The sequence below is a fragment of the Chryseobacterium sp. PvR013 genome (assembly GCF_017833095.1).
Lineage (GTDB): Bacteria > Bacteroidota > Bacteroidia > Flavobacteriales > Weeksellaceae > Chryseobacterium > Chryseobacterium culicis_A.
Genome location: NZ_JAFIBT010000001.1, coordinates 3,222,741 through 3,338,083, shown reverse-complemented (window position 1 = coordinate 3,338,083; position 115,343 = coordinate 3,222,741). Strand labels below are relative to the sequence as shown.

Sequence of the window (115,343 nt, the reverse complement as noted above, 5' to 3'; positions counted from 1 at the left end):
AGTTAATAATAATTTAACCTTACAGTCAAAAGACTTAAGCATTAAGTCTGCTGAAGCATTAAGGGCAACTGCGAAAGAGCTTCCTAAATTAAGCTTTGAAGCTCAGCTGGGACAATACAACAGTCCAAAGTTTGACCAGTCGTTTGCGATTTCACAGAGCATTCCTTTTCCTACCCTTTTTAAAGCAAGAAAAGATGTAATTACTGAGAATATTAAAAGCAAGCAGATTGATAAAGAAATCACAGCGAATGAACTGATAAAACAGGTTCGTACCTATTATTATCAGATTGAATATCTTCAGTATAATAAAGCCCAGCTGACCAGTCTGGATAAATATTATGAGGAATTCATCAGAATTGCAACCGTAAGATTCAAGGCGGGTGATATCAAAAAGATTGAAATCAGTACAGCGGAAACTCAGAAAGGAGAAATTGATCTGCTGCTCAGACAAAATGAAGTCTTTCTGAATAATGCCTATAAGAATTTAAAGACTTTGATGAACACATCAGAAGATCTTGAAGTTCCGTTTAATAAAGATTATGTTCCTCTAAAAGCAGAAAATGTACTAGACAGTGCCGTGGTGGCCAACAATCCGTCTGTAAGAGCTTTTTACCAGGAAATGGAAATTGCTGAGAAAAATAAGAAAGTAGAAAAATCTCTTGGACTGCCAGATTTCAGCTTAGGATATACCAATCAATCTTTGATAGGCCTTCATACCATCAACGGACAGGAAAATTTTTATAACTCGGGAAAACGTTTTCAGTCGGCAACCGTAGGAGTAGCAATTCCTTTGACCTTTGGAGCAACGAAAGCAAGAATTCAGGCATTGGAATATGACAGACAGGTTGCGGAAACCAATGTCAAAATGCAGAAGAAACAACTTGCTGCTCAATTAGAAAACGCTTTTAGTCAGTACCAGCAGGATATTCAGCAGTATGATTATTATACAAGCCAGGCACTGCCCAATGCAGAGAAAATTGTAAAGGCTGCTCAATTAGGATATAAAACGGGGGAAATTTCTTATGTAGAATATCTTTTTGCCCTGCAAACGGCTACCAATATTCAGTTAAAATATCTGGAATCTATCCAGCAGGTGAATCAATCTGTTGTAATCATCAATTCAATCATTAATAAATAATATGAAAGCGCTGTTATCAAAATTTTCTGCCAGACCCATGAAAATGATGGCATACGGCATCAGACAAAATACATTTTTACTTATGAAACTCAAATATAATATCATTCCTTTTATCCTGATTTCACTATTGCTAATAAGTTGTGGAAAAAAAGAAGCTGCAGAAGAAAAAGCTCCTGAAAAAACAGAACAGAAAGAGGCGGCACATGAAGAAGCTCCACAAACGATAGCTTCACTCACGGAAGATCAGATGAAGTCTGTGGGAGTAGCTTTGGGAGCTGTAGAAATGAAAGAGCTTACGTCCACCATTAAAGCAAATGGATTGCTGAGTGTTCCCAACAGTAATAAAGCAACCATCACTTCCCTGTACGGAGGGATCATCAAAACCATCAATATTCAGGTAGGAAGTATTGTAAAAAAAGGACAGGTGATTGCTACCATTGCCAATCCGGAATACATTCAGCTTCAGGAAGATTATCTGACAACCAACAGCAGGATAACGTATGCCGAACAGGAATACAGAAGACAACGAGAACTTTTTGATAATGATGCCGGAGCCAAGAAAAACCTTCAAAGTGCTGATGCTGAACTGAAAACATTAAGAACAAAAAGAGCTTCCCTGTTAAAACAGCTACAGATGATGGGAATAAGCCCGGGGAAAGTAAATAATGGAAATATGCGATCAGGTTTGGTTATCACAGCACCTATCAATGGTACGATCAGCAGTATCACAGCACAGATTGGAAGTTATGTAGATATTTCTTCTCCGGTTGCAACCGTAATTGATAACGGTTCCATTCATCTCGATCTTCAGGTGTTTGAAAAAGATCTTCCCAAAATGAGAGTTGGGCAAATTGTTCATTTTAAACTGACCAATAATCCGGAAACAGAATATGATGCCAGAATTTACAGCATAGGATCTTCTTTTGAAAATGAAAGCAAAACCATCTCTATGCATTGCGAAGTAATCGGAAATAAATCCGGTCTGATTGATGGAATGAATATCACCGGAATTGTAAGCCTCGATAAAAGTACAACCCCTGCAGTTCCTACCGAAGCCATCGTAGAAGCAGATGGTAAATACTTTGTATTTGTTCAGACTGATAAAAAAGTAGAGGAAGAACATGATGAAAAAGGAAAACCTCATCCGAAAACTTTAAACTTTGAAAAAATAGAAGTGGTAAAAGGAACTTCTGATATGGGATATACGGCGATAACTGCGGTAGGAAATATTCCGGACAATGCAAAAATAGTAGTGAAAGGAGCATTTTTCGTGAATGCGAAACTTGTGAATTCCGGGGAACACGAGCATTAATGAAAGTAGCTGGAGCCAGTAAAATGTCGATTATTATCCTTAAATTAGAGCTGTTTACGGAATTTTTTATTGAATAAAAGCGGCAGGAAAGAGGTAAAGATTATCTACCCTAATTTTAATAAATAACCCGATTATGTTATTAAACAAAAAAATATCAGTCTGGTATTTCATCCGTGAAATAAAAAGCCAAATTCTGTTTATCGGAATATTCGCTGTAGCCATCGGTCTTTTGGATATGTTGCCATGGTTTCGTAAAATTTCACTGCCGTTGAATATTCCGGCATTGCTGGGAACGGCAGTGTCTTTACTGCTGGCTTTCCGTACTTCCCAGTCCTACGAAAGATGGTGGGAAGCCAGAACCGTTTGGGGAGCTATTGTGAATGATTCCCGGACTTTTGTAAGGTTAATCATTCAGTTTATGCCGGCGGGAGAAGATAAAACAGTAAAAGATTTTGCCGAAAGACAAATCATCTGGACTTACGCGCTGGGAGAAGCCCTCAGAAAATTGCCATTCTCTGAAAGAGTTCAGCAATATCTCGATCAGCATAAGATAAAAGCGGTGAATATTCCCAATGCTATTCTGGATGAACACTCCAGACAGCTGAAAGAAATTGCCGCTTCCAAAGGGCTGACCGATTTTCAACAGATGCAGCTGAATGATATCATTACAAGACTTTGCGACAGTATGGGAAAATGTGAGAGGTTGAAGAATACGGTTTTTCCACGTTCTTATAGTGTTTTAGTCCATATTTTGATTTATGTTTTTGCAGCGATACTTCCGTTTGGACTTGATGATTCACAGCTGGCAGTTGAAATTGCGATTACTTTCCTGGTTCCGGTAACATTCATTGCGATTGAAAAAACATCAATCATTATGCAGGATCCCTTTGAAAATAGCCCTGTAGATACGCCAATGACTTCTCTGGCACAAACCATAGAGATTAATATCAGACAAATGATTGGTGAGCAGAATGTTCCACCCAAAAAAGAAAATACATCTTATTATGAAATGTAATTAAACCATACACAATATGGAAAACACACCAACACAAACCGTTTCTGCAGGAAGCAGACATAAAAAGAACCTCCTTATCGTACTCTGCCTTAGCGGAACCTATCTCATTGCTGAGGTGATAGGAGGAATTGTTACCAACAGTCTTGCGTTACTGGCAGATGCAGCTCATATGCTGACAGATGTGGTAGGATTGTTGCTGGCATTTATAGCCATCAAAATAGGAGAAAGAAAAGCAGATCCTTCCCGAACTTACGGATATTATCGTACCGAAATACTCGCAGCTGTTATCAATGCGGTTGTTTTACTGGGAATTTCGATCTATGTTTTGTTTGAAGCTTACAAGCGGTTTCAAAATCCGCCGGAAGTACAAAGTAAATCAATGCTGATTGTAGCAGGGATCGGATTGATCGTTAATATTGTCGGAATGATGATTCTGAGAAAAGACTCGGAAGGCAGCTTAAATATGAAAGGCGCTTATTTTGAAGTCCTTTCAGATATGCTTACTTCAGTAGGAGTGATGATTGCAGGAGTAATTATGCTGACAACAGGCTGGTATTATGCCGATCCCCTGATCTCAGCCGCAATTGGATTGCTGATCTTCCCAAGAACATGGAGGCTGTTGAAAGAAGCCATTAATGTGTTGCTTGAAGGAACTCCTAAAGATGTGGATATTCATGAACTTCGTAAATCTCTGGAACAAACTCCGGGAGTGAAAAATATTCATGATCTGCACGTATGGTCATTAACATCAAGCGTAAATGCAATGAGTGCCCATGTGGTAAAAGAAGCGGCATATGCTCAGAATCAATTATTAAAAACATTGACAGACACTACTGTTAATAATTTTAAAATCAGTCATACCACTTTTCAGATAGAAGAGGAAGGCTATGAAGAAAATGAAGTACATCTGTAAAACTTTAAAAGCGTACAATGAAAAAAGATATAGAAGACAAACTCATTGATAAAAATACCAAACCCACAAGCATGAGGATTTTGGTCTATGATTTTTTAAGCTCTCAGGAAGCTGCTTTATCCCTTTCTGAAATAGAAAATCATTTTGAAAATGCTGACAGAATCACCATCTACAGAACACTGAAAACCTTTGAAGAAAAAGGAATTGTTCACAGCATTCAGGAAAATACCACCACAAAATACAAGTTATGTGAAGACGATTGTGATGAAAAAACACATAAAGACTGGCATCTCCATTTTTATTGTAAAATCTGCAAGCAGACAACCTGTAAAGAAGATATTTCCTTCCCTGAAAACATACAGACCAACTTCAGGATTGATGAAATAAGATTGTTTGCCAAAGGAATCTGCGAAAATTGTCTCGAAAGTTTGCAATAGCATTGCATCAGTCTCACCTTTAAATTTGTATAAAAATATTCAGTTATGGAAAAATGCTGTAGTACAACCCCGGAAAAACCAGATACAAAAGGACACAAACATAATCATGCAGAAGGAGACGGCCATGACCACGACGGCCGTGATCATTCTCACGACTCCGGAGATCAGACAGTCTTTCAGATGTTTCTTCCGGCCATTATATCCTTTGTTATTTTATTATTGGGAATTGCCTTTGATAACTATATAAAACCTGCATGGTTTGCAGGCTGGGTGCGCCTGGTATGGTTTCTGGCAGCTTATATTCCTGTAGGATTTCCGGTATTGAAAGATGCTTATAAAAGTATTATCAAGGGAGATGTGTTTTCAGAGTTCTTTTTGATGAGTATTGCAACGATTGGTGCTTTTGCCATCGGAGAATATCCTGAAGGCGTAGCGGTGATGCTGTTCTACGCAGTAGGAGAGGTATTCCAGTCTATGGCAGTTACCAGAGCCAAAGGAAATATAAAAGCCTTATTGGATCAGCGTCCTGATGAGGTCACCATTATAGAAAATAATCAGCCCAAAACGATAAAAGCAAAAGAAGCCAAAATCAGTGATGTTATCCAGCTGAAACCCGGTGAAAAACTGGCTCTCGATGGAGAACTGCTTTCTGATTCAGCTTCATTCAATACAGCAGCTTTAACCGGTGAAAGTAAACCCGATACCAAAAATAAAGGTGAAGCGGTTCTTGCAGGGATGATCAATATGAACAGTATTGCCTTAGTAAAAGTAAATACAGCCTATGAAGACAGTAAACTGAGTAAAATTCTTGAACTGGTTCAGAATGCAACAGCTCAAAAAGCCCCTACAGAACTATTCATCAGAAAATTTGCTAAAGTATATACACCTATCGTTGTATTTCTTGCTATTGGAATCTGCTTGCTGCCTTATTTCTTTGTTAGTGATTATCAGTTCAGAGACTGGTTATACAGAGCATTGATATTCCTTGTGATTTCTTGCCCTTGTGCATTGGTGATTTCTATTCCGCTAGGGTATTTCGGAGGAATTGGTGCTGCAAGCCGAAACGGAATTTTATTCAAAGGAAGTAACTTCCTGGACAGTATTGCAGAAATTCAGAATGTAGTGATGGATAAAACCGGAACGATGACAGAAGGCGTATTCAAAGTTCAGGAAGTAAGTATGGCTTCTGAATTTAATAAAGAGGAAATCCTTCAGATGGTGAATGTTCTTGAGAGCAAAAGTACCCATCCCGTGGCAACAGCTATTCACAATTATGTAGGAGATATCAACCACAATATTCCATTAGAAAATGTAGAAGAAATTGCAGGACACGGACTCAAAGCAACGATTAACGGAAAAGAACTTCTGGTAGGGAACTTTAAGCTGATGGATAAATTTAATATCAATTATGATCTTAACCATGCCAATATTGTGTACACGGTCATCGCAGTGGCTTATGATAAAATGTTTGCAGGATATATCACCATTGCAGACAGCATAAAAGAAGATGCCAAAGAAACAGTAGGTAATCTGCATAAAATGAATGTAAAAGCTACAATGCTGAGCGGTGATAAAAGTACCGTTGTGAAATATGTAGCAGATCAGTTGGGCATAGACAATGCATTCGGAGACCTTTTGCCCGAAGATAAAGTCAATAAGGTTAAAGAAATTAAAGCCAGAAAACAAACCGTAGCTTTCGTAGGAGACGGAGTGAATGATGCCCCTGTTGTTGCTTTAAGTGATGTGGGAATTGCAATGGGAGGATTAGGAAGTGATGCCACCATTGAAACGGCAGATGTAGTCATTCAGGATGACAAACCAAGCAAAATCCCAATGGCAATCAATATCGGAAAACAAACGAAAAAAATCGTTTGGCAGAATATAATTCTTGCTTTTGCCGTAAAAGCAGTGGTTTTAATTCTGGGTGCCGGTGGACTGGCTACTATGTGGGAAGCTGTTTTCGCCGATGTAGGAGTTGCCTTGCTGGCTATTTTAAATGCGGTAAGAATTCAAAGAATGAAATTTTAAAAAGCAAATAATAAACACAACTCAATTATATTCAATAAAAGCTCTGCTGATTTTCAGTAGAGCTTTTGTTTTAAATTACCCATCATATCAGTCATTCTATTGAAATCCATATTATACTATTGAAACTCTTACGGAGTGACAAAGGGACTGTCTCTACTTTCCGTGTAAACAAGGACAGATAATTAGACAATTACAATAATTATGAAAATAATACACACAGCTTGTCATTCCGTAGGAATCTCTACAAAGATAAATCAAACGAGTATTGCAATTTTATCGGAGATAAAATCCTTGCGCCTTAAAAAAATAGTAAACATTAAAAAACTTGCGTCTTTGCGTTTCCAACATTACACCATACCAAAACATAATTCAAAAAAGGTAATAGATTTTTTATTGGATAAACACAAAGGCGCAAAGAAGATAAAAATTGTGTTGTTTTTAAGGACGCAAGAAAATCAAAGATTTTAAGCAAGTTTACTTCTTGATTGAAAATCTTATTCAAAAACATTAAGTATTCGGAAACATTTTTAGCACCTTTTGATTCCCAACAAAACATAAAAAAGCTCTGCCAAAAACATCAGCAAAGCTTTTATCAACAAGATTAAATTGTATATAAAGAACTAAATTTTTATTTAGGTCTAAAGTCTTACTCAAAGTTCGGGATAAAATTATACAGGTGACAGGCACAGTTTTATAATTTTTGTGGGTAACAGTAAACAACCATCAATGACATTCATCATAAATTATACATAAAACAGTTTTGAAGTAGTATATTTGTGACAGAGAAAAAATCGTTGAGGTTATTTATTTCCATATTCGTCATTTTTACCATTGCATTACGTCCCGTTTTGCCATTGGTAAACTATGCGGTGAACTATGATTATATTGTGAAAAACCTTTGTGAGAACAGAAATGTACCACAATCAACATGTAAGGGAAAATGCTATGTAGAAAAAGAACTGGCAAAAACAGAAAAACAGTCCAATAGCTCTCAAACCATAAAGATTGCAGGATTAGATGCCTTTATCTCTCATGATATCCTTTCCTTCTCTTCACTACTCAACCCGGAATTGATTACTGAGATTCCTGATTCAAGTTACTTTAATTCTCATTCTTCAGAATATTTTTCCAGGATTTTCCATCCTCCATTAGCTTAATTATATTTTAAACTATATTTTTAGTTTATGAATTGGAGGTGCTGAAACTTTCAATTAAAAGTCATTACTACACTTTGCATCATTAAATTTGGGGTTTAATTTCCCACAATTTATAACGCTGTGCTTTGTGTTCTAAGTTAATTTATCATTATTAATTTCAATTTAACATTAAAATGAAATCTCCTCTTATTTTGACGGCAATGCTGTCAATATCATTATTGTCGTGTGCCAAGGAAACGCCTCAGGTAAAGCATGCAAGCCACATGGATTCTTCCGGAAAGAAAATAGAAAATGTACAGGTCGTAAATGAAGAAGACCCGATTTGCCACATGAAAACGGCCGGATCTCTGAAAGATACAGCGGTATATAAAAATAAAACGTACGGTTTTTGTAGTGTTTACTGCAAAGATGAATTCAAAAAAAGCCCTGAGAAATATGCCCAAAAATAACAAGACCAATAATAAAAGTAAAGTGATCATACCCATTGTGGTTTTTGCATTGCTTTTCCTGGGAATCGGTGTCGGAATGGGGTATTTTAAAAAAAGCCTTTATACCGTAATGAAAGTTCCGGATTTTGAACTGACAGATCAGAACAGTAAAAAAATCACCAATAAAGATATGTTGGGAAAGGTCTATCTCGTAGAATTTTTCTTCAGTAAATGTCCTACAATATGTCCGGTGATGAATACCAATATGAAGGCTATTCAGAATCAGATCGATGATCCGAATTTTGGTATTATCTCCATAAGCATTGATCCGGAAAATGATACTCCATCTGCACTGAAAGAACATGCCCAAAGAATAGGAGCCAAGTCTCCAAACTGGCATTTCCTGACCGGAGACCGTACCTATATTGGTGATCTCGCGGATAAATTTAATATCTATGTGGGGGACAAAGAAGATGAAGGAGAAAGCCTGAACCACAGCGGAATGATCGCCCTGGTAGATCAGGATGGAAATATCAGATGCAGATACAATAAAGAAAATATGCCTATTCTGTATTATTCAGGATTGAATTATGAAGATCCGGAAGGTAAAACACCTATGCTGACCGGAAAATACCATCCGGACAGAGAAATTCTGATTGAGGATATTAAGAAATTATTGAAATAGAGGGAGATGGGAGCACGAAGCTGGAAGCTGGAAGTTCTTCCAGACGATAAAACTGTAGCGGTTTTTAGATCGCTATAGAAATCAATAGAAGTTGAAGAAGTTATGTTATGACATTCATTACTTCCAGCCTCCATCTCCCATCTTCCAGCTTAGCAAAAAACATTGTTCAACCATAAACAAAAACATTATGAAGATTTTGAAAATAGCTGCTGTAACTGCAGTTTTCGCGGCCCAGTTTACACTGGCTCAGTTTAAGCAGACTCCTTTACCATACGCTTATAATGCTTTGGAAGGGAATATTGATGCCCAAACGATGGAAATTCATTATTCAAAACATGCGGCAGCGTATGTCGCTAATCTGAATAAAGCAATTACAGGAACTCCACAGGAAAAAGAAACGTTGTTTCAGATTCTTTCCAATGTTTCAAAACTGCCCGCTGCAGTAAGAAATAATGCAGGAGGACATTACAACCACGAACTGTTCTGGACGGTTCTTACTCCTCAGAAGAATACACAGCCTTCTGCAAAATTGGTAAAAGCCATCACTGAAACTTTTGGAAGTATGGATGCTTTTAAAGAAAAAATGGCTAAAGCAGGAGCAGACCGTTTTGGATCAGGATGGGCATGGCTTTCCGTAGATAAAAATGGAAAATTGTTCGTTTCTTCAACCCCTAACCAGGACAATCCTTTGATGGATGTGGTGGAAGAGAAGGGAACTCCTATCTTCGGAATTGATGTCTGGGAACATGCGTACTATTTGAAATATCAGAATAAAAGAGCAGACTATCTTACCGCGATCTGGAACGTTACCAACTGGAAAGAAATCAGCAGAAGATATGATGAAGCTTTAAGCAAGAAATAATCTGATGAAATTATTTTACAGCATACTTTTTACTTTTTACATGGTGCTAAGACCTTTAGTGCCTGTGATAGAGTATGCTGTAAATTATGATTATATCGTTAAAGTTCTCTGTATTAATAAATCCAGGCCAGAGGTTCACTGTAACGGAAAATGTTACCTGAGTAAAGAATTGGCTAAAACCAATGATTCAGAATCTTCACCTTTTCAGAAACTCAAAAGCTCAGGACAGAAAATCCTTGATACCTATATCCTGCCTGAAACCGCAGAGATCATTACTACTGAAAAACAACCGTTTTTCAATTTCAACTTCACTTATGAAACAGCCTATTCTTTTCTGTTTCTTACCCATATTTTCAAACCACCGGTTTTTTAAGTTAAACGATCACTATTCAACCACAAAAGTCACAAAAGCATAGATAAATAGAAATGCTTAGGTGTTCTTATTGTGCATAAAAATTACCACTTGATATACCTTAAGTGTAAGAGCTTTGGTGCCTTTTGTGGTAAAAAAAAGAATGTCTTCACATTCAAGATTGTATTCAACTTAAAAAAATCAACAATGAAAATTTATAAATTTTTATCACTATTCTTTATTGCCTTTACTTTATTCTCTTTTGTAGCCTGCGAAAACAACAGGGATGATGAAAATCCACAGGATACTACGCCCGGAAAACTTCAGATTAAATTTGAAAACGGATTTAATAATGTAGGTGATATTGTCCTGAATCAAACGGTTCAGACTTCTTCTAATGGACAGAAACATAATTTTTCTGCTTTAAAATATGTAATCAGTAACATTTCCCTGATAGACGAGAACGGGAATGAATTTAAATACAATGAAAACAACCCTGATAAAGGTGCTTTCATCGTAGATCAGGCTGATGCGGTAGCCGGAATTATATACCTCAACCTGGAGGATATTCCGAAAAATAATTATAAAAAAATAAAGTTCGGATTAGGAATCAGCCAGAAAGCTTACTTATTGGGACAGGACGGTCAAGCTGAATTCTGGACAAAAGCCAAGCAGAAAGGGATGTCATGGTCATGGGCAGCCGGATATGTTTTTGTAAAACTGGAAGGAAAGTATGGAGCAGATTCTCCATCAAAGGAATTCATGAATCATACAGGGAATATGGGAAATACTACAGAAAATAATACCCCTGATCTTTATCGTGAAATTACGTTGAATCTTCCAACAACAGCCAGAGTAACAGGACAAATTCGCCCTTCTGTTCATATTCTGGCAGATCTGAATCAGTTTTTGAGTGGAGATAAAGCGCTTACCCTTACCGCAACTAATGATATGCTGATGGGTTCAAATCAACATCTGGTAGACGTTACCAATAACCTTACAAAAATGTTTAAAGTAGATCACGTTCATAATGATTAATTTTTTTGTAAAAACAATACTGGTTCTGGGTGTATTTCTGCTGAGTTGTATTTCCTGTTCAGATGAGGTGATACAGCCGCTGGAAAAAGATGAAGCATATAATCTGCAGTTTCCTTCTTATTTCCCTGAAATGACTTTTGATAAATCAACGAATCCGGTGACAAAAAACGGTGTAGAATTGGGAAGAAAATTATTCTACGAAGGAAAGCTTTCCCGGAATAATACCATTTCATGCGGTTTCTGCCATATTCAGGAAAACGCTTTTACCCATCATGGGCATACTGTAAGCCATGGGGTAGATGACAGAATTGGAATCCGAAATGCTCCACCCATTCAGAATATGGCTTTTTTGAAAAGATATATGTGGGACGGTGTCATTCATAATCTTAATGAACAGCCCATCAGCCCTATTACAGACATCAATGAAATGGACAGTTCTATACCGGAAGCTATTTCAAAAATAAAAGATGACCAGAAGTATAAAAAACTTTTCAGGGAAGCTTATGGAGATGAAACGATTACAGGAGAAAGAATTCTAAAAGCGCTGTCACAGTTTATGGCTTCACTGATTTCTGCAGATTCAAAATATGACAGATTCAGACAAGGAAAAGAGCAGCTAACTTCAGCAGAATCTCAGGGAATGGCTTTGTTCGGTCAGAAATGTGCCTCTTGTCATAGTGGAGAATTATTTACCGATGAAAGTTTCCGCAATACAGGAATGTATTATAACACCGAGTTCAAAGATGCAGGGCGCTACAGAGTTACTCTTAATCAGGTAGACTGGATGAAATTCCGTGTTCCGAGTCTGAGAAATGTAGAATATACAGCACCTTATATGCATGACGGAAGATTTTACACCTTAGAGGCGGTACTTAATTTCTATTCTGATCAGGTAGAAGATAATCCCAATCTGGATTCGCAGCTGAAACAGAATGGGCATATAGGTATTGCTATGAACAGTCAGGAAAAACAGTCGATCATTGCATTCCTGAAAACATTATCAGATAAAAGTTTTATATCCAATCCAAAATTTGCAGAATAATTTATAGAAAACATGAAGAAGATTATAGTAATAATAAGTTTAATCCTGTTTGGGCAATATCAGGCAAAAACCATCAGAGATAGCGCATATATAGCTCCGGACAGCTTTAGCAGATTTGATTTTGATGATGATTGTGATGCCTGTGGCTGTGCTGCAGGAAACGGTTCTTCCGGCTTTGAGTCTTTATTGAATCCACAGTTTATCGGAATCAAATACTTTGCCCAGCATTACAAAGCAAAAGAAAACCTATTTGTGAAAGATCTTACACAGGATCAGTATTTCAATACCTTACAGCTTTGGGGAAAGATTCCTTTAACTAAAAAACTGAGTGTATATGCAAGTCTGCCATTCCATTTCCATGAAAAGAAAACCCAACAGGGAGATATCAAAATCAATGGAATCGGGGATCTTAACCTGATGGGAATTTATCAGCTGATGAGTTCTAAAGATAATTTTCACCACTTAAGCGGAGGGTTGGGTGTGAAAATCCCTTTGGGGAAATTCGATGAGAAAGGAGCTTCCGGCGTTAATCCGAGTTTTCAGCTGGGAACAGGAAGCTGGGATTATCAGGCCGCTTTGAATTATAAGTTTCAGAAAAATAAAGTGGCTGTGTTGGTGAATACAGATTATACCATCAAAACGGAGAATAAGAAAAATTACCGATTTGGAAACCAATGGAACTATGCAGCGACGGGATTTTATCAGGTTGCAGGAAATGAAAAATCCATTTTTTCAGTGAAAACCGGAGTTCAGGGAGAAGTGTATGCCCAGAACAAACAGTTTGATGAAGCGCTGCCCAATACTGCCGGAAGCGCTTTGTATGGAAAGTTAGGATTTGAAGCCTCCTATAAAAGGCTGAGTTTGGGAAGTGAACTCATGCTTCCTATGTATACCCATCTGGCAGGAGGTGATATCGAAGCAAAATCAAGATTCAGTATTTTCCTGAATATTGGGATTTAAATAAAAACCCTTTTGAAAATCATGTTAAAGCTCCTTCGGGAGCTTTAATTGTTTATGAATCATTATTTTAATTGGGGGTTAGGAATAATTTTTTATCTTTGCCGGAATTTGGTGAGCCCTAAAAAGCTCTTAAAAGGGAATCCGGTGAAAATCCGGAACAGACCCGCTGCTGTAAGCTCCGCACCAAGGTTTTTGAAGAATATATCCACTGTTTTTTAATGGGAAGGATTTCAAAAATGGAGTAAGTCAGAAGACCTGCCAGAAAATAATCGTTTGACGCTTTCGTGGAATAAAGCTTAGGACATCAATGATTCTGTGCAGTGACAGCTGTGCTTTGTCGTTGCTTTCTTATATCCATTAGCGTCTTCATTATCCTAAATGAGCTAATGGCGGCAAAACAAACTACTTCTGCAATTCATAAAGCTGTTTTCACAATACTGGTGATCACATCTCAACTTTTATATTCTCAAAAAAAGAAAAATGACACTCTGAAGGAGGAATCCATCAAGGCGATTAGTCTTTATAAAAAGAATTTTAAAGAAATTATTCCGGCACAAACCCTGCAAGGTGAGCAGCTGGAAAGACTGAACAGCCATTCAGTTGCAGATGCTTTGCGGTATTTTTCCGGAGTTCAGATCAAAGATTATGGAGGGTTAGGGGGTTTGAAAACCATTAATATCCGCAGTATGGGAAGCCAGCATGTAGGTGTTTTCTATGATGGAATTCAATTGGGAAATGCTCAAAACGGGCTGGTAGATCTCGGGAGATATTCATTAGATGATCTGGAAGAAATATCATTGTATAACGGGCAGAAAAGTGAAATTTTCCAACCTGCAAAAGACTTTGGCTCTTCGGGATCGATCTATCTGCAGCCCAAAACACCTGTATTTAAAGGAACAAGAAAAACCAATCTCGTAATAAGAGCAAAAAGTGCGTCCATTGATCTTTTCAATCCATCATTCCGTTTGGAACAAAAAATATCAGACAGAGTTTCTGCCAGTTTCAGTGGAGAATTCATGCAGAGTGACGGGATTTACAGATTTCGGTATGCCAAGAAATATCCCGATGGCCAGCAGGCTTATGATACCATCGCAAAGAGACAGGATTCAGATATCAGGGCAAAACGTTTTGAAACGTCTATCAATGGCACTTTAAATAACGGAAGCTGGAATATCCGTGGCTACGGTTATATTTCAAACCGTGGGATGCCGGCACCTATCGTTAACGGCCGTTTTGGTGGAAGAGGAGCGAGACTTTCTGACGAAAATTATTTTGTACAGGCCAATCTGAGAAAAAAACTGTTCCCAAAATTTGAAACACAGCTGAAAGCAAAATTCGCCTACGATTATACTCATTTTATGGATACGGTTCGTTCGCAGTCTATTATTCATACCGATAATACCTATATCCAAAGAGAGCTCTATCTTTCCTCATCCAATATCTATTCTATCACACCCAATTGGGATGTGAGTCTGAGCGGAGATTTTCAATATAATAATCTTGATGCTAATCTTGATAACTTTTCTTATCCTACACGGTATACCACATTGGTGGCATTGGCAACAACCTATCAGTGGAACAGGTTCAAAATTCTGGGAAGCCTTTTAGGAACTTTTACGTTTGAAGAAGTAAGAAAAAACAAAAGACCCGGAGACAGCAGAGAATGGACACCAGCCGTATTTATGAGTTATCAGCCTGAGATCATTCCTGAGCTTACACTTAGAGCTTTCTATAAACGAATTTTCCGACTTCCCACTTTCAATGATTTATATTATACCAATATCGGAAATACCTATCTGAAACCGGAATTTACCAATCAGTATGACGTAGGATTTACTTATCAGAAGAATTATACCAACCATTTCTTTAAAAGCTTTTATGCTAAAGTAGATGGTTACTACAACAAAGTACAGGATAAAATTGTAGCAGCCCCTAACGGAAGTATGTTCCGCTGGCTGATGATGAATCTTGGAATGGTTGAAATCATTGGAGCGGATGTGAATATTCAGACTGAAATGCAATTAGGAAAGGTAAAGCTAAGGCCATTGCTCTCTTACACGTATCAAAGCGCAAGAGATATAAGTGATCAGGAAGACACCTTTTATCGTAATCAGATTCCTTATACCCCATGGCATAGCGGATCATTCAGTTTGATGGCAGATTATAAAGACTGGAGTTTCAATTACAGTGCGATGTATGTAGGAGAAAGATATGATGTGAATCAGGACAATATTCAATACAATTATGTACAGCCCTGGTACACTCACGATTTGTCTGTTCAGAAAAAATTCAATTGGGCGAATCACCAATTTAAAGTGAGCCTTGAAATGAATAATATTTTCAATCAATACTATGATGTTGTCATCAATTATCCGATGCCTGGAAGAAATTTTAAACTTATTCTAAACTTCACTTTATGAGAAAACTAAACTTTTATTTTTTATTTCTGGTATTAGCTTTTCTTACTTCATGCCGTACAGATGATATTATTGTCCGTCAGGAAGTGGTAGAAGGACTTCCTTCAGAAAATACAGCAATAAAAGGTTTTTATATGCTGAATGAAGGGAATATGGGAAGCAATAAATGTACGCTGGATTTTTTTGATTACACCAAAGGAACCTATTACCGGAATATCTATGCTGAAATCAATCCGAATGTGGTAAAAGAGCTTGGAGATGTAGGAAATGATATCAAAGTTTATGGAAGCAAACTCTATATCGTTGTCAATGTTTCAAACAAGATTGAAGTGCTGGATGCCAAAACCGCTAAACGCATTACTTCTATTCCCTTACAAAACTGTAGATATTTAACCTTCAAAGGAGGGAAAGCTTATGCCAGTAGTTATGCAGGTCCTGTAGCCATTAATCCCAAAGCACCAAAAGGAAAAGTAGTGGAGATTGATACCACTTCTCTTTCTATTCAACGTGAGGTGGTGGTGGGATATCAGCCGGAAGAAATGGAAATTGTAGGCAATAAGTTATTTGTTGCCAATTCCGGAGGATACAAAGCTCCCGATTATGACAATACGGTTTCTGTAATTGACCTGAGCACTTTTACTGAAATCCAAAAACTAAATGTTGCCATCAATCTTCACCACATTAAAAAGGACAATTATGGAGATCTGTATGTAAGCTCAAGAGGAGATTATTATAACGTTCCTTCAAGCCTTTATTTAATTGATGCAGCCACAGGAGCTGTTAAAAAAGATTTCCATCTCTCAGTCAGTGAAATGACAATCGTTAATGATAAACTCTATTTCTACGGAAATGAATTCAACTACAATACCCACAGCTATAAAAAAACATTTGGAATCATTGATGTGAAAACAGAAGAGATTATTGCCAACAAAATTTTTGACAAAGAATACGAAACTGCCATTAAAACACCTTACGGCATAGCAGTAAACCCCATCACAGAAGATATCTACATCACAGATGCCCGAAATTATGTATCCATGGGATTTGTGTATTGCTTTGATAAAAACGGACACTTTAAGTGGAAAACGGAGGGAGGAAATATTCCTGCCCACTTTGCTTTTTTATACAAATAATCAAACTTTAAAAAATGAACAGAAATACCTTTACCTATTTAAAAATCGGATTTTTATCAGTTTTCCTCGTAGGAGTGATAGCCTGCAAACATGATGATGAAGATGAATTTACATTTAACGGTCTTGATGATTCCTATTCCATTGAGCGTTTTAAAGTTTTGAGTATTCCTACCCATGCATCAGGATCGGTTACATGGAGCATTAATGATTCTATCATTTCTCAAAATTCAGAACTTGAATTTATCAGTCCGGACGCAGATGCGTATCCTCTGACTTTGAAGATCAACAATAAAGGGAAGGAGCAGATTTATCATTCTAAAATAATCGTTACCAAAGAAAAAACACCTTATAGTAAATATATTTCCAAAGTATTAGAATTCCGTCCTGCTGTAGGACAGTTCATGAATGAAATTCCGGAATATATACCTGGAAATACTGCTGCGAATATGCTTCAGAAAGCAAATGAATCATTGGTAGGAGGGAATTCTACGATGATCAGCCTCGGAGGATATGGCGGTTATGTCGTTTTCGGTTTTGATCATACAATTCCCAATCTGAATGGAAGAGATTTTAAAGTGCTTGGAAATGCATTCTTTGGAAATGATGCTAATGATCAGCGTTCAGGATCTTGTGAACCAGGAATTATTATGGTGGCCTACGACAAAAATAAAAATGGGAAACCCGATAATGATGAGTGGTACGAAATTGCAGGCAGCGAATATTTCAAAAATACAACCGTAAAAGATTATAGCATAACGTACCATAAGCCTAATGAAAATAAAGTTCCTGTACCCGGGACCGAATTCTGGCTGACTGATGTAGAATATATCAAGTGGAATGATAATCTGGGGAATCAGGGATTTAAAACAAAAAATACGTTTCATGCACAAAGCTATTATCCTTTATGGTTTACAGATCCTTCTTACAGTTTTTCGGGAACCAGACTGGCAAATAACTTCTTCGATCAGAGCGGTGACGGATCCTATTGGGTAGGAAAATCATATGAATTCGGATATGCGGATAATGCTCCGAATACGGATGATGCCTCCAATATTGATATTTCCTGGGCGGTAGACAGAAGTGGAAAATATGTGAAACTTCCGGGAGTCGATTTTATGAAAATATACACAGGAGTTAATCAGGAAGCTGGCTGGCTGGGAGAAGTTTCTACAGAAGTGGCGGGAGCTTACGATTTACACTTCAAATAATAAGTCAATAATACAATCTATTTAAATTAATAAAAAATGAAAAAGTTTTATCTTTTTATGATGCTTTTTCTGTTTGCATGCTTATCAAATGCACAGATAAAAGTTCAGGGTGTACCCAGAAATGATATTTCAGGGATCAGTAAGCTTAATACCACTACAATCAGTTTTTCTGATATTCAGTATTGGGTAGGATCAGGTACCAACCAGGCTGCTTTTGTAGTACAGTGGAACGATGGCAAAAACCCTGATGCAATGGTTTGGGGATTCAAATGGAACGGAAATGCTACAGGTGAAGATATGCTGAAAGCTATTGCTAAAGCAGACCACAGATTATATACACTGCTTTATCAGGGAACGCAGTTTGGATCCGCTGTTGGAGGAATAGGATTTGACCTGAATGGGCAGAATACCAATGCACTGATCAAAAGCGGAAATGCCACTTATCCACTATATCCGGTAAATGGCTTTGTGAATACTACAGCTTATGATTTTGACAGCTATACGATTGTAGATGCTGCTAATGATCACTGGCAGTCAGGCTGGACCGTGAACGGATACTGGGCATATTGGGTAAAGAACCCTGCGGATGCCGATTTTGGATATTCTAGTGTGGGAGCTTCTTCACGTGTTTTGGAAAACGGTTCATGGGATGTTTGGAATTTTAATGTAGGATTTAATGAAACTCCTATTTCTTCTACCATCACTCCGGTTTCTCCTTATGTGGCTTCCAATAACTTTACCAATGGATATTTCATGGTGAACGAAGAATGGTTTGGCCATACCAATGGTTCCGTAAACTTCATTGACAATAACGGGCAGATCAACTATCGTGTATACAGCAATGCAAATAATAATCAGGCTTTCGGTGCCACTACACAATACGGAACAATCTATGGTGATAAATTCTATTTCGTGTCAAAACAAGCTGCTGATGGAGGAGATACTCAATATACACCTGGAGGAAGATTGGTTGTAGCCAATGCACAGACCATGCAGAAAATTGCCGGATTCAACAATATCGGAGGTGGTGATGGTAGATCATTTGTGGGAGTAAACGAACATAAAGGATATATCGGTACTTCTACAGGAATTGTTACTTTCAATATTGATAATTTACAGGTTGGTTCTTTAATTACCGGAACGGGTGGAACGGGACAGATCGGAAATATGATCCGTACTTCACAATATGTATTTGCGGTGAAACAAGGAGTAGGGATTTTAGTCATAAATCCTAATACAGATACCGTAGTAAGTACTATTGCCGGAGGTTTCTACTCAGTTGCTCAGGCTAAAGACGGAAGTATATGGGGAATTCAGGATCAGAAGCTGATCAGCATCAATCCTACTACTTTTGCAACACAGGTTTACAATATCCCAACAACAAAATATATCGGTGACTGGGGAGCATGGAATGCAGGTAAATTTTCAGCAAGTAACAAAGAAAATGCTTTATACTGGATCAATTCAATCAGCAGCTGGAGTTCAGGAACACAGATTGTAAGATTCGATGTTACTACAAAAACATTTAACGAAAATTTTGCTGCAATCCCAGGGCAGACAGGGCAATTTAAGCAAATTCCTTACGGTGCGGCGCTTCGTATAAATCCTGTTACCGGAGAACTGGTTCTGAATACAACGGAAAGCGGATATGGAGCTCATTATCAGAAAAACTGGATTCATACCTATGATATGACCGGAGCTCTTATCAATACAAAAACACTGAACGATTATTATTGGTTCCCTGCATTGACAGTATTTACCAACAATTCCGTTCCTGTTGTAAGCAACGTTTTACCTTCACAGATTACAGCTGGGAATACCACAACCGTTGATCTGAAATCAATAGTTTCTGATGCAGATAACATGGCGGTATCTGTGGTAAAAACTATAAAATCAAACAGTAATCCTACGGTCGTTTCTGCTGCTATTAACAATAGTGATGAATTGGTTCTGACGCCGCTTGTTTCGGGGACATCTGATATTGTGATCAGCTTTAACTCAAATGGTAAGCTGGTAGAAAAGACAATTACGGTAAACAGTATCACATCAACTTTAGCTACAGCTGAGGTGAAAAAACTGGAATTCAGTATTTATCCGAATCCTGTAACTGATATTCTTATGATTAAAACTCAGGAGAAAATTCAGAATGTTTCTATGTATGATGCTTCAGGCAGAGTAGTGAATGCACCACTGAATAACGGACAGATCAATGTAAGCTCACTTCCAAAAGGTATTTATATTTTGAAAGCTGTGACAGATAAAGCTGTATATCAGCAAAAAGTAATCAAAAACTAATAGTATTTTAGTTCGTAATCTTGTTAATAAAACCCCTGATCAGTTTTGATCAGGGGTTTTTATTTATCATTCACCATCATTATGAACCGGATATGATTCTAGATTGAATATAAAAAACCCGGCAAGCTTTTCAAGCTTGCCGGGTTCGATTTGTTGTGTATTTTTTTATTTAACGATCACTTTTCTAGAATATGTTTTTCCCTCTTTAGTGGTAATATTCATGATGTATACTCCTTGTGGCTGTTTTGTTTCAAATGTATTTGAGGTCAGCTTAGAACGGAATACTTCTTTTCCTGATGTATTCGTTAGAGTAACCTCTGAACCTTCAGCAGAAACATTTTTGTCAAGAGTGAATTGCCCGTTCTGGCTGTGAGCCATGAAATTGATGAATGGATCTTTGTACTGATAAGCATAGTATACTCTAAGCTCACCGCCAATATTCAATAACCCTGAATTCACATTGATTTTGATACGGTCAAAAGGAATGTTCATGTTAAGTTCAATTTCAGCTTTGCTCGGATCTCCGGCTCCCAGGTTGATCAGAGTATTGGTAAGACTTTGGTAGTCGTTGTTGGAAACATCTCCGTTAAATGTTTCAATAGTTACACCTCCCAATACCTGAGCAGATAATGGAGTTCCATTGGAACCAATTCCAACCACAAGCTTATTGGTGTTGTTCGCAATATTGGTCGTTGGGAAGATCAATGTCTGTTCCGTTCTTGCCAAAAGACCTACTGAAACCTGAATGGTGGAGTAATCACTTTCGTTACTTCCTAAAGCATTTTCAGGATTCAATACACCACAGCCTAAGCATACTCCAAGTACCTGATTGGTCTGGCTGCTTGCATAGGTTTTTACAATCTGTGCAAAAGACGTTGTGCTTGTTAAAAATAGGAATGACACCAAAACTGCAGCTTTCATCGTGCGTTGGCTAAGTAATAAATAAGTTTTCATATGTTGGAAAATTTTGGGTTTTAGCTTTTTGTAAATTTATAAATAAAATGATTATGTTGCTTATTTTATTTCATATTTCTGTGATTTGTTAATGATTTGTTGATATTTATGGTTGTGAATTTGTTTTTATTTAATGATTGATGTTTTTGTATTTCTCTGAAAATGAAGACAAAAAATACGACAGACCTAAAAAGGCTGCCGTATTTATTTTATCGCTTATTGAATTATTTGATTAAAATTTTTCTGGAGTATGTTTTCCCTTCTTTGGTTTTTACATTCATGATATAAATACCTTCTGATTGTCTGGATTCAAAAGTATTTGATTTCAATGTAGAACGGAACACTTCTTTTCCTGATGTATTATATAGTGTAACCTCTGAGCCTTCCAAAGCTACGTTTCCTCCAAGAGTTACCTGTCCGTTTAAGCTGTGGGCCAAAATGTTTGCCAATGGATCCTGATAAGCATAATAAATTCTGAATCCGCCGCCAAGACTTAGTACTCCTCCTGTTAAGCCTATTCTTATGCCGTCATAAGGTTTTGTTGGTTTGAATTCTACGGTACCTCTGTTCGGCGTGGCTCCCAGTTTAAGAAGGCTGACATCAATGGTTCTGCGGTCGTCATTAGAGGTTCCTCCGTTCATTGTTTCAAGAGTTACTCCGCTTAATAGTTGCACAGATAAAGGAATATTGTCTGTACCGATTCCTACAACCAGTCTTGTGTCTGATCTTAGGTCAGGGAAAATCAGTGTCTGCTGAATTCCTCCCAATAGAGCTGTTCCCAATACCATTGTTGAATAATCATCTTCGTCATATCCTACAGCATTAAGTGGATTGTCTATACGACATCCCAGGCAGGCTACTCCGAATACACCCGAGCTTTGCGCATGGGCGTAAATTCTGTTTTGTGCAAAAGACATTGTGCTGGCTGAAAATAGAAATAAAGCCATCAGACCGGCTTTGAGAGAGAATGGATTCCCCGAAAGTAAATTGAATTTCATGTTATATATTTTAAAATGAATAGTTTTATTCAAATTTAAGGATTAGTGGAATAATGAGAAAGCAATATTTCCATTATTGGTGATATTTTTAATGAAATTTAATATGACTGTAGAGTAGAGTATAAACAGTTTAGTAAATGGGGAGCGCTATTCAGGAAAAAGATTGTTTTATCCGGTAGTAATCCGTATAATCAATTGGTGAGAATGCTTAAAACGTTGGTGTTTTTGGAAAGGAAGTGCCAGAATGCATATGCAGAAACGAAAAAAGGACTTTCTAAAAAGTCCTTTTGTAGCCCGTAGGGGAATCGAACCCCTCTTACCAGAATGAAAATCTGAGGTCCTAACCGATAGACGAACGGGCCCTCTATCTTCCATTACCGAAGTAATGTGCTAGTTTTTGTTTTTATAAGTATCAACTCTTATTGTAGCCCGTAGGGGAATCGAACCCCTCTTACCAGAATGAAAATCTGAGGTCCTAACCGATAGACGAACGGGCCGGTTAGATGTATTTTGTTATAGCTTTTCTACTGTGATCTTTATAAAACCACCGTTATTACAGTGGTTTTATAAGATGTAAGTAGCCCGTAGGGGAATCGAACCCCTCTTACCAGAATGAAAATCTGAGGTCCTAACCGATAGACGAACGGGCCAGCTATATTATTACGCTAATTTATTAACGTGCTTTGTTAATTTGCTTTTCAAGTTAGCTGCTTTGTTCTTGTGGATAATATTTTTCTTAGCTAATTTATCCAATAAAGCGATAACTTTTGGCAATTGTTCTGTAGCAGCAGCTTTGTTCTCTTCATTTCTTAAAGCTTTTAAAGCTGTTCTAGCAGTCTTGTGGTAATATCTGTTACGAAGTCTTCTAGTTTCGTTTTGTCTGATTCTTTTTAGTGCTGATTTATGATTTGCCATATCGTTTAAATGTGAGTGCAAAACTATAAACTTTTTTTTAAACTACCAAATTTATTTTCAAAAATTTTAATTTTCTTCTGAGAGGTACTTTCTAAGTTTATTTATTGCTTGTTCTATTTTTAAATTTTCTTGTTCTTTTTCTAATTTTTTGATCGTATTTCCTAGCATGATCAGTGCATTATTCCATTCTCCAGTGGTGTTGGTGAAAGTAAGTTCGTCAATTGTTACTTCAAAAGCAACCCTTTCTCCAGTCCTGTAAAGTCTGAAACTGATTTTATCATCTCTGCCTGTAATCCCGCCTTCATTGATTTGTAAATCATAACTTTTTGGGTTAGAGTGGATTTTCTTAAAAAGCAATTTAGCTTCTTGTATTTTTAAATCCGGCATGATATAAAATTTGATAGCCTGTAGAAAACTACAAACAATGATTTATCAATAATATTTTTCATCAGTGTGACCATATTTGGGTGACCAACTATGGCTAAAATTTTTGCAAATATAATGCTTTTGTAACATATAACATAGGCAGAATGCTTTTTTCAAATAAAAGTAAACTCCTTTTTAATATAATGACAGTAATTATCAGAGTGTCAGTATGCTAAAAATTCCTGTCCTTTTCATTAATAATATAATGACAAAATTTGAAAGGCACTCCAAGCTGTTAAAATTTAAAAAATAAGAACAGAAGAGCCCATAAAAAAACCTTTAACTGATCAGCTAAAGGTTTATAAGTTGTAGCCTATAGGGGAATCGAACCCCTGTTGCAAGAATGAAAATCTTGAGTCCTGACCACTAGACGAATAGGCCAAATTTTGAGGTTGCAAAAGTAATCATTAACTTTTTAACTTCAAAATTATTTTTTTAAATTATTTGTAGACTTTCTGTATCACAGTATTTTTGACACCTTTAGCTTCAAGTTCTTTTTGAAGTTTTACAGCATCTTCTAAGGTGTATACTTTTCCATACGTGTAATAAAATATACCACTGTCCTTATTTCGCTCCACATCTTTTAAATTCTGAAGGATATAAGAATTACCATTCAGCTTATCACCGGAATATACTTCTATTGTATAATATCCCATGCTGATTCTCTGGTTAGGCATAAATCCTACTGCAAAAGCATTTCTGAAGCCTGCATCCTTGGCCGTTTTAAGATTGATGTCTTTCACAGAAGCCAAATTGGTTACAGCGTAGTAGTACTTATATTGTCCGTTTTCCTTAAGGGTAAGAATATAGTTCAGTCCTTTCAGTGCAGGATCATTTTCATTGTATTTAGTAGGTGAACTCATTAAGAGAATTCTGAAATCATTTTTCAAAGGAACTTCTGCCGGCTTTTCAGGTTCAGGTTTTCTGACAGCAATAGAACCTCCGGATTTTCTGTCAATAGCTTTTTTATAATCAATAATAGCATTGTAGATACTTTCCGCAATTTCACTCTGTCCTTTGTCTGAAGCAATGTAGTGGCTTTCCTCAGGATGATTGATGAACCCTGTTTCTATCAGTACAGAAGGCATGGCGTTCATACGAAGAACGTGAAGGTTCTTCTGGAATACACCTCTTGAAGATCTTTTATCTTTATTCACAAAGTTATCTTCTACCAATCCTCCCAAAAGAAGACTTGATTCCAAATATTTACTTTGTTGAAGCTTCAAGGCAATTAATGATTCTGGTGAATCCGGATTATACGATCCGAATGTCTGCTTATCTTTTTCATCCAGAAAGATCACATCATTTTCTCTTTTAGCAACCTCCAGGTTTTCATTATTCTGGTTAGGTCCCTGTACATATGTTTCAGTACCATATGCTGTAGGTCTTTGAGAAGAATTACAGTGAATAGATACAAAAAGATCTGCCTTGCTCCTGTTGGCCAGATTGGTTCTGTCCGACAGAGAAGGATATTCGTCAATTTTTCGGGTATATATTACTTTGAAGTCTCTGTTTTTCTCCAACATTGCCCCTACTTTTAACGTAATGGCAAGTGTAATGTCTTTTTCTGCGACTCTTCCAATGTCAGAATAAGTCCTGTTGGCTCCATGATCACTTCCTCCGTGACCCGCATCCAGAACGATAGTAAACTTCTTTTGGGAGAAAATAAAGTTGCTGGTAAGGATAAGGAGAAATGATAAAATTATTTTAAAATTTTGTTTGTACATCTTACAGTTATAAAAATTATATTAATTTTGAGCCTTAATTATATAGTATAAAATTGGCCAAAACCGTCTTCAAAAATATATTACAAATTTTAATTATCCTAATTTTTAACAATTTTTTAGCACAGAAAACTCCTGAAAAATTGCCTAAAAATGCGGTTAATGATACTATTTCCAAAAAGGATACCATAGTTGTAAAAAAAGAATCTTTAAATGATGTTCTTCGTACCAAAGCGGATGATCAGAGAAGAGATGTCCCGAAAAAAATGACATTCCTGAATAAAAATGCTCAGGTAAAATATCAGGATATGCAGATTGATGCAGACTACATCTCTATTGATGATAATAAAAGTCTGATCTATGCCAGAGGAAAACAGGACTCTTTAGGGAAGATTATTGAACCTGTAATTACCACTCAGGCAGGAAAAAAATATGAAACCAACGAATTCAGTTATAATACAAAAACGAAACAGGCCATTGCTTTCAATGCAAGAACAGAAGAAAGTGAAGGGGTAATTATAGCTCAGAAAACAAAAAAATATAATGATTCCGTATTCGCGATGAGAAAAGCGGATTATACAACGGATGATTATTTCATTAAGAAAAAAGATACGGCAGCGGATTATTTTATGAGAGCTTATAATATTAAGCTGATTAAAACCAAGAATAAATCCCAGATCGTTACAGGTCCTATTCAAATGTTTATTGAGCAGGTTCCTACACCGCTTTATCTTCCTTTTGCCATTTTGCCGTTCTCGGATAAAAGAGCAGCGGGTATCCTGATCCCAAGTTTCGGGGAAAGGGAAGATGTAGGTTTCTTCCTGAATGGAATAGGATATTACCAACCCATTGGAGAACACTTCGATCTTAAAGTTTTAGCTGATATCTATACAAAAGGAAGCTGGAATTTACGTCCTCAGATGAACTATCAGAAGAAATACCGTTACTCCGGAAACTTTACGGCAGACATCGGTACCATGGTAAGAGGAATTAAAGGACTGGATGATTATACCAAAAACAGTACATACAGAATAAACTGGACGCATTCTCAGGATTCTAAAGCTAATCCTTTCCTTACATTCAGTGCTTCAGTAGATATTGTAAGTACCAAGTTTTATAACAATCCGCTTAATAACAACTACATTTTCAACCAGAATGTATTGAATACCCAGCAGAACTCTACGGTAACCCTTACCAAGAGATTCCTGAAACTTCCGATGACGATTACAGGAACTGCTTCTTATTCTCAAAACTTTGCAACGGGATTGGCAGACCTTCGTCTTCCGCAAATGAACGTAGCCATCAACCAGTTTTATCTGTTTAAATCAAGAACAGGAATCAGACAGGGACTTCTTGAAAATATTACAGTAAATACCGGATTCAACCTTACCAATTTCGTAAACACTCAGGAAAATGAGCTGTTTAAAAAAGAAATGTGGGATAAGATGCAGACAGGGCTTAAAAATAACATCGCTTTAGCAACCAATACAACATTGGCGAAATATTTCACTTTCAGTTTAAGTGCGAATATTGATAACGCTTTGACTACAAAAACGCTGAACAGATATTATGATCCCGTAAAAAATGTAACCGTTGACGAGATCAATAAAAACTTTACAGGATATTCTACCTTCTCTACTTCTGCCAGTCTTCAGACAACGCTTTTCGGAATGCTGAAATTCAAAAAAGGATCTACAGTGGAAGCGGTGAGACATATGATGACTCCAAGTGTGAGCTTTACTTATTCACCGGACTTTTCAAGTCCTAACTTCGGATATTACAAGAATTATTACAATGCCAACGGAGCACTGACCCCTTATTCTATTTTTGAAAAAGGGATCATCTCAAGTCCGTCAAGTGGTATGCAGGGAGCTTTAGGTTTCAATATCGGTAACAATATTGAGATGAAAGTAAAGTCTAAGAGTGATTCTACAGGAGTGAAAAAAGTCAAAATTTTTGAATCTTTAAACTTTGCAGGAAGCTACAACTTTGCCGCTAAAGATCATCCGTGGTCCGTATTTTCAATCAATGGACAGTCTTCTTTTTTCAACAATAAACTTACGGTAAATACCAGTCTGGCACTGGAACCTTATAAAATTGACTTCTCATCAGGACAGGATACAGGAATAAGAACAGAACAGTTCGGGCATTTCAGTGTACAGGGATTCAACGTTCAGTTGTCTTATCCTTTAAGCAGCGAAATTTTTGGAGAGAAGAAAGATTATGCTAAAAAGTATTCGTCCAAAGGAGAAGTCAGAAATGAAAATTATTATTTTGATGATGATCATTATGCTCACTTTGATCAGGCATGGACTTTGAATATTAGTGCCAATTATGCCTACTCAAAAGGATTAAGCAGGTTTGGTAATAAAATTGCATCTTTAGGTTTGGATGGTAGTATTAAACTTACCCCTTACTGGAATATCAACGGAAGTACGCATTATGATATGGTGACTAAAGAATTGGCGTATACAAGAATTGGTTTTTCAAGAGATCAGCGAAGTTTTACCATCAATTTCAACTGGGTTCCTTTCGGGCAGTATAAAGTATATGACTTCTTTATCGGGATCAAAGCCAATATCTTAAGTGATGCATTGAAGTACAAAGACAGAAGCTTTACCCAGCCTAATGCACCTTTCTAATATCAGATTGGCATTTGAGAATATAAATTTTATATTTGCAAGCAAAATAAATTCTAATGAAGTCACTGCTAACGAGATTTTCTTTTTAATGAATACTGTAGATGTGACTGCCTATAACTTTAGAAAAAATAATATCCACATATGAAACAAATAATCAACACAGTTAATGCACCTGCAGCTATCGGACCTTATTCACAAGCTAATATGGCAAATGGAGTTTTATATATCTCCGGACAGATTCCTGTAGATCCTGCAACTGGTAAATTGGTAGAAGGAATTGAAAAGGAAACGCACCAGGTAATGAAAAACCTTGAAGCGATCCTTACTGAAGCAGGTATGACTTTTAAAAATGTTGTAAAAGCTACCATCTTCCTTAAGAGTATGGATGATTTTGCTGTAATGAATGATATCTATGCTTCTTACTTAGATTCAGAAAGCTACCCGGCCCGTGAAACCGTACAGGTTTCTTGCCTGCCTAAAAATGTGGATATCGAAATTTCTATGATTGCACATCAGGATTAATGAATTTTATAAGAAATACAATTGCGGTTCTGGTAGGTCTTGGTATTGCCGGACTTATTATTACTCTTGGTATAAGGGTGTTTCCGCAATGGGTAACTTTTGAGGCTTTTGCTCCGTTTGAGCACTGGCAAAGGTTTCTTTTCAGCATGAAAGATGACAAGGCATTTTTCGGCTTCCTGTTGTTTATTTCCGGTCTGGGAACTACAATTGGAGGAGTCGCAACAGCTATTATTGTAAAATATGCTAAAGTAGCCTATGCTATTCTGATCGGATTCATTATGCTCTTTATCGCAATGCTGGATGTTATTATTTTTCCTTATCATCCCACATTTTATAAGATCTCTATTTTCCTTACATTTTTTCCGTTTTCCTGGATTGGAGGTAAGATTGTAGAAGTGATTTATGAGCGGAACAGGAAGAAAATAATTTCTGAAAAAATGAATAAGCCTAAATAAAATATAAAAAAACGCTGCAGATTTCTGCAGCGTTTTTTTGTTGATATGAAAACCAATTTGTTTTCTGATTAAGGCATTTTAAATCCTTTCGTATAAATTCTTCCGTAGTCATCCACAAATTTTACCTGTACATTCCCCTGATATTTCTCCAGAGTCTTTTCTACATCTTTTTGTGAATTTACTGGTTTGCCATTTACTTCAATGATGATGTAGTTGTCAACGATCCCGATTTTAGCCATTTCGCTGCCTTCAGATACATTTTTCGCTACAACACCACTGTTCAGTCCATATTCTGTTTTGAAACGCTCTGTAAGAGGATCAAATTCAGCTCCGATTTTTTCAGTCACACTTAGGTCGGCTTTCGTTCTGGTAGAAGTTCCTCCTTTCTGGTCTCTAAGTGTTACAGAAGTAGTTCCTTCTTTACCATTTCTTACATAAGTCACCTGTACTTTATCTCCAGGACGCTTGCTTCCGATGGACATTGAAAGATCAGCAAAATCTGTGATGTCGTAGTTGTCTACTTTGGTGATTATATCTCCTTTTTTCAATCCTGCATCTTCAGCACCACTGTTTTCACCAAATCCTGTAATATAGATTCCTGAACCTACTTTTAGAGTTGTTTTAAACTGTTTGTTGTATGAAGTTACCAATTGATCATTTGAAAGATCTAAAGACTGAACTCCAAGGAATCCTCTCTGTACAATTCCGAATTTCTTGATATCCTCAACAATTTTTCTTGCCAGATTGGCAGGAACAGCAAATCCGTATCCCTGGTAATATCCTGTAGTAGACTGAATCGCTGAGTTGATCCCGATAAGTTCCCCATTCGTATTCACCAAAGCTCCTCCTGAGTTACCCGGATTAATGGCTGCATCGGTTTGAATGAAACTTTCAATAGGATTCGTTGCTTTTCCCTGGCTTCCCAGAATTCCGATACCTCTTCCTTTAGCAGAAACAATACCAGCGGTTACGGTAGAATTTAATCCCAATGGATTTCCTACTGCCAGTACCCATTGTCCTACATCAATATTGTCTGAGTTTGCAAAATTTAAATAAGGAAGACCTTTTTCTTCAATCTTTAATAAAGAGATATCCGTATTAGGGTCTGTTCCCACCAATGTTGCAATATATGATTTCTTGTTGCTCAACACTACTTCCAGCTTATTAGCACCTGCTACAACGTGGTTATTGGAAATGATATAACCGTCTGGAGAGATAATTACACCGGAACCCATTCCTGATGGCATATTTTCAGGAGCCTGCTGTTGCTTCTGTCTTTGCTGGCCTCTTCCTCCGAAAGGATCTCCAAAGAAAAAGTCGAACAAGTCCTGTTCTGAAGCCCTGCTTGCTGTTCTGCTTTGGTAATTCTTAATGGTAACTACAGCGGGAACGGTTGTTTTCGCTGCTTTTACAAAATCATCACCTACAGCTCCTGTATTCATTCCTGCGAATGAAGTATTAGGTGCAGCGGTTGTAAAATAAGATTGATCTCCATTATTGGAGTTGTGTCCGAAATAATGTAAACCTCCAACGGTAGTAGCTCCGGAAATGACTCCAACTACTGCAAATGGTAATAGTTTTTTTAAAGTACTCTTCATTGTATATCTTTCTTGTTTATTAATTAATTTCTTTTTTATGTTTTTGAGTAAACAAATTTAATGTTAAATAAGTAAGCAATTAGTATGCTATGTTTCAATTTTAACTAAAATTTAACGGCTATTATATCAATTTGTGTCTTATGTCATAATTGTTAATGCCAGAGTTAACAAAACTTAAAAAAAAATTAAAGAAAATATGACAGAATGTTGGTTAAAATATGCTGGATTTTTTACTCTTTTATTACGCATTGTTTACTTCTGATCACGGATTGTTCACAACTCGTGATTTCTGTCATCAATATACTTAATTCTAAAATTCTTATCTTTGCAAAAATTTTATTCTCACTTAAAACGTTTATAGCATGCAACTGTATAACACCTTAAGCGCAGAAGAAAGAGCTCAACTTATTGATGAAGCCGGTAAAGACCGTCTTACTTTGTCTTTCTATGCGTATGCCAAAATCGAAGACCCCAAAAAATTTCGCGACGAATTATTTATAGCCTGGAATGCCCTTGACGCCCTTGGCCGTATTTATGTTGCAACAGAAGGAATCAATGCTCAGATGAGTGTTCCTGCAGACCAGTTTGAGGCTTTTCGAGATACGCTGGAAGTGTATGACTTCATGAAAGGAATCCGTTTGAACGTAGCGGTAGACCAGGACAATTACTCTTTTTTAAAATTAACCATAAAAGTCAGAAACAAAATTGTTGCTGACGGTTTGAATGACGAGACTTTTGATGTTACCAACAAAGGAATTCACTTAAAAGCTCAGGAATTCAACAATCTCCTTGAAGATCCAAATACTATCGTAGTAGACTTCAGAAATCACTACGAAAGTGAAGTAGGACATTTTGAAGGAGCTATTACTCCGGATGTGGAAAACTTCAGAGAAAGTTTACCAATTATTAATGAGCAGTTACAGGATTTTAAAGAAGATAAAAACCTGTTGATGTACTGTACCGGAGGAATCCGTTGTGAAAAAGCCAGTGCTTACTTCAAACATCAAGGGTTTAAAAATGTTTATCAATTAGAAGGCGGAATTATTGAATATACCCGCCAGATCAAAGAAGAAGGAATAGAAAGTAAGTTTATCGGTAAAAACTTTGTATTTGACCACCGTTTGGGAGAAAGGATTACTGATGATATCATTGCCCAGTGTCACCAGTGTGGAAAACCTTGTGATAATCATACCAACTGTGCGAATGATGCTTGCCATCTATTGTTTATCCAGTGTGATGACTGTAAAGCAGCCATGGAAAACTGCTGTTCTACAGAATGTCTGGATACGGTACATTTACCTTGGGACGAGCAGCTAAAATTAAGAAAAGGACTGCAGGTTGGGAATAAAGTATTCAGAAAAGGAAAATCTGATGCCTTGAAATTCAAAAATTCAGGGGATTTAACTGATAAACCTTTAGCGAAAGCTGAAACAAAAAATATCCGTCAAAAGATTGCTGTTAAAAAAGAATTGATCGGGAAGGCTGAACACTACTTCTCAAAATCAAAAATTGCACAGTTCTTAATTGAACATAAAGACTTGTCAGTTGGAGATAAAGTATTAATTTCCGGTCCTACAACTGGTGAGCAGGAAGTTACTATTACTGAAATCTATGCGAACGGAGGTCCTTGTGAAACAGCAAAAATTGGAGATCAGATTACCTTCGAGCTTCCATTTAGAGTTCGTTTATCTGATAAACTGTACAGAATTGTGCAAAATGCATAATCCGGAATAAGCGATAAAGCTGCAAAAGCTTGTCAGGTACAAATTATTTCAGTTCAAATAACTTAATAATTATGCTAAAAGCTGAGCTTAGAAAAAAATACACTCAAAAAAGAAAAGCCTTGTCTCCTGATGAGGCTTTCTTGTTATCAGAGAATATTTTCGAAAATTTCATTCATTATTTCAATCCAAAAGAATCGGAAAAAGTACATGTTTTTGTCCCAATTCCGGTAAGAAAGGAAATTGATACCCAAATCTTCATACACTATTTTCTGGCTCATAATATCCGTGTTTATGTGCCTAAAATTGTAGGTGATCAACTTATTAATATAGAAGTTTTTGAAGAAACAGTCTTTGAGACCAATAATTGGGGGATTTCTGAGCCTGTTTCCAATGAAGATTCCGGTGAGAATGCATTTGATTATGTGATTACGCCTTTGTTGTATTGTGACAAAAAAGGAAATAGGGTAGGATATGGCAAAGGGTTTTATGATGGATTGTTTCAAAATGTGTCCGCTGAGACCAAAAAAATCGGAGTCAATTATTTTGACCCCGATGAATATGTGGATGATGTCTGGGAAAATGATATTCCCCTGGACTATTTGGTTACTCCTACTAAAGTACTGTCATTCTTAAGCGGTTTGGAATAAAAATCTAAAAAGTAAAACTTAAATTCTTTTTTAAGCTTGGACGTTGAAAGCAGGATGTATTGTGCGTTCTTTTCAAAGCTTCCCAAAGACTTGTTTTTATTGTCAAAGTACTCCACATTGAACTTGGCGTAGTCTAAGGTGTCCTTTTTATAGAATTCTTTATACACATTCAGGTTGCTGACCTTTGCTGATTTTGCTTTCAGGCTGTCCAGTTCCTTCAATAATCTTTTAAAAGTCAGAGAATCCGGTTTATGGAAATAACTTTCCATCTGTGAGTAAATAACCGTATCTATTTCTGTATTTCTGTTTCCGCTAAGGTATAGGGTAGACAGATCCAGGAGTTCCTGAACTTTTTGTTTAGTAATGGAATTGATTGCCTGCATGCTGTCCATTTGTACTGCAGGATAGCTTTTTTCATTGTTGCTGTTTCGTAGTTTATCGAGGTCGCTTACCTCTGAGGTTTTATTATTACAGGCAATAAATAATGTCAGAAGCACGGTGAAAATTAAAAAATTACTTATTCTTTTCATCTGTGGTAGCAATTTTAAATTTGATGGATACAATCTTACCTTTGTTATCCTTTTTCATTTCTATTACATTCAGGTTTTTCAGAGAAGTGGTAGGGGTGGTTACCAATGTGATATATTTCTGCTTATTCAGGCTTTCTATACCATACGTATCATTGTCATAAACCTGGTAGATTACAGCATTATTACTGATCAGGTTTTCCAGCTGATTTCTTTTCTGCTTAATAAGAGCAACCTGTTCATCAGGATTTCCTCCTTTAATGTCTTTTATAGAGAAATAATAAACGGCCATCTTATAATCATCCGGTTTTAGCTCGATTTTTTCTTCTTCCGGAGCATTTTCAAGATTTCGATTTACCTCCAGAGGCTCGTAGAAAGGAGCGCTGATTCGCATTTTTAGATTTTTATCCTTCGTAGAATAATAAAAACACTCGCCCGGCTTTATTTTATACATCAACGGAGACTCATTTTCTTTCACCACCATTATTTCCAATGTATTGATAACGGAAACTCCTCTGTCTTTATCAATGAAACAATATTTGTAAGTTTTTGAAAAAAGTACATCCTTAAATCCTAAAAGACCGGTAATGGTAATCAAAACGGAAGTAACAAGTGCCCAGGCATTCTTTTTGAAGAAATTTTTCTTAAGCGGAACCGATGAAATTTCAATTTCATTAGTTGTTGTGTTGTTTTTTGTAACGTTTTGATTATCAGTATTTGATTTTTGTAAATCAGTGTTTTGTGGGGTGTTTATTTCGGGTTTTTTAGGCTGAATTTCTGTTTTTGGAAGTTCAGGTGCCGAAGAAACTGTTTTTTCTAGTTCATTGATTTCTTCTTCCTCCAGATTTTCATTTTCCAGTAATAATTCACCGGCAAAAAGATGTTGTTTTTTGAATTCATACCACGAGTCATAACCTGTATAAATACTCAATAAATTGAGCATATCTATTCTTGGCAATTTAGTAACAGGTGAAGTTTTAAAATAGGTGTAAAATGACTTTTCACTGATGTTACCTTTTGCTTTTTTCCGCAGGTCTTCCTGGAAATATATAATATCTATACCCTTCCACTTGGAGATATCATCCTGTGAAGGGGTATATTCTTTTAAGTATTGACCCTGAACTTCCTTTTTTAGCTGTTCAAAGTGTAATAGATCTAAATCTGTCAATTTTTCAAAAAGTAATTAAATTGTTGATTATCAGCTATGTTTTTTTGTAAAACTATTTTACAAAGGTATTACAATTATTTTTCATAGACAAATTTTCTAACTGCTCTACCTTTGTCTTGTTCAAATAACAGAACAGAAGAAAATTTTATAAAACAATATTAACAAAATTAAATTTAATTTATTATGAAAAAGTCATTATTCGTAGCTGCTATCGCTGCAATCTCTCTAGTTGCTTGTAAAAAAACTGAAGCTACTGCTACTGAAGGTACAACTGATTCTGCTGCTGCTACTGTAGCTGATTCTGCTGCTGTAGTTTCTGATTCAGCTGCTAAAGTTGTTGATTCTGCTGCAACTACTGCTGTAGAAGCTACTAAAGATGCTGCTGCTGCTACTACTGCTGCTGGTGCTGAAGTTGCTAAAGATGCTGCTAAAGGAGCTGCTGACGCTGCTAAAGGTGCTGCTGATGCTGCTAAAGGAGCTGCTGATGCTGCTAAAGATGCTGCTAAGAAATAATTCTAGCATACGCTTAACAATAAAAGAACCGTTTCACCCAGTGAAACGGTTTTTTTGTGCTTAGTCATTGCGAGCCAAAGGCGAAGCAATCTTATATTATTAGAAGGATAAACTATTGTCTATCCTTTTTTCTGTCTTAAAGATTCATAGCAGGTAATCGCTACTGCATTGCTCAGGTTAAGAGAATCAATACTTCCGGCCATAGGAATCAGCGTGTTTTTTCCCTTTCCGATCCAGAAATCGCTCAATCCCGAATGTTCTGTACCGAATAATACCGCCGAACGTTGTCTGAAATCTCTTTTATAAAGGTCTTCAGCACTTTCATCCATGAGCGTAGTGTAGATATTGAAACTATTCTTTTGCAGGAATTCCAATGTTTCTTCATTTTCAGCCTGATATACTTCCATTCCAAAAAGACATCCTACACTGGATCTGATTACATTAGGGTTGTAGAAATCGGTTTTCCCATCAGCAACAATCAATGCATCTACTCCAAATGCTTCACAGCTTCTTAAAATAGCACCAAGATTTCCTGGTTTTTCCACTCCTTCCACAATAATTACTGTAGAATTTTCTTTAGGAACAAATGAAGAAAGTGGCGTTTCTTTGGCGTGGTAGATCCCGATAATCCCTTCAGAACTTCCTCTGTACGCTATTTTTTCATATACTTTTTCACTTACATAATGAATTTTTCCACCGGGAAGGGTTCCTTTAAAAATATTTTCACAGATAAAGAACTCCATCGGTTCAAAATCATACTGCATGGCTCTTTCATTTTCCTGTTGGCCTTCTACTACAAAAACTTTTGATTTTTTACGAAATCTGTTGTCAGTAAGGAGCTTAGTGACATTTTTTATTTTATCGTTTTGAAAACTTTCTATCAACATTCCGCAAAATTATGCAAAATTTATGATTGAACTTCCCTGGTTTTCATAAAAAGGCTTTTCCATTTAACTTCAAATGAAATTTATTTTTCTTTTTACACAAAACTTAAATCTGAACTTTCTGTGGTAAGCGACTTCTTTATGAGGATTAGCTGTCTGACGGTTCAATAAGATTACTATTATCGATAAGACTTTGAGGCAGTTCTTTTTTGTTTTTAATTCCTAATGACTTCAGCTTTTGAGTTTGGGTAATGAGATTGTCATTTCCGGTGTGAAGTTGTTTGTAGGCATCATTATATACATTCTTTGCCTGATCCAGATTTCGCCCTACTTTTTCCAGGTTTTCCACAAAACCTACAAATTTGTCATACAGTCTTGCTCCGCGATCAGCAATTTCTATAGAATTTCTATTCTGATATTCACGTTTCCAAAGATCAGCGATCAGTTTAAGAGAAGTGATCAGATTGCTTGGATTAAGCAGAAGTATTCTTTTTTCATAAGCATAGTTCCATAGATTATGATCAGCCTGCATGGCTGCAATATAGGCTGGTTCACTAGGAATAAACATCATGACGAAATCCATAGACTTGTCGTAGTCGTCATAAGCTTTTTGACTTAGCTGTGAAATGTGTTTTTTGATAGATCCAAGATGCTGGCTCAGCTTTATGGCATACACGTCCGGATCGGTTTCGTCTACCAAATCTGTAAAGGCAGTCAGGGATACTTTGGAATCAATGATGACATTTCTTTCATCCGGATATTTTATCACTGCATCGGGGCGCATTTTTTTTCCGGAGAATTCGGAGAATAAAGCGTTATTGTCTTCATCGCGTAATTCATGTTCCAGAAAATATTCTCTTCCTTTTACCAGCCCGGATTTTTCAAGAATGCTTTCAAGGATCATCTCACCCCAGTTTCCCTGAGTTTTGCTTTCTCCTTTCAGAGCGCGGGTAAGTTTTTTGGCATCATCAGAAATCTGTTGGTTCAGTTCTGCCAGTTCCTTCACTTTTTCAGCGAGGGAGAATCGTTCTTTATTTTCCTTTTCGTAGGCCTCGTTGACTTTATTTTTTAAATCAGCAATTTTCTCCTGAAAAGGCTCCAGAATGTTTTTTAAATTATTCTGATTTAAAGTGGTGAATTTCTCTGTTTTTTCTTCTAAAATTTTGTTCGCAAGGTTTTCAAACTGAAGTTTTGATTCTTCCTGGATCTTGATAATTTCTTCTTTCTGAGTGTCAAGAGATTTTTGGAGAACTTCATTTTTTGCTGAAAGTTCGGAGTTTTTTGCAAAAATAGACTGCTTTTCAAGAATATGGGTTTCTATCTGCGAAGCTTGTCTTTGATTGGTTTGTTTTAATTCCTGAAACTGAGTGCTTAAAGAAGCATATTCGGCAGAAATTTTAGAAAATTCATTTTTCAAATCATCCAAATGGTCCTGCTGTAGGATATTGGCTTCCTTCTCTTTATTGATATTTTGATTAAGTTCCTGAATCTTAAGATTGGAATTTTCAAGATCAGACTGGTTTTTAATAGATAAGGTATTCAGCTCGTCATAAGAACTCCTTGAAACCATTGATGATTTCAGTGCAAAATATAATATAACAGCGCCCAGTACACCACCGGCAACCAACCCAATAATTAAATATATCATCTCCATCTTCCAAAATTATGAAAAAAGGCTGGAAGCTGCATGGACAATAATAGGTGTTTGTTCTACTATTTTAAAAGATGGATGAAATGCCTGAGACTATTTGATAAAGCTTCATTACTTCTCTCTTCCAGCCTCCGGCTTCCTTTCTTAATTAGAATACCTATATTTATAGGAAATTTCAGAGACTTATGAATATTTTGTTGGTAGAAGATGATCAAAGAATCAGCAATTTCCTGATAAAAGGCCTTTCCGAGGCTGGATATAATACGACGCTTGCAGATTCCGGGGAAAAGGCTCGTGAACTTCTTCATACCTATGATTTCGATATTATTTTAATGGATATCATGCTTCCCGGACTGGATGGGATGCAGCTTACCCAGATTATCAGATTTAAAGGAAATTATACTCCGATTTTAGTTTTAAGTGCATTGAACAGTCCGGATGACAAGATCAAAATGCTGGATATGGGTGCGGATGATTATTTATCTAAACCTTTCCATTTTGAAGAACTGATTTCAAGGATTAAAGCTTTAACAAGACGCAATAAACTGAGCTATCAGAAAGAAGACCAGTATCTGTCATGTGGAAATATCACCATTGATACAGACCTTCATAAGGTTACCCAGAATGATAAGGAAATTGAGTTTTCTCCTACAGAATACAAGCTTTTCACTTTCCTTATGGAGAATAAAAATAAAGTGCTGAGCAGAACCCAGATCTTACATAAAGTGTGGGGAATTGATTTTGATAATACAACGAATGTAGTAGACGTTTATATTTCCTACGTGCGTAATAAGATTGACGAAACAGAACAGAAAATAATCCATACGGTGAAAGGAACCGGCTATTTGATTAAAGACTGAAAATGACTCTCAGAAACAGGTTTACCCTTATTTCAAGCCTTTCGTTCGGCATTGTTTCTATCATCACATCTGCGGTGATATTCTTTGCTTATTATGACAGTACCAAGATTTTTTATTTTGAAAAGCTTAGAAATACGGCTCTTATTTCTGCTATTTATTACCTTGAAAAAGATGAGCTTCCAAAAGACCGTCATGCTCAGATCAAAAAAGAATATAATCACCTGATTCAGAATAACAGGGTAGCGGTTTACAATCAGCATAACGAAGTTACCTTTGGACATAATGTGAATGATAAAAATATAAAGCTTTCTCATCTGCAGGCTGTCCGAAATAATAAAGGAATTCAGTTTATGTCTGATAATCAATTCTACTATGGAATTTTTTATCCGGATAATCAAGGTGATTTCGTGGTTTTTGTAAAATCATCAAACGATTCTTTTCAATCACAGATATTGAGGCTTGCCATTATTATGCTTTCTGTACTGGTAGTGGGTTTGCTGGCAATTTACTTTCTGAGCAGGTATCTTTCTAAGGTGGTTTATAAACCTATTTCCAATGTTGTAGAACGTATTAATAAAGTGGATTACAATAATATTTCTACGGCAATTACTTCTACCAATACCAATGATGAAATTGAAGATCTTATAAAATCTTACAATAAACTGTTGGGAAGGATTTCTGAAAATGTTCTCTTACAGCAGAATTTTATTAATTATGTTTCTCATGAGTTTAAAACTCCGCTGGCAGCAATTTCCGGAAACCTGGAAGTCTTTGCCCAAAAGGATAGAACTCCGGAAGAATATAGAGAAGTGGCAAAAGAATCATTAGATCATGTTTATGAGATTGAAAATATTTTAAACAATCTTCTGCTGATGTCCGGAATGTCTAAACTGGAATCTTCTCATAAACTGATGAGAGTGGATGAGCTGATCTGGAAAATCTATGAGAAATTAGAACCGAAAGCAAAAGAAAACAATTCATCCATTAAAATACAGCTTCAGGTAACAAAACCTGCTTTGTTGGAATTTCCGGGAAATGAAACTCTGCTATATTTGGCATTATATAATATTGTTGAAAATGCGATCAAGTATTCTTATGATAAACCTGTAGTGATTGTATTATCAGAGAAAAACAGCCAGTTGTATATTGAAGTAAGAGATGAAGGAAGGGGAATTCCAGCGGATGATCTTATGAAAATAGCTGAGACTTTTTACAGGGGAAAAAATGTAGACACAGTGAAAGGCAGTGGAATTGGTTTATCCCTTTCTAAAAGTATTTTTGATCATCATCATATTGCAATGAAAATTGATTCCGTTGTAAATGTTGGGACCAGTGTTCTTCTTGAATTTCCAGCTCATTCTTGATTTTTTCTCCCACAGATTTTCCAGATCTCGCAAATTGATAATTTTAGATTCATTTTAAATCTTAAAAATCTGTGTCATCCGTGAAATCTGTGAGAGATTTGAATATTCAATAGGAGCGGTTTTTAACCCACTTACAAAATGCATTCAAAATCCTTCGGCTTCAGCCAAAACATATTAATTCAACACACTTCCCAGGAATAAAAAAAGTTCTAATCAAACTCTAATGTTGAACTAACCGAATTCTAATTTTCTTTACAATTCCCTCTAATATTAGACAAATAGCTTTGTAGTCATAAATAAAAGACCCTTGAAGAAGCTATTTTTTACCCTATTTTATATTCATTGTTTCAGTTTCTTTTCAGCGCAGATTTCAGATACTATGAAAATCAGCAGAAAGGAGGCTGAAACTATTTTTCTGGCTAAAAACCTCGACCTCATTGCACAGAAGCTTGAAATTTCCCAAGCTGAAGCAAGAGCGGTTCAGGCTAAATACTGGCCTAATCCTACATTGAGCATCAGTGAAGTAAACCTATGGAGAACGTATGATATTGAAGAGCAGCCGGCGCTGATCGGAAATTGGGGAAAGAATACCCAAATCTCTGCAGAGATAGAGCAGGTGATTCAGACAGCAGGTAAAAGACGAAAAAATATCGAGCTGCAGAAAATAGAAGTGGAAGGCGAGAAGTACGAATTGCAGGAAGTTTTACGTGAGCTTAAAAAAACACTTAGAAATACCATTACCGAAATTCTTTACAATCAGGAACAGCAGAAAATTTATCAGGGACAGATTGCTTCCATTGAGAAACTAACAAAATCCTATAACAATCAACTGAATTTGGGCAACATCAGTAAAGCTGAATATGTCCGCCTAAAAGCACAGGAAATTGAATTTAAAAAGAAACTGATTTCATTAAAACAGGAAATCGAGGATCAGCAGGTAGAGCTTAAAGCTTTATTGATGCTGCCTTCCCAGTCTTATCTGGTTATATCGGATTCATTTGTGATGCCCGAAAAACAACTTTCCGAATTAGAGGTTGCCCAATGGATGGAAAAAGCAAAAGAAAACCGTCCTGATATCATGATTTCAAGGAATAAAGAAAAGCATGCGGCTAAAAATCTGGAGATTCAAAATGCTATGAAAACTCCCGATGTCGCCGTTTCTATTGGCTATGACCGCGGAGGAAATATCATGAAAGATTTTATAGGATTAGGTGTCTCTATGGATCTTCCCATTTTCGACCGCAATAAAGGAAATATTCAGGAAGCGAGGCTTGAAATTGAGAAAAGTAAACTTGAGACCCGTAAAAACATGCTGAAGTCTGAGAATGAAATTGTCTCTGTTTTCAGAAACTATATCCGTACCCAACAGGTTTCAGAAGAAATTGATGAAAATTATGAATCTACACTTGATGGCTTGCTGGTAAGTCATGAGAAAAATTTCAGACTAAGAAATATCAGCATGCTGGAATACATGGATTTTCTGGATACCTACATCGGAAATAAAATGATCATTCTGGATACTAAAAAAGAACTTAATCAATACTACGAAAACCTGCAGTATGTTGTAGGACAAGATTTATAAGATATGAACAAAAATATTACCCAATACATTGCTGCAGCTTATCTGTCTGCTCTCATGATCTTTACAGGCTGCGCCGGAAAAGAAGAAAATAAAGAAGCCGATAAAGCTTACTGCATCAGCAAAGAACTTAAAAAAGATATTAAGCTGGTTAAAGCAGAAATGCTTCCCATAGAAGAAAGTATCACCCTTACCGGAGAGGTGGAAAGTAATTCAGATAAAACGGTTCCTTTTGTAAGTCTTGTGGACGGAGTGGTGATTGATACCTATTTCTCTCTTGGCGATTATGTGAAAAAGGGACAAACCCTGGCAAGTGTAAAAAGTACGGCTGTGAATGAAATGCAGGATGATACCCAAACTTTACAGGCACAGTTGGCAGTAGCCAAAAGAAAGCTGTCTTCTGTAGAAGCCATGTATAAAGATGATATTGCTTCACAGAAAGATTTACAGGAAGCCCGTTCGGAAGTTGCCATTTTGCAATCTAATATTTCCAAAACACAGAAAAATATGCAGCTGTATTCAGCAGGAGGAAATACCATTCAGATAAAAGCTCCGGCAGACGGATATGTTATTTCAAAGAATATTGCTAAAGGAATGCCTGTTACTGCTGGTGGAGATCAGCTGTTTACGATTTCCAATCTGGATAAAGTCTGGGTCATGGCTAATGTATACGCAACCAATATGAGACATGTTTATGTAGATCAGCCCGTAGTGGTAAAAACACTGGCCTATCCGGATGACAGCTTTTCAGGAAAGATCAATAATATTTCCCAGGTTTTCAACGAAAATGAAAGGGTTCTCAAAGCCAAGATCATTATGGATAATAATGGAATGAAGCTAAGACCCGGAATGTCTGCAGATGTTGTATTACCCGTTAACTCACAAAACAAAAGTGCATTGGCTATTCCTGCAAAAGCTTTGATTTTTGATAACAACCAAAGTTATGTAGTGGTTTACAAAAAGGACTGTGAACTGGAAATAAGACCTGTGACGGAAATAGCTTCCAACAGTCAGTATATTTATGTAGAAGGAAATTTGAAACCGGGTGAAAATGTGATTGCTTCCAACGGATTGCTGATTTATGAAAACCTGAAAAACCAATTAAATAACTCCACGAAGTAATGCGAAAATTTGTACAGAATATAGTTTCCTTCTCTTTAAAAAACTCATTGATTGTTCTTCTGGGAACTTTCCTATTGCTGGCCGGAGGAATCTATTCTTATTTACATACCCCCATTGAAGCATTTCCGGATGTTACCAATACCAGAGTAAGAGTCATTACCCAATGGCCTGGAAGAAGTGCTGAAGAAATAGAAAAATTTGTCACCATACCTATTTCCAAGGAAATGAATGCTATTCCGAATAAAACTTCGGTACGGTCTATTTCCCTATTTGGATTATCAGTGGTGACTGTTATTTTTGATGATCATGTCAATGATTTTTATGCACAGCAGTATGCTTCCAATAAACTAGGAAATGTAGAACTTCCTGGCGGAGCAGAATATAGTATTGAACCTCCGTCCGGAGCTACCGGTGAAATTTACCGGTATATTATCAAGAGTAAACTTCCCATCAAAGAAGTGACGGCAATCCAGGATTGGGTGGTAGAAAGAGAATTACTTGCGGTTCCCGGTGTTGCTGATGTGGTAAGCTTTGGAGGTGAAGAAAAAACATATGAAATAAAAATTAATCCTACGGAATTACACAATTACGACCTTTCCCCCCTGGATGTGTATGAAGCAGTTTCGAAGAGTAATATTAATGTAGGAGGAGATGTAGTGGCAAAAGGTGATCAGGCTTATGTAGTGCGGGGGATTGGTCTTTTGGAGAAAAAAGAAGATATTGAGAATATTCAGATTGAGGTAAAAGGTTCTACTCCTATTTTGGTAAAGCATGTTGCTGAAGTAAAAATTTCGGCAAAACCAAGATTAGGACAGGTAGGATACAACAAAGAAAATGATGTTGTAGAAGGAATTGTCATCATGCTTCGTGGTGAAAATCCAAGTGAAGTGATTGCGAAACTGAAAGATAGAATAGAGCAGTTGAACGGAGGAGAACTTCCCGGTGATGTTCAGATTGTTCCGATCATTGACCGTACAGAATTGGTAAATACTACTGTTCATACTGTTTCCAAAAACCTTATTGAAGGAGTTATTCTGGTTTCCATCATTGTATTTATATTCCTCTACAACTGGAGAACAACTTTCATTGTAGCATCGGTAATTCCTTTGGCTTTCTTATTTGCAATTATTATGTTGAAAATTCAGGGACTTCCGGCAAACCTGATTTCCATGGGAGCACTGGATTTCGGACTGCTTCTGGAAGGAACGCTGGTCATTGTTGAACATGTCTTTGTCGCCCTCGAACTTAAAGCCAAGAAGATAGGGCTGAAAAGATTCAACAAAATTTCAAAACTGGGAATTATTAAGAAAAGTGCCGGAAGTGTAGCAAGTTATATTTTCTTCGCCCTGTTGATTCTTATCGTTGCCCTGATGCCGATTTTCTCTTTCCAGAAAGTGGAAGGAAAAATGTTCTCACCGTTAGCATTTACGCTTGGATATGCGTTGTTAGGATCATTGATCTTAAGCTTAACCTACGTTCCGGCAATGTGTAAACTGTTACTGACTAAAAATATTGAAGAGAAAGAAAACTTTATCTCAAGGTTCTTCAGAGTTAATATCTACAGAATCTATGAGTTCAGTGACCGTCACAAAAAAGGATTCATGATTGGCTTTGTTGCTTTACTTGCCATTTGTGGATGGAGATTTTCAAATTACGGATCCGAATTTTTACCAAAACTGAACGAAGGAGCCATCTACGTGAGAGCAACTCTTCCCAACAGTGTCAACTTGGATGAATCTGTACGGTTGACCAAAGAGATGAAGGAGATTCTCATGAAATATGATGAAGTGAAATTTGTCATGACCCAGACAGGCCGTCCCAATGACGGAACTGATCCCACCGGATTTTTTAATATTGAATTCAACATTCAGCTGAAGCCGGAAAACGAATGGAAGAAAAAAATATCCAAAGAAGAACTCCTTGAAGAAATGAGAGTTTCTCTTGAAAAGTATCCTGGTATCAACTTTGGATTCAGCCAGCCAATACAGGATAATGTGGAAGAATATGTTGCAGGAGTAAAAGCTCCGCTGGTCATTAAAATTTTCGGGAATGATCTTTTCGAACTTGAAAATTATGCCAATAAAGTAGCCAATTCCATCAGAACAGTTCCGGGAATATCCGATGTGAATGTTTTTAAAAATATTGGATTGCCGGAATTGAGAATACAGCTTCATGATTCTAAAATGGCCAAGTATGGAGTTTCCACAGCAGATGCACAGGCAGTCATCGAAATGACGATTGGCGGACAGGCTGCCACTAAGTTTTATGAAGAAGAAAGAATGTTTGATGTCATGCTGAGATTTGAAAAAGATTACAGGGATACTCCGGAAAAGATGGGGAATATTCTCATCCCGACTCAGGATAATAAAAAAGTTCCGTTGAAAGAAATTGCAACGATTGATTATCATACAGGACCATCATTTATTTACCGTGAAGGAAACAGCAGATACATCGGAGTTGGATTTAATATTGAAGGGCGTGACCTGGGAAGTACCATCAAAGAAGCAAAAGCAAAAGTAGAGAAAGAAGTAAAACTTCCGAAAAACCATAAAATGACCTGGGCCGGAGAATTTGAAAGCAAAGAAAGAGCTGCAAAACAGCTGGCAATGGTAGTACCGATTTCTTTAGTTCTTATTCTGATGCTGTTGTATTTCAATTTCGGAAACATAAAAGATACGCTGATTTCATCCATTACACTGGCATTTGCGTTTATCGGAGGATTTTTATCCCTTTGGTTTACAGGAACCATCTTTGGAATTTCAGCGGGAATCGGGTTCATCATCCTTTTTGGTGTTGCAACGATAGATGGTATCGTCCTGATTGGAGTGATGAAAGAAAATCTCCAAAACAGAATGTCTCTCAAAGAATCCATTGCAGAAGGAGTGAAGAGTAGAATCCGCCCAGTGGTGATGATTGCCCTGATGGGATCTATGGGGCTTCTTCCCGCAGCGATGTCAAACGGAATGGGCTCAGAAATTCAGAAACCTTTAGCCATTATGATTGTTGGAGGATTGATTGTCTGTATGCTGCTGTCCTTTACAATACTGCCTATTATTTTCCATTATGCTTATCGTAAAAAGCATAAAGGAGCAATATAGTTTCTTTTATTTTGTTCATTATGAGGCCGGGATCCGTGAGGAAGATCCCGGCCTTTTTTGTTAAGTATTTTTTGTAGACTCTAAAATCTCAATATTTTTCACCACATCACTGCTTTCACATTTTTTAAGTTCTTTTAAAAGGGCGGGAGTGAGGATCTTCGGGTTCAGAATTTGTGTAGCGACTTTTGCTGCTGCATAATCTACAATACCGGTTACAGATTCTCTTAAGAAAATTGGAGTATTGCATGCAATGACTGCTGTTGCCCATGAGGTGTCTCGTGCTTTGGAAATTGCAAAATCAAGTACCACATTATCCTTTCCGTTAGAGAGTTGGTCAATAAGGTCTACGGGATAACAGATTTTGTTTAAAGACTCCTGCACGTTCTGATTAATAGAAGCAATGACATTATTAATATTTTCAAAATCTTTTTTCAAAGGATTTATTTTCCGGTAAGGCATTATCGTCGCTGCAGAAATACCCAGATCCAGATTGATGTGAGCATTCATACCCAAAAATATATGCTGCAAAATCAAAAGATTTTTGTTTTTAGCGGCGTCAAATGCAATGTACCATGAATTGGTGCATCTTTTTCCTTTGCTGTAGCTTTCCCATGCCTGAAGGTATCTCTGTGCAAAAGCAATGTCGAGCAATGTCATTCTAGGATTGTCTTCAAACTTTTTTTGCTGGATTCCTTTCAGAACCTGGGCTGTCATGATTCGGTAGGTACAGGCAAAATATCCTGCCGGACTTTGATTTTCTTTACACCAGATAATGATTTCATCCAGTTTTTTCAGAACTTCCTCAATGGTTTTCATGGTAGATTTTTATTTAAAGATATTGAGAAATTATTAGTACAGTATAATATTGCATATTTTTTAATTAATTCCCTTATATATGATTTATGTCATTTTGGCTTTGGGTACAAAGAAGTAAGTTTACAGACTTAAAATAAAAATATGAAAAAACTAAGTTTCTTGTTTGCCAGTATTATATTACTGTTTGCAGCTTCTTGCTCTACTGATGAGCTGGAAAATCCTAACCTAAATGAAAACTCAAAAAAAAATTCAGGGAGAAATTTTGCTAAAAGCGCTGGTGATGGTATCTATGATGTCTTAGGATACGGTTATAATGCCACGGGGGAATATGCTAATTCTAACGCTGCAGGATATCAGGTAATTGATATTGAAAAATTTAAAAACGAACAGGCAGGTAGATTGATCACTGATAATGTATTCTCTCAGGAATACCTTGAAGAGTATGGGGAAAATGCAGAAGCTTATTCAAAAATGGTCTCTACCAAAGTAGGAGCTTCAGCTGGATTCTCTTTATTTAAAAAACTTATTTCGGTTACTTTTAGTTCTGCGGTTAGCAACACTACTACCAACAAATTTGATGCAAAGTACATTTATGGAAGTTATAATCTTTTAATTAAGCAAAGAAGATTTAGATTTAATGCTACTCCTGTCTTATTATCTGATTATTTGACACCGGAGTTTTCCAGTGATTTACAGAATAATAGCCCTGCGCAGATTGTAAACGATTATGGAACCCACGTTGCCATTGATATTTATACCGGAGCTAAGTTAGATGTTATGTTTCAATCTGAAACCACCAATCAAAGCCGTGAAAAAGCAGCCAGAGTGGGAGTTAAAGTTGGGGTAAAGAGTATTTTTGATGCCAATGTTGATAATGACATCGATACTTCAGAATCCAGTAAAAACTTTTCTAGAAAATTATCCTTTAAAACCAGAGGTGGAGATCCATCGAAGAGTTTGGTGGGAGAGCTAAACCTTGACCAGGCAAATCCTAAAATTAATATTTCAAACTGGCAAAACAGCTCAACACCAGCTAATGCAGTGTTGGTAGAATTTGGAAGCAATGGTTTGATCCCTCTTTATGAATTTATTAAAGATCCTGTAAAGAAAGCTCAGTTAAAAGCTTATATAGATCAATATTTAATTGATAATCAGGTGAGACTGGATTATACCAATACTGCAAACCTTGTGAATGGTAATTTTGTTAGAAATCCTGCTACCAACCAGATATTTTTTATGTTTGAAAACAAACTTAGATATATTCAAAGTCCTATGACTCTTTACGGATTGTTTAATATTACCAGTGGTGAAATCGCGACTGTGAGTCCAAGTAATTTGTCAACAGTAGAGCGAGGGGCAGATTTAACACCTGATAATGATCTTAAACAGGATAATTATACCAATAAAATATATATGAGGGAAGGTAATACTTTAAGATATATTCCTAATATTGGTGTCTATAATAAATATCGATTTAATAATAATGCAGTTAAAAAGATAAACGGTACCAATGGTTATATCATCGGCAGCGATATTTTTTAAGGTAAAATTATAATTGTAAAAAAAAGAGACTGTCAGAAAACAGTCTCTTTTTTAATTTATCAGATTACGGGGTGATGGTAATCGGATCTGGAAAAGGTTCAAGAACCAATGGTTTGCACATGGCTGCCGGTTGACAGGTTCCTCCCATACATATAAAATTAGTCATAGTAGTGGTGCCGTCAGGACATCTGATCATGCCTTCACCGTGGCATCCTCCGGGACATTCTGCAGGATAAAGAGTTCCTCCGAATACATTTTTCAAATCTGTTCTTAAAAGTTTTGTTAAGTTCTTTTTCATGGTTTAATTTTTAATTATGATATTGGTTTATCACTTATTTACAGTGAGTTATGTAAGTTATATTGCTTTTTAGCTAAAATAATTAAATTAATTCATTGTGACAAGATGTATTTCTTAAAATAATTGTTTTTTTTAATGATAATGATCTGAAATTCAGAATTTTTTAAAAATAAACCGTATATTTAATTCCATATAAAGAGAGATAAATAGAGGAATCCGAAAATCTTCAAGAGTAGGAAACTAAATTAAACTAAATTAATCATGAAAAATCTAAAAAGCTTAAACAGAAAAGAGTTAAAAACTGTTTTGGGTGGTGCAGCATTAGCTTGTGAGACACCCGTAGATGGAGGTTGTCCGGCAGGATACATATTCTGCAGTAATCCTTATTGCTGTTATCCCCCAAGAAAACCGTATATCTGTTTTGATTAATAAAAAAATCCCTCAATTGAGGGATTTCTTGTTTATTAAGGATTTTCTTTTGCAACTTCATCATGATGTTTAAGATACAAAGGCAGGGCAGCAGAACCGTACCAGGGGAATATTTCATAACTGAAAACACCAGCCTGAACTGCAGGATCTGTTTTTACCCATTGTTCGGCTTCTTCTTTAGATTTGGTATTGAAAATAAACATGCCGCGGTAGTTTTCTTTATTCTTTTCGAGGAAAGGTCCGGCGACAACAATTTTACCTTCATCTGCCAGTTTCCCGATATTGGTCATGTGACCTTTCATGAGTTCGCCCATTTTGGCTTTATCTTCAATCTTAGCGGTACCTGTTGTCAGCATGACAATAGTATAGGGTTTCATTCCATATTTGTCAGCCCCTAAAGATGTAGCCAGTTCCTGATTGTATTTAGGTTTATCTGCTTTCTTTTCCTGAGCAATAGATAATGCTGATAGGAGGAGACCTACGATGAGTAAAGTTCTTGATTTCATCTTGTTTTATTTTGATAAATATAATAAAATCTTAAAGATTTCTGAATTGAATTTCAAATGAAGGCATGATACAAAAAAACCTCGATGGATACGAGGTTTATCTTATTGTTCAGATGAGTTTATTTTAATCTTTTATTCTTAAAAATTCTTTCGCCAGTTCAATCATCTTTGGATCGCCTGTATATTTACCATGTTCGTCAGAAAGTTTTACGGTAGGAATCCATTCTTTATTGGGAGCCTGTACACCGATGAGTTTCATCACAATGTTCATTGGTTTTAATCCCACATCATTGGTAAGGTTGGTTCCGATTCCGAATGAGATCCCAATTTTCCCTCTGCAGTAATTGGTGATTTCTTCTACTTTTTCAAGATTTAATGCATCAGAAAAAATAATATATTTAAACATAGGATTGATGCCATTTCTTTGATAGTGTGCAATGGTTTTGTCTGCAAATTCTAAAGCATCACCACTGTCATGACGCACCCCGTCAAAAAGTTTTGCAAATTTTTTGTCAAACTGCTGGAAGAAAACATCAGTAGTATAAGTATCAGACAGGGCTACTCCAAGATCACCTCTGTAAACATCTACCCAATGTTCCAGTGCCATTTCATTGGCCATTTTGAATCCATATTCAGCAGCATGGAACATAAACCATTCGTGTGCGTGTGTTCCGATAGGTTTTACGCCATACTTCATAGCAAAATGAACATTTGAACTTCCTATAAAGGTAGACTCTTTTTTCTGGGTCAAAGCTTCCATCACCAGATTCTGTACCTTATAAGAATGTCTTCTTCTGGTTCCAAATTCTGCAAATGTTACTCCAAGTCTGCCTAGTGAATCTGCTTTTTCTATCGTCTTGCTCATTACGACCTCATTAGAATCTCTTTCCATGTGGTTCATTTCATAATGCAGCTCGCTGATCAGTGCAAGCAATGGAACTTCCCAAAGGATGGTTCTGTACCAAAGACCTTCCACCGTAACAGAAAGATCGCCTCCTTCCTGATGTATTTTTACTTCGGATGGATCATAATGATACCCTTCTAAAAAATCAAGATAAGGAAGATCTATATAAGGACAGGTTCTCGCCATGAACTTTTTTTCGTCTTTCGTAAGTTTAAGTTCAGCCATCTTATTAACGGCCTCTCTTAAAGCTGCATCAAATCCATCCGGAAAGTGGTGTTTTCCCCTGTTGATAAATTCATATTTTACAATAGAACCCGGGAATAGTTTTACCACTGCATTCTGCATGGTTATTTTATAGAAATCATTATCGAGAATAGAATTTAATCTTACGCCGTTCATAATATGTGTAATTTTAACGCAAATATAAAAATAAAAAATAAAAATCGCCTAAATGTAAGGCGATTTTTTTGAAATATTTCCATGCTTTTGATGGAGTTATTTTCCAAGATAAGAATTGTACATCCAAACTTCTTTCTCCTGTTCCGTAATATAGTCGCTCATCTGAGAGTTGGTACCTTCATCTCCAGCTTTATCTGTAATGTCTAAAAGTTCTCTCTGGAGATCAATGACTACTTTAAATGAATTAAGAATCTGCTCAACACTTTTAGTACCGTCTGTCACTTCTTTACTTTCTTTAATGGTTGCCACCTTTAAATAATCAGAATAATTATGTGCAGGAGTAGCTCCCAGGGTAAGAATTCTTTCTGCAATTTCATCAATTTTTAAAACCAGACTGTTATACAATTCTTCAAACTTTGGGTGAAGGGTGAAGAACTGTTCTCCTTTAATATTCCAGTGAGAACCTCTGGTGTTCTGATAGAATACAGAATAGTTCGCTAACAGTACATTTAATTTTTCTGAAATGTTTTTGCAGTCGGCTTCTTTAAGGCCAATAATACTTGCGTTTTTCATATGTATATATTTATTTTTTTATGGTCGTATACAATCACAGCTTCTATTAAGTGTAGGAAGAAGCTTTGTGGATGTGATAGATCGTTTATTATTTTGTGTACTTCAAATTTACGAAATATCGTGCCGAACACCTCTGATTATTAATAGATGATAACTATAAGAAAGTTTTTAAATATAGTTTGGATATATCGGAGAAGGAGTCCGGAATCTGTTTACAATGAAAAATTTTATACATCATCTTTAAAAAGATAAATTTCATAATTATTTAATATCCATTTTTAAAGCTCCGGAATATAAATTTTTCTGTCTCTTTTCCGCATGTAGATTGTACTTCCATAATGGTACTTATGAAATGTGATTGATTTGGGATGTAAGTATTTGATTTTAATTTTTATATAAGTATTTGCAGATTAAAAAAATATTACTATTTTTGCACCCTAAAATAAAAAGCAATTAAATGCCTACTATTCAACAATTAGTAAGAAAAGGAAGAGCCACGCTTGCCAAGAAGAGCAAATCGGCTGCCCTTGATTCTTGTCCACAAAGACGTGGAGTATGTACGAGAGTATATACTACTACACCTAAGAAACCTAACTCTGCACTTAGAAAAGTAGCAAGGGTAAGACTTTCAAACGGTAAAGAAGTTAACGCCTATATCCCGGGCGAAGGACATAATCTTCAAGAGCACTCGATAGTATTGGTTAGAGGCGGAAGGGTGAAAGACCTACCGGGAGTACGTTACCACATCGTAAGAGGTGCATTAGACACCGCTGGTGTAAATGGAAGAACTCAGAGAAGATCTAAGTACGGAGCTAAGAGACCTAAACCAGGACAAGCAGCTGCTGCTCCTGCAAAAGGAAAGAAAAAATAATCATTAAATAAGGTACAAAAGCAATGAGAAAGACAAAAGCGAAAAAAAGACCGTTGTTACCAGATCCGAAATTTAATGATCAATTGGTAACGAGATTCGTAAACAACTTAATGCTAGACGGTAAGAAGTCTATCGCATTCAAAATTTTCTATGATGCATTAGAGATCGTAGAAACTAAAAAAGGAGATAACGAAAAAACTGCACTTGAAATCTGGAAAGATGCACTTACAAATGTAATGCCTCACGTAGAAGTACGTTCTAGAAGAGTAGGTGGAGCTAACTTCCAAATCCCTATGCCAATCAGAGCTGATAGAAAAATTTCTATGGCAATGAAATGGTTAATCAAATATTCTAAAGCTAGAAATGATAAGTCTATGGCTTTGAAATTAGCTAACGAAGTTGTAGCTGCTTCAAGAGAAGAAGGTGCTGCTTTCAAAAAGAAATCTGATACTCACAAAATGGCGGAAGCTAACAAGGCTTTCTCACACTTCAAATTCTAATCTGAAATGGGAAGAGATCTTAAATTTACAAGAAATATTGGTATCGCTGCTCACATTGATGCAGGTAAGACTACCACTACAGAAAGGATTCTATTCTACACAGGGGTAAACCACAAAATTGGAGAAGTTCACGATGGTGCTTCTACAATGGACTGGATGGAGCAGGAAGCAGAAAGAGGTATTACTATTACTTCTGCAGCTACCACTTGTTCTTGGAACTTTCCAACAGATCAAGGAAAACCTGTTGCTGATACTAAACCTTACCACTTCAACATCATTGATACACCGGGACACGTTGACTTCACAGTAGAGGTAAACAGATCTTTAAGAGTATTGGATGGATTGGTATTCTTATTCTCTGCAGTAGATGGAGTAGAGCCTCAGTCTGAAACAAACTGGAGACTTGCTGACAACTACAAAGTTGCAAGAATGGGATTTGTAAACAAAATGGACAGACAAGGTGCTGACTTCCTTAACGTGGTAAACCAGGTTAAAGAAATGTTAGGATCTAACGCAGTTCCAATCGTTTTACCAATCGGTGCTGAAGAAGATTTCAAAGGTGTTGTTGACTTAATTAAAAACAGAGCGATCATCTGGGATGAAGCAGGACAAGGAGCTACTTTCGAAGTAGTGCCAATTCCTGAAGACATGAAAGATGAAGTTCTTGAATACAGAGAGAAATTAGTAGAAGCTGTTTCTGAATATGACGAAACTTTGATGGAGAAATTCTTCGAAGATCCGGATTCAATTACAGAAGAAGAAATTAATGCTGCATTGAGAGCTGCTACTATCGATTTATCTATTATCCCAATGACTTGTGGTTCTTCATTCAAGAATAAAGGAGTACAGTTTATGTTGGATGCAGTATGTAAATACTTGCCTTCTCCATTGGATAAAGATGATATCAAAGGTACTGACCCAAGAACAGATGCTGAAATTACAAGAAAGCCATCTGTAGATGAGCCTTTCTCTGCTCTAGCATTTAAGATTGCTACTGACCCGTTCGTGGGAAGATTAGCATTCTTCAGAGCATACTCTGGAAGACTGGATGCTGGTTCTTATATCTTGAACACTCGTTCAGGAGATAAAGAAAGAATCTCTAGAATCTATCAGATGCACGCTAACAAGCAAAACCCAGTAGAATATATTGAAGCTGGTGATATTGGTGCAGCAGTAGGATTCAAGTCTATCAAAACTGGTGATACAATGTGTGACGAGAAAAACCCAATCGTTCTTGAATCGATGGTTTTCCCTGATCCGGTAATTGGTATCGCTGTTGAGCCTAAAACTAAAGCTGACCAGGATAAAATGGGTAACGCTCTAGCTAAATTGGCTGAAGAAGATCCAACGTTTACGGTTAGAACTGACGAAGCTTCTGGACAAACGATCATCTCTGGTATGGGTGAACTTCACTTAGATATCATTGTTGACCGTATGAAGAGAGAATTCAAGGTTGAAGTAAACCAAGGACAACCTCAGGTAGAGTACAAAGAAAACTTAACAAAAGTTGCTCAACACAGAGAAGTTTACAAAAAACAATCTGGTGGTAAAGGTAAATTTGCTGACATTGTATTTGAACTAGGACCTGCAGAAGAAGGTAAAATTGGTTTAGAATTCATCAATGAGATCAAAGGTGGTAACGTTCCTAGAGAATTTGTTCCTGCAATTGAAAAAGGCTTTAAAGCTGCAATGAAAAACGGTCCTTTGGCTGGTTTCGAAGTTGAAGGTATTAAAGTTATTCTTAAAGACGGATCTTTCCACGCGGTGGATTCTGATGCTCTTTCATTTGAAATGGCTGCTAAATTAGGATTTAAAGAAGCGGGACGTGCTGCTAAGCCAGTAATTATGGAGCCTATTATGAAACTGGAAGTTGTAACTCCGGAAGAATATATGGGTAACATCATTGGTGACCTTAACAAAAGAAGAGGTACTATCAGTGGTCAGGAAGAGAAAAACGGTGCTGTTGTAATCAAAGGTTCTGTTCCACTTTCTGAAATGTTTGGATATGTAACTACTCTAAGAACACTTTCATCAGGAAGAGCTACTTCTTCTATGGAATTAGAGAAGTACCAAGCTACTCCACAAAACGTTGCTGAAGAAATCATAGCTAAAGCAAAAGGTTAATTTTTAAATTAAAGAAATGTCACAAAGAATCAGAATAAAACTAAAATCTTACGATTACAACTTGGTAGACAAGTCTGCTGAGAAAATCGTAAAAACGGTAAAGGCTACTGGTGCTGTTGTAAACGGTCCAATTCCATTGCCAACGAATAAGAGAATCTTCACAGTATTGAGATCTCCGCACGTAAACAAGAAAGCAAGAGAGCAGTTCCAACTTTCAGCTCACAAGAGACTAATGGATATCTACTCTTCTTCTTCTAAAACTGTTGATGCTCTAATGAAATTAGAACTTCCTTCAGGTGTAGACGTTGAAATTAAAGTGTGATAAATGCATACTTTGCAATGATTATACAAATCCGTTCCTTTTTAGGGACGGATTTTTTTTAGCGATTACTTAACGGAATTAAAACGATCAAAAGCAGATTGGAAAACCATCAAATCTGCTTTTTTTTGCATTGTACTTTCTATAACCATAAAAGGCGTTGGAGAAATAACCTTTAATGATGTTATGAATCTGTTTGGAGATTATAATGGGTCTTAGGATAAGATTAATGATCTGATATTAATACTTCTTTTTCAGGTGACATATGTCACTCTTGTTTATTTATTTAGAATGAATAAAAATAATAATTTTGCAAAAAATTATCAGATGAATAAAGTAGTATCCTTTTCTCTGCTTGTGTTAGGTGGGGTTTTTGTAAATGCACAGAAAGTTAATGATTCTATTAAAAAGTCGAAGGAAATTGACGAAGTAGAATTATTCGGTGAAAGAAAAAAGCAACCACAAGGTTTGGAGACAATCACAAGATTGCCATTAAAAACCAGAGACCAGATTCAGAGTATTTCAGTAATCTCCCATAAAGTAATTGAGGATCTAGGAGGGTTAACGGTTACAGACGTTGCAAAGAATGTTCCTGGAGTAACTCAATTCGGTAGCTACGGCGGAACCAGAGAAAGTATGTCTATCAGAGGATACAGAGGAGTTCCGGTTTTAAAGAACGGGGTTCAGATGGATTCTGATTTCCGTACTGCAGGAATGCTTACTGATATGCAGGGAATAGAAAGTATTCAGATAATTAAAGGATCTGCGGCTGTTACACAGGGAATAGGTGACGGTTTAGGTTCTGCAGGTGGAGTGATTAATGTGGTCACTAAAGTTCCTAAATTTATCAATCAGACTAATGTTGGCTTCAGATACGGTAGCTGGGATTTCTATAGACCAACAGTTGACTTCCAGAGAGTATTAGATTCTCAGGGGAAAGTTGCTGTCAGACTAAACGCAGCGTACCAAAATAATAATAGCTTCAGAAGATTTATTAATACAGAACGTATTTACGTAAATCCATCCATTGCCATCCGCCCGGACGATAAAACTGAGATTGTGGTGGAAATGGATTATATGCATAACAATACAACACCGGATAGAGGAACTGTAAACCTTGCCAAAGGAGATACTGAGGCAATATATAAAATGCCGGGAAGAAAATTCCTTGGATTTTCTACAGATAAGGCAAAGACTGAAACATTCAACTTCTCAACAACGGTTACACGAAAGCTGACTGAGAAATTGAAATTAAGGGCGGCTTATATGAGCTCATCTTATCAGACTGAAATTGTAGGTGCAGCGCTGGCTCCTTTAAAGAGAGATAATCCCACAGAGTTCCGTAACAGAACATTAACCCGATCTGATAGAGAGGATTTAAATAAAGTATTTCAATTCGATTTTATTGGAGCCGATGTCATGACAGGATTCATGAAACATACTTTTCAGGTAGGTTTTGACTGGAAAGAATCTAATGTTACAACCACTTCGTATAAAGCTAAAGATGTTGACCAGATCAATGTCCTGAATGAAATCAACAATATTCTTCCTGCGGGAGTTAATATAGACTTATCAACAGCTAATGCTATTAACACAGTAGCACCTACAATGGGGCTAATGGCACAGGATGTCATTACTTTTAATAAGTATATTAAAGCTCATTTAGGAGTTCGTTACAGCAGACTCATTGGCTCAGATAAAGAAAAAGACTACGCATGGAATCCTTCATTGGGGATTATGATTTCTCCGATTGAAAATATGAACATATTTGGTTCCTATACAAGCACTACTGCGTTGAGAAGTTCCAATAATGTATTGTTCAGCGGAGGGACTGTAGGAGCATCTACTACAAAACAATGGGAGGCTGGAATTAAATCAGACTGGCTGAATGAAAGATTAAGATTTAATGTAACGCTTTTTGATATCAAGACAGATAATTTATCATATGAACTTCTTGATGGCGGAAATCCTACCGGAAAATATGCCCTTGCCGGTAACTTAAAAAGACAGGGTGTTGAAGTTGAATTGATAGGTAAAATTCTTCCCAACCTACAAGTGATGACGGGATGGGCTTATGTGGATGCACAATATGAAGACAGCCCTTCATTTGTGAATGGTTCAGCACCTATTAATACGCCTAAGCATTCTGCTAATGCGTGGCTGAATTATAAATTCGATACAGGGATGTTAACAGGCCTTGACGTAGGAGCCGGAATCTATTTTGTTGGACAAAGACCAGTAGATGACTATAAACAACAATATACCAATACAGAAAATGGCCATGTGAATGGAACTCAGCCAGGAGAAAAACCTTTCTTCATGCCGCAATATACTACGGTAGATGCCCAGATAGGATATTCCTTCAAAAATGGATTAGGATTAAGAGGATTCTTCAATAACATCTTTGATTCAGTAGGATATAATTCTTATTTCAGAGGTGGATACATTGATCAGATTCAGCCTAGAAACTTTGCTGTACAGGTAAACTATAAATTCTAAATCAAAAAAATATAATGAAAATTACCAAAACAGTATTCTTAGTATTGATTGCCACGGCTGGTTTAGCTTCATGTTCCGAAGAACATTTGTCTGAAGAAGAACTGAAAACAGCAAGAGAAAATATTGAAAAACATTATAAAAATCCTACAAGTATGTATTCTTGGGGTAACATTTCACCTTGGAAGGAGCATTGGAATAATACATATTATCCAAAAGTTTTTTCACCTCCTCACATCGGTAAAAGCATGATAGCAGAAGAAAAACAAAACCTTGAAAATCGTTTTTCAGGAAAAATCAAATAATATATTTCAAACATTCATATCAATTTTAATTAGAAAACATTAAGACAGTAGTATTGTCTTAATGTTTTTGTTTGTATTTATGACTCCTGATTCCTGTTAATTTTATACATTTAATCACTCTATAAAATGACAATCATGGAAAAAAAGAACCATAGTTTTTTTGAAAAATTTTCAAACTGGGCTGTAAAATTTACAGGAAGTCCATATGCTTTTATGGGCGCTTTTCTTATTGTAGTAATATGGGCAGTTTCCGGACCTTTTTTCGATTATTCTGAAACCTGGCAGCTTGTCATCAATACCGGAACAACAATCATTACCTTCCTGATGGTATTTCTGATTCAGAAAGCTCAGAACAAAGATTCCAAAGCCATACAGATCAAACTGAATGAACTCATTGCCGCTCATGAAAAAGCAAGCAACCGTATTGTAGATATTGAAGACCTTACAGAAGCAGAACTTGATCAGCTCCACATCTATTATGAAAAACTGGGGCAGCTTGCCAAAAAAGATGCCGATATTCATACATCTCATTCCATAGATGCGGCACAAAGAAACCAGGATTACAAATATGAATTCTTCAAAAGAAAACATGAAGAATGGCTGCAAAAGCGGGAACAAAAAAAGAATTGATTAAAAATTTTCTTAATATTTTAAATATTGTGGTTTATTTTTAATTTTTTAATGGGTGTTATGGTGGTTTTCGGGCTTGTTTTTGATTTTTCATCTGATTTTTAGTATTTTTTTTGATAAATATCTACATTTATTGAAAAAAATATATGAAAACAAAATTATTTTGCTTGCCAGTATTGTTGTTCGCAATATCAGCAAATGCACAATGGAGCAGAGGGTTGCCTCAACAGAAAATAATAAAAAAGAGTGATCGTTCTGTTTACTACCAACTTGATATTGACCAGATAAGAACGCAGTTGCTAAGAGCTCCTAAAATAGGTGAAGGTTCTCCCATCACTATCAATATTCCTACTCTTGATGGAAAAATAGAAAAATTTACAGTCAACAGTTTTCCCGTTATGGATGAAGCTTTGGCTAATAAATACCAGTTGGGCTCTTATGTAGGGATTGGAACTGATGATCCAACCAAATACATCCGGTTCAGCGTTGCTCCCAATGATTTCCAGTCTATGATTATTGGTGCCGACGGGCAATATGAATTTATAGAACCTGCAACGTCTGATAAGTCTTATTATTCCGTTCATGGGAAGACTAATAAGAACGGACATGCATTTGTGTGTAATACAAAAGAAGATAAAGAAGCTGTTGCCAGAATGCAGAAGCTTATGAACTCCGGATCTACAGCAAAATCAAATAATAAAACATTCCATACCCTTAGACTGGCAATGTCTGTAACAGGGGAATATACTGCTTTCTTTGGAGGGGCAGCAGGTGCTCTTACCCAAATAAATGCTACCTTATCAAGAGTGAATGGTGTACTTGAAAAAGAATTTAATGTACATGTTAATGCGATTAATGCTCCCAACCTGATATTTACGGATGCTGCCAATGATCCTTATAGCGAGTCCAGTCTTATGTGCAAATGGAATAATGAATTGATGAATACATTACATGGAGGAGCATACGGTGTTACAGATGCAGATTTTGATATAGGACATTTATTTGGAGCAACAGGTGGCGGTGGAAGTGCCGGTTGCATCGGTTGTATCGGAAGTAATGATACCTCTACAAGTATTGATCCTAATTGTCAAAACTCACCTTCTCCAGGCAATTATAAAGGAAGTGGATATACTTCCCCTGGAATAGATTATTACGCTGGTGGAACATGGAACCAAAACAGTACCGCTCAATTACCACCAAGTGGAGACGCTTTTGATATTGATTTTGTAGCGCATGAAATCGGACACCAATTGGGAGATTCCCATACATACAGTTTCTACGAAAATTTTCTGAATCAGGAAGTAGAACCAGGTTCAGGGTCTACCATCATGGGATATGCAGGAATTACAGGTCCAACTACAGATGTACAAAAGCATTCCGATGTGTATTTTCATAATGTAAGTATTGAGCAGGTACAGACCAATCTTGCTTCTGTAACAGCAGATATTGAAACTCCGATTACCAATAACCCACCTGTGGTTACAGCAATGCCTACTACTTATACCATTCCGAAATCTACAGCATTTGTGTTAACAGCATCAGCTACAGATCCGGATGGAGATGCACTGACCTATTGCTGGGAACAGGTAAATCCTAGCAGTTTAGGCAATGGAGTAACCAAAAATAACATTGGAAATACAAGTTCAGGAGCGAATTTCAGATCCTGGGCACCTACTGTAAGTCCTACAAGATATTTTCCAAAACTGGCTACCGTGCTTGGCGGTGCTGTAAAAAATACAACAGATTTTGAAGCTGTCAGTACAGTAGCAAGAACAACAAACTTCCGGGTAACGGTAAGAGATAATAAACCGGGAGGACAGGCTCAGACTGCTTATGCTACACAGACTGTCGTTGTAGGGAATGCGGCTGCGTTTACCGTTAATACAACATCACTGACTCCTAATGCAAACTCTACTATTGCATGGACGGTTTCCGGAACTACAGCTTCTCCGTATAATGTAGCGAATGTTAAAATTGATTATACAGAAGATGGTGGAGTAACCTGGAGTGATCTGGCAGCATCAGTACCAAATAACGGATCGGCAAGTGTTTTCATTCCTGCATCTTTAGCCGGAAAAACAATTCACCTGAGAGTTTCTGCAATCGGAAATGTTTTCTACGCAGCGAAGCAGGCTACCGTATCCAGTCTATTGGCTGTTTCTGAAGCTGGAAGTACCAAATCTGTTAAGATTTATCCGAACCCGGTAGAAGATGTATTGAATGTCATGAATGTTTCTTCAAACGCTTCTTATGAAATTTTCAATGCTCCGGGACAGGTGATTGCAAAAGGAACCATAGGAGAGGGTAAAATTAATGTAAGAACACTGGTTAAAGGAATCTACTTTATTACAATCAATAATAAAGAAGAGAAGAGCACCACTAAATTTGTGAAAAAATAATACGGTAAAAATACCAAAATAAAAACCTCTGATCACTCAGAGGTTTTTTTATGGAAGATATTATCTCATGAAATAACTGAAGTAACTACAGCTGCCCATAAGGCTTTTCGTTGTTTCAGTGTCAGAATACTGAGCTTTCAGTTGAGCAAAGTAGGTTCTGTATTTCTGGTTTTTAAGTTGGTCCATTTCCTTTTGGCGGGCGTCTTCTTTTTCAGACCATTTCGGATCTGAATAATCAAAATCTTTTGGAGCTTTCGCTTCATACTGGTAATATTTACCCTGTTCGGCACTTGCCATCTGGAATAGGATTCTTGCTTTTTCTTCTTTATTATTGGAAAGCTTAAGTGCTTTTTGATAATAATTGATAGACAGATCAAAATTGTCGGGTTCAATATAAGAGGTATCAAGGAAGTTTTTATAATAATACTTATAAGGATTCTTTCTGTTCGTATTCCAGAAGTCGTATTTACCTCCGTTGCTGTTATCAATATCCATAACAAACAATTGACGGTAATAGCCTAAAATGGAGGTGTTGTACAATAAGTTTCCGATAAGCTGGTTGGCTTTTGCTGCTTTTTCATCCGTTCCGTTTCCAATCTTTTTAAGTTGAATTAGTGCGTCTGCCAGTTCAAGTTTATCCATACTTGTTTTGATGAAAGGGAAATCTGTATAGTTTTCGGCTTTCATACTTTCAGCATCAGGACTTCCGAAACTCTCCCAAACATTATGTCCGAATACAAGATTTGAAATGTTTTTAAATCCGTCATACTCTGCAGGTGCATATTGTTTTGGAGTGATGGTCTGCCCATTCTTTTCTGTCCATTCATAATTCTGTCTTGGAATACCTGCAAAGCTTTTTGCTTTTCCATAATAAGCTTTTGCCTTTTCAAAATCGGCAAGCCTCATGGCTCTGTCTCCATAAATGGTACTGAAGAAGGCATCAATGTTGCCTACGCTGTCCATGTTTTTGGCAATGATTTGTTGTTCAAAATGAGTTTTATTGGGCTTTCTGTAAAACTCTTCCACACTTTTCACTAAGTTGGAATTTGGATTGTACTGGAGATCAGAGAGCTTATTGTTCATCAGGAAAGATTTTCCGTCTTCTCCCTGAAGGAAATAACGGTTAGCAATAACATCTTTAAGGAAATCTGCAGTAGAAGGCACTTCACCATAATAATCGAAATTATCTGTAGCAGCGGTGTCTTTTTCTACTTTTTTCTCTACGAAATATTCCGCATAATCTTTCATCAGGTGATCTTCATATTCTGCATCAATTTTAGGCTGGGAAACAATATCATTCAGAACTTTCATTCTTTTGATTTCCTCCAGATATTCAGGGTTAGCTGTTTTGATGTCGTCCAGAATTTCAGAACTTCCTTTGTAATCTTTCTTTAAAAATTTGAGATAAGCATCGGCAATCTGCCAGTATTCATCTTTGGATTTTTCTTTTGTTTTATCAGTGAATTTCTCCAGATCATCAAGGAAATCCTGTGTTTTTTCATCGTAGTAATAACCTGTTCTGTTATAGAATGGAATTCGGTCAGGATTACTAAATAACTCATCATCACTTTGATCAGCTTTAGCACTATCACCTGTTTTTTCAGATTTCGAACCACCGAAAAGATTTTTAAAGAACCTTACAATTTTCTGCCAGAAAGAAAGTTTTTCTTCCTTTACTTCAGGTTTTGTTTGAGCTGTAGAATTGTTTTTTGCAGCGTCGTTCACAGAGTTTTCTTTTGCCGATACCTTTTGAGCCTCTGAAGTATAGTAATACGTAGGCAAATAGCTTCTTTCAAGCTCATTGATACTTCTGGCAGCCATTACTTTCAGGATTTCAGAATCAGGATTGATTTCATACATCTTTTCCATCATCGGAATGGGATTGTTGAAGTCTTCATATCCTAAAAGGAAATAAGCCATATTCTTTTCTTCATTCGTATTGGCTCTTTTCATGATATTGCTGAAAGATGCCGTATCAGAAAGCTTCATAGAAACAAATGCAGATTCCTTACGGTCTTTACTATTCATGAATACCTGAAAGAAGTTCCAGTTGGCATCACTGTTCATTTCCAATCCTCTTTGGGCTCCTGCCAGTTGATCCAGAGACATAAAGTAAACCGATCCTTTTAATTTTATGGGAGCCACATAAGTTTTGAAAGCCTGTACTGCAGAATCATAGTTTCTTGTATAATGATTCAGACGAACCAGCTGATACCCGTAACGTTGTTTGATTTCGGGATTTCTTGCCGCATTGTACAAAGAAGTTAAGGCGGCAATAGTTTTATGATAATCAAGAGCTGTTGCATTTTTTCTGCTGGCATCTCTGTCGTAATAAAATGAATTCTCACTTTCAACATAATTGATGCTCATAAAAGGCTCAAGATATTTGGCTTCAATTAAATAATCAATAGCCTCTTTATATTTTGAGTAAAATCCTGTACCCAGCTTTTGTAAAAGAGGATTTGTGGGATTTCCGTTCTTTAAAGCATTCAGATCGTTCATGCTGATCTTATACACCAGATTCTGGGTTTCAGAATAACTGAGCTGATTATTAAAAAACTTTTTCCATGTTTCCACATTGTCATCAGGGATCAATGATGAGTTGTAACCTCCATAAAACCTGCTTGAATAGTTGTGCAGAAAAGGAAGATACGCTTTGTCCTTGATAATGGTTTGCGTAAAAAGGTTGAAGTAATCATAATCAGGATCTGACCACGCGCAGGCATCAGATTGTGTATAGAAAAGTGATACAACCGCAAGTGAAAGAATATACTTTTTCATAGGGTGTGTAGTGTTTTTAGTTTTAATATTGTATGGTTTGGTTCTGGCCGTTGGCAGGTCTCTGTCTCAGGGAGATTTAAAATTTCCGATCTAACACAAATTTACTATCTAATTGATAATAAATAATAGTAAAGTGTGGAATTTTTTTCTCCAAAAACGAAACTACTTCTTCAAGCTGTTCTTCAGATATTTCTTCTACCTTTATTTTGAAGCCTTTGTTTAAATAACTTCCAAAGTAGAATCCGTCTTTCAGAACCTCAATTTCAGAGTCGGATATCTTTTTGAAATTCGGATTTTCCAAATCTCTTTTGGATAAAGCATTGATGAGTTTATGTTTTTCCAAATGGTTGGTGACAATTCCCCATGAATAAATAGGAAGGGCGACTTCAATTTTTTTGATAGGATACTCTTCAATTTTTGAAAGATAGCTTTTTAAGATATTCACATCCAGAATAGAATTCTTATCAGACTTTTCCAATGGCGAAGAAGTAGAGTAGCACATCAGATATACTTTTTCCACAGGAGGTATCCCGGTTTGTTTCTTATCCTTCACCTGATGAAGACGAAGTGTGCAGGTAATTTCTTTTCCGGAAACTCTCTTCAGTTCTTTCAGAAATTTAAAATAATCGTTCCGTGTTCCGGCAGTCCAGTCACAGTCGATTTGAATTTCAGGATAGGTTTTCAGTTGATATTCTTCTGTTTTCTTTTGAACCAATAAATGAATGCTTTCTGCCAGGAATTTGATCTCTTCCGCAGAAATACCCAGTAACGTCTGATTGGTAATGAAAACTGTAGGAACAATCTGCTTGTCTGTCTGAAAACTTTGGTCTTTGGTAATCACTGCCACCGGCTGAAATTTCCCGTTCACTTTATCTACATCAAAGAATCTGGTATATAAATAAGGAATTGAGGCTTTATCCAATGCTTTCTTTTCTGCATTGTCAAGCTTCAGTTTGGTTTTCCAGTAATAAAATGTGTAAGAATGATGCTCTTTCCTGTTGCATGATACAGTAAGAAAGAGAAGAAGTAGAAATAAAATTTTAAAATGTTTCATTGGTGTAAATCACCCTTCAAAATTAAAGATATTTTGGCAGAATATAAACCGTAAAATCCCGGTGATTAAAGGTCAGAAGCAAAAGAATATCGTATTTACGTACTATGACTTGTTCCAATGCAGTAGATTGTATAACTATTCCCCTCCTCCGGAGGGGTGGCAAATTTATAATTTGACGGGGTGGTTCCCAACAACAAGAAAACCATCCCAAATGGAATGGCTTTCTCTATATATTATTATACTACTTAAAAAATTCGCTTTCGCAGGTACAAGTTTCTTTTTTGATGCTATCAGAAGATGAGCAGCAGCCTTCAAGATTTTTAACGTTTCCCTTTTCATCGGTAAGGTAAATCTTTTCTTTGTCGAATTTCACGAAAAACGTTTCCTCATATTTTTTAAAAACCACTTTCATTACCTTATTCGGAGCATATTTTCCTGCATTGATCTCCTCCGTTGTTTCTTCTCCGCTAGCCTGATTCACCTGGACATATCCAAAATGGACATCCCCATTATTTTTTACATCCAGATAATAATGAGGAGTACCGGTGCCACTATACCCCTTCATAATATCAAAAGCTCTGTATCCAATAAAAGGAACTTCTGTCTGCTGTGCCCATGTAAAAATACTGATGCACAGAATCATTACACTGAAAAACTTTTTCATAGATATTTTTTTTCAAAAGTAAAGATATTTCAGCAAAACATCGACCGTAAAAATACGGTTATTGTAAACTGTAAAAGATATACCGTACAGATTGGTTATTTTGAAGAGATAAATCTAATCCGTTGATGGGGAGGTTCTTTGAAAAATAAAACCACTCCTAAACGAAGTGGCTTTCTATAATTGAGTTAAAGTCAAATTAAAAAACGGTTGCTGCAAGCTGAATTCTTGCATACTTATTGGATGGATTCCACATAGCCATCATTGATACAGGAAGACTGTAATGATCAGTGATCTTCACCACTTTTCCAGCCTTTAGACCTACATTTACAATGTCGAAACTGTTTTTACCATTGCCATACAGGAATGTTTTGTCGTTGAGAGCAAATCCTGCTCCTACAAATGCGTCCAGATTTACTTTCTGCCCCTTAATAACAGGATAACTTGCCTGAATGTAAGTAGAATATCTGTTTTTCTTATAGCTTCCGTCGGCTTCAAGGATAACTTCTCCCGCATTAGCTCCTCCATAGAGCATAATATCAGCTTCAATATTAATAGGGAATGAAGGTCCGAAAGTGTAGTTTGTTCTTAAGTCAATGATATGAGCCGTTCTTCTCTGCGAATAACTGAAGATATCATCAGCGGCCACAGCAGTATTGATATTCCTGGAATTATAAAGATCCCATAATCCGATATAAAAACGTCCGTCAGAATATTGAACATAATAATTGATCTCTTTATAATGGGTATTGTCTTTATCATCCGCTAATGCAGAAGCTCCCCAGATTCCTACTTTCCATTTCTTTTCTGCGTCTAAGGCATAAGAAAGATTACCCATTACCACCGGTTTATCAGTAATAATAAGGCCTCTCCATAGGTGATTGTTCTGAATGTTGGCCGTAAAATCAAGCCTCCCTTCTTTAGTTTCCTTGGTTTCGCCATTTTCCTGTGAAAATAACCTTCCTGTGCCTATAGCAAGTAGGAAGATTCCTTGTAAGACTTTTCTCATCATCTGTTACTATTTTAGAAATCCATATAAAACGGCAGCGATAATAGCTCCTGTAACAGGACCTACTACAGGAATCCATGCATATCCCCAATCACTGCTCCCTTTTACAGGTAAAATGGCGTGCATGATTCTTGGAGCAAGATCTCTTGCCGGGTTAATGGCATACCCTGTAGTTCCTCCAAGAGATAAACCGATTGCCCATACTACAAACGTAACGGGAATGGCTCCGATAGAACCCAATCCTACTTTAGCAGTTGGATCTGCCTGTAAAGAAATGCTTGGATCTGCAAAATAAAAGACACAGAATACCAGTACAAATGTTCCGATAATTTCGCTGATAAGGTTAGACGATGTTTTTCTGATAGCAGGAGTGGTACTGAAACAAGCCAGTTTTGCGCCTTCATCTTCTGTAATAGCAAAGTGATCTTTATGAAACAGCCATACCAGAAAAGCTCCCAACATTCCTCCAATCATTTGGGCTGCGATATAAGAAGGGACGAGATCCCATGAAAATTTCCCTGCAGCTGCAAGACCAATCGTTACAGCCGGATTCAGATGGGCCCCACTTATTGGCCCTGCAACGGTTACTCCCACAAATACGGCTAATGCCCATGCGGTAGTAATCACAATCCATCCGGAATTATTTCCTTTCGTACCTTTTAAGACAACATTGGCTACAACACCGTTGCCTAACAATATAAGAAGCATCGTACCGATAACTTCTGCAATAAATGGGGTCATATAAGTTTTTTTGATATGTGAGTTAATCTTCTATCCAGCTTTGAGCGCTTTTTACCGCTTTCTTCCAGAAGTGGGTCATTTTATCCACTTTTTCTCTGTCCAATTGAGGGTGGAAGTCTTTGTCTACAATCCACTGTTCCTGGATTTCGTCTATACTTTTCCAGTATCCTACTGCAAGTCCGGCAAGATAGGCAGCTCCAAGTGCAGTGGTTTCCAATGTTTTTGGCCTTGTAATTTTAAATCCGAAAAGGTCAGACTGTATCTGCATCAGAAGATCGCTGGCAGAGGCGCCGCCGTCTACTCTTAATTCAAGACTGGCTGTTCCGGAATCGGCTTCCATAGCTTTTACAATATCATAAACCTGAAATGCAATTCCTTCCAGTGTGGCTCTTGCAATATGGGCATCAGTGGTACCTCGGGTAATTCCTACAATTGTTCCACGGGCATACTGATCCCAGTAAGGAGCGCCGAGACCAGTCAGTGCAGGTACAAAATAAACTCCGCCATTATCTGGTACAGAAGCAGCCAGTTTGTTTACTTCCTCAGAAGAACGGATAAGCTTAAGACCGTCTCTTAGCCATTGAATAGCTGCACCTCCTACAAATACACTTCCTTCCAGTGCATAGTTGACTTCTCCATTGATTTTCCAGGCTACTGTTGTAAGAAGATTGTTTTTAGAAGAAACAGCTTCTGCTCCTGTGTTCATTAATAAGAAGCATCCTGTTCCATAGGTGTTTTTTACCATTCCCGGAGTGGTGCACATCTGTCCGAATAAGGCAGCCTGCTGGTCTCCGGCAATTCCGGCAATAGGAATTTTGGTAGAGAATAGAGTAGTAGCAGTTTCTCCATATATTTCACTGCTTTGTTTTACTTCAGGAAGAACGTTTCTAGGAATGTCGAATAATTCTAATAAATCATTATCCCATTCTAGTGTATGAATGTTTAAAAGCATTGTTCTGCTGGCATTGGAAACATCCGTAATAAACATTTTTCCACGGGTAAGCTTCCATACAAGCCATGTGTCAACGGTTCCAAAACATAATTTTCCTTCTTCAGCTTTTTGTCTTGCTCCTTCTACATGATCAAGAATCCATTTTAATTTGGTTGCTGAAAAGTAGGCATCCAGAACAAGTCCTGTTTTTTCTTTGATCGTTTCTGTATGTCCCTGCTCTTTCAGTTCATCACAATATTTTGAAGTTCTGCGGTCCTGCCATACAATTGCATTGTAGATGGGCTCACCGGTTTCCTTATCCCAAACGATTGTTGTTTCACGTTGATTGGTAATTCCGATAGCTGCAACTTCAAGTCCGGAGATTCCTGCTTTCGCAATAATTTCTGCTGCTACGGAGATCTGTGAAGACCAAATTTCATTGGGATCGTGTTCTACCCAACCCGGAGTAGGAAATATTTGTCTGAAATCTTTTTGAGATACATATTCTATTTCTCCACTGTGATTGAAGAGAATCGCTCTGGAGGAAGTTGTTCCCTGGTCAAGAGCGAGAATTAGTTTTTCATTCATGTATATAATGCTAATTTAGGTTGATAACTTTAGGTGAGTAAGGAGTTAATAAATACCCTTTTGCTAATTCAATGAATTCATTTTCCTGCTGCTGAGCCCATTCTTCAGAATATCCTTTTTCTTCAGCAATGATTCTTGCTACATTATGAGCACTGTCTATTGCTGCTCTTGCATCCAGGAACAGTAAACGGACTCTTCTTGCCAGAATATCTTCGATGGTTTCTGCCATTTCAGCTCTTACGGCCCATACCACTTCTGCTACAGTAAAAGGATGATCAGGGTGGATCTTTTGAGCATAACGCGAATTGCTTTCCTGTAATGCTTTGATAGCAGGAATATCAGATCCGTAAACATAGAGATGGTTCGTTCGGTCTACCTGTTCTGGTTTTACATTTCCATGAATAGACATGTGTTCTGTTTTAGAAGTACTATTACCAAGCTTGTGAACTTCCATTGCTTTATCAATGGTATCTTCGGCCATTTTACGGTAAGTAGTCCATTTTCCACCAATGATGGAAATTAATCCGGTGTCAGATGCAATAACCTTATGGCTTCGGGAAACTTCTTTTGTGCTTTTGCTTCCGTCTTTAGGAGCAGCAAGCGGACGAAGACCTGCGAAAACAGATTTTACATCTTCACGCGTTGGTTTTTTAGCCAGATATTGTCTTGCGGTATTTAAAACAAAGTTGATTTCTTCTTCCAGGGCACGCGGTTCAAAACTTTCATCTTTTAAAAGCGTATCTGTAGTTCCTACCAACGCTCTGTCATGCCATGGAACAACAAATAAAACCCTGCCGTCTGATGTCTTCGGAATCATGATGGCATCATCACTTTTCAGGAAGGATTTATCTAGTACAAGGTGAATTCCCTGGCTTGGTACTACCAGTTTACCATGTTTAGGATTATTCATATTAAGAATATCATTGGTAAATACCCCTGTAGCATTGATGACTACTTTACCATGAATCTGATATTGCTCTTTGGAAAACTGATCTTCTGCAACCACACCGATGACTTTATCAGAAGCATCTTTCAGAAGATTAACTACTTTTACATAATTAACGGCACTTCCGCCTTTTTCAATGATGGTTTGGGTAAGGTTAATCGCAAGTCTGGCATCGTCAAATTGTCCGTCCTGGTAAACAACCCCACTCATCAAATGGTTTTGTTCAATAGTAGGAAGCTTTTCAACGGTTTTTGATTTGCTGATGTATTTTGTTTTACCTAAACTCAGTTTTCCGGCAAGAAAATCATAAATTGATAATCCTATCTTATAATAGATTCCTCCCCACCATGTATAGTTGGGAATAATAAAAGACTGATTTTTTACGATATGTGCTGCATTTTTTGCTAAGAGTCCTCTTTCTTTCAATGCTTCTTTTACCAATCCGACATCTCCCTGGGCAAGATATCTAACTCCACCGTGTACCAATTTGGTACTTCTGCTGGATGTTGCTTTTGCAAAGTCATGAGATTCAAGCAATAATGTTTTGAATCCTCTGCTTACAGCATCTAATGCTGAACCTAAACCACTGGCTCCTCCTCCTATGACAATAAAGTCCCATTCTTTTACATGGGTTAACTTACTAAGTTCTTCGTTTCGTTTCATAAATGTTTCGTTTATGTTTCGTTTTCAAATATATAAATTAAAAATGAAAGCAAAAAGAAAATAAATGAAATTTTAAGATGTCGAAAAAAAACGGTATTTTTGATGAAACGAATAAAATGGAAAAGCTATTACCAAGGCAGGATCAAATACTTAAAGAGCTGGATGAGAAAGGGCATGTACTTGTGCAGGATCTGTGTGAAAAGCTCAATGTATCTTCAGTTACGATCCGAAAGGATTTGAACTATCTCGAAAGTCTGGGGCTTCTTTTCAGAAATCATGGAGGAGCGAGTAAGCAGGTAAGATATGCTTATGAAAAAAATGTTGGGGAAAAAGAAAATATCAATGTGGAGGCCAAGCAGGTTATTGCAAAAGCTGCACTGTCATTGATTCAGGAAAACGACTGTATTATTCTGGCATCCGGAACAACCATGCATTATCTTGCCAGGATGTTGATGAACTTTGGGCCGCTTACTGTATTGACATCTTCTTTACGGGTAGCCATTGAACTTTGTAATAATCCTAATATTAATATTATACAATTAGGAGGAGAAGTACGAAAGAGCTCTACTTCTATAGTAGGATCTATTTCCGAAGGAATCCTCAAACAGTTTTCATGTAATAAACTTTTTATGGGAGTGGACGGGATTGATCCTGAATTTGGAATCAGTACTTCCAATGCTGCAGAAGCTCATTTGAATCAGATTATGATGGAATGTGCGGATCAGACGGTTATTCTCGCGGATTCCTCAAAATTGAATAAAAAAGGATTTGGAAAGATTGCGGATTTGGATCAGGTGGATTATTTGATTACCGATGATGGTATCTGTGCTGAAGACAGGGTTAAACTGGAAGAAGCAGGAGTGAAAGTGATTGCCCGGTAACGTCTTCATCTTAATTTCTTTTTAAAAATCAAAATAAATCTTGGAGAAATTTGTTCTGAATTTTTTTAAAATCATCTAATTGATTAAAAATCAAAATATTTTAGTCAAAATATTTGTCAGTTACAAAATTATTCATACATTTGCACACTCATTTTAGGGGCGTAGTATGCCTATATCAAAAGTAGAAATTACTTCAGACTTCCGAAAAATGGGGATAAATAAAGGATAAATTTTATTATAATATAAACAATGTCAGGTATTATTGGTAAAAAAATCGGTATGACATCTTTGTTTAACGAAGAAGGAAAAAACATTCCTTGTACAGTTATTCAAGCAGGTCCATGCTCGGTTTTACAGGTCAGAACCTTAGAAAACGACGGTTATACAGCTGTGCAGTTAGGTTTCGATGACAAGAGTGAGAAGAACGTTGGTAAAGCGTTAGCTGGCCATTTTAAAAAGGCTGGTTCTGCTCCTAAAGCTAAATTAGTAGAATTCCACAATGGATTCGCTGATGTGAAAGTAGGAGAAGAAGTAAAAGTTGATTTATTCATCGAAGGTGAATATGTTGACGTAACAGGAACTTCAAAAGGTAAAGGCTTCCAGGGTGTTGTTAAAAGACACGGATTTGGAGGTGTAATGCAGGCAACTCATGGTCAGCACAACAGACTTAGAGCTCCAGGTTCTATCGGTGCTGGTTCAGACCCTTCAAGAGTATTCAAAGGGATGAGAATGGCTGGAAGAATGGGAGGTGAGCAGGTAACTGTTCAAAACCTTCAAGTGTTAAAAGTTGATCAAGAACAAAATCTTTTAGTAGTAAAAGGTGCTGTTCCGGGAGCTAAAAATTCTTATGTAATTATCAGAAAATGGAACTAGTAGTATTAAATACATCAGGAAAAGAGACCGGAAGAAAAGTAACTCTAGACGAAACAGTATTCGGAATTGAGCCAAATCAGCACGCGGTTTACTTAGAAGTTAAACAGTACCTTGCTGCACAAAGACAAGGAACTCATAAAGCAAAAGAAAGAAGCGAAATTACTGCTTCTACTAAAAAGCTTAAGAAGCAAAAAGGATCAGGATCTGCTAGATATGGTGATATCAAATCTCCAACTTTCAGAGGTGGAGGTAGAGTATTCGGACCAAAACCAAGAGACTACAGATTCAAATTGAACAAAGCTCTTAAGAGATTGGCTAAGAAATCTGTTTTATCTCAGAAAATGAGAGACAACAGCATTAAAGTTTTAGAAGATGTGAGCTTTGATGCTCCTAAGACTAAAGATTTCATCAATGTATTAAATGCATTGGAACTTAACGGTAAAAAATCTTTATTCGTTCTTCCTGAAGCTAACAAGAATGTGTATTTATCTTCAAGAAACTTACCTAAAACTAAAGTAATGAACTTCAACGAAATCAGTTCTTACGATTTAGTAAATGCTGGTGAGATCATTTTCTTCGAAGGTGCAGTTGAAAAATTCCAGGAAAATTTAAAGAAATAAGTCATGTCAGTTATTATTAAACCAGTTATTTCAGAAAAGGCTAACTACCTTACAGATTTAAGAGGTACTTATTCTTTCTTAGTTAACCCTAAGTCGAATAAGATCCAGATTAAAAAGGCTGTTGAAGCAGCTTACGGTGTAAAAGTAGCAGACGTTAACACAATGATTTATGCTCCGAAGGTTTCTTCAAAATACACTAAAAAAGGTCTTCAAGTAGGAAAGACAAACAAATTGAAAAAAGCGGTAATCAAACTTGCTGAAGGTGAGGTTATCGATATTTTTGCTGTAAATTAATTATTAATTATATATAATAGTAATGTCTGTTAGAAAATTAAAACCTATCACCCCGGGACAGAGATTCAGAATTGTTAACAATTTTGAAGAAATTACTACCAACAAACCAGAGAAATCTCTAACAGTTGGTATTAGTAAGTCAGGTGGACGTAACCAAACTGGTAAAATGACCATGCGTTACACCGGAGGTGGACACAAAAAGAAATACAGAATTATTGACTTCAAAAGAAACAAAGCAAACGTTGAAGCAACTGTAAAAACTGTAGAGTATGATCCAAACAGAACTGCATTTATCGCTTTACTAGAGTATGCTGATGGAGAGAAGAGATATATCATCGCTCCAAACGGTATCAAAGTTGATCAGAAAGTAATTTCTGGTGAAAGCGTAGAACCAAATGTAGGGAACGCAATGAAGTTGAAAAACATTCCATTAGGTACTGTGATTTCTTGTGTTGAAATGAAGCCTGGCCAAGGTGCTATTTTAGCAAGAAGTGCTGGTTCTTCAGCTCAATTAACTTCAAGAGACGGAAAATATGCAATCATCAAGTTACCTTCAGGAGAATCTAGAATGATCCTTACTGAATGTATGGCAATGATTGGATCTGTTTCTAACTCTGACCACCAGTTAACTGTATCAGGTAAGGCTGGTAGAAGCAGATGGTTAGGTAGAAGACCAAGAACAAGAGCGGTTGTAATGAACCCAGTAGATCACCCAATGGGAGGTGGTGAAGGGCGTTCTTCAGGAGGTCACCCAAGATCTAGAAATGGTATGCCTGCTAAAGGTTACAAAACCAGAAAGAAAAATAAAGCGTCTAACCGTCATATCATATCTAAACGTAAATAATTATGGCAAGATCACTTAAAAAAGGACCATTCATTCATCATACTTTAGATAAGAAGGTTCAGACAAACATAGAGTCTGGTAAGAAGACAGTTATTAAAACTTGGTCTAGAGCATCGATGATCTCTCCGGACTTCGTAGGACAAACTATTGCTGTACACAACGGGAAATCTTTTATCCCTGTTTATGTTACAGAAAACATGGTTGGTCACAAGTTAGGCGAATTTTCTCCAACAAGATCTTTCAGAGGTCATGGTGGTAACAAAAATAAAGGAAGCAGATAATCATGGGATCAAGAAAACAAGATAGTTCAATCGCAAGAAAAGAAGCTAACAAAGACGTTGTAAAAGCTTCATTAAATAATTGCCCGTCTTCTCCAAGAAAAATGAGATTAGTTGCTGATATCATTAGAGGAGAGCAGGTAGATAAAGCTCTTTATATCCTAAAATATTCTAAGAAGGATGCTTCTAACAAGTTAGAAAAATTACTTCTTTCTGCTATGGCAAACTGGCAGACTAAAAACGAAGGTGCGGATATTGAAGAAGCTAACCTTATCGTTAAAGAAATCTTCGTGGATAGCGCAAGACAATTGAAGAGACTAAGACCAGCTCCACAAGGTAGAGGGTATAGAATCAGAAAAAGATCTAACCACGTTACATTAATCTTAGGTAATAAAGAAAATTAATCAAGGTATGGGACAGAAGACAAATCCAATTGGTAATAGATTAGGTATCATCAGAGGATGGGATTCTAACTGGTTTGGTGGAAACGATTATGGAGACAGAATCGCTGAAGACTACAAAATCAGAAGATACCTTGAGGCTAGATTATCTAAAGGTGGTATTTCAAAAATCTATATTGAAAGAACACTTAAATTAGTAACAGTTACAATCACTACTGCTAGACCGGGACTTATCATCGGTAAAGGAGGTCAGGAAGTTGATAAATTGAAAGAAGAATTGAAGAAACTTACAGGTAAGGATATTCAAATCAATATTTTCGAAATCAAAAGACCTGAATTAGATGCTGTACTAGTTGCTGATAGTATTTCTAAGCAAATTGAAAACAGAATTTCTTACAGAAGAGCTGTTAAAATGGCAATGGCAAGTACTATGAGAATGGGTGCTGAAGGTATCAAAGTTCAAATCTCTGGTAGATTGAACGGAGCTGAAATGGCAAGATCAGAATCTTTCAAAGAAGGAAGAATTCCATTGTCAACTTTCAGAGCTGATATCGATTACCACTGGGCAGAAGCTCACACTACTTACGGTAGATTAGGAGTAAAAGTTTGGATCATGAAAGGTGAAGTTTACGGTAAAAGAGAACTTTCTCCACTAGTGGGACAACAGAAAAAAGGAGGTCAGTCAGACAGAGGAAACAGAGGAGGAGACAGAGACAACAGAAGACCTAGAAAAAACAACAACAATAACAATAATAATTAAAATTTTAGATTAGAAATTTTGAATTTTAAATTACCGTTACTTTTTTAAAATTAAAAAAAATCTAAAATCTAAAATCTAAAATCTAAAATTTAGAAATTATGTTACAACCAAAAAGAACCAAATTCCGTAGAGTTCACAAGATGAAGATGAAGGGGAATGCCCAAAGAGGTAGTCAACTTGCTTACGGAACTTTTGGGATCAAAGCAACGGAAGGAGCTTGGATCACTGCGAGACAAATTGAAGCAGCTCGTATCGCTGCAACAAGATACATGAAGAGAGAAGGTCAACTATGGATCAAAATCTTCCCAGATAAGCCAATTACTAAAAAACCAGCGGAAGTACGTATGGGTAAAGGTAAGGGTGCTGTTGAATATTGGGTAGCTGTAGTAAAACCAGGTAAAATTATGTTCGAAATCGGAGGAGTACCTTACGATATCGCTAAGGAAGCTTTAAGACTTGCTGCACAAAAATTACCAGTAGTTACTAAATTCATCGTTGCTAACGATTTTGTTAAACCTCTATAATCTTTGAATACAATGAAAAATGCTGATATTAAAAATTTAAGCGCGGGTGATATTCAAGCTCAATTAACTGAAGCAAAAGCTCAATATTCTAAATTGAAATTAGCTCATGCAATCAGCCCAATTGAAAACCCGATTCAAATCAGAGATTTGAGAAAAACAATCGCAAGACTAAACACTGAGTTAACTAACAAACAATAATTTCATTTTACAATGGATAGAAATTTAAGAAAAGAAAGAATCGGAGTGGTTTCCAGCAATAAAATGGAAAAAACTATTGTTGTTAGTGAAACTACAAGAGTAAAGCACCCGATGTACGGTAAATTCGTTTTGAAAACGAAAAAATATACTGCACACGACGAGAACAACGAATGCACAGAAGGTGATACAGTTCTTATCCAAGAAACTAGACCTTTGAGCAAGAGCAAGAGATGGAGATTAGTAAGAATCATTGAAAAAGCTAAGTAATAATGTTACAAACAGAATCAAGATTAAAAGTTGCTGATAACACAGGTGCTAAAGAAGTACTAGTTATTAGAGTTCTGGGAGGAACCAGAAGAAGATATGCTTCAGTTGGTGATAAAATCGTTGTTACTATCAAGGATTCTACACCATCAGGAAACGCTAAAAAAGGTCAGGTATCTAAAGCTGTAGTAGTAAGAACTAAAAAAGCAGTAAGAAGAAAAGATGGTTCATACATCAAATTCGACGACAATGCTTGTGTATTACTAAACGCAGCGGGAGAAATGAGAGGAACGCGTGTTTTCGGACCAGTTGCTCGTGAGTTGAGAGACAAAGAATATATGAAAATCATTTCATTAGCTCCTGAAGTACTTTAATTTTTAAAATTTTTTAAAGAAATGTCAAAGTTAAAAATAAAAAGAGGAGATAACGTAATCATTACTACTGGTAAGAAAGATATCAAAGGTAAGACTGGTGAAGTTATTGAAGTGATCAAGAAAGAAGGAAAAGACCCTAGAGTAATCGTTGCAGGACTTAACATCGTTAAAAAACACGTTAAGCCTTCAGCTTCAAATCCTCAAGGAGGAATTACTGAAAAGGAAGCTTCTATTCATATCTCAAACGTAGCTTTAGTTGGTAAAGACGGAAAAGCTATCAAAATCGGTTACAAAATCGAAGGAGATAAGAAAGTGAGAGTTAACAAAGCAACGGGTGAAACTTTATAATTTGAATTAACATGGAATTTATAGCAAGACCCAAAAAAATATACAAAGAGCAAATTGTTCCTGCAATGATGGAAGAATTTGGGTACAAGTCAATCATGCAAGTACCTAGATTAGAGAAAATCGTTGTATCACAAGGTTTAGGAGATGCTACTGCAGATAAGAAAATTATTGATTATGCTGTAGAAGAATTGACAAACATTACAGGTCAGAAAGCAGTAGGAACAATCTCTAAGAAAGATGAGGCTGCATTCAAACTTAGAAAAGGTATGCCTGTAGGTGCAAAAGTAACGTTGAGAGCTCACAGAATGTATGAGTTCTTAGACAGACTTACTGCTTCTGCTTTACCTCGTATCAGAGATTTCTCTGGAATCAAAGCTGACGGTTTTGATGGTAGAGGTAACTACAACTTAGGTATTACTGAGCAGATTATCTTCCCTGAAATCGTGATTGACAAAGTGAAAAAAATCCAAGGGATGGACATCACTTTCGTTACTACTGCGAAAACAGATAAAGAAGCTAAAGCATTACTAACTCACTTCGGTTTACCATTTAAAAAGAACTAAGAAATGGCTAAAGAATCAATGAAAGCGCGTGAGCGCAAAAGAGAAGCACTAGTTGCTAAATACGCTGCTAAAAGACAAGCTCTTAAAGAAGCTGGTGATTACGAAGGACTTCAAAAATTACCTAAAAATGCTTCTCCTGTAAGATTACACAACAGATGTAAACTAACAGGTAGACCAAGAGGATACATGAGAACGTTTGGTATTTCCAGAGTAACTTTCAGAGAAATGGCAAACAACGGTCTTATCCCAGGTGTAAGAAAAGCTAGTTGGTAATAATTACTAATTAAAAATCGGGACAATTAAGTTGTCAAGATACTAAAGAATAAATATCAGACCGAAGTTTTCTGAAGTCTGATATTTTTCTCTTCAAGTCTTTTCAATACTGATTGTTCTTTAACCAATAATTTATAAAAGAAAAATGGTAACAGATCCAATTTCAGATTTCCTAACTAGAGTAAGGAACGCACAAAGCGCAGGCCACAAAGTGGTGGAAATTCCTGCATCGAAAATCAAAAAGGAGATTACTAAGATCCTATTTGATCAAGGGTATATCTTAAACTTCAAGTTTGAAGATAACGCTGTTCAAGGAGTGATCAAAATCGCTTTAAAGTACGATAAGCAAACTAACAAACCTGCTATTAAGTCTATTCAAAGAGCTTCTAGACCAGGTTTGAGACAGTACAAAGGTTCTACTGAACTTCCAAGAGTACTAAACGGTTTGGGTATTTCTATCATCTCTACTTCTAAAGGAGTAATGACTGACAAGAAAGCTAGAGAAGAGAAAGTAGGCGGTGAAGTAATCTGCTATGTTTATTAATTTTTAATCAGAGGAAAATGTCAAGAATTGGTAAAGCAATTATAACAATTCCAGCAGGAGTTACAATCACTGAAAACAACGGTGTAGTAACTGTAAAAGGAGCTAAAGGAGAACTTTCTCAAGAGCTTACAGCAGGAATTACTGTAGAACAAAAAGATGGCGAACTGAATGTAAACAGACCATCTGATACTAAACAACACAAAGCGCTTCACGGTTTATACAGAGCGTTAATCAACAACATGATTGTTGGTGTAAATACAGGTTTCGAAAAGAAACTAGAACTAGTAGGGGTAGGATATAGAGCTTCACACGCAGGTCAAAAACTTGAGTTAGCTTTAGGATTCTCTCACGGTATCGTATTAGAACTTCCAAGTGAAGTAAAAGTTGATACATTGACTGAAAAAGGTAAAAACCCAATTATTACTTTAACGTCTCACGACAACCAACTTCTAGGAATGGTAGCTGCAAAGATCCGTTCTTTCAGAAAGCCTGAACCATACAAAGGAAAAGGTGTAAGATTCGTAGGAGAAATTGTTAGACGTAAAGCTGGTAAATCTGCTTAATAAATTATAAGTATTATGGCATTAAGTAAATTAGAAAAAAGAATAAGAATCAAAAGAAGAGTAAGAGGGAAAATCTCTGGATCTTCTGAATTGCCAAGATTATCTGTATACAAAAGTAATAAGGAAATTTACGCTCAGTTAATCGACGATAAAAATGGTAAAACTTTAGCATCAGCTTCTTCTAGAGAGAAAGGTGTAGACGCTAAAGGTACTAAGACTGAAGTTTCTGCTGCTGTTGGTAAAGCTATCGCTGCTAAAGCTATCGCTGCAGGAATCGAAAGTATTGTATTTGACAGAAACGGTTTCGTATATCACGGTAGAGTAAAAGCTCTAGCTGATGGTGCGAGAGAAGGAGGACTTAAATTCTAATCATTAAATTTCGGAAAATATGTTAGGACTAGATAATATAGAAAGAGTAAAACCGGGAGGATTAGAATTAAAAGATCGTCTCGTAGCTGTTAACAGAGTAACAAAAGTAACTAAAGGGGGTAGAGCTTTCGGATTTTCTGCTATTGTTGTAGTAGGAAATGAAGAAGGTATTATCGGTTTCGGTTTAGGAAAATCTAAAGAGGTTGCTTCTGCAATTGCTAAAGCAGTTGAAGACGCTAAGAAAAACCTTGTGAAAGTTCCTGTAATGAACCATACTATTCCTCACCAAACTACTGCTAGATACGGTGGTGCAGATATCTTCTTAAGACCTGCTTCTCACGGTACAGGACTTATCGCCGGTGGTGCGGTAAGAGCGGTATTGGAATCAGCTGGTATTCACGATATCCTTTCAAAATCTAAAGGATCTTCTAACCCTCACAACGTGGTGAAAGCTACTTTCAAAGCGTTATTGGATATCAGAAGACCAGAAGAGATCGCTAGAATGAGAGGAGTTTCTCTAAGTAAAGTGTTTAACGGTTAATAATAAAACAATGGCAACAATTAAAGTAAAGCAAGTAAGAAGCGCTATTGGTAGAACAAAAACCCAAAAGAGAACGCTTGAAGCATTAGGATTAAAAAAACTTCACCAAGTTGTAGAGCACGAAGCTACTCCTTCTATCTTAGGAATGATAGCTGCTGTAGGTCACTTACTAGAAGTTCAAAAATAATTTTATAAAAGAGAAATTAAAATGAATTTAAATAACATACAACCTGCTGCAGGATCTACTTTCAACTCAAAAAGAATTGGTAGAGGTCAAGGTACAGGAAAAGGAGGTACTTCAACAAAAGGACACAAAGGTCAGAAAGCTAGAGCTGGTTATTCTCAGAAGATCGGTTTCGAAGGTGGACAGATGCCTTTACAAAGAAGATTACCTAAATTCGGATTCAAAAACGTAAACAGAAAAGAGTTTAGAGGTGTTAACCTTGATACTATCCAAACTTTAATCGAGAACAAATCCATCACTGGAGAGATCACGAAAGAAGTTTTAGTAGCAAACGGGATCGTTTCTAAAAACGAATTAGTGAAAATTATGGGTAGAGGAGAATTGAAATCTGCGGTTTCAATCTCTGCTGATAAATTCACGAAATCTGCTGAAGAGCTTATTGCTAAGGCAGGTGGAAAAGCAATTACCTTATAATACTTACTAATGAAAGAATTTATACAAACACTTAAAAATATTTGGAGTCTTAAAGAATTGAGAGATAAAATTCTCTTCACTTTAGGTATTATCCTTGTGTATAGATTCGCATCTTATATCTCACTTCCTGCAATTAACCTTGCAGAGGTGGGAGATCTCTTAGAGCATTATAAAAATCAAGGCGGTAACAAGCAAGGAGCAGGTCTCCTTGGCTTGCTTTCGTCGTTTACGGGGGGAGCTTTCAGCCACGCTTCCGTAATGGCGTTAGGGATCATGCCTTATATTTCTGCTTCTATTATTGTTCAGTTGATGGGGATGGCTATTCCTTATCTTCAGAAGCTTCAGAAAGATGGAGAGTCAGGTAGAAATACATTGAACCAAATTACAAGATGGTTAACGATTGGAGTTTGTCTGGTACAGGCACCTTCTTACTTAACTTCTATTACTCAATTATTCTTACCATATGCTCAGTTCCAGTCTGCATACTATGTAGAGCCAAATTCAATCATGTTCTGGTTGCCAAGTATCGTTATTTTGGTTGCCGGTTCAGTATTTGCAATGTGGCTAGGTGAAAAGATTACCGATAAAGGTATCGGAAATGGTATTTCTATCCTTATTATGGTGGGAATCCTTTCAAGATTACCTGAGGCATTCGTACAGGAGATGGCCGTGCAGAACGGTAAAGGAGGAATGGGATCTATCATGATCCTTATTGAAGTATTATTCTGGATGGTGGTAGTTCTTCTCGCAGTAATCTTATCGGTTGCTGTTAGAAAAATTCCAATTCAGTATGTAAGCAGAGCTCAAGCAAGAGGAGGTGTAAACAAAAATCTTATGCAGGGAGCAAGACAATGGATTCCATTGAAAGTAAATGCTGCTGGTGTAATGCCGATTATCTTTGCTCAGGCATTGATGTTCGTACCAGGATTATTAACAAAATTCGATGAGTCTAACACTTTTCTTGCAGGTTTCAAGAATGTTTTTAGCTGGCAGTACAATGTATTGTTTGCGCTATTAATTATTATCTTCTCGTTTTTCTATACTGCAATTACAATTCCGGTAAACCAGATGGCTGATGATTTGAAGAGAAATGGAGGTTTAGTACCGAAAGTAAGACCCGGTAAAGAGACAGCAGATTACTTAGATGATATTTTATCAAAAATTACCTTGCCAGGTGCAATTTTTTTATCTATCTTTGCAGTCCTTCCAGCAATTGTGCATGGAAGCTTTGTTCAGACAGATGCGTTTGCCCTATTTTTCGGGGGAACGTCCCTATTAATTATGGTAGGTGTAATTTTAGATACAGTTCAACAGATTAATACTTATCTGCTGAATCATCATTATGATGGTTTAATGCAGTCTAAACTGTCTAGAACGACTGGATATTAATTTATGGCAAAACAAAAACATATTGAACAAGACGGCGTTATAACGGAAGCACTTTCGAACGCTCAGTTCCGTGTAGAACTTGAAAATGGGCATATTCTTATTGCTCATATTTCTGGTAAAATGAGAATGCATTATATTAAACTTTTACCTGGTGATAAGGTAAAACTAGAAATGTCTCCCTATGATTTAACGAAAGGGAGGATCACATTTAGATATTAAAAACATTTAGCCAAATGGAATTCTCATTCCATTTGGCATTTGTAAAAAATAAATACTATCAAAATGAAAGTAAGAGCATCAATTAAAAAAAGAAGCGCTGATTGCAAAATCGTACGCAGAAAAGGTGTACTGTTCGTAATCAACAAGAAGAACCCAAAATTTAAACAAAGACAAGGTTAATTAAATTATGGCGAGAATTGCAGGTATTGATTTACCAAAAAACAAAAGAGGAGTTATCGGTTTAACTTACATCTACGGAGTTGGAAGAAGTACTTCTTCTGAAATCCTTAAAGCTGCCGGTATCAGCGAAGACAAAAAAGTCAACGAATGGAATGACGATGAATTGGCTGCAATCAGAACTTATATCTTAGAAAACGTAAAAGTTGAAGGAGAATTAAGATCTGAAGTGCAATTGAACATCAAGAGATTGATGGACATAGGATGCCAACGAGGAATACGTCACAGACTTGGATTACCTTTAAGAGGCCAGAGAACGAAAAACAACTCTAGAACCCGAAAAGGAAAGAGAAAAACTGTTGCTAACAAGAAAAAAGCTAGTAAATAATCGTTAGGAATTATGGCAAAACAAACTAAAGTAGTTAAGAAGAGAAAAGTAAAAGTTGAAGCTATTGGTGAAGCGCATATTCAGGCTTCTTTCAATAACATCATCATTTCTTTAACAAATAAAAACGGAGAGGTTATCTCTTGGGCTTCTGCCGGTAAAATGGGTTTCAGAGGTTCTAAAAAGAATACTCCATTTGCTGCTCAGATGGCAGCTGAAAATTGCTCTGCTGTAGCTCACGAAGCTGGTTTAAGAAGAGTAAAGGTGTTTGTGAAAGGTCCAGGTGCAGGTAGAGAATCTGCTATCAGATCTATCCACAATTCAGGGATTGAAGTTTCAGAAATCGTTGACGTGACTCCTATGCCACACAACGGATGTAGACCACCAAAAAGAAGAAGAGTTTAATTTTTAGAATTTACCCATTATGGCAAGATATATTGGACCTAAAACTAAGATTGCTAGAAAGTTTGGTGCTGCAATCTACGGAGATGATAAAAACTTCGAAAAAAGAAAAAACCAACCGCCAGGACAACACGGTCCTAACAAAAGAAGAGGTGCTAAAAAATCAGAATACGCAGTTCAGTTGGCTGAAAAACAAAAAGCTAAATATACTTACGGTATCTTAGAAAGACAGTTTGCTAACTTATTTGAAAAAGCACACAGAAGCAAAGGAGTAACAGGTGAAGTTCTATTACAACTTTGTGAATCAAGATTGGATAACGTTGTATACAGATTAGGGTTTGCTAAAACTAGATCTGGTGCAAGACAATTAGTTTCTCACAGACACATCACTGTGAACGGAGAAATTCTTAATATCCCTTCTTACTTGGTAAAAGCTGGTGATGTAATCACTGTAAGAGAAAAGTCTAAGTCTCTTGAAGTTGTTACCAATGCATTGGCTTCTAAGTCAAACTATGAGTGGTTACAATTCAACGATGAGAAGAAAGAAGGTACCTTCATTTCTGCTCCAGAAAGAATCCAAATTCCGGAGGACATTAAGGAGAACCTTATCGTCGAACTTTACTCTAAATAATTTTTTAATCAAATTTTTGCTCAACCCAATAATATGGCAATTTTACAATTCATAAAACCCGATAAAGTAATTTTACTTAACTCTGATGAATTTAAAGGTCAATTTGAATTCAGACCTTTAGAACCAGGTTTCGGGCTTACAATCGGTAATGCTTTGAGAAGAGTGTTGCTTTCTTCTCTGGAAGGATACGCTATTTCATCTATCAAAATAGAAGGTGTAGAGCACGAATTTTCAACTATTCCAGGAGTAATCGAAGACGTTACCGAAATTATTCTTAACCTTAAGCAGGTAAGATTAAAAGCTTCAGCAGAAGGCCAGGCTAACGAGCAGGTTGTTGCTAAAGTTTCAGGTCAAACGATCATTACTGCTGGTGATTTAGGAAAATCGATCAACGGATTCGAGGTATTAAACCCGGATTTAATGATTTGTAACCTAAATACTGATGTAACTTTCGAAATTACTTTCAATATTGAAAAAGGTAGAGGATATGTTCCTTCAGAACAAAATAAGTCAAACAATGCTCCTGTAGGAACTATTGCTATTGACTCTATTTTCACGCCGATCAAGAAAGTACAATACAGCATTGAAAATTATCGTGTAGAGCAAAAAACAGACTACGAAAAACTTGTATTAGATATAGAAACTGACGGGTCTATCAGCCCTCAGAATGCTTTAACTGAAGCTTCTAAGATATTAATTTATCACTTCATGTTATTCTCTGATGAGAGAATCACGCTTGAAACAGAAGCTGTAAAAGCATCTATCCAGTACGATGAAGAAACTCTTCACACAAGACAACTTCTTAAGTCTAAATTAGCAGATATGGATCTTTCTGTAAGAGCCCTTAACTGTCTGAAAGCAGCTGAAGTAGAAACTCTTGGAGAATTGGTTTCTTACAGTAAGTCTGATTTGATGAAATTCAGAAATTTTGGTAAAAAATCTTTGACAGAACTAGAAGAATTAGTGCATTCAAAAGGTCTTAACTTCGGTTTCGACGTTGCAAAATATAAGTTAGACGCTGATAAATAATTAATAATGAGACACGGTAAAAAATTCAATCACTTAGGAAGAACAGCTTCTCACAGAAGTGCTTTACTTTCTAATATGGCTTGTTCTCTAATTGAGCATAAAAGAATCAACACTACTGTAGCTAAAGCTAAAGCTTTAAGAGTATATGTTGAGCCTCTATTAACAAAAGCAAAAGAAGATACTACACATAACAGAAGAGTAGTATTCTCTTACCTTCAAAATAAATTTGCGGTTGCTGAATTATTCAGAACTGTAGCTCCTAAAATCGCTGAAAGAAACGGTGGTTATACAAGAATCATTAAGACAGGTTTCAGACCAGGTGATGCTGCTGATATGGCTCTTATCGAATTAGTAGATTTCAACGAGCTTTACAACCCTAATGCTGAAGAGAAAAAAGCTACAAGAAGAAGCAGAAGATCAACTGCTGCACCTAAAAAAGCTGAAGCAGTAGTTGCTGAAGCTCCTGCAGTAGAAGAGAAAGTAGAAGAAGCTAAAGCTGATACTACTGAAGAAAAAACTGAAGAATAATATTCATTCAGATATAAATAAAAACCATCCGGAATCCGGATGGTTTTTTTGTTTTATAATCAAAGAACAAGATCTTATTAGATTTTCGTTCTTTTCAACTCAATAATATTATTACCCTGTTCAAGGTGAAGGCTGTCTCCTTTTACGTGTGCAGTCATATCATCTTTCTTGTAAATTGTTTCATCACCCTTTGTTTCTGTTTTTGGCAGCGTAAATGTTTTCTTATTGCTGGTAATAGCTACTGTACTTTCTTTCGGATCGTTTTTGAAAACAACCTTTACCAGAGTACCATCTGTAGCTTTATAAACAAAATCTGTTTTTTCAATTTTTTTACCATTTACATCTACTGTTGATGAACTTTGAGTCACAGAATCTATTTTTCCGTTGCTATCTGTAATTACAGTTTCTGAACTGTCTGTTTTGATAATGCTTTTGTTTCCGCTTTCACTTTTTTTACAGCTCACTACAGCCAATGCAAGTACAGCACCTAATGCTAAAAGACTTTTTTTCATGATTATATTATTTGATATTCAATATGATTTTTATACTTTAATTTTACAAAAATCATGCCTTACAATATGAGAAATTTTAACCGTTATTTATGCATATTTCTTTTATTTTTCTCCTTGAATACTATGTTTTCACAAAAGAGAAATTTTGAAATCAAAGATGGACATTTCTTCTTAAATGGAAAACCTTTCACGATTTATTCCGGAGAAATGCATTATCCAAGAGTTCCGTCAGAATACTGGAAGCATCGTATGCAGATGATGAAAGCCATGGGTTTGAATACAGTGACCACTTATGTTTTTTGGAATTATCATGAAGAAGCCCCGGGGAAGTGGAATTTTTCAGGCGAGAAAAACTTGCAGAAGTTTATAAAAACAGCTCAGGAAGTAGGTTTATATGTTATCATCCGCCCGGGACCTTATGTTTGTGCAGAGTGGGAATTTGGCGGATATCCATGGTGGCTGCAAAAGAATAAAGACCTTGAAATAAGAAGAGATAATAAATCCTTTTTAGAAGAATGTAATAAATACATCCATCAGTTGGCAAAACAGATTGTACCGCTGCAGATTAATAATGGAGGCACTGTGATTATGGTGCAGGCAGAAAATGAATTTGGATCATATGCAGCTCAGAGAAAAGATATTCCTCTTGAAGAGCACAGGAAATACAGCCATAAGATCAAAGAAATGCTATTGAAAAACGGAATTTCAGTGCCGTTATTTACTTCAGACGGGAGTTCACTTTTTAAAGGAGGTTCTATTGAAGGTGCTTTACCCACAGCAAATGGAGAGAGTGATATTGATGTTTTAAAGAAAAGTATCAATGAATATAATGGAGGGAAAGGTCCCTACATGGTAGCAGAATATTATCCGGGTTGGCTGGATCATTGGGCAGAACCTTTTGTTAAGGTTTCAACAGAAGAAGTCGTAAAGCAAACAAAGCTGTATATAGAAAATGGTATTTCTTTTAATTATTATATGATTCATGGGGGAACCAACTTTGGGTTTACGAGCGGTGCCAATTACGATAAGGATCATGACATCCAGCCGGATCTTACCAGCTATGATTATGATGCTCCCATAAGTGAAGCAGGATGGGCTACCTCTAAATACAATGCTTTGAGAGAAATTTTTCAAAAAATAAACAAGGATAAACTTCCTGACGTTCCAAAGCCAGTCAAAGTTATTACGATTCCAGCAATTGAATTTTCAAAAGTAAACTGTCTTTTTGATCTTACCGATCATCAGAAACCCGTTATAAGTGACAAGCCGCTCACATTTGAAGATCTGAATCTTGGAAACGGATATATGCTCTACAGAAGAAAGTTTGATAAAGATCAGAAAGGAAAACTAGAGATAAAAGGGTTGCGGGATTATGCGAATATCTACATCAATGGAAAATGGAAAGGAGAAATGAACAGGATACATAAAAAGTATGATCTAGATCTTGAAATAAAATCAGGAGACCGACTGGAAATTCTGGTGGAAAATATGGGTAGGATTAATTACGGAGCAGAGATTGTTCATAATCTAAAAGGAATTATAAGCCCTGTGAAAATGAACGGGATTGAGATGGTTGGAAACTGGGAAATGCTTCCTTTACCATTTGATACTTTTCCTAAACATCATTTTAAAAATAAGGATATTGCAGACCATTCACCTGTAATTCAGGAAGCTGAATTTACCCTTGATGAAACGGGAGATACTTTTCTTGATATGAGAAATTTTGGAAAGGGCATTGTTTTCATCAACGGAAAAAATGCAGGAAGATACTGGAGTACTGCAGGGCCCCAACAAACACTTTACATTCCTGGAGTATGGCTGAAAAAAGGTAAAAACCTCATTCAAATCTTTGAACAGATTGAGTTTCATCCTACTATAAGCAGTATTGATCATCCTATTCTTGATCAACTTGTGAAATAACGATTGATTTTATGATATGCATTAATATTTCATTGTTTTTGTTTTAATTTATTGTGAAATAATTAGGTTTATATTGTTTCTAAGTGGAAAATTGATTAAATTTAATAAAACTAAAAGACTGAAACCATCACGGCAAACTCAAACACTAATATTACACAAAGGTGTAATTGATTTCAAATTGTTTTCTGTTGAAATTTGCTTCAAACAAACAAAGTCATGAGCATTTCCATAGCCATAGTAGAAGACGAAAAAAACTACAACAATGCGTTGAAGAAGGTCATCGATTATCAGAAGGATATGAAGGTAATTGCTCAGTTCTTTGATGGGAATGATGCTATGATGAACCTCCCTGATATTTCTCCTGATGTCGTGATGATGGATATCCAGCTACAGGATATGCTCGGAATCGAAATCATAGAAAAACTCCGAAAAGAAATGCCCAATACACAGTTTATCATGTGTACCAGTTTTGATGATGATGAAAAAATCTTTAATTCTTTAAAAGCCGGCGCAATGGGATATTTGGTAAAAGGAGAAAGCATGGATAAGATTCTTTCGTCTATACGGGATGTGTATCATGGAGGGGCACCTATGAGTTTTTCTATTGCCAGAAGGGTATTGATGCATTTCGAAAAAAAACTTCCGGAAATAAAAGGCTTTGATGAACTTACGGAACGCGAAAAAGAAATTCTTGAACTTCTTTCACAAGGACTGCTCTACAAAGAGATTGCAGATCAGAAATTCATCAGTATTGATACCGTAAAAAAACACGTAGGAAATATTTACAGAAAACTTCACGTAAACAATAAAGTGGAGGCCGTTAATAAATTTAATCAATCAAAAAACTAAGAAATTATGGAAAATTTAAATGCAACAAGTCAGGAAGTTCTTGAGGATAAATTGTCTTACAGAGAAGGCCCTATCGGTAATAAACTTGATCAGTTAGTTGAAGGCGTAGAAATGCTGCCCATTAGCCGCATTCTGGCAGAAAGTTTTATGGATAGTGCTAAAAAGGGAGTTTTACCATTTATGCAAACTCATGATATAAATTTTAATCTTGGTGGTATTTATGCTGTAAAACATTCACTCCTGAAAGATGTGTGCGAGATTATGAATGAGATTAAGGCGACGTATTTAACATTTACTTTTGTACAGATAGATCCTCAGGATTCCAGGGTAAGACTCACACCGTATTCTGAGAACAAAGTGATCTATATGGTGGCCTCTTTACAAACACAAGGTAAAAATACTATTGATGAAAACAATTATCTCATCATTAATTCCAATCAGGATCTTACACTTAAAGAGCTGAAAATCTCCAATCAGAATTTAAAAGAGCTTAATGATTTTTATCTTGAGGATGGGCATCGGGTGTTGACTGATTATCTAGGACGAAACAATACCTTTTATATCAGTTACCATATCGTTGATCTGATAGATACCTTGTCAAAAGATGGTAGTGATACATTTATCATTAATCTTTGCGAGATCAGTGATGTAAAGAAAGTGATTCTTGAAAATAATCTTGGAGATAGATTTCGGGAAGATCAATATAAAAAGCACTTTGAAACACACGAAAAACAAATGACACTTGTTTTTAGTACAGACGAAGGATATTACGATATGGGTTCATTATATCCATAAAAATGGTAATTCAAATAATATACATTGCGGTACTCTTGGCAGCTACTGTAAAGTCTATAGTTTTAGCTGGAAAGAAAGGTATTTCCAGCCAAAACTATTTTGTGATATTTTTGTTTTTGTCACTTTGTCTGGAGCTGTATGGGCATTATAAAATATTTAATAAAGAATTTGACTTCGCTTATCTGTTTAATTATTACAGCATTTTTTTGATTATATTTTTTGGCATCTACTATGCTAAAATTTTTCCTAAGAAACTCAGCGTATTTTTCCGGTATTTTCTGATGGCCATACTTGCCTATATTATTCTGTTTGTAAAGTTTTATAGTGATAATTATGAAAATAGATTAGGAATATTAGTATGTTTTTATTTTATCATTAATGTGCTGGTTTGGTTTTATATCAGGTTAAAAACCTTTGAAGAAATAAAAATTCTGGATGATCCGCATTTCTGGGTTTCCTGTGGATTGCTTTTTTGGAGTATTTTCTTTATTTTCAGGTCTATTCCCATGTTTTTTCTTCAGGACAATGATCCAGGTCTTCTGCAAATTTTAAAGGTTATGCAGTATTGTGTTAATATCATCATGTATGGAATGTTCTATATTGCTTTGAGAAAATCTGAAAATAAGAACACAATATGAAGCAATTACCGGATACAATAAGATTGGCTTATATTATGGCAGTTATTTTGTTAATAACTTTTGTCATCTTTATTGTTTTAATAGTTGTTCTGTATAATAAAAGACAGCTTTTTTTTATTCAACAGCAGCAACTTAAAGAATCCGAACACCAAAACCAGCTTCTCCAGAAAGAACTGGAAAAACAAAAAATATTGGAACAGGAGCGGGAACGTATCTCCCACGATATGCACGATGATCTCGGAGCCGGAATTTCTGCATTGAAACTTCAGGCGGAATTTCTAAAACAGAAAGCAGAAGACGATGATCTGCAAAACGATATCGATGAACTTCTGAAGACCTCTGAAGAAATGAATATCTCCATGCGGGAAATGCTCTGGAGCCTGAACTCAGGAAATGACACATTAGGAAGCTTTGTTGATTATGCTGTTCTTTATACCGGAAATTTTCTAAAGAAAACAAAAATCGTGGTGTACTCGGAATATGAAAATATCATTGCAGAAACATCCCTTTCCACTGAAATGAGGCGTAATCTTTTTCTCTGTTTAAAAGAAGCCGTTAATAATGTCTATAAACACAGTCATGCAAGTACTTTGAAACTTTCATTTTTGCAGGAAGAAAATACCTTTTCAATGAAAATTTCTGATAACGGAACCGGGATTTCACAGGATCAGAAAGAAGGAAATGGTCTCCGGAATATGAAAAGAAGAATGAGTGAATTGTCTGGCGAATGCAATATCATTTCTGACAACTCAGGAACTTATCTGGTTTTTAAAATAATAGTATAAATAAATTACCCTTTTGTGTACTTGAAGGTACATTTTTTAGAGGGAAATTTGATATATAAAATTAAAAGCCATGAAAACTCTTATTAACGACAGTATTGGAGATTTAGAAGCTGCTTTAAAAAACAACAGTGATCTTCAGCAGAAGTTCAAAACAAATCCTATAGAAGCGATTAAAAATGTAGAAATAAGAAATCCTAAAGATACAGACTATTGGATCTACAGGATTATTGTACTGATGCTTGGGCTGGCAGTCATTGCTATTATTGCAGGACTTATTCTCATTGCTTACTGGAATGACGGATCCGCCAAAGATAATCAGCTGGTCACCATCTTTGCCACCATTTCATCAGGAGCAATAGGTGCTCTGGCTGGCCTTCTCTCTCCTTCACCCAGAAAATAATAAATAGCTTATCATAATTGTATAAAGAAGCTCACTTTTTAAGGTGAGTTTTTTTAGTGTTCCTCTATTTTTAAGATCCAGAAAATGTGGAATTATCATAATATAAATTAACTAAAATTTAACTTCGATTTATTTCAAAAAAATCCCGTGAAATACCCCTAAAAGTTAAATTTTGATTAAATTTGTCTAAACTAAAAAAAATAAAAAATGAGTGCAATTTCTTACATAGAAGCAAGACAGATTTTAGATTCCAGAGGAAATCCTACCATTGAAGTAGATGTATTTACAGAAAGCGGGGCAATGGGCCGTGCAGCTGTACCTTCAGGAGCGTCTACAGGAGAACACGAGGCGGTAGAATTACGTGACGGTGGTTCAGAATATCAGGGGAAAGGAGTTCTGAAAGCTGTTGAAAATGTTAAAGAAGTAATTGCAGAGAATTTAGTGGGCCAGCCGGTTTTTGAACAAAACTATATCGATCAGATTATGATTGATCTTGACGGAACGCCTAACAAAGGAAATCTTGGTGCCAATGCTATTCTTGGGGTTTCTTTGGCTGTAGCCAGAGCTGCCGCTGCAGAATTGGGAATGCCTCTTTATAAATATGTTGGAGGAGTAAATGCCAATACACTTCCTGTTCCAATGATGAATGTAATCAATGGTGGATCTCACTCAGATGCTCCTATCGCATTCCAGGAATTCATGATCATGCCGGTAAAAGCAGATTCTTTCTCTCACGCATTGAGAAAAGGAACTGAAATTTTCCACAATCTTAAATCTATTCTTCATTCAAGAGGATTATCTACTGCAGTAGGTGACGAAGGTGGTTTTGCACCTACTTTCAAAGGAACTGAAGATGCTTTGGATACTTTACTTCAAGCTATTGAAAAAGCAGGTTATAAGCCAGGTGACGACATTATGTTGGCACTAGACTGTGCAGCTTCTGAATTCTACAAGGACGGAATTTATGATTACAGAAAATTCCAGACTCCGGATGCGGCTCAGTTTTCAAGCAGCGAGCAGGTTTCTTACTTAGCGGAACTGGCTGCAAAATATCCAATCATTTCTATCGAAGATGGTATGCAGGAAAACGACTGGGAAGGTTGGAAAATGTTAACTGATAAAATCGGTGACAGAGTACAGCTGGTAGGAGATGACTTATTCGTAACCAACGTAGAAAGACTATCCAGAGGAGTAAAAGAAAATATTGCCAACTCAATCCTTGTAAAAGTAAACCAGATCGGTTCTCTTTCTGAAACAATGGCTGCTGTACAAATGGCTCAGAACAACAAGTTCACTTCAGTAATGTCTCACAGATCAGGAGAAACTGAAGATTCTACAATCGCTGATTTAGCTGTAGCAATGAACTGTGGACAGATCAAAACAGGTTCTGCTTCAAGATCAGACAGAATGGCAAAATACAACCAGTTATTGAGAATTGAAGAAGCTTTAGGTGAAACTGCAATTTTCCCAGGATTGGAAGCATTTAAAATCAAAAGATAATTAATCGAATTTATAAATAACGGCAAGCGAAATTTTTAGTTTGCCGTATTTTATGGAAAGTGGTATATTTAAAAAAAATAAATAAATAATGTCAGACAACAAAGTAATATTGAATTACGACGGTAATTCATATGAATATCCTATCGTGGATAGTACTATCGGAGACAGAGGGATTGATATTTCAAAATTAAGAGACCAGACAGGTTTGATCACTCTGGATTTAGGTTACAAAAATACAGGAGCTACTATTAGCGACATCACTTACTTAGACGGAGATAAAGGAGAATTATTCTACAGAGGTTATCCAATCGAGCAGATTGCTGAAAAATCTAACTTCACTGAAGTAATGTATCTTTTATTACATGGAGAATTACCTACTCAGGATCAGTTTGCTTCATTCGACAACAACATTAAAAAATATAACTTCATCGCAGACGAAATGAAAAAGATCATTGATGTTTTTCCTCGTTCTGCTCACCCTATGGGAGTTTTATCTTCTATGACTTCTGCATTGACCGCTTTCAACCCAAAGGCAGTTAACGTAAACTCTAAAGAAGAAATGGATCACGCTGCAGAGCTGATGATCGCTAAGTTCTCTCACCTTTGTGCTTGGACTTACAGAAAAACTCAAGGTTTACCATTAAACCACGGGGATAACAACCTAAACTACGTAGAGAACTTCTACAAAATGGCATTCAGATTACCAAATGCTGATTTCGAAATCGATCCGGTAGTTGTAGGTGCTTTAGATAAATTATTAATTCTTCACGCAGACCACGAACAAAACTGTTCTACTTCTACAGTAAGAATGGTAGGTTCTGCTCACACAGGTCTTTTCGCTTCTATCTCTGCAGGGGTTTCTGCACTTTGGGGACCACTTCACGGTGGAGCTAACCAGGCAGTAATCGAAATGCTTGAATTGATCGAAAAAGATGGAGGTGACGTATCTAAATATGTTGCTAAAGCGAAAGATAAGAGTGATAACTTCCGTCTAATGGGATTCGGACACAGAGTTTACAAAAACTTCGACCCAAGAGCGAAAATTATCAAGAAAGCTGCTGATGATATCCTTACCGCATTAGGAATCCAGGATAAAGCTCTTGACATTGCTATGCAGTTAGAAAGAGTAGCGCTTGAAGACGAATACTTCGTAGAAAGAAAGCTATATCCAAACGTAGATTTCTATTCAGGAATCATCTACAGAGCGTTAGGAATTCCTACAGAAATGTTTACTGTAATGTTTGCATTAGGAAGACTTCCGGGATGGATTTCTCAATGGAAAGAAATGAGACTGAAAGGAGACCCGATCGGAAGACCAAGACAGGTTTACCAAGGTGCTCAGGAAAGAAACTACATCGATATTGCAAGCAGATAATATTTGCTTATACCATAAAAAGAACCCCAAAGCAAGCTTTGGGATTCTTTGTTTATAATTTATATAACTAAACCGAATAAGAAAGCCTGCTTTTTCAAGCAGGCTTTCGTTTTTTATTATGGGCATTGGCATCTGTCACATGTCCAGATATAGCAGTTTCCTGCATCATCCCATTCGCAGCATCTTCTGCCTGTTGAGATTGGAGCACCTCCCATTACCGATTTTTGTTGATCTCTTCCTAATTTTTGTGCATTTTTCAGCACTGGATTGTTCTTGTTCATGACTTTGATTTTTGGTGTTAATAGTTACGTTTTACTGTTTATAATTTCGCGAAAATTATATCACTAATATAGGAAATTAAATAATATAAATATCTGTTTTTTGCTTCTTATGTAGATGGAAAATAGCAAGTTGTAGATGTTTTTGGAACTATTCACTGCAGTTGACGGAACAGACAAGGAAATTTTGTGGAAGGGTGCTGGTTTTGTAAGCCAAATTTAATACATAAAATAATGCAAAAGTTTTACAGATAGAGACCTTTACTTATATTTGTAGTATTGCATAAATCTTTATGAGACTAAACATTAAAAACGAAACGGGGAGGCTGAAGTCAGTAGTTCTAGGCCAGCCTAATTCATTGGGAGCAGTTCCCACCCTAGAGGAAAGTTATGACGCAAAGTCATATTATTCAATCGAACACAACATTTATCCTAAAGAAGAGGATATTATCAATGAAATGAATGCTTTTGAAGCAGTGTTAAAAAAGTATGGCGTTGAAGTACTGCGTCCAAGTATCATCAAAGACTACAACCAGGTTTTTTCCAGAGATGTAGCCTTTGTAATTGATGACAAAATGATCATTTCTAATGTGATCGCAGACAGAGCAGACGAGCAGGAAGCATACAAAAGCGTTTTTGAAAAAGTAGCATGGAGAAAGATCATTAACCTTCCGGAAACAGCACACATTGAAGGAGGAGATGTAATTGTATGGAATGATTTTATTTTTATCGGAACCTGCTTCAGCGAGGATTACAGAAACTATAAAACGGCAAGAACCAACGAGTATGCCATTGAAATCTTGAAAGAATATTTTCCAAAGAAAAGAATCATTGATCTGGAACTGAAAAAAAACGATAAAGTTCCGTTTGAAGGTATTCTGCATTTGGACTGCACATTTAATCCGGTAGGAGAAGACAAATGTATCATTTATAAAAACGGGTTTGTGGATGAAAGCGATTACCGTTTAATCATCGATATTTTCGGAGAAGAAAACTGTTTCCACATCAATGATGAAGAAATGTTTGAAATGTTCCCGAATATTTTCTCCATTTCACCTGATGTAGTAGTTTCAGACAAAGCATTCACCAGAATGAATGATCACCTGAGAAACGAATGGGGAATGACCGTTGAAGAAATTCCTTACAGAGAAATCTCTAAAATGGGAGGCTTGTTGAGATGCTCTACAATGCCGCTTGTGAGAGAATAATTGAGTGGGAGCGTTTTAGGATTTGAGAGTGTAAGTGTTTTAAGTTCTGGGAGTTATAGTGTTGGTGGGTTTAAATATTTTTTTAATTTTAAACAAATATTAGGTATGTCAACAATTAAATTTCATCAGGACCTAAAAGTTTATCAAAAATCATTTGAAACAGCACAACTGATTTATGAATTCTCAAAATCCTATCCGAAAGAAGAACTTTATTCACTTACAGATCAGATAAGAAGATCATCAAGATCTGTAACTGCAAATATTAGCGAGGCTTGGGGAAAAAGAAAATATGAAAAATCCTTCATCGCTAAGCTTACGGATTCAGAGGGAGAAGCAAGAGAAACCCAAACATGGCTTCAATTCGCTTTTGCTTGTAAGTATATAAATGAAGAGCAGTATGATCATCTGCACAAAGAATATAATCAAATAATAGGAATGTTAGTTAATATGATGAGTCAGTCAGAAAAATGGTGTTCATTTTCTCCGATTAAAAAGGAAGAAAATAATTGATAAACCGTTGTGAAAACACTCAAACATTCATACGCTATCACCCTCAAACTTAGAAAAAATGCAAACAACAGATACAGTATTAATGATAGAACCGATTGCATTCGGTTATAACGCTGAAACAGCGAAAAACAATTACTTTCAGGTAGAACAAACGGGTTCTGATATCCAGTCGAAAGCTTTGGCGGAGTTCAACACCTTTGTTGGAAAACTGAGAGGAAAAGGAATCAATGTAATCACGATAAAAGATACGTTGAATCCTCATACTCCGGATTCTATTTTCCCAAACAACTGGGTAAGTTTCCATAAAGACGGGAAAGTAGTTTTATATCCGATGTTCGCTTCCAACAGAAGAGTGGAAAGGAGAGAAGATATTATTGAAAGCATCAAAGATCAGGGCTTTGAAGTTGCTGAAATTGATGACTGGTCTTTTCCTGAAACTCAGGGACATTTCCTGGAAGGCACGGGAAGTATGATTTTCGATCACGATAATAAAATTGCTTACGGTTCCGTTTCTTTGAGGCTGGATGAAAAACTGTTCAGAGAATTCTGTACAAAATTCGGGTTCACTCCGGTTGTTTTTCACTCATTTCAGACGGTAGGAACAGAAAGACTTCCGATCTACCACACCAATGTCATGATGTGTGTAGCGGATAAGTTTGTCGTAATCTGCCTGGACTGTATTGATGATGAGCTGGAAAGAGAAAAAGTAACAGAAACTATTAAAGGTTCCGGAAAAGAAATCATCGAAATTTCAGAAGAGCAGATGCAGCAGTTTGCGGGAAATATGCTTCAGGTTCAAAATAAAGACGGTGAGAAATTCCTGGTAATGAGCCAGACTGCTTACCAGTCTTTAGCTGCAGATCAGGTGGCAGCGATTGAAAAATACTGCGAAATTATCTATTCAGACCTGAATACCATTGAAGTAAATGGAGGAGGAAGTGCAAGATGTATGCTTGCTGAGGTTTTTCTTCCAAAAAAATAATATATTTACGAAAAAATTAATTGAACCCATTATCAAGTAAAGGTTTACATATTCTTCTGACTTTGGAAACAGAGTCAGAAGATTTGTTATTAGACAGCAAAGGTTTTCTCGAGTTTACAGAAGAAATTCTGAAAACCAAAGAGGTGGAAATTGTAGGAGTAACCAATCATATTTTTGAAAATGAAAGCTTTACTTCCGCAGTAATCCTTAAAGAATCTCACCTTTGTATTCATACGTGGCCGGAGTTTAAACAGCTTACTTTTGATGTTTTCCTTTGCAATTATTCACAGGACAATACCACAAAAGTAGAGCAGATTGCAGATGAGGTGGTTCAGTATTTTAAAGCTAATACCATTCAGAAACACAAAATTTACAGATAACAAATGCACTATGTCTGCCCAGCATGCGAATCAGAAAATAAATTAGACCTCACTTTTCCTGTTGAAGAATATGTTTGCAATACCTGTTCTCATCTCATTGATGTAGCTGAAAACAAAAAGATTAAACATTTGAAAGTCCCTACAGAAAACGTTGCGTTGGATGTCGGGCAAAAAGGAAAAATAGGAGAGGAAGAATATACTGTTGTTGCCATTATTGTCAAGCGGTATGGTTCCAGTATTTTCTGGCGCGAATATTATCTCAAAGACAGCAAAGGAAATGATGCTTTCCTGAGCGAAAGTGATGGGCATTGGGTTTTCCTAATTCCAATGCATCCTGACGATTTTAAAAGTAAAAGCTCGAAATTACCAACCTTTGCCGGGCGAACGTATCGCTGGTACGAAAATTCTCAATGCAGTATTGAGGCTGCCGCCGGTTTTTTTGATGAACATCTGGATTTCAGCATTGCTACCTATAAAGAATACGTCAACGGAACACGCATGATCTCTCAGGAGAAGAGCAGCAAAAAAAGTCAGTATTTTTATGGGGTGCATATTTCAAAATATGAGGTTAAAAGAGCTTTTAAAATAGCTAATATGCCCTATTATACAGGAGTTGGGATTGTTCAGCCTTATTATTTCGATATGAAACAGGCTTTAAACATCTTTTGTGTAGCAGCATTAATGATATGTCTGCTTCAGTTGTATGTTTATATCTCAAGAACAAACGAAACTGTTTTTGAGCAGTCGATCAACTTCGCTGATGTAAAAGATAAAGAGCTTGTCAGTAAAAGCTTTACCCTTTCGGGCGGCTCAGCACCATTAAAAGTCAATGCTTTTTCAGCGGTTGATAATTCATGGGCGAATATTCAGCTGAGTCTTGTGAATGAGAATACTAACGAGGTGGTATATACTTCAAAAGATATTGAACAATACCACGGTTATGAAGATGGCGAAAGCTGGTCGGAAGGAAATCAGTCGGAAGAATTCAACCTCTGTGGAGTAAGCTCGGGAAAATATCATTTCCTTATTTCAGCTGAAAAAGAAGGATCATTATTACCTGCATTTTCCGGTCTTCAGTCGTCAGATTCGAAAGTATTGATCTCCAGGGATAAATCCGGGGTTCTGGATGTTACTGATCTCTATACAGCACAATCTACCACTTTCATAGACGGAAGAACCCTTGAAAAAGATACCACAGAATTGGGTAAACTGGTGAAAGCATCCTTTGGAACTTCAAAAATAGATTCCCTGATCAATGCTGAAGGACTAAAGCTTACAACGGATATTGTTGCATCAAACAATGATGTTAAGATCAAAGCAACCTGGCTTCCTGTCTCATTCTGGAATTTCGGAGTTATTTTATTCATAATGATTATTCTGTTTGTAGCGATGCTTATGGGAAAACATTCCTTTAATGTGAAGAAATGGAAGAACAGTTCAAACACCCCTTATTCTACATCATGATGAACAATATTTTAAGTTACATAAGACAAAACCTGATGCTCTGCCTGATCGGAGGATTTTTCATAACCCTGTTTGTATACCTTACCTACCAGGGAAATCAGGTCTGTGACTGTGCCAAAACAGAAACATACCGCGACGGAACTACAAAAAGCCACTCCAGAGGAGGAGTTGGATTCTACAGATACTATCACAAATAAAAATATAAAACTATGGACAACATCAATTTCTTACCCATATTAAACTCGGTACTTTACTCATTTCTGGGAATCGCTATTCTGCTGGTATGCTATTTCATTATTGAAAAACTTACCCCGGAAAAAACATGGCATGAGATCGCTCAGAACAAAAATATAGCACTGGCTATTGTTTTCGGAGCATTTATCATCGGAATTTCAATGATTATAAGCGCTGCGATTCATGGATAAGAAGAGGATTCCTCTTGAGCTGCTTTTATTGTTTTCAGTATTCGTCATTGCTACATGTGGATTGATTTATGAATTGGTGGCCGGAGCCCTGGCGAGCTATCTTTTAGGAGACTCTGTAAAGCAGTTTTCTTTCATTATCGGGGTGTATCTGTTTTCAATGGGAGTAGGTTCTTACTTTGCGAAATTCATCAAGGGAAATCTTATTGATAAATTCGTTGAAATCGAAATCCTTGTAGGAATAGTGGGCGGAATCAGTTCTGTTGTACTGTTTATTTTGTTCAATACCCTTGCCCATTTTGAAAGCGTTCTCTATCTTTTTGTCTTTTTCACAGGATGCCTCGTTGGAGTAGAAATTCCGCTTTTGATGAACATTCTGAAAGACAGAGTGCAGTTTAAAGATTTAGTTTCAAATGTCTTTGCATTCGATTATATCGGAGCTTTACTGGCTTCGATTCTTTTTCCATTGGTGTTAATTCCGAAGCTGGGAATTGTAAAAACGCCTTTATTTTTCGGATTGATTAATATCTCTATTGCAATATTTCTATGTTACTACCTTAAAAAAGAATTGTCGAAACCATTCTCCTTAAAAGTAAAGTCTATTGCAGCCTTTGTTTTTCTGCTGGGACTTTTCATTTTCTCAGATACTATTTTGTCTTATTCCGAAGAAAAATTATATGGTGAAAATGTAGTGTATACCAAAAGCTCACCCTATCAGAGAATTGTGCTGACGAGAAATACGCATGAGTTTCGTCTCTATTTAAATAACAACTTACAGTTTTCATCCACTGATGAATACCGTTATCATGAAGCCCTAGTACATCCTGCGATGTCTATGGCAAAAAATATTGATCACGTTCTGATTCTGGGAGGAGGAGATGGTTTTGCTGCAAGAGAAGTATTGAAATACAAAGACGTTAAAAAAATAACGCTTGTGGATTTGGATGGTGAAATGACTCAGTTTTTCAAGACCAATGAAACCATGCGCAGACTGAACCAAAGTTCTTTTTCCAATCCTAAAGTGGAAGTCATCAACAAAGACGCCTATATTTGGGTTAAAGAGAACAAAAAAAAGTTTGATGTCATTATCATCGACTTTCCCGATCCATCCAATTACAGCTTGGGAAAACTCTATTCCCTGCAGTTTTATAAAGAACTGGAAAGATTGACGACTCTTGATACCAAAATTGTGGTTCAAACCACCTCTCCGTATTTTGCTCCGAAATCTTTCTGGTGTATAGAAAAAACGATCAATCAGATTTTTCCTTTCACAGCCGCATATCACACCTATGTTCCGTCTTTTGGGGAATGGGGATTTTCTATGGCTTCGTTTGAACCGATCAACAACAGGATCTACAGAAAAATTCCTGGGTTAAAATATTATGATTACAACTTTTCACAGATGTCCTATTTTAATAAAGATATGAAAGTGAAAGACGTAGAAGTTAACCGTCTGGACAACCAGATATTAGTTCGTTATTTTGATGAAGAGTGGGGAAAAGTACAGTAGAAAGGATTTTCTTAAAACTATATTTTTAGGTAGTCTTATGCTCCCTTTTCTCCAGTATTGTGGAAAGAAGGTAAAGTCATTATTACTGAAGATAACAGGTACGAATCATGTTCTCGGGCATCAGCTTTGGGCAAAAGATTTTCCACCGTTTTCAGAAGTTATCCACACAAAATATCTTATCGTTGGTGGTGGGATTTCCGGGCTTTCGGCATGTCGCTTTTTTAACCTGAATAACGAAAATGATTACCTTCTCCTGGAAATGGAAAACCATCTGGGAGGAAATTCTTCAAACGGACAAAATTCATTTTCTAAATTTCCTTTAGGTGCGCATTACCTGCCTTTACCCAATAAAGAGAACATAGAAATCATAGAATTTCTTAAAGAATGCGGAATCTGTCTTGGAAGTGATGAGAACGGGGAACCTATTCTTGATGAATACCAAATGACTTTTCCACAACAGGAAAGACTGTTCTATAAAAATTTCTGGCAAAACGATATTGTTCCTCAAAGAGGTATTTCCCCCGAAACACAGCAAGAGCTCAGCCGCTTTTTTAAGCTGATGGATGAACTGCGTGTAAAGAAAGATGCACAGGGGAAATATTGGTTTGCTATCCCGGTACATGATTCAAGCAGAGATGATGAGGCTGTAAACCTTGAAAAGCTCATTTTCAAAGACTGGCTCAAAGAAAATAATTATCACTCCGAAGAACTTCTCTGGCTGTTAGACTATTCCTGCAGAGACGATTTCGGATTAGGAATAGAGTATGTCTCGGCATGGGCTGGAATTCATTATTTCGCCGGAAGAAAAAATAACTGGAGCACCCAATACAAAGATCAGGTATTTACATGGCCGGAAGGCAATGCAAGGCTGGCAAAACATTTCTCAAAATATACTGAGGGAAAGCATTTGTCCGGTAATCTTGTCTTTGAGGTAAAACTCAATGATAAAGTTGAGGTACTGAGTTTTGACAATACGCAAAAGAAAACCCAAAAGATCATTGCTGATAAAGTACTGTTTGCATCGCCTCAGTTTGTCAATGAAAGAATTTTAAATCATAAAAAGGCATCGTCATTCAATTATGTACCCTGGCTTTTAACAACCATTACTTTGAAGAATGAATTCGGAGGAGATGAAGAGTTGGCCTGGGATAACGTAATCTACGGATCTTCCGGATTGGGGTATATCTTTGACCAGCATCAGAATCTTAACCAGATTATGGGTGAAAAAGTAATTACCCACTATAAGAGTTTTTCAACTGGAGATTGCAGAAAAGCAAGGAAAAAGCTGTATGCCATGAAAGACGCTGAACTGAAAGATTTAGTTTTAAATGATCTGAAGAAAGCACACCCTCTGATAGAAGATTTTATTCTGGAAATGCAGTTTCATAAAATAGGACATGCTATGATAGCGCCGGTTCCTAACCAGATTTTTGGAGAAGAAACCCGGAAAGCAAAAGAACCTATTGAAGATAAAATTTTCTTTGCTCATTCTGATCTTTCAGGAATATCTATTTTTGAAGAAGCCTTTTATCAGGGAATCCGGACTGCGGGCCAAATGATATAAAATGATACGATGAAACAACCCTGGATACATAACGCAAAAACAGACTGGTGGTTTATTTTATCACCGCCTTTCGTGGTGGTGCTGATTATTTTTCTTTTTCAGAAACAGATTCAGGGGCTGGAAAACCATTATTCTTTTTACACATGGCTTTTTCTGATTGTTTTTGTGGATGTGGCACACGTATATTCCACCCTGTTCAAAACGTATTTTGTAAAAGGTGAAATTCAGAAAAATAAACTGCTTTATCTGGGAATTCCCTTTGTGAGCTGGATATTGGGAATTATTCTGTTTCAATTGGGAAGCCTGACATTCTGGTCAGTTCTTGCATTGGTCGCTGTTTTTCATTTTATACGCCAGCAATATGGTTTTATGAGAATCTACGCCCGCTTCGAACTAAATAACTGGAGTAAGAAAATAGATGAGGTGGCCGTTTATTCTGCTACCATTTATCCCATGCTGTATTGGTTTAAAACACCGCGTGCTTTTACATGGTTTGTCAGCAATGAGTTTGACTGGCTTAAAAATCTTCCGGATTATGTCCCTTTGATGACCATAGTATATTTCACCATTCTTACCATTTGGATTATCAAAACTGCTTTTGAAGTTTTTAAAACAAAAAATATTAATATTCCTAAAGCAGCATTGATTAGCGGAACTTTCCTTTCCTGGTATTTTGGGATTGTTTACTTTAACAATGATCTTCTTTTTACTTTTCTCAATGTCGTCTCCCACGGAATTCCTTATGTCGCATTGATCTATATCCGGGAAATCAAACAAAAAGAAAATCCCCAGCTGAACTGGATGTCTATTTTTAAATCCGCTTCAGGAATATTTTTGTTTGTAGGAGTTATTTTAGGTTTTGCCTTTTTGGAAGAACTTTTATGGGAAACTTTAGTGTGGAATGAACATTTTTCCCTCAATATAATGGTGTCAGAAAAATTATTTCAGTTTCTCATTCCATTGCTGGTCGTTCCACAACTTACTCATTATCTCCTGGATGGCTTTATTTGGAGAAAACCCAAAAAAGTTAGCTAACTTTGCGATAATCTTTAAAATCTAAAAATGAGACAATATTTTCTGGCATTAGCAATTTTTCTTGGAATTATTGTAGGAGCCCAGCAGAAAACGTTCTGTAATCCTATTAACATTGATTATGGTTATACTCCTTTCGAAGTTTTTTCAAAACAGGGAAAACACCGTGCTACAGCAGATCCGGTAATTGTTAATTTTAAGAATAAACTGTTTCTTTTTTCTACAAACCAGGAAGGATACTGGTATAGCGATGATATGCTGGACTGGAAATTTGTAAAAAGGAAATTCCTCAGAGATAATAAATATACCCATGATCTTAATGCTCCGGCTGTCTGGGCAATGAAAGATACTCTCTATGTCTATGGTTCCACATGGGAACAGGACTTTCCCATCTGGAAAAGTACAAACCCAACCAAAGATGACTGGAAAATTGCAGTGGATACGTTAAAAGTAGGAGCTTGGGATCCGGCATTTCATTATGATGAAGATAAAAATAAATTATACCTCTACTGGGGCTCAAGCAACGAATGGCCATTATTAGGAACAGAGGTAAAAGTGAAAAATCTTCAGTCTGAAGGTTTTGTAAAACCCATTCTTAAACTGAAACCTGAAGACCATGGCTGGGAACGTTTCGGGGAATACAATGACAATGTCTTTCTTCAGCCTTTTGTAGAAGGCGCCTGGATGACGAAGCATAACGGGAAATATTATATGCAGTATGGTGCTCCCGCAACAGAATTCAGTGGATATTCCGATGGAGTATACGTAAGTAAAAATCCTTTGGAAGGTTTCGAATACCAACAGCATAATCCATTTTCCTATAAACCGGGTGGTTTTGCCAGAGGAGCAGGCCATGGAGCTACTTTTGAAGACAATTATAAAAACTGGTGGCATATTTCGACCATCTTTATTTCCACCAAAAATAATTTTGAAAGAAGGCTGGGAATCTGGCCGGCAGGTTTTGATAAAGACGATGTAATGTACTGTAATACGGCTTATGGAGATTATCCAACTTATCTTCCACAGTATGCTCAGGGAAAAGATTTTACAAAAGGTCTTTTTGCCGGATGGATGCTGCTGAATTATAATAAACCGGTGCAGGTTTCATCTACTTTAGGAGGATATCAGTCCAATTATGCTGTGGATGAAGATATCAAGACCTATTGGAGTGCTAAAACAGGAAATTCAGGAGAATGGTTCCAGACTGATCTTGGGGAAGTTTCTACTATTAATGCCATTCAGATCAATTATGCAGATCAGGATGCAGAGTTTATGGGGAAAACTTTGGGAAAAATGCATCAGTATAAAATCTATGGATCTAATGACGGGAAGAAATGGAATGTGATTGTGGATAAAAGCAGGAATACGAAAGATGTTCCGCACGACTATGTTGAATTGGAGCAACCCGCAAAAGCCCGTTTCCTTAAAATGGAAAACATGAAAATGCCTACCGGGAAATTTGCATTAAGCGGTTTTAGAGTATTTGGAAAAGGAGCCGGAAAGCAGCCTGCCAAAGTAGAGGGTTTCGTACCTTTAAGAGCCGATCCTAAAAAATATGGGGAAAGAAGAAGTATCTGGATGAAATGGCAGCAGAATCCTGAAGCAGACGGCTATGTAATCTATTTTGGAAAGACGCCGGATAAATTGTACGGGAGCATTATGGTCTACGGAAAGAATGAATATTTCTTCACGGGTGCAGACAGAACGGATGCTTACTATTTCCAGATTGAAGCTTTCAATGCGAATGGTGTTTCAGAAAGAACAGCTGTGGCAAAATCTGAATAAATCAATTTAAAAGATAAAAAAATGACACGTTTTGAAATATCAGAACGTGTTATTTTTTGCCTGCTTTTTTAAGAAAAGTTTCAATTTTATCTATAAGAAATTGATCATTGGGCTGTTTATCCCAATCCAGATGTCCGCCATTGAATTGATAAGATTCATGGATAACTTGATTTTTATTTAAAGTTGAATCTAAGATCTTTTCTTGAGTAGAAGGAATCACGCGATCCGAATTGCCGTAATAAGATAGAGTAGGAGGAGAATTTTCATTTATCCATTTAACAGGACTGGCAAAATCTATTCTGGATATTCCAAGTCCTGATACACGAGGATCTACCAATCTTCTTTCCACAAAAGAATATTCCTGATAATTTTTGAAGCCTGGATCGGAAAGGTCAGCAGGGCCAACAATATTAACAACTGCTTTTATCCTTTTATCTGTGTCGAATTTATAAGCATATAGCATGGATAAATGTCCTCCGGCACTGTTTCCTAATAATATTAATTTAGGGTTGTACCTGAGTTTCTTTTCTAAGAAAGCGGAAACCTCTTTAATATCATTCATTTGATTAGGCAGTCCATAATTGGTTTCTGAAACCAGTCTGTAGTTCATATTAACAAAAACATAATCAGGAAACTTCTGCATTAGAGAAAGGGTGAAGAAGGTGAGCTGTGATTTATTTCCACTACGCCAGCCTCCACCATGAATAATAATGAACACCTCTTTTTTACCCTGAGATTTTTTGGCGGGAATATAGAGGTCCATAATCTGTTCCGGGCTGTTTCCATAATGAATATTTTCCTCTTTATCAAAGTGGATATCTTGGCCCAGTTCTATCTTCTTTTCTTTACAGCCATTCCATGTAAAAAGTAAGACTAGGCAAATCAAAATAATAGGTACATCTTTTTTCATAACTATTAAATATAAAAAATCCGCTGAAAAGAATCAGCGGATACTGTAAGAATAATTGAATATGAAGAAAGAAATTTCTTTTTATCTTGTTCTGCTTTTGATAGCATCTGAAGCCCCTTCGATGTCTCTTACCTTTTTCACTTTCTGATTTCCGAAATTATAGGTAAGGCTTACTGTTAAACTTCTGTTGTAACGGTTTTGATGGATATAATTGTAATTTCCGTTTTCCTGAAAGTCTTCAATTTTAACGATATTGGTATTAAGAACATCATTTACATTTACTGCAAAAGTCCAGTCGTTCCACATTTTCTTAAGGCTGAGGTCTAAACTCATTAAATTTTTCAAAGAACCAAGCTCAATCTGCTGCTTGTCTACAAAGAAGTAATTAAGTCCGAAGAACCATGTTTTCTTTTTATCAAGACGGATGGTATTGTTGGTCTGGATCAGAAGACTGGTAGAATTGGTTTTATTGGTATAGGTAATAAATTTTCCTTCAGGTCCTTTATCATCTTTGAAGCGGTCTCCGGTAGTAGGATCAGTATCAAGACTCCCATTGTTAATATTATGCTGTACCCCAATATTAAAGTTGGTTGTCCAGTATTGTTTGAAAAACGATTTCTGAATACCTACCATTGCGGACATTTCCTGCTTATTCCCAAAATTGGTTCTGATATACCTTAAAGCAGGATTTTCTCCTATTTTGCCTTCAGGTGATACAGGATAGCCCTGCAGTGGAACCTGTGTGATCGCATCCTGAATATAAGAATGGTTTAAAATCAGGAAATATGAATTTTTGTACATATAAGTAAGCTCCTGATTATAGGTGGAAGAAGCCTTTACAAATGGGTCATTCTGAGTATAATTATCATCTGTCAGGATGTTTCTTACCGGATTAAGTTCCCAGAAACTTGGTCTTCTCATTCTGCTAGAGAAGGAATAAGAGATATTGTTTTTATCATTAATGGCATAATTCAGGCTTAGATAGGGAAGAAGGTTTTTGTAATTTCTTTCAATTCTTCTAAGAGCTTCTGTGGGAGCGTTGTCAGAAGTTCCCAAACTGTTTGTAATCTCGTATCGGGCTCCTACTTTTCCAGAAAGTTTGTCGGAAATTTTTTTCTCAACGGTAATATACATTCCGTAGATATTTTCATCATAGATAAAATGGTTAGGTCTTGAATCCGGATCTTTTACGGGATTAAAAGAATAAGTAGTGTTTTTAGAATCGTTATCTGTTTTGGTTTTGTTGTAATTTCCGCCTATAGATACAGTCAGATCATTTTTAAACTTTTGATTATAATCCACCATTCCTGAGAAGTTATTAATGATCTGTGGAAGGTCCTGAATAACTTGTCTTGTTCTTGTCCCTACAACTCTGTCAATATCCGAAGCGAAGGTTTGGTTATCTGTGAACTGAAATCTTCTGTAGTTAAGATAAGCTGCATTTACATTCAGTTTACTGCCTAATGAATCTGTTTTTAATTCATAATTTAAATTCACAGAATTGTTATAAGATCGCGCATCTTCTTTGTTTTTGGACCATGTATATTCTGGTTCTTTTGCGTTTTCTTTTTTTATGGTATTAAACAAGGCTACCGTTGAATTATAACTTTTATTAGCCCAGGTATTCCATGATAAAGCCAGATTGCTTTTGTCGTTCAGCTGGTAATCAATATTCAGATAGCCCCCGATGTTTTTATTCGGATCATTAATATCTCCCGTAGATTCGTTAGAAGTCTTGGCTGTTCCGTTTCTTAATGTGTAAGTTTGTGCCTCAATATTTTCACCACCACTAAGACTGGCGCTTACTCCCAGTTTGTTTTTTCTGTAGTTGGCTGAGAAGCTTGCCTGGCTCCCGTTATATTTATTGGTAGTATTAGACATTCTCATGTTTCCGTTGAGGCCATCACTCATTTTTTTCTTTAAAACGATATTGATAATCCCATCAGATGATTCTACCTGATACTCACTTCCGGGTACTGTAATTACTTCAATTTTCTGGATGTTTTCAGCCGGAGTATTTTTCAGAAACTGAGCCAGAGACTCAGAATCCATATTGCTTTTTCTTCCGTTGATATAGATCAGAGCATTATTTTTTCCTGCAATTTTCAATGTTTTATCATCTGTGGAAGATAATAACGGAGTCTGTTTAAGGAGATCAAAAGTGGTATTTCCTTTGGCTACAGGAGATGCTGCTACATCATATACAAAACGGTCACTTTGCTTTTTAAAAACCTGTTTTGTGATGGTAACTCCTTCTATATTTTTTGTTTTTGCCGTATCAGATTTCTTTTCCTGAGCAAATGCGCAAGTACCAAATACGATGGCCATTGACAAAATTATACGTTTCATGTTGTTTTTATTTAAGAATGGATTTAGTGGGATACGTTGTATAGATTAGGTTCTTGATTTTACAGCATCATTCGCAGATTTCATTTCCCTTGCTTTTTTCAGTTTCTGATTTCCGAAATTGTAGGTAACACCGATGCTCATGAGCCTTGGATAATTGAAGTTGGTGATATTATTAAACTTTCCGTTAGGCTGTACTCCTCTTACTCTGTAGAAGCTTTGATTAAATAAGTCACTCACTTCCGCTACAATCGTCCAGTCCCCTGCAATTTTTTTTAGACTGAAATCAAAGCTTTGTCTGGCGCCTATCATACCTCCTTCCATTGCGGTCTGGGTTGCAAAGAAGTAATTAACTCCTAAGAACCAGTCTTTTTTAGATGAAAGCCTGATGACGTTATTGATCGTTGCAGACATATTGTAGTTTTTTACATCAATGATATAAGGATCCAGTGACTCGGATTCGTACTGACCCAGTTGAGAAGTTGGATCTTCCCATACTCCGCCTTTGTAGGTAACATAGCCTAAATTGACAGAATAGTTGGTTGTCCATATGTCTTTGAACCATGATTTGTTCATTCCCAGCGTAAGAGCGAGCTCTCTGTTTTTACCGTAATTGGTTCTTATATATCTTAAAAATCTTGTTGTTTTCATGATCATTTTTCCGTCTGGGCCATAGACTATATTTCCATTTTTATCCCTTTCTGGAGTGGTTAAAGTTCCCTGTAACGGAAGCATGTCCGAAGCAGATGCATCTTCCACCATATTAAAGCTAAGATTGGCATAGAATGCATTTTTGTACATATAGTTCAGCTCCTGATTATAAAATTTTGAAGCAAGAACAAATGGATTGTTCTGTGTATAATTCGTAGGAGTGAAGTAGGTTCTGGACGGGTTGAGTTCCCAAAATCTTGGTCTTCGGATTCTGCTTGAGAAAGTATAACTCAGATTATGATCAGAATTGATGGCATAATTTAAATTCAGATAAGGTAAAAGATTGTTGTAGTTTCTTTCGAATCCTGTTTTTTCCAGAATCTCTCCGGTACTTCTGGTCATCTCGTAGCGGGCTCCTATTTTTCCGGATATTTTTTCAGTCAGTTTACGTTCATAGTTCAGGTAAATACCCAGTATATTTTCTTTATAAATGAAGTGATTGGTTTGTTTAGGATCTATCACAAAATCACCACCTATTAATTTGTCTTGTTTGGTATCATTATCCGTGTTCGTATGATTGTAGCTGATTCCCATTAACCATGTTGAAACCTTTGCTGTTTTTTTCAGATAATCTATATTGGCAGCGTAGTTGTTAATGATTTGTGGTACAGCCTGATGTAATGCGGAGTATTTGTTGATCGTGTCATTTGTTAAAGGAAAACTTTCATTGAAACTTACTTTATCCCTGTTGAACCATAAATAAGAAACGTTTGAGGTAAGCTTACTTCCCAGAGAATCTGTTTTCATCTCATAATTCAAATTGAAAGAATGATTTCTGGTTTGCGCATCTTCATTATTGACCGTTCTGTTATTTAAAACGCCGTTTTGCCAGTTCGTAATATCCAGTACAGAATTGAAACTTTTATTATATCTCATGTTGTAAGAGAATCCAAGACTGTGTTTTTTATTGATCTCATAATCAACATTGAAGCCTCCTCCAAAATTTTTATTGGGATCATCATTAAATCCAAAAGATTCATTTTTGAAAGTAGAATCTCCGTTTGACAACGTATATCTCTGTCTGTCTGTCCAGCTTCCCATTCTGAAATTAGAATTCCCAGACCATTTTCCTTGTCTGAAATTAAATGAAGCTCCAGCATTGGGATTATTGTAATAAGCTTGCTCATTCTGCATTTTCAACGTTCCGTTGTACCCGTTGTTCTTGCTTTTTTTCATTACAATATTGATTACCCCTTCCTTAGACTCAACCTGGAATTCGCTTCCCGGCACTGTAATCACCTCAATTTTCTGGATATCCTCAGATGGAGTAGACTTCAGCATTTCAATCAATGCCTCAGCATCCATATTGGTTTTCTTATTGTTGATATAGATGATCGCATCATTTTTTCCCAGGATCTTCAACGTTTTTCCATCAATACTGGAAATCATCGGAGTTTGTTTTAAAAGAGTAAAGGTGTTTGTTCCTTTGGCAATAGATGAAGAAGCTACATCATATACCAAACGGTCTCCTTGTTTTTTGAAAACCTGCTTCTTGATATTCACTGCATCAATAGCATTTACTTTCGTACTGTCTTTTTTCTGCTGGGCAGTGATAAGTCCACCGAAAAATAGTGCTGCAATAAGAATTTGAGTCTTCATGATTATTCTTTTTTAATTAATAGCTTGTATGGTTAGTTATTTAACATTGCAAAGATATATAATAAATCTAGTATCATGCAATACAAAGTACTTAAAAATATTTTTGAATAATTATAATTAATTGATTATCAGTTAATAAAAATTACATTAAAAATATTGCTTGCTTAACCTTTCTGTATAATAAGACAAATAACTGATGTTAATTGTTACATCAAACCAAAAAATTAATGAAGATTTTTTTTTTTAAAATGAAGAAAAATAATAAAATAGGTAGGTGATGGTATTTTATTATTAATTTAGTGAAAACTAAAAATTAATGCCATATGAGAAAATTTTACCTTTTATTTTTATTCTTTATCTTGTTATTTTCATGTAAAAGTGAATCTTTCGTAGAAATAGATGAAAACCCATCAGATTCTCCCTCTAATTATAATTTTGGGAATACAGCACAAAAGAATTTTCAGGGTCTCGTTCTTGATACAAGCGGAAATCCGGTTTCCGGAGCAACAGTTACCATTGGAGCTAATACGGCAACAACTAACCTTAAAGGCCTTTTTACCTTGAAGAATGCTTCGGTAAAAGAAAATTTTGCCCATGTAAAAGTAACAAAAGCAGGCTTTGTAAATGCATCACGGGTTTTAGTTCCTACCAACGGAATAAATAGAGTGAATATCATGATGATTCCTGTAACCACAACAGCTACAATTGCCACAGGCTCTATCTCTACCGTTTCATTACCTAACGGAACTAAAGTAAAATTCGATGGAAGTTTTAAAGATGCTAACGGGAATACCTATTCAGGAAATGTGAGCGTGGGAGTTTTTCACCTGGCACCATCCAATCCATATCTTAATGAATTAATGCCGGGATCTTTTTTGGCAACCAACTCAGCAGGAAATGCCAGAGTGATGGAAACTTTTGGGATGCTCCATGTACAATTAACAGGAAGTTCCGGGCAGAATCTTCAGATTGCAAACGGCCATAACGCAGAAATTACTGTTCCGGTAGATGCTGCACAAACGTCCAGCTCACCAGACACAATACCATTATGGTCCTATAATGAAGAAACCGGAATGTGGAAAGAAGAAGGCTCTGCAACAAAGATGGGAAATACCTATGTAGGAACAGTAAGTCATTTTTCCTGGTGGAATTGTGATGCACAGTTTCCACAGGCAACCTTGAAAGTAACAATAAAAAATGCAGCAGGGCAGGTTTTGCCCAATGTTAAGGTAGCTTTAATGAGAATTTCCCAAGCATATGAAACTTACGGGATGACAGATAATGCAGGAATGGTCTATGGAATTGTTCCGGCAGGTGAGGTTCTTAGCTTAAAAGTTTATGATGTTTGTAACAATGTAATTTATGCATCAAACGTAGGCCCTTTTCCAACCGGAGTCATAACGACTATTTCAGATATTGTTGTAAACCCTTCTGCATCTACCAACTATACCATTCAGGGAGTACTGAAAACATGTGCCAATGCCAATGTGAGTGATGGTTATGTAGAATTGAAACCAACAGTAAGTACAAATTATTTCCAGTATATGTCAGTCCCGGTAGATAATAACGGAGGTTTTATATTCAATACTTATTCATGTATAGCAAATCCACAGTTTAGATATGAAGGATTTGATAACGTTAATTTATTGAGTACCAATGATGTTACTTTCACGGCTACATCTACGACAGTAAATTTGGGGAATATCATGGCTTGTAATTCTGTGAATGAATTTATAAATTATAAAATTGATAATCAGTCTGTTGTTAATTTGTCAGGACCGTTCAATGCGCAATGGACAGGGCTTACTTCTACATCACCTAATCTGCCAGCTAAACAATTAAGAATAATTTCTATAAATCCAATTGGGCCCACTTTCTTTATGACCCAAAACAATATGACGGGAGTGGCAGCAAGTTTTACTTCCTATTACGGGTTTGAATTTTCTGGAGGTTCTATTACATCAAATAATGGAAATTTGGTTGTCGATATAACTTCTTTTGGAGCTTTAGGAGACTACATTGATTTTACCGTTAATGGAACATACACCGATAATTCAGGAAATCATACCTTCACAGCAACAGGGCATGTGAAACGGGATTTCTAATCATCGTAGTAAAAATAAAAAGGACCGAAAAGGTCCTTTTTTTATGTAATATATCTATTATTTATTCTCTGTCGAATCGGGCTAGCTTTTTATCTACCCAAACCGTTGCAAAAGGGAAGAATGCAGATAATAAAGCAAAAACAAAATCTTCATCATCCCAATTATAAATTTTTCTTGCCGGAAGGCAGAGCAAAAGATAAAGAGTGAAAAATAATCCGTGTAAACTGCCAATAACGCTGATGAAGATAATAGAATATAAATTTTCATCATATCGTATCCAGATCATCGCAACACCATACAGTAAAAGACATGAAATGGCTTCTGCAAGACAAATCTGTTTAAACCATTTGATAATTTTTTCCTGAGAATATTTTGAGAAAAGTTTTTCGATGAAGTCCATTTCTTGAGTTATGAGGTGAGAGTTAAAAGGTAAGAGTCTTTCTCCGGCTTTCAGTTTTTAGCCTCTCATTTCTGATTTGCAAAATTACTTATAAAAACTGCTACCATCCAAATATTCAAAAACTTCAGGTGGAAGCATAGGTCTTACATTTTTACCATCCCTGACCATATTACGGATTTCTGTAGCGGAAAGTTCTATTACCGGAGCCTTGATGAGAGAGATATTTTCATGCTGTAAATAGTCAGAATCTTTTTTCTCTCCTTCAAATACTCTCGGATAAACAATGATATGATGATTTTTGATCAGCGTATCAGAATTTTTCCATTTGTGAAGGCCTTTCAGATTATCTTCTCCCATAATCAGACTGAAAGAATAATCAGGATATTTTTCATGAAGATAAGTAAGGGTATCTATAGTATAACTAGGCTTAGGAAGGGAGAACTCAACATTTGAAGCTCTCATATTGGGGTAATTCTTTACGGCAAGCTGTACCATATCAAGTCTGTTATGGTCATTCAGTAAAGATTTTTTGTCTTTAAACGGATTTTGTGGACTTACCACAAACCAAAGCTCATCCATATCAGAATTTTCCAGAATATAATTGGCCAGAATAAGATGCCCGATATGAATAGGATTGAATGATCCGAAAAATAAACCGATTTTTTTCATTTTTTGTTAGGGAGTAGGTAGCTGATAATAGGTGATAGTACTTTAAAATATAAACAAGGAAATCAAGTTTTTAGGTTGACAGAGTTTCCTGTTGATTCTGATTTTGCCTGCAACCTAAATCCTGCAACCTCAGTTACTCTCTGAATTTTACATCTTTGATATTGAGATAATGGGTCACATTGCCTTTCCAGTGATTTTCTTCCAGGGTAAAAGCAAGATCGAAATTTTTATTTTTAAAATCCTCAACAAACTGTCCCAGTTTGAATCCTACACATTCAATATTTCGTCCCGTAGATTCCTGTCTGATATAAAATTTCAGGTGATTATTATCTTTTCCCATTGTTTTTACATACCCGGAAAGCTTCTGGTCCGTTAATGTAAAAATAGGTTTCATATTATGAGGTCCAAAGGGTGCCAGCTTTCTGTGGAAATTGATAAACTCTCTGTTGATCTCATCAACTTTAATTTCCGTGTCAATAGTAATAGATGGTTCTTTTTGATGCTCTTTGATTTTTTCAGAAACAATTCTTTCAAATTTTTCCTTGAAAGCATCAAACTTATCTTTCTCCATCGAAAGTCCGGCGGCAGCATGATGACCTCCGAATTTAAGAAAATATTCAGAACACATATCCAGCGCTTCATGTACATCAAAATCAGAAACAGATCTTGCTGAAGCTACCATTTCCCCATTATTACCATCGGTAAATACAAGAGTTGGTTTGTAATACGTTTCAATAAGTCTGGAGGCTACAATACCAATTACTCCTTTATTCCATTCAGGATGATAAACGATGGTGGTATGTTTGGTCTCTTGCTGGGATTCTATAATCTGATTCAGGGCTGAAAGTGTGGAATTCATATCCAGTTCACGCCTTTCATCGTTAAGGTTCATGATATCATTTACAATCTGATTCGCATGTTTCAGATTGTCGGAAACCATAAGTTCTACGGCTGCTTTACCATGAGAAATTCGTCCTGCAGCATTAATTTTAGGAGCTATTTCAAAAACAATATTGGAAATTTCAAAATGAGAAAGCTTATCCTCAGGGATCAATAATCTTAAACCAAGATTTCTGGTTTTTCTGAGGGTTTTTAATCCCATTTTAGCCAAAACTCTGTTTTCTCCTGTCATGGAAACAATATCTGCGGCAATTGAGATGGCCAACAGGTCTGTCAGTTCAAATAACTCTGCATCCGGTAATTTATAGATTGTATTAAGTCCCTGGCAAAGTTTAAAACCAACACCACATCCTGAAAGTTCTTTGAAAGGATATCGGCAGTCACTTCTTTTAGGGTCAAGTACAGCGGCTGCATTGGGAATCTCTTCGCCCGGAAGGTGATGGTCACAAATAATAAAATCAATATCCAGATTACTGGCATAGTTGATCATATCAATTGCCTTAATTCCACAGTCGAGAGCAATGATTAATGAAAAACCATTTTCTTTGGCGAAATCAATTCCTTCCGTGGAAATTCCATACCCTTCAG

Annotated in this window: 119 protein-coding genes, 4 tRNA genes and 1 riboswitch (2 of these 124 cut by a window edge); of the genes, 89 read left to right on the top strand and 34 right to left on the bottom strand. The window is 36.5% G+C overall.

Going from position 1 to position 115,343, the window contains the following annotated elements:
• From JOE44_RS15250 to JOE44_RS15160, 19 genes are all read left to right on the top strand, one after another.
• Positions 1 to 1,138, top strand: partial view of a CusA/CzcA family heavy metal efflux RND transporter gene (locus tag JOE44_RS15250; RefSeq protein WP_209786209.1) — the 3' end only. It extends 3,224 nt beyond the left edge of the window; 1,138 of the gene's 4,362 nt are visible here — the last part of the coding sequence; its start codon lies beyond the left edge, outside the window; it ends in the stop codon at positions 1,136 to 1,138.
• 82 nt (positions 1,139 to 1,220) lie between these two features.
• Complete coding sequence (locus tag JOE44_RS15245; protein WP_209789215.1) at positions 1,221 to 2,450, top strand: efflux RND transporter periplasmic adaptor subunit; 1,230 nt, start codon at positions 1,221 to 1,223, stop codon at positions 2,448 to 2,450.
• A 133-nt stretch (positions 2,451 to 2,583) separates the two neighbouring features.
• Complete coding sequence (locus JOE44_RS15240; protein ID WP_209786208.1) at positions 2,584 to 3,465, top strand: bestrophin family ion channel; 882 nt, start codon at positions 2,584 to 2,586, stop codon at positions 3,463 to 3,465.
• A gap of 16 nt (positions 3,466 to 3,481) precedes the next feature.
• Positions 3,482 to 4,378 (top strand): cation diffusion facilitator family transporter, encoded by an 897-nt coding sequence (locus JOE44_RS15235; protein ID WP_209786207.1) that lies wholly within the window; start codon positions 3,482 to 3,484, stop codon positions 4,376 to 4,378.
• Between the two features lie 17 nt (positions 4,379 to 4,395).
• A complete protein-coding gene (locus JOE44_RS15230) occupies positions 4,396 to 4,815 on the top strand; it encodes a transcriptional repressor (RefSeq protein ID WP_209786206.1) in 420 nt (139 codons plus the stop codon).
• Positions 4,816 to 4,860: 45 nt separating this feature from the next.
• On the top strand, positions 4,861 to 6,843 hold the full coding sequence (locus JOE44_RS15225; protein ID WP_209786205.1) for a heavy metal translocating P-type ATPase: 1,983 nt from the start codon (positions 4,861 to 4,863) through the stop codon (positions 6,841 to 6,843).
• A gap of 201 nt (positions 6,844 to 7,044) precedes the next feature.
• Entirely contained in the window at positions 7,045 to 7,311 is a 267-nt protein-coding gene (locus tag JOE44_RS15220; protein WP_209786204.1) for a hypothetical protein, read from the top strand.
• Positions 7,312 to 7,619: 308 nt separating this feature from the next.
• A complete protein-coding gene (locus tag JOE44_RS15215) occupies positions 7,620 to 8,000 on the top strand; it encodes a hypothetical protein (protein ID WP_309511682.1) in 381 nt (126 codons plus the stop codon).
• A gap of 173 nt (positions 8,001 to 8,173) precedes the next feature.
• A complete protein-coding gene (locus JOE44_RS15210; protein ID WP_209786203.1) occupies positions 8,174 to 8,449 on the top strand; it encodes a YHS domain-containing protein in 276 nt (91 codons plus the stop codon).
• Positions 8,436 to 9,113: an SCO family protein gene (locus JOE44_RS15205; RefSeq protein ID WP_209786202.1), complete on the top strand. Its 678-nt coding sequence runs from the start codon at positions 8,436 to 8,438 to the stop codon at positions 9,111 to 9,113. The genes JOE44_RS15210 and JOE44_RS15205 overlap by 14 nt, the downstream gene beginning before the upstream one ends.
• A 187-nt stretch (positions 9,114 to 9,300) precedes the next feature.
• The gene (locus JOE44_RS15200) at positions 9,301 to 9,975 is read left to right on the top strand and encodes a superoxide dismutase (protein ID WP_105683287.1); all 675 of its coding nucleotides are present in this window, start codon (positions 9,301 to 9,303) and stop codon (positions 9,973 to 9,975) included.
• Positions 9,976 to 9,979: 4 nt separating this feature from the next.
• Positions 9,980 to 10,348: a hypothetical protein gene (locus JOE44_RS15195; protein WP_245169791.1), complete on the top strand. Its 369-nt coding sequence runs from the start codon at positions 9,980 to 9,982 to the stop codon at positions 10,346 to 10,348.
• A 186-nt stretch (positions 10,349 to 10,534) separates the two neighbouring features.
• Positions 10,535 to 11,365 (top strand): MbnP family protein, encoded by an 831-nt coding sequence (locus JOE44_RS15190; protein ID WP_209786201.1) that lies wholly within the window; start codon positions 10,535 to 10,537, stop codon positions 11,363 to 11,365.
• On the top strand, positions 11,358 to 12,407 hold the full coding sequence (locus tag JOE44_RS15185; protein ID WP_209786200.1) for a cytochrome c peroxidase: 1,050 nt from the start codon (positions 11,358 to 11,360) through the stop codon (positions 12,405 to 12,407). The genes JOE44_RS15190 and JOE44_RS15185 overlap by 8 nt, the downstream gene beginning before the upstream one ends.
• Before the next feature lie 12 nt (positions 12,408 to 12,419).
• Positions 12,420 to 13,367 (top strand): transporter, encoded by a 948-nt coding sequence (locus JOE44_RS15180; RefSeq protein WP_209786199.1) that lies wholly within the window; start codon positions 12,420 to 12,422, stop codon positions 13,365 to 13,367.
• Positions 13,368 to 13,459: 92 nt separating this feature from the next.
• Positions 13,460 to 13,645: riboswitch (cobalamin riboswitch) on the top strand.
• A gap of 108 nt (positions 13,646 to 13,753) precedes the next feature.
• Positions 13,754 to 15,787, top strand: a complete 2,034-nt coding sequence (locus tag JOE44_RS15175) for a TonB-dependent receptor (protein WP_209786198.1) — start codon at positions 13,754 to 13,756, stop codon at positions 15,785 to 15,787.
• Entirely contained in the window at positions 15,784 to 16,917 is a 1,134-nt protein-coding gene (locus tag JOE44_RS15170; protein ID WP_209786197.1) for a DUF5074 domain-containing protein, read from the top strand. The genes JOE44_RS15175 and JOE44_RS15170 overlap by 4 nt, the downstream gene beginning before the upstream one ends.
• Before the next feature lie 14 nt (positions 16,918 to 16,931).
• Complete coding sequence (locus JOE44_RS15165) at positions 16,932 to 18,125, top strand: cell surface protein (RefSeq protein WP_209786196.1); 1,194 nt, start codon at positions 16,932 to 16,934, stop codon at positions 18,123 to 18,125.
• Positions 18,126 to 18,161: 36 nt separating this feature from the next.
• Complete coding sequence (locus tag JOE44_RS15160) at positions 18,162 to 20,420, top strand: DUF5074 domain-containing protein (RefSeq protein ID WP_209786195.1); 2,259 nt, start codon at positions 18,162 to 18,164, stop codon at positions 20,418 to 20,420.
• Positions 20,421 to 20,585: 165 nt separating this feature from the next.
• On the opposite strand, the gene JOE44_RS15155 is transcribed toward JOE44_RS15160, so the two are convergent.
• The 9 genes from JOE44_RS15155 to JOE44_RS15115 all read right to left on the bottom strand — a co-directional run bounded on the left by JOE44_RS15155 (position 20,586) and on the right by JOE44_RS15115 (position 25,440).
• On the bottom strand, positions 20,586 to 21,374 hold the full coding sequence (locus JOE44_RS15155) for a T9SS type A sorting domain-containing protein (protein ID WP_209786194.1): 789 nt from the start codon (positions 21,372 to 21,374) through the stop codon (positions 20,586 to 20,588).
• Positions 21,375 to 21,598: 224 nt separating this feature from the next.
• On the bottom strand, positions 21,599 to 22,372 hold the full coding sequence (locus JOE44_RS15150; protein ID WP_209786193.1) for a T9SS type A sorting domain-containing protein: 774 nt from the start codon (positions 22,370 to 22,372) through the stop codon (positions 21,599 to 21,601).
• Between the two features lie 290 nt (positions 22,373 to 22,662).
• Positions 22,663 to 22,734 (bottom strand) — tRNA-Glu (locus tag JOE44_RS15145).
• Positions 22,735 to 22,797: 63 nt separating this feature from the next.
• Positions 22,798 to 22,869 (bottom strand) — tRNA-Glu (locus tag JOE44_RS15140).
• Between the two features lie 81 nt (positions 22,870 to 22,950).
• Positions 22,951 to 23,022: transfer RNA gene (locus JOE44_RS15135), tRNA-Glu, on the bottom strand.
• A gap of 10 nt (positions 23,023 to 23,032) precedes the next feature.
• Positions 23,033 to 23,287 carry a 30S ribosomal protein S20 gene (gene rpsT, locus JOE44_RS15130; RefSeq protein WP_002983073.1) on the bottom strand — a complete coding sequence of 85 codons (255 nt, stop codon included), beginning with the start codon at positions 23,285 to 23,287 and terminating at the stop codon, positions 23,033 to 23,035.
• 66 nt (positions 23,288 to 23,353) lie between these two features.
• Positions 23,354 to 23,674, bottom strand: a complete 321-nt coding sequence (locus JOE44_RS15125) for a hypothetical protein (RefSeq protein ID WP_105683297.1) — start codon at positions 23,672 to 23,674, stop codon at positions 23,354 to 23,356.
• A 348-nt stretch (positions 23,675 to 24,022) separates the two neighbouring features.
• A tRNA-Glu gene (locus JOE44_RS15120) sits at positions 24,023 to 24,094 on the bottom strand.
• A gap of 59 nt (positions 24,095 to 24,153) precedes the next feature.
• Complete coding sequence (locus JOE44_RS15115) at positions 24,154 to 25,440, bottom strand: N-acetylmuramoyl-L-alanine amidase (protein WP_209786192.1); 1,287 nt, start codon at positions 25,438 to 25,440, stop codon at positions 24,154 to 24,156.
• A gap of 53 nt (positions 25,441 to 25,493) precedes the next feature.
• On the opposite strand from JOE44_RS15115, the gene JOE44_RS15110 reads away from it, so the two are divergent.
• From JOE44_RS15110 to JOE44_RS15100, 3 genes are all read left to right on the top strand, one after another.
• Complete coding sequence (locus JOE44_RS15110; RefSeq protein WP_209786191.1) at positions 25,494 to 28,079, top strand: putative LPS assembly protein LptD; 2,586 nt, start codon at positions 25,494 to 25,496, stop codon at positions 28,077 to 28,079.
• A 141-nt stretch (positions 28,080 to 28,220) separates the two neighbouring features.
• Positions 28,221 to 28,601, top strand: a complete 381-nt coding sequence (locus JOE44_RS15105; RefSeq protein ID WP_034694591.1) for a RidA family protein — start codon at positions 28,221 to 28,223, stop codon at positions 28,599 to 28,601.
• Complete coding sequence (locus tag JOE44_RS15100; protein WP_209786190.1) at positions 28,601 to 29,056, top strand: hypothetical protein; 456 nt, start codon at positions 28,601 to 28,603, stop codon at positions 29,054 to 29,056. The genes JOE44_RS15105 and JOE44_RS15100 overlap by 1 nt, the downstream gene beginning before the upstream one ends.
• A 68-nt stretch (positions 29,057 to 29,124) precedes the next feature.
• Here JOE44_RS15100 and JOE44_RS15095 read toward each other — a convergent pair whose 3' ends face one another.
• Positions 29,125 to 30,654, bottom strand: coding sequence for a trypsin-like peptidase domain-containing protein (locus JOE44_RS15095; protein WP_209786189.1), 1,530 nt, complete (start codon positions 30,652 to 30,654; stop codon positions 29,125 to 29,127).
• A gap of 362 nt (positions 30,655 to 31,016) precedes the next feature.
• On the opposite strand from JOE44_RS15095, the gene JOE44_RS15090 reads away from it, so the two are divergent.
• Together JOE44_RS15090 and JOE44_RS15085 are read left to right on the top strand one after the other, a co-directional pair.
• Positions 31,017 to 32,378, top strand: a complete 1,362-nt coding sequence (locus JOE44_RS15090) for a rhodanese-related sulfurtransferase (RefSeq protein ID WP_209786188.1) — start codon at positions 31,017 to 31,019, stop codon at positions 32,376 to 32,378.
• A gap of 71 nt (positions 32,379 to 32,449) precedes the next feature.
• A complete protein-coding gene (locus tag JOE44_RS15085; protein ID WP_209786187.1) occupies positions 32,450 to 33,025 on the top strand; it encodes a 5-formyltetrahydrofolate cyclo-ligase in 576 nt (191 codons plus the stop codon).
• Here JOE44_RS15085 and JOE44_RS15080 read toward each other — a convergent pair.
• Positions 32,974 to 33,555: a hypothetical protein gene (locus JOE44_RS15080; protein WP_105683303.1), complete on the bottom strand. Its 582-nt coding sequence runs from the start codon at positions 33,553 to 33,555 to the stop codon at positions 32,974 to 32,976. The two genes, JOE44_RS15085 and JOE44_RS15080, sit on opposite strands and share 52 nt — an antisense overlap.
• Complete coding sequence (locus tag JOE44_RS15075; protein WP_209786186.1) at positions 33,539 to 34,720, bottom strand: hypothetical protein; 1,182 nt, start codon at positions 34,718 to 34,720, stop codon at positions 33,539 to 33,541. Before JOE44_RS15075 ends, JOE44_RS15080 begins: the two co-directional genes overlap by 17 nt.
• A gap of 183 nt (positions 34,721 to 34,903) precedes the next feature.
• Here JOE44_RS15075 and JOE44_RS15070 point away from each other — a divergent pair, with 183 nt between their 5' ends.
• Entirely contained in the window at positions 34,904 to 35,233 is a 330-nt protein-coding gene (locus JOE44_RS15070; protein ID WP_034694620.1) for a hypothetical protein, read from the top strand.
• A 119-nt stretch (positions 35,234 to 35,352) separates the two neighbouring features.
• Here the strand turns inward: JOE44_RS15070 and JOE44_RS15065 are convergent, their stop codons facing one another.
• Positions 35,353 to 36,120, bottom strand: a complete 768-nt coding sequence (locus JOE44_RS15065; protein WP_209786185.1) for an RNA methyltransferase — start codon at positions 36,118 to 36,120, stop codon at positions 35,353 to 35,355.
• 145 nt (positions 36,121 to 36,265) lie between these two features.
• Positions 36,266 to 37,771 (bottom strand): DNA recombination protein RmuC, encoded by a 1,506-nt coding sequence (rmuC, locus tag JOE44_RS15060; RefSeq protein WP_209786184.1) that lies wholly within the window; start codon positions 37,769 to 37,771, stop codon positions 36,266 to 36,268.
• Between the two features lie 182 nt (positions 37,772 to 37,953).
• Here rmuC and JOE44_RS15055 point away from each other — a divergent pair, with 182 nt between their 5' ends.
• From JOE44_RS15055 to JOE44_RS15035, 5 genes are all read left to right on the top strand, one after another.
• A complete protein-coding gene (locus JOE44_RS15055; RefSeq protein ID WP_209786183.1) occupies positions 37,954 to 38,628 on the top strand; it encodes a response regulator transcription factor in 675 nt (224 codons plus the stop codon).
• 2 nt (positions 38,629 to 38,630) lie between these two features.
• A complete protein-coding gene (locus tag JOE44_RS15050; RefSeq protein WP_209786182.1) occupies positions 38,631 to 39,992 on the top strand; it encodes a HAMP domain-containing sensor histidine kinase in 1,362 nt (453 codons plus the stop codon).
• A gap of 307 nt (positions 39,993 to 40,299) precedes the next feature.
• Positions 40,300 to 41,574, top strand: a complete 1,275-nt coding sequence (locus JOE44_RS15045) for a TolC family protein (protein WP_245169790.1) — start codon at positions 40,300 to 40,302, stop codon at positions 41,572 to 41,574.
• A gap of 3 nt (positions 41,575 to 41,577) precedes the next feature.
• Positions 41,578 to 42,693 carry an efflux RND transporter periplasmic adaptor subunit gene (locus JOE44_RS15040; RefSeq protein ID WP_209786181.1) on the top strand — a complete coding sequence of 372 codons (1,116 nt, stop codon included), beginning with the start codon at positions 41,578 to 41,580 and terminating at the stop codon, positions 42,691 to 42,693.
• Positions 42,693 to 45,791, top strand: a complete 3,099-nt coding sequence (locus JOE44_RS15035; protein ID WP_209786180.1) for a CusA/CzcA family heavy metal efflux RND transporter — start codon at positions 42,693 to 42,695, stop codon at positions 45,789 to 45,791. Before JOE44_RS15040 ends, JOE44_RS15035 begins: the two co-directional genes overlap by 1 nt.
• Before the next feature lie 60 nt (positions 45,792 to 45,851).
• On the opposite strand, the gene JOE44_RS15030 is transcribed toward JOE44_RS15035, so the two are convergent.
• Positions 45,852 to 46,607, bottom strand: a complete 756-nt coding sequence (locus tag JOE44_RS15030) for a DUF5995 family protein (protein ID WP_209786179.1) — start codon at positions 46,605 to 46,607, stop codon at positions 45,852 to 45,854.
• Positions 46,608 to 46,748: 141 nt separating this feature from the next.
• Between JOE44_RS15030 and JOE44_RS15025 the strand changes: the two genes are divergently transcribed.
• Positions 46,749 to 48,149 (top strand): MAC/perforin domain-containing protein, encoded by a 1,401-nt coding sequence (locus JOE44_RS15025; protein WP_209786178.1) that lies wholly within the window; start codon positions 46,749 to 46,751, stop codon positions 48,147 to 48,149.
• 64 nt (positions 48,150 to 48,213) lie between these two features.
• On the opposite strand, the gene JOE44_RS15020 is transcribed toward JOE44_RS15025, so the two are convergent.
• Positions 48,214 to 48,447, bottom strand: a complete 234-nt coding sequence (locus tag JOE44_RS15020) for a hypothetical protein (RefSeq protein WP_209786177.1) — start codon at positions 48,445 to 48,447, stop codon at positions 48,214 to 48,216.
• Positions 48,448 to 48,708: 261 nt separating this feature from the next.
• Between JOE44_RS15020 and JOE44_RS15015 the strand changes: the two genes are divergently transcribed.
• Positions 48,709 to 48,876 carry a hypothetical protein gene (locus JOE44_RS15015; RefSeq protein ID WP_156106412.1) on the top strand — a complete coding sequence of 56 codons (168 nt, stop codon included), beginning with the start codon at positions 48,709 to 48,711 and terminating at the stop codon, positions 48,874 to 48,876.
• Between the two features lie 35 nt (positions 48,877 to 48,911).
• Here JOE44_RS15015 and JOE44_RS15010 read toward each other — a convergent pair whose 3' ends face one another.
• The 3 genes from JOE44_RS15010 to JOE44_RS15000 all read right to left on the bottom strand — a co-directional run bounded on the left by JOE44_RS15010 (position 48,912) and on the right by JOE44_RS15000 (position 51,258).
• Entirely contained in the window at positions 48,912 to 49,382 is a 471-nt protein-coding gene (locus JOE44_RS15010) for a YciI family protein (RefSeq protein ID WP_209786176.1), read from the bottom strand.
• A 124-nt stretch (positions 49,383 to 49,506) separates the two neighbouring features.
• Positions 49,507 to 50,685 (bottom strand): nicotinate phosphoribosyltransferase, encoded by a 1,179-nt coding sequence (gene pncB, locus JOE44_RS15005; RefSeq protein WP_209786175.1) that lies wholly within the window; start codon positions 50,683 to 50,685, stop codon positions 49,507 to 49,509.
• Between the two features lie 96 nt (positions 50,686 to 50,781).
• Positions 50,782 to 51,258: a Dps family protein gene (locus tag JOE44_RS15000; RefSeq protein ID WP_105683318.1), complete on the bottom strand. Its 477-nt coding sequence runs from the start codon at positions 51,256 to 51,258 to the stop codon at positions 50,782 to 50,784.
• 457 nt (positions 51,259 to 51,715) lie between these two features.
• Between JOE44_RS15000 and rpsL the strand changes: the two genes are divergently transcribed.
• The 8 genes from rpsL to JOE44_RS14960 all read left to right on the top strand — a co-directional run bounded on the left by rpsL (position 51,716) and on the right by JOE44_RS14960 (position 60,902).
• Positions 51,716 to 52,129: a 30S ribosomal protein S12 gene (rpsL, locus tag JOE44_RS14995; RefSeq protein WP_002983146.1), complete on the top strand. Its 414-nt coding sequence runs from the start codon at positions 51,716 to 51,718 to the stop codon at positions 52,127 to 52,129.
• A 23-nt stretch (positions 52,130 to 52,152) separates the two neighbouring features.
• Positions 52,153 to 52,629, top strand: coding sequence for a 30S ribosomal protein S7 (gene rpsG, locus JOE44_RS14990; protein WP_034694654.1), 477 nt, complete (start codon positions 52,153 to 52,155; stop codon positions 52,627 to 52,629).
• A gap of 6 nt (positions 52,630 to 52,635) precedes the next feature.
• Positions 52,636 to 54,753 (top strand): elongation factor G, encoded by a 2,118-nt coding sequence (gene fusA, locus JOE44_RS14985; RefSeq protein WP_105683319.1) that lies wholly within the window; start codon positions 52,636 to 52,638, stop codon positions 54,751 to 54,753.
• Positions 54,754 to 54,769: 16 nt separating this feature from the next.
• Positions 54,770 to 55,075: a 30S ribosomal protein S10 gene (gene rpsJ, locus JOE44_RS14980; RefSeq protein WP_002661363.1), complete on the top strand. Its 306-nt coding sequence runs from the start codon at positions 54,770 to 54,772 to the stop codon at positions 55,073 to 55,075.
• A 324-nt stretch (positions 55,076 to 55,399) separates the two neighbouring features.
• Positions 55,400 to 57,571, top strand: coding sequence for a TonB-dependent siderophore receptor (locus JOE44_RS14975; RefSeq protein ID WP_209786174.1), 2,172 nt, complete (start codon positions 55,400 to 55,402; stop codon positions 57,569 to 57,571).
• Positions 57,572 to 57,585: 14 nt separating this feature from the next.
• A complete protein-coding gene (locus JOE44_RS14970; RefSeq protein WP_209786173.1) occupies positions 57,586 to 57,873 on the top strand; it encodes a hypothetical protein in 288 nt (95 codons plus the stop codon).
• A 135-nt stretch (positions 57,874 to 58,008) separates the two neighbouring features.
• On the top strand, positions 58,009 to 58,503 hold the full coding sequence (locus JOE44_RS14965) for a low affinity iron permease family protein (RefSeq protein ID WP_209786172.1): 495 nt from the start codon (positions 58,009 to 58,011) through the stop codon (positions 58,501 to 58,503).
• Positions 58,504 to 58,649: 146 nt separating this feature from the next.
• Positions 58,650 to 60,902 carry a zinc-dependent metalloprotease gene (locus tag JOE44_RS14960; RefSeq protein ID WP_209786171.1) on the top strand — a complete coding sequence of 751 codons (2,253 nt, stop codon included), beginning with the start codon at positions 58,650 to 58,652 and terminating at the stop codon, positions 60,900 to 60,902.
• Between the two features lie 60 nt (positions 60,903 to 60,962).
• Here JOE44_RS14960 and JOE44_RS14955 read toward each other — a convergent pair whose 3' ends face one another.
• The 7 genes from JOE44_RS14955 to JOE44_RS14925 form a co-directional block, all read right to left on the bottom strand.
• The gene (locus tag JOE44_RS14955; RefSeq protein ID WP_209786170.1) at positions 60,963 to 63,683 is read right to left on the bottom strand and encodes a hypothetical protein; all 2,721 of its coding nucleotides are present in this window, start codon (positions 63,681 to 63,683) and stop codon (positions 60,963 to 60,965) included.
• Between the two features lie 76 nt (positions 63,684 to 63,759).
• Complete coding sequence (locus JOE44_RS14950) at positions 63,760 to 64,737, bottom strand: hypothetical protein (protein ID WP_209786169.1); 978 nt, start codon at positions 64,735 to 64,737, stop codon at positions 63,760 to 63,762.
• Between the two features lie 241 nt (positions 64,738 to 64,978).
• Positions 64,979 to 65,401, bottom strand: coding sequence for a hypothetical protein (locus tag JOE44_RS14945; RefSeq protein ID WP_209786168.1), 423 nt, complete (start codon positions 65,399 to 65,401; stop codon positions 64,979 to 64,981).
• A 196-nt stretch (positions 65,402 to 65,597) separates the two neighbouring features.
• On the bottom strand, positions 65,598 to 66,407 hold the full coding sequence (locus JOE44_RS14940) for a hypothetical protein (protein ID WP_105683327.1): 810 nt from the start codon (positions 66,405 to 66,407) through the stop codon (positions 65,598 to 65,600).
• Between the two features lie 9 nt (positions 66,408 to 66,416).
• A complete protein-coding gene (locus JOE44_RS14935; protein WP_209786167.1) occupies positions 66,417 to 67,148 on the bottom strand; it encodes an MIP/aquaporin family protein in 732 nt (243 codons plus the stop codon).
• 22 nt (positions 67,149 to 67,170) lie between these two features.
• Positions 67,171 to 68,667: a glycerol kinase GlpK gene (gene glpK, locus JOE44_RS14930; protein WP_209786166.1), complete on the bottom strand. Its 1,497-nt coding sequence runs from the start codon at positions 68,665 to 68,667 to the stop codon at positions 67,171 to 67,173.
• A gap of 10 nt (positions 68,668 to 68,677) precedes the next feature.
• Entirely contained in the window at positions 68,678 to 70,276 is a 1,599-nt protein-coding gene (locus JOE44_RS14925) for a glycerol-3-phosphate dehydrogenase/oxidase (RefSeq protein WP_209786165.1), read from the bottom strand.
• 116 nt (positions 70,277 to 70,392) lie between these two features.
• On the opposite strand from JOE44_RS14925, the gene JOE44_RS14920 reads away from it, so the two are divergent.
• The 29 genes from JOE44_RS14920 (at position 70,393) to rplQ (ending at position 85,206) form a co-directional block, all read left to right on the top strand.
• On the top strand, positions 70,393 to 71,157 hold the full coding sequence (locus JOE44_RS14920) for a DeoR/GlpR family DNA-binding transcription regulator (protein ID WP_209789207.1): 765 nt from the start codon (positions 70,393 to 70,395) through the stop codon (positions 71,155 to 71,157).
• 249 nt (positions 71,158 to 71,406) lie between these two features.
• Positions 71,407 to 72,030, top strand: a complete 624-nt coding sequence (rplC, locus tag JOE44_RS14915; RefSeq protein ID WP_105683331.1) for a 50S ribosomal protein L3 — start codon at positions 71,407 to 71,409, stop codon at positions 72,028 to 72,030.
• The gene (rplD, locus tag JOE44_RS14910) at positions 72,021 to 72,650 is read left to right on the top strand and encodes a 50S ribosomal protein L4 (protein WP_105683332.1); all 630 of its coding nucleotides are present in this window, start codon (positions 72,021 to 72,023) and stop codon (positions 72,648 to 72,650) included. Before rplC ends, rplD begins: the two co-directional genes overlap by 10 nt.
• A 3-nt stretch (positions 72,651 to 72,653) precedes the next feature.
• The gene (rplW, locus tag JOE44_RS14905; RefSeq protein WP_105683333.1) at positions 72,654 to 72,944 is read left to right on the top strand and encodes a 50S ribosomal protein L23; all 291 of its coding nucleotides are present in this window, start codon (positions 72,654 to 72,656) and stop codon (positions 72,942 to 72,944) included.
• A gap of 22 nt (positions 72,945 to 72,966) precedes the next feature.
• Complete coding sequence (rplB, locus tag JOE44_RS14900; protein WP_105683334.1) at positions 72,967 to 73,788, top strand: 50S ribosomal protein L2; 822 nt, start codon at positions 72,967 to 72,969, stop codon at positions 73,786 to 73,788.
• 2 nt (positions 73,789 to 73,790) lie between these two features.
• Positions 73,791 to 74,069, top strand: a complete 279-nt coding sequence (rpsS, locus tag JOE44_RS14895) for a 30S ribosomal protein S19 (RefSeq protein WP_034702850.1) — start codon at positions 73,791 to 73,793, stop codon at positions 74,067 to 74,069.
• Between the two features lie 2 nt (positions 74,070 to 74,071).
• Positions 74,072 to 74,470: a 50S ribosomal protein L22 gene (gene rplV, locus JOE44_RS14890; protein WP_047096818.1), complete on the top strand. Its 399-nt coding sequence runs from the start codon at positions 74,072 to 74,074 to the stop codon at positions 74,468 to 74,470.
• A gap of 7 nt (positions 74,471 to 74,477) precedes the next feature.
• The gene (gene rpsC, locus JOE44_RS14885; RefSeq protein ID WP_034694675.1) at positions 74,478 to 75,227 is read left to right on the top strand and encodes a 30S ribosomal protein S3; all 750 of its coding nucleotides are present in this window, start codon (positions 74,478 to 74,480) and stop codon (positions 75,225 to 75,227) included.
• Between the two features lie 98 nt (positions 75,228 to 75,325).
• Positions 75,326 to 75,751 carry a 50S ribosomal protein L16 gene (gene rplP, locus JOE44_RS14880; RefSeq protein ID WP_029297776.1) on the top strand — a complete coding sequence of 142 codons (426 nt, stop codon included), beginning with the start codon at positions 75,326 to 75,328 and terminating at the stop codon, positions 75,749 to 75,751.
• Between the two features lie 12 nt (positions 75,752 to 75,763).
• Complete coding sequence (gene rpmC, locus JOE44_RS14875; RefSeq protein ID WP_034694678.1) at positions 75,764 to 75,949, top strand: 50S ribosomal protein L29; 186 nt, start codon at positions 75,764 to 75,766, stop codon at positions 75,947 to 75,949.
• 12 nt (positions 75,950 to 75,961) lie between these two features.
• The gene (rpsQ, locus tag JOE44_RS14870; RefSeq protein WP_027371715.1) at positions 75,962 to 76,216 is read left to right on the top strand and encodes a 30S ribosomal protein S17; all 255 of its coding nucleotides are present in this window, start codon (positions 75,962 to 75,964) and stop codon (positions 76,214 to 76,216) included.
• Between the two features lie 2 nt (positions 76,217 to 76,218).
• Positions 76,219 to 76,587, top strand: a complete 369-nt coding sequence (rplN, locus tag JOE44_RS14865; RefSeq protein ID WP_002983226.1) for a 50S ribosomal protein L14 — start codon at positions 76,219 to 76,221, stop codon at positions 76,585 to 76,587.
• A 21-nt stretch (positions 76,588 to 76,608) separates the two neighbouring features.
• Positions 76,609 to 76,935: a 50S ribosomal protein L24 gene (gene rplX / locus JOE44_RS14860; protein WP_105683335.1), complete on the top strand. Its 327-nt coding sequence runs from the start codon at positions 76,609 to 76,611 to the stop codon at positions 76,933 to 76,935.
• A gap of 11 nt (positions 76,936 to 76,946) precedes the next feature.
• On the top strand, positions 76,947 to 77,498 hold the full coding sequence (gene rplE, locus JOE44_RS14855; RefSeq protein WP_105683336.1) for a 50S ribosomal protein L5: 552 nt from the start codon (positions 76,947 to 76,949) through the stop codon (positions 77,496 to 77,498).
• A 3-nt stretch (positions 77,499 to 77,501) separates the two neighbouring features.
• Complete coding sequence (rpsN, locus tag JOE44_RS14850) at positions 77,502 to 77,771, top strand: 30S ribosomal protein S14 (protein ID WP_002983233.1); 270 nt, start codon at positions 77,502 to 77,504, stop codon at positions 77,769 to 77,771.
• Between the two features lie 145 nt (positions 77,772 to 77,916).
• On the top strand, positions 77,917 to 78,315 hold the full coding sequence (gene rpsH / locus JOE44_RS14845; RefSeq protein ID WP_047376575.1) for a 30S ribosomal protein S8: 399 nt from the start codon (positions 77,917 to 77,919) through the stop codon (positions 78,313 to 78,315).
• Between the two features lie 17 nt (positions 78,316 to 78,332).
• Complete coding sequence (rplF, locus tag JOE44_RS14840) at positions 78,333 to 78,878, top strand: 50S ribosomal protein L6 (RefSeq protein WP_105683337.1); 546 nt, start codon at positions 78,333 to 78,335, stop codon at positions 78,876 to 78,878.
• Between the two features lie 15 nt (positions 78,879 to 78,893).
• Positions 78,894 to 79,247, top strand: coding sequence for a 50S ribosomal protein L18 (gene rplR / locus JOE44_RS14835; protein ID WP_034694689.1), 354 nt, complete (start codon positions 78,894 to 78,896; stop codon positions 79,245 to 79,247).
• Between the two features lie 19 nt (positions 79,248 to 79,266).
• Complete coding sequence (gene rpsE, locus JOE44_RS14830; RefSeq protein ID WP_045491132.1) at positions 79,267 to 79,788, top strand: 30S ribosomal protein S5; 522 nt, start codon at positions 79,267 to 79,269, stop codon at positions 79,786 to 79,788.
• Between the two features lie 10 nt (positions 79,789 to 79,798).
• Positions 79,799 to 79,975 (top strand): 50S ribosomal protein L30, encoded by a 177-nt coding sequence (rpmD, locus tag JOE44_RS14825; RefSeq protein ID WP_027371710.1) that lies wholly within the window; start codon positions 79,799 to 79,801, stop codon positions 79,973 to 79,975.
• Positions 79,976 to 79,996: 21 nt separating this feature from the next.
• The gene (gene rplO / locus JOE44_RS14820) at positions 79,997 to 80,446 is read left to right on the top strand and encodes a 50S ribosomal protein L15 (protein ID WP_089734597.1); all 450 of its coding nucleotides are present in this window, start codon (positions 79,997 to 79,999) and stop codon (positions 80,444 to 80,446) included.
• Between the two features lie 9 nt (positions 80,447 to 80,455).
• Positions 80,456 to 81,835, top strand: coding sequence for a preprotein translocase subunit SecY (gene secY, locus JOE44_RS14815; protein WP_105683339.1), 1,380 nt, complete (start codon positions 80,456 to 80,458; stop codon positions 81,833 to 81,835).
• A gap of 3 nt (positions 81,836 to 81,838) precedes the next feature.
• Positions 81,839 to 82,054 carry a translation initiation factor IF-1 gene (infA, locus tag JOE44_RS14810; RefSeq protein ID WP_034684855.1) on the top strand — a complete coding sequence of 72 codons (216 nt, stop codon included), beginning with the start codon at positions 81,839 to 81,841 and terminating at the stop codon, positions 82,052 to 82,054.
• Between the two features lie 63 nt (positions 82,055 to 82,117).
• On the top strand, positions 82,118 to 82,234 hold the full coding sequence (gene rpmJ, locus JOE44_RS14805) for a 50S ribosomal protein L36 (RefSeq protein ID WP_007839480.1): 117 nt from the start codon (positions 82,118 to 82,120) through the stop codon (positions 82,232 to 82,234).
• A 7-nt stretch (positions 82,235 to 82,241) separates the two neighbouring features.
• On the top strand, positions 82,242 to 82,619 hold the full coding sequence (gene rpsM, locus JOE44_RS14800; protein ID WP_034694696.1) for a 30S ribosomal protein S13: 378 nt from the start codon (positions 82,242 to 82,244) through the stop codon (positions 82,617 to 82,619).
• A gap of 12 nt (positions 82,620 to 82,631) precedes the next feature.
• Positions 82,632 to 83,021 carry a 30S ribosomal protein S11 gene (gene rpsK, locus JOE44_RS14795; RefSeq protein ID WP_034694697.1) on the top strand — a complete coding sequence of 130 codons (390 nt, stop codon included), beginning with the start codon at positions 82,632 to 82,634 and terminating at the stop codon, positions 83,019 to 83,021.
• Positions 83,022 to 83,040: 19 nt separating this feature from the next.
• A complete protein-coding gene (gene rpsD, locus JOE44_RS14790) occupies positions 83,041 to 83,649 on the top strand; it encodes a 30S ribosomal protein S4 (protein WP_047096812.1) in 609 nt (202 codons plus the stop codon).
• A 33-nt stretch (positions 83,650 to 83,682) separates the two neighbouring features.
• On the top strand, positions 83,683 to 84,678 hold the full coding sequence (locus JOE44_RS14785; RefSeq protein ID WP_089734595.1) for a DNA-directed RNA polymerase subunit alpha: 996 nt from the start codon (positions 83,683 to 83,685) through the stop codon (positions 84,676 to 84,678).
• Positions 84,679 to 84,684: 6 nt separating this feature from the next.
• Positions 84,685 to 85,206, top strand: coding sequence for a 50S ribosomal protein L17 (rplQ, locus tag JOE44_RS14780; protein ID WP_047422412.1), 522 nt, complete (start codon positions 84,685 to 84,687; stop codon positions 85,204 to 85,206).
• Positions 85,207 to 85,283: 77 nt separating this feature from the next.
• Here the strand turns inward: rplQ and JOE44_RS14775 are convergent, their stop codons facing one another.
• Positions 85,284 to 85,718, bottom strand: a complete 435-nt coding sequence (locus tag JOE44_RS14775) for a hypothetical protein (RefSeq protein WP_209786164.1) — start codon at positions 85,716 to 85,718, stop codon at positions 85,284 to 85,286.
• 123 nt (positions 85,719 to 85,841) lie between these two features.
• Here JOE44_RS14775 and JOE44_RS14770 point away from each other — a divergent pair, with 123 nt between their 5' ends.
• The 8 genes from JOE44_RS14770 to JOE44_RS14735 all read left to right on the top strand — a co-directional run bounded on the left by JOE44_RS14770 (position 85,842) and on the right by JOE44_RS14735 (position 93,980).
• Positions 85,842 to 87,638, top strand: a complete 1,797-nt coding sequence (locus tag JOE44_RS14770; RefSeq protein WP_348635058.1) for a beta-galactosidase family protein — start codon at positions 85,842 to 85,844, stop codon at positions 87,636 to 87,638.
• Positions 87,639 to 87,854: 216 nt separating this feature from the next.
• A complete protein-coding gene (locus JOE44_RS14765; protein WP_209786162.1) occupies positions 87,855 to 88,487 on the top strand; it encodes a response regulator transcription factor in 633 nt (210 codons plus the stop codon).
• A gap of 6 nt (positions 88,488 to 88,493) precedes the next feature.
• On the top strand, positions 88,494 to 89,282 hold the full coding sequence (locus tag JOE44_RS14760; RefSeq protein WP_209786161.1) for a hypothetical protein: 789 nt from the start codon (positions 88,494 to 88,496) through the stop codon (positions 89,280 to 89,282).
• Positions 89,283 to 89,284: 2 nt separating this feature from the next.
• Positions 89,285 to 89,920, top strand: a complete 636-nt coding sequence (locus JOE44_RS14755) for a hypothetical protein (protein WP_209786160.1) — start codon at positions 89,285 to 89,287, stop codon at positions 89,918 to 89,920.
• On the top strand, positions 89,917 to 90,705 hold the full coding sequence (locus JOE44_RS14750; RefSeq protein ID WP_209786159.1) for a histidine kinase: 789 nt from the start codon (positions 89,917 to 89,919) through the stop codon (positions 90,703 to 90,705). Before JOE44_RS14755 ends, JOE44_RS14750 begins: the two co-directional genes overlap by 4 nt.
• A gap of 70 nt (positions 90,706 to 90,775) precedes the next feature.
• Positions 90,776 to 91,105 carry a hypothetical protein gene (locus JOE44_RS14745; RefSeq protein ID WP_209786158.1) on the top strand — a complete coding sequence of 110 codons (330 nt, stop codon included), beginning with the start codon at positions 90,776 to 90,778 and terminating at the stop codon, positions 91,103 to 91,105.
• A 207-nt stretch (positions 91,106 to 91,312) separates the two neighbouring features.
• Positions 91,313 to 92,605, top strand: a complete 1,293-nt coding sequence (gene eno / locus JOE44_RS14740) for a phosphopyruvate hydratase (RefSeq protein ID WP_105683346.1) — start codon at positions 91,313 to 91,315, stop codon at positions 92,603 to 92,605.
• Positions 92,606 to 92,693: 88 nt separating this feature from the next.
• Positions 92,694 to 93,980 (top strand): citrate synthase, encoded by a 1,287-nt coding sequence (locus JOE44_RS14735; RefSeq protein WP_209786157.1) that lies wholly within the window; start codon positions 92,694 to 92,696, stop codon positions 93,978 to 93,980.
• A gap of 116 nt (positions 93,981 to 94,096) precedes the next feature.
• On the opposite strand, the gene JOE44_RS14730 is transcribed toward JOE44_RS14735, so the two are convergent.
• Positions 94,097 to 94,261, bottom strand: coding sequence for a hypothetical protein (locus JOE44_RS14730; RefSeq protein WP_156121335.1), 165 nt, complete (start codon positions 94,259 to 94,261; stop codon positions 94,097 to 94,099).
• Between the two features lie 290 nt (positions 94,262 to 94,551).
• Here JOE44_RS14730 and JOE44_RS14725 point away from each other — a divergent pair, with 290 nt between their 5' ends.
• From JOE44_RS14725 to JOE44_RS14675, 11 genes are all read left to right on the top strand, one after another.
• Positions 94,552 to 95,466 carry an arginine deiminase family protein gene (locus tag JOE44_RS14725; protein WP_209786156.1) on the top strand — a complete coding sequence of 305 codons (915 nt, stop codon included), beginning with the start codon at positions 94,552 to 94,554 and terminating at the stop codon, positions 95,464 to 95,466.
• Positions 95,467 to 95,571: 105 nt separating this feature from the next.
• Complete coding sequence (locus JOE44_RS14720) at positions 95,572 to 95,976, top strand: four helix bundle protein (RefSeq protein WP_209786155.1); 405 nt, start codon at positions 95,572 to 95,574, stop codon at positions 95,974 to 95,976.
• 58 nt (positions 95,977 to 96,034) lie between these two features.
• On the top strand, positions 96,035 to 96,958 hold the full coding sequence (locus tag JOE44_RS14715; protein WP_209786154.1) for an arginine deiminase-related protein: 924 nt from the start codon (positions 96,035 to 96,037) through the stop codon (positions 96,956 to 96,958).
• A gap of 20 nt (positions 96,959 to 96,978) precedes the next feature.
• On the top strand, positions 96,979 to 97,338 hold the full coding sequence (locus JOE44_RS14710) for an S-adenosylmethionine decarboxylase (RefSeq protein ID WP_105683354.1): 360 nt from the start codon (positions 96,979 to 96,981) through the stop codon (positions 97,336 to 97,338).
• A gap of 3 nt (positions 97,339 to 97,341) precedes the next feature.
• Positions 97,342 to 98,802, top strand: coding sequence for a DUF4178 domain-containing protein (locus JOE44_RS14705; protein ID WP_209786153.1), 1,461 nt, complete (start codon positions 97,342 to 97,344; stop codon positions 98,800 to 98,802).
• Positions 98,799 to 98,999 carry a hypothetical protein gene (locus JOE44_RS14700; protein ID WP_209786152.1) on the top strand — a complete coding sequence of 67 codons (201 nt, stop codon included), beginning with the start codon at positions 98,799 to 98,801 and terminating at the stop codon, positions 98,997 to 98,999. The genes JOE44_RS14705 and JOE44_RS14700 overlap by 4 nt, the downstream gene beginning before the upstream one ends.
• A 12-nt stretch (positions 99,000 to 99,011) precedes the next feature.
• On the top strand, positions 99,012 to 99,227 hold the full coding sequence (locus tag JOE44_RS14695; protein WP_045491052.1) for a DUF350 domain-containing protein: 216 nt from the start codon (positions 99,012 to 99,014) through the stop codon (positions 99,225 to 99,227).
• The gene (locus JOE44_RS14690; protein ID WP_209786151.1) at positions 99,220 to 100,734 is read left to right on the top strand and encodes a polyamine aminopropyltransferase; all 1,515 of its coding nucleotides are present in this window, start codon (positions 99,220 to 99,222) and stop codon (positions 100,732 to 100,734) included. The genes JOE44_RS14695 and JOE44_RS14690 overlap by 8 nt, the downstream gene beginning before the upstream one ends.
• A 37-nt stretch (positions 100,735 to 100,771) precedes the next feature.
• Positions 100,772 to 102,298 carry an FAD/NAD(P)-binding protein gene (locus tag JOE44_RS14685; RefSeq protein ID WP_245169789.1) on the top strand — a complete coding sequence of 509 codons (1,527 nt, stop codon included), beginning with the start codon at positions 100,772 to 100,774 and terminating at the stop codon, positions 102,296 to 102,298.
• Positions 102,299 to 102,307: 9 nt separating this feature from the next.
• Entirely contained in the window at positions 102,308 to 103,333 is a 1,026-nt protein-coding gene (locus JOE44_RS14680; protein ID WP_209786149.1) for a hypothetical protein, read from the top strand.
• 27 nt (positions 103,334 to 103,360) lie between these two features.
• Entirely contained in the window at positions 103,361 to 105,115 is a 1,755-nt protein-coding gene (locus JOE44_RS14675; RefSeq protein ID WP_209786148.1) for a discoidin domain-containing protein, read from the top strand.
• A 49-nt stretch (positions 105,116 to 105,164) separates the two neighbouring features.
• On the opposite strand, the gene JOE44_RS14670 is transcribed toward JOE44_RS14675, so the two are convergent.
• The 3 genes from JOE44_RS14670 to JOE44_RS14660 all read right to left on the bottom strand — a co-directional run bounded on the left by JOE44_RS14670 (position 105,165) and on the right by JOE44_RS14660 (position 110,681).
• The gene (locus JOE44_RS14670) at positions 105,165 to 106,025 is read right to left on the bottom strand and encodes an alpha/beta hydrolase (protein WP_209786147.1); all 861 of its coding nucleotides are present in this window, start codon (positions 106,023 to 106,025) and stop codon (positions 105,165 to 105,167) included.
• A gap of 81 nt (positions 106,026 to 106,106) precedes the next feature.
• Positions 106,107 to 108,374 (bottom strand): TonB-dependent receptor, encoded by a 2,268-nt coding sequence (locus JOE44_RS14665; RefSeq protein WP_209786146.1) that lies wholly within the window; start codon positions 108,372 to 108,374, stop codon positions 106,107 to 106,109.
• A gap of 45 nt (positions 108,375 to 108,419) precedes the next feature.
• Positions 108,420 to 110,681 carry an outer membrane beta-barrel family protein gene (locus tag JOE44_RS14660; protein ID WP_209786145.1) on the bottom strand — a complete coding sequence of 754 codons (2,262 nt, stop codon included), beginning with the start codon at positions 110,679 to 110,681 and terminating at the stop codon, positions 108,420 to 108,422.
• 323 nt (positions 110,682 to 111,004) lie between these two features.
• Here JOE44_RS14660 and JOE44_RS14655 point away from each other — a divergent pair, with 323 nt between their 5' ends.
• On the top strand, positions 111,005 to 112,786 hold the full coding sequence (locus tag JOE44_RS14655; RefSeq protein WP_209786144.1) for a carboxypeptidase-like regulatory domain-containing protein: 1,782 nt from the start codon (positions 111,005 to 111,007) through the stop codon (positions 112,784 to 112,786).
• A gap of 61 nt (positions 112,787 to 112,847) precedes the next feature.
• On the opposite strand, the gene JOE44_RS14650 is transcribed toward JOE44_RS14655, so the two are convergent.
• The 3 genes from JOE44_RS14650 to recJ form a co-directional block, all read right to left on the bottom strand.
• Entirely contained in the window at positions 112,848 to 113,186 is a 339-nt protein-coding gene (locus JOE44_RS14650) for a DUF3817 domain-containing protein (RefSeq protein WP_079240268.1), read from the bottom strand.
• An 84-nt stretch (positions 113,187 to 113,270) separates the two neighbouring features.
• Complete coding sequence (gene nadD / locus JOE44_RS14645; RefSeq protein WP_209786143.1) at positions 113,271 to 113,855, bottom strand: nicotinate (nicotinamide) nucleotide adenylyltransferase; 585 nt, start codon at positions 113,853 to 113,855, stop codon at positions 113,271 to 113,273.
• A 133-nt stretch (positions 113,856 to 113,988) separates the two neighbouring features.
• Positions 113,989 to 115,343 carry the 3' portion of a single-stranded-DNA-specific exonuclease RecJ gene (gene recJ, locus JOE44_RS14640; RefSeq protein ID WP_209786142.1) on the bottom strand. 358 nt of this gene lie beyond the right edge of the window, so 1,355 of the gene's 1,713 nt are visible here — the last part of the coding sequence; its start codon lies beyond the right edge, outside the window; its stop codon occupies positions 113,989 to 113,991.

Excerpts from the sequence above, each read along its gene's own strand:
- JOE44_RS14685 (WP_245169789.1), top strand. The coding sequence starts at position 100,772 with ATGCTCCCTTTTCTCCAGTATTGTGGAAAGAAGGTAAAGTCATTATTA.
- rpmJ (WP_007839480.1), top strand. The coding sequence starts at position 82,118 with ATGAAAGTAAGAGCATCAATTAAAAAAAGAAGCGCTGATTGCAAAATC.
- JOE44_RS15070 (WP_034694620.1), top strand. The coding sequence starts at position 34,904 with ATGAAAAAGTCATTATTCGTAGCTGCTATCGCTGCAATCTCTCTAGTT.
- JOE44_RS15245 (WP_209789215.1), top strand. The coding sequence starts at position 1,221 with ATGAAACTCAAATATAATATCATTCCTTTTATCCTGATTTCACTATTG.
- JOE44_RS15050 (WP_209786182.1), top strand. The coding sequence starts at position 38,631 with ATGACTCTCAGAAACAGGTTTACCCTTATTTCAAGCCTTTCGTTCGGC.
- JOE44_RS14695 (WP_045491052.1), top strand. The coding sequence starts at position 99,012 with ATGGACAACATCAATTTCTTACCCATATTAAACTCGGTACTTTACTCA.
- rmuC (WP_209786184.1), bottom strand. The coding sequence starts at position 37,771 with ATGGAGATGATATATTTAATTATTGGGTTGGTTGCCGGTGGTGTACTG.
- JOE44_RS15125 (WP_105683297.1), bottom strand. The coding sequence starts at position 23,674 with ATGCCGGATTTAAAAATACAAGAAGCTAAATTGCTTTTTAAGAAAATC.
- rplV (WP_047096818.1), top strand. The coding sequence starts at position 74,072 with ATGGGATCAAGAAAACAAGATAGTTCAATCGCAAGAAAAGAAGCTAAC.
- JOE44_RS14680 (WP_209786149.1), top strand. The coding sequence starts at position 102,308 with ATGAAACAACCCTGGATACATAACGCAAAAACAGACTGGTGGTTTATT.
- glpK (WP_209786166.1), bottom strand. The coding sequence starts at position 68,667 with ATGAATGAAAAACTAATTCTCGCTCTTGACCAGGGAACAACTTCCTCC.
- JOE44_RS14705 (WP_209786153.1), top strand. The coding sequence starts at position 97,342 with ATGCACTATGTCTGCCCAGCATGCGAATCAGAAAATAAATTAGACCTC.
- eno (WP_105683346.1), top strand. The coding sequence starts at position 91,313 with ATGAGTGCAATTTCTTACATAGAAGCAAGACAGATTTTAGATTCCAGA.
- JOE44_RS15065 (WP_209786185.1), bottom strand. The coding sequence starts at position 36,120 with ATGTTGATAGAAAGTTTTCAAAACGATAAAATAAAAAATGTCACTAAG.
- JOE44_RS14755 (WP_209786160.1), top strand. The coding sequence starts at position 89,285 with ATGGTAATTCAAATAATATACATTGCGGTACTCTTGGCAGCTACTGTA.
- rpsQ (WP_027371715.1), top strand. The coding sequence starts at position 75,962 with ATGGATAGAAATTTAAGAAAAGAAAGAATCGGAGTGGTTTCCAGCAAT.
- JOE44_RS15020 (WP_209786177.1), bottom strand. The coding sequence starts at position 48,447 with ATGAAAAAGAACTTAACAAAACTTTTAAGAACAGATTTGAAAAATGTA.
- JOE44_RS15160 (WP_209786195.1), top strand. The coding sequence starts at position 18,162 with ATGAAAAAGTTTTATCTTTTTATGATGCTTTTTCTGTTTGCATGCTTA.
- JOE44_RS14965 (WP_209786172.1), top strand. The coding sequence starts at position 58,009 with ATGGAAAAAAAGAACCATAGTTTTTTTGAAAAATTTTCAAACTGGGCT.
- JOE44_RS14715 (WP_209786154.1), top strand. The coding sequence starts at position 96,035 with ATGCAAACAACAGATACAGTATTAATGATAGAACCGATTGCATTCGGT.
- JOE44_RS15100 (WP_209786190.1), top strand. The coding sequence starts at position 28,601 with ATGAATTTTATAAGAAATACAATTGCGGTTCTGGTAGGTCTTGGTATT.
- JOE44_RS15235 (WP_209786207.1), top strand. The coding sequence starts at position 3,482 with ATGGAAAACACACCAACACAAACCGTTTCTGCAGGAAGCAGACATAAA.
- JOE44_RS15095 (WP_209786189.1), bottom strand. The coding sequence starts at position 30,654 with ATGAAGAGTACTTTAAAAAAACTATTACCATTTGCAGTAGTTGGAGTC.
- JOE44_RS14950 (WP_209786169.1), bottom strand. The coding sequence starts at position 64,737 with ATGAAACATTTTAAAATTTTATTTCTACTTCTTCTCTTTCTTACTGTA.
- JOE44_RS15155 (WP_209786194.1), bottom strand. The coding sequence starts at position 21,374 with ATGAAAACTTATTTATTACTTAGCCAACGCACGATGAAAGCTGCAGTT.
- JOE44_RS15225 (WP_209786205.1), top strand. The coding sequence starts at position 4,861 with ATGGAAAAATGCTGTAGTACAACCCCGGAAAAACCAGATACAAAAGGA.
- JOE44_RS15190 (WP_209786201.1), top strand. The coding sequence starts at position 10,535 with ATGAAAATTTATAAATTTTTATCACTATTCTTTATTGCCTTTACTTTA.
- JOE44_RS15000 (WP_105683318.1), bottom strand. The coding sequence starts at position 51,258 with ATGAAAAACGCAAGTATTATTGGCCTTAAAGAAGCCGACTGCAAAAAC.
- JOE44_RS14975 (WP_209786174.1), top strand. The coding sequence starts at position 55,400 with ATGAATAAAGTAGTATCCTTTTCTCTGCTTGTGTTAGGTGGGGTTTTT.
- JOE44_RS15150 (WP_209786193.1), bottom strand. The coding sequence starts at position 22,372 with ATGAAATTCAATTTACTTTCGGGGAATCCATTCTCTCTCAAAGCCGGT.
- rplF (WP_105683337.1), top strand. The coding sequence starts at position 78,333 with ATGTCAAGAATTGGTAAAGCAATTATAACAATTCCAGCAGGAGTTACA.
- rplE (WP_105683336.1), top strand. The coding sequence starts at position 76,947 with ATGGAATTTATAGCAAGACCCAAAAAAATATACAAAGAGCAAATTGTT.
- rpsK (WP_034694697.1), top strand. The coding sequence starts at position 82,632 with ATGGCAAAACAAACTAAAGTAGTTAAGAAGAGAAAAGTAAAAGTTGAA.
- JOE44_RS15085 (WP_209786187.1), top strand. The coding sequence starts at position 32,450 with ATGCTAAAAGCTGAGCTTAGAAAAAAATACACTCAAAAAAGAAAAGCC.
- fusA (WP_105683319.1), top strand. The coding sequence starts at position 52,636 with ATGGGAAGAGATCTTAAATTTACAAGAAATATTGGTATCGCTGCTCAC.
- JOE44_RS15230 (WP_209786206.1), top strand. The coding sequence starts at position 4,396 with ATGAAAAAAGATATAGAAGACAAACTCATTGATAAAAATACCAAACCC.
- rpsD (WP_047096812.1), top strand. The coding sequence starts at position 83,041 with ATGGCAAGATATATTGGACCTAAAACTAAGATTGCTAGAAAGTTTGGT.
- JOE44_RS14655 (WP_209786144.1), top strand. The coding sequence starts at position 111,005 with ATGAGAAAATTTTACCTTTTATTTTTATTCTTTATCTTGTTATTTTCA.
- rpsG (WP_034694654.1), top strand. The coding sequence starts at position 52,153 with ATGAGAAAGACAAAAGCGAAAAAAAGACCGTTGTTACCAGATCCGAAA.
- rplR (WP_034694689.1), top strand. The coding sequence starts at position 78,894 with ATGGCATTAAGTAAATTAGAAAAAAGAATAAGAATCAAAAGAAGAGTA.
- JOE44_RS15165 (WP_209786196.1), top strand. The coding sequence starts at position 16,932 with ATGAACAGAAATACCTTTACCTATTTAAAAATCGGATTTTTATCAGTT.
- JOE44_RS15090 (WP_209786188.1), top strand. The coding sequence starts at position 31,017 with ATGCAACTGTATAACACCTTAAGCGCAGAAGAAAGAGCTCAACTTATT.
- JOE44_RS15195 (WP_245169791.1), top strand. The coding sequence starts at position 9,980 with ATGAAATTATTTTACAGCATACTTTTTACTTTTTACATGGTGCTAAGA.
- JOE44_RS15015 (WP_156106412.1), top strand. The coding sequence starts at position 48,709 with ATGAAAAATCTAAAAAGCTTAAACAGAAAAGAGTTAAAAACTGTTTTG.
- rpsM (WP_034694696.1), top strand. The coding sequence starts at position 82,242 with ATGGCGAGAATTGCAGGTATTGATTTACCAAAAAACAAAAGAGGAGTT.
- JOE44_RS14750 (WP_209786159.1), top strand. The coding sequence starts at position 89,917 with ATGAAGCAATTACCGGATACAATAAGATTGGCTTATATTATGGCAGTT.
- JOE44_RS14725 (WP_209786156.1), top strand. The coding sequence starts at position 94,552 with ATGAGACTAAACATTAAAAACGAAACGGGGAGGCTGAAGTCAGTAGTT.
- JOE44_RS15105 (WP_034694591.1), top strand. The coding sequence starts at position 28,221 with ATGAAACAAATAATCAACACAGTTAATGCACCTGCAGCTATCGGACCT.
- JOE44_RS14735 (WP_209786157.1), top strand. The coding sequence starts at position 92,694 with ATGTCAGACAACAAAGTAATATTGAATTACGACGGTAATTCATATGAA.
- JOE44_RS14660 (WP_209786145.1), bottom strand. The coding sequence starts at position 110,681 with ATGAAGACTCAAATTCTTATTGCAGCACTATTTTTCGGTGGACTTATC.
- infA (WP_034684855.1), top strand. The coding sequence starts at position 81,839 with ATGGCAAAACAAAAACATATTGAACAAGACGGCGTTATAACGGAAGCA.
- JOE44_RS15185 (WP_209786200.1), top strand. The coding sequence starts at position 11,358 with ATGATTAATTTTTTTGTAAAAACAATACTGGTTCTGGGTGTATTTCTG.
- JOE44_RS15025 (WP_209786178.1), top strand. The coding sequence starts at position 46,749 with ATGAAAAAACTAAGTTTCTTGTTTGCCAGTATTATATTACTGTTTGCA.
- rplN (WP_002983226.1), top strand. The coding sequence starts at position 76,219 with ATGTTACAAACAGAATCAAGATTAAAAGTTGCTGATAACACAGGTGCT.
- JOE44_RS14690 (WP_209786151.1), top strand. The coding sequence starts at position 99,220 with ATGGATAAGAAGAGGATTCCTCTTGAGCTGCTTTTATTGTTTTCAGTA.
- JOE44_RS14675 (WP_209786148.1), top strand. The coding sequence starts at position 103,361 with ATGAGACAATATTTTCTGGCATTAGCAATTTTTCTTGGAATTATTGTA.
- rpmC (WP_034694678.1), top strand. The coding sequence starts at position 75,764 with ATGAAAAATGCTGATATTAAAAATTTAAGCGCGGGTGATATTCAAGCT.
- rplQ (WP_047422412.1), top strand. The coding sequence starts at position 84,685 with ATGAGACACGGTAAAAAATTCAATCACTTAGGAAGAACAGCTTCTCAC.
- JOE44_RS14730 (WP_156121335.1), bottom strand. The coding sequence starts at position 94,261 with ATGAACAAGAACAATCCAGTGCTGAAAAATGCACAAAAATTAGGAAGA.
- JOE44_RS15055 (WP_209786183.1), top strand. The coding sequence starts at position 37,954 with ATGAATATTTTGTTGGTAGAAGATGATCAAAGAATCAGCAATTTCCTG.
- rpsS (WP_034702850.1), top strand. The coding sequence starts at position 73,791 with ATGGCAAGATCACTTAAAAAAGGACCATTCATTCATCATACTTTAGAT.
- JOE44_RS14945 (WP_209786168.1), bottom strand. The coding sequence starts at position 65,401 with ATGAAAAAGTTTTTCAGTGTAATGATTCTGTGCATCAGTATTTTTACA.
- JOE44_RS15200 (WP_105683287.1), top strand. The coding sequence starts at position 9,301 with ATGAAGATTTTGAAAATAGCTGCTGTAACTGCAGTTTTCGCGGCCCAG.
- rpsH (WP_047376575.1), top strand. The coding sequence starts at position 77,917 with ATGGTAACAGATCCAATTTCAGATTTCCTAACTAGAGTAAGGAACGCA.
- rplP (WP_029297776.1), top strand. The coding sequence starts at position 75,326 with ATGTTACAACCAAAAAGAACCAAATTCCGTAGAGTTCACAAGATGAAG.
- rpsN (WP_002983233.1), top strand. The coding sequence starts at position 77,502 with ATGGCTAAAGAATCAATGAAAGCGCGTGAGCGCAAAAGAGAAGCACTA.
- JOE44_RS15030 (WP_209786179.1), bottom strand. The coding sequence starts at position 46,607 with ATGAAAACCATTGAGGAAGTTCTGAAAAAACTGGATGAAATCATTATC.
- JOE44_RS15040 (WP_209786181.1), top strand. The coding sequence starts at position 41,578 with ATGAACAAAAATATTACCCAATACATTGCTGCAGCTTATCTGTCTGCT.
- pncB (WP_209786175.1), bottom strand. The coding sequence starts at position 50,685 with ATGAACGGCGTAAGATTAAATTCTATTCTCGATAATGATTTCTATAAA.
- rpsL (WP_002983146.1), top strand. The coding sequence starts at position 51,716 with ATGCCTACTATTCAACAATTAGTAAGAAAAGGAAGAGCCACGCTTGCC.
- JOE44_RS14650 (WP_079240268.1), bottom strand. The coding sequence starts at position 113,186 with ATGGACTTCATCGAAAAACTTTTCTCAAAATATTCTCAGGAAAAAATT.
- rplC (WP_105683331.1), top strand. The coding sequence starts at position 71,407 with ATGTCAGGTATTATTGGTAAAAAAATCGGTATGACATCTTTGTTTAAC.
- rplW (WP_105683333.1), top strand. The coding sequence starts at position 72,654 with ATGTCAGTTATTATTAAACCAGTTATTTCAGAAAAGGCTAACTACCTT.
- JOE44_RS14940 (WP_105683327.1), bottom strand. The coding sequence starts at position 66,407 with ATGAGAAAAGTCTTACAAGGAATCTTCCTACTTGCTATAGGCACAGGA.
- JOE44_RS14925 (WP_209786165.1), bottom strand. The coding sequence starts at position 70,276 with ATGAAACGAAACGAAGAACTTAGTAAGTTAACCCATGTAAAAGAATGG.
- JOE44_RS14700 (WP_209786152.1), top strand. The coding sequence starts at position 98,799 with ATGATGAACAATATTTTAAGTTACATAAGACAAAACCTGATGCTCTGC.
- JOE44_RS15210 (WP_209786203.1), top strand. The coding sequence starts at position 8,174 with ATGAAATCTCCTCTTATTTTGACGGCAATGCTGTCAATATCATTATTG.
- secY (WP_105683339.1), top strand. The coding sequence starts at position 80,456 with ATGAAAGAATTTATACAAACACTTAAAAATATTTGGAGTCTTAAAGAA.
- JOE44_RS14955 (WP_209786170.1), bottom strand. The coding sequence starts at position 63,683 with ATGAAAAAGTATATTCTTTCACTTGCGGTTGTATCACTTTTCTATACA.
- JOE44_RS15175 (WP_209786198.1), top strand. The coding sequence starts at position 13,754 with ATGGCGGCAAAACAAACTACTTCTGCAATTCATAAAGCTGTTTTCACA.
- JOE44_RS15080 (WP_105683303.1), bottom strand. The coding sequence starts at position 33,555 with ATGAAAAGAATAAGTAATTTTTTAATTTTCACCGTGCTTCTGACATTA.
- rplX (WP_105683335.1), top strand. The coding sequence starts at position 76,609 with ATGTCAAAGTTAAAAATAAAAAGAGGAGATAACGTAATCATTACTACT.
- rpsJ (WP_002661363.1), top strand. The coding sequence starts at position 54,770 with ATGTCACAAAGAATCAGAATAAAACTAAAATCTTACGATTACAACTTG.
- rpmD (WP_027371710.1), top strand. The coding sequence starts at position 79,799 with ATGGCAACAATTAAAGTAAAGCAAGTAAGAAGCGCTATTGGTAGAACA.
- JOE44_RS14775 (WP_209786164.1), bottom strand. The coding sequence starts at position 85,718 with ATGAAAAAAAGTCTTTTAGCATTAGGTGCTGTACTTGCATTGGCTGTA.
- JOE44_RS15035 (WP_209786180.1), top strand. The coding sequence starts at position 42,693 with ATGCGAAAATTTGTACAGAATATAGTTTCCTTCTCTTTAAAAAACTCA.
- JOE44_RS15170 (WP_209786197.1), top strand. The coding sequence starts at position 15,784 with ATGAGAAAACTAAACTTTTATTTTTTATTTCTGGTATTAGCTTTTCTT.
- JOE44_RS14785 (WP_089734595.1), top strand. The coding sequence starts at position 83,683 with ATGGCAATTTTACAATTCATAAAACCCGATAAAGTAATTTTACTTAAC.
- nadD (WP_209786143.1), bottom strand. The coding sequence starts at position 113,855 with ATGAAAAAAATCGGTTTATTTTTCGGATCATTCAATCCTATTCATATC.
- JOE44_RS14760 (WP_209786161.1), top strand. The coding sequence starts at position 88,494 with ATGGAAAATTTAAATGCAACAAGTCAGGAAGTTCTTGAGGATAAATTG.
- JOE44_RS14720 (WP_209786155.1), top strand. The coding sequence starts at position 95,572 with ATGTCAACAATTAAATTTCATCAGGACCTAAAAGTTTATCAAAAATCA.
- JOE44_RS14665 (WP_209786146.1), bottom strand. The coding sequence starts at position 108,374 with ATGAAACGTATAATTTTGTCAATGGCCATCGTATTTGGTACTTGCGCA.
- JOE44_RS15220 (WP_209786204.1), top strand. The coding sequence starts at position 7,045 with ATGAAAATAATACACACAGCTTGTCATTCCGTAGGAATCTCTACAAAG.
- JOE44_RS14745 (WP_209786158.1), top strand. The coding sequence starts at position 90,776 with ATGAAAACTCTTATTAACGACAGTATTGGAGATTTAGAAGCTGCTTTA.
- JOE44_RS14970 (WP_209786173.1), top strand. The coding sequence starts at position 57,586 with ATGAAAATTACCAAAACAGTATTCTTAGTATTGATTGCCACGGCTGGT.
- JOE44_RS15115 (WP_209786192.1), bottom strand. The coding sequence starts at position 25,440 with ATGTACAAACAAAATTTTAAAATAATTTTATCATTTCTCCTTATCCTT.
- JOE44_RS15205 (WP_209786202.1), top strand. The coding sequence starts at position 8,436 with ATGCCCAAAAATAACAAGACCAATAATAAAAGTAAAGTGATCATACCC.
- rplB (WP_105683334.1), top strand. The coding sequence starts at position 72,967 with ATGTCTGTTAGAAAATTAAAACCTATCACCCCGGGACAGAGATTCAGA.
- JOE44_RS14935 (WP_209786167.1), bottom strand. The coding sequence starts at position 67,148 with ATGACCCCATTTATTGCAGAAGTTATCGGTACGATGCTTCTTATATTG.
- JOE44_RS15180 (WP_209786199.1), top strand. The coding sequence starts at position 12,420 with ATGAAGAAGATTATAGTAATAATAAGTTTAATCCTGTTTGGGCAATAT.
- rpsE (WP_045491132.1), top strand. The coding sequence starts at position 79,267 with ATGTTAGGACTAGATAATATAGAAAGAGTAAAACCGGGAGGATTAGAA.
- rplO (WP_089734597.1), top strand. The coding sequence starts at position 79,997 with ATGAATTTAAATAACATACAACCTGCTGCAGGATCTACTTTCAACTCA.
- JOE44_RS15240 (WP_209786208.1), top strand. The coding sequence starts at position 2,584 with ATGTTATTAAACAAAAAAATATCAGTCTGGTATTTCATCCGTGAAATA.
- JOE44_RS14670 (WP_209786147.1), bottom strand. The coding sequence starts at position 106,025 with ATGAAAAAAGATGTACCTATTATTTTGATTTGCCTAGTCTTACTTTTT.
- JOE44_RS14770 (WP_348635058.1), top strand. The coding sequence starts at position 85,842 with ATGTTTTCACAAAAGAGAAATTTTGAAATCAAAGATGGACATTTCTTC.
- JOE44_RS14960 (WP_209786171.1), top strand. The coding sequence starts at position 58,650 with ATGAAAACAAAATTATTTTGCTTGCCAGTATTGTTGTTCGCAATATCA.
- rplD (WP_105683332.1), top strand. The coding sequence starts at position 72,021 with ATGGAACTAGTAGTATTAAATACATCAGGAAAAGAGACCGGAAGAAAA.
- rpsT (WP_002983073.1), bottom strand. The coding sequence starts at position 23,287 with ATGGCAAATCATAAATCAGCACTAAAAAGAATCAGACAAAACGAAACT.
- rpsC (WP_034694675.1), top strand. The coding sequence starts at position 74,478 with ATGGGACAGAAGACAAATCCAATTGGTAATAGATTAGGTATCATCAGA.
- JOE44_RS14765 (WP_209786162.1), top strand. The coding sequence starts at position 87,855 with ATGAGCATTTCCATAGCCATAGTAGAAGACGAAAAAAACTACAACAAT.
- JOE44_RS14920 (WP_209789207.1), top strand. The coding sequence starts at position 70,393 with ATGGAAAAGCTATTACCAAGGCAGGATCAAATACTTAAAGAGCTGGAT.
- JOE44_RS15010 (WP_209786176.1), bottom strand. The coding sequence starts at position 49,382 with ATGAAATCAAGAACTTTACTCATCGTAGGTCTCCTCCTATCAGCATTA.